Below are 111,972 nucleotides of genomic sequence, written 5' to 3' on the forward strand. Positions count from 1 at the left end.
ACGAGTGCTTTTGTGTCCTTTGGAAAACAAGAGCCACCGTATCCTATTCCTGCATTTAAAAATTGGGTGCCAATCCGTGCATCAAGCCCCATTCCTTTCGCAACATCTTTTACATTCGCTCCTAATTTTTCGCTTAAGTTTGCAATTTCATTAATAAAGCTAATTTTAGTTGCTAGGAATGCATTTGCGGCATATTTAATAAGCTCGGCGCTTTCTATGTCAGTGACAAAAACAGGTATTCTAAATGGGCGGTTGATTTCTACGAGTTTTTGAGCTGCCTCTGATCGATCGGCACCTATAACGATTCGGTCGCCATGAAAGGTATCATGAATGGCTGAGCCTTCACGTAAAAACTCAGGGTTTGAGACCACATCTACTGAAAAGGAAGTCTTTTGTTCTATTATTTCTTTAATTTTTCGGTTGGTGCCTACGGGTACTGTACTTTTTGTAACAACGATCGTATTTGCTTGTATGTAGTCAGCAATATCTTTAGCGGCTTGAAAAATGAAGGATAGGTTTGCCGTTCCATCTTTTTGTTGAGGTGTGCCGACAGCAATGTAAATGACATCAGCATTTAAAAAGGCTTCATGGTGATTTGTTGTAAAGTGTAGTTTGCATTCGCTACTATTTTTTTGAATCAGCTCCGTTAAGCCTGGCTCATATATAGGAGACATTCCTCTTTTTAACATTTTTACTTTTTCGTTGTTCACATCAATACATGTAACTTGGTGACCAATTTCTGCAAGGCATACTCCCGTCACTAAGCCTACATAGCCTGTACCTATAACAGAAATATTCATCAAAGACCTCCAAGAAGAAAATTTTTTCATATTTTAAATCATTACAGTGCCTGATCCTCCACCTATAACTTAACCATCAGTGCAGAGATGTAATTTTTCACATGCTCTTTTAAGTCTTCACGTCGAAGGGCAAAATCAACTGTCGCTTTAATAAAGCCGAACTTGTCGCCGATATCGTAACGTAAGCCTTGAAAATTGTAGGCAAGGACAGCATGGTGACAGTTCATTTCATTAATAGCATCAGTAAGTTGAATTTCACCGCCTGCTCCTGGCTGCTGCTGTTCAAGATAGTCAAATATTTCGGGGCGCAAAACATATCGACCCATAATCGCATCATTTGAAGGGGCATTTTCCATCGATGGCTTTTCAACGAGTCCGCGAATATGCTTGACTCCGTGGTCAACTTCAGCACCGTTCGGGTCTATAATTCCGTATTTCGAAACCTCTTCATTGGATACTTCCTGAACGCCAACGACAGAAGAGTGATACCGATCATAAACATGGATTAATTGTTGGAGACACGGAACTTCTGAAAGGACAATATCATCACCGAGGAGTACGGCAAACGGCTCATTACCGACAAACGAACGGCAGCATAAAATGGCGTGACCTAGACCAAGCGGTTCCTTTTGCCGGATATAATGAATATTTGCCATATTGGAAATTGATTGGACCTCTTCAAGCAGCTCCCATTTTTCTTTAACTGCTAGTGCATTTTCTAGTTCATATGATTTGTCAAAATGATCTTCAATCGCTCGCTTCCCACGACCACTTACGATTAAAATATCCTCTATTCCTGATCGTACAGCTTCTTCAACGATGTACTGAATGGTTGGTTTATCAACGATTGGGAGCATTTCTTTCGGTTGGGCTTTCGTTGCTGGTAGAAAACGAGTGCCTAATCCACCTGCCGGAATGATTGCTTTTCGGACCTTCATACCTATCCCTCCAACTCTTCTTTCACTCATTGTAGCAAAGCAATATAAAGCTACTGTAAAATTAAGTTAAAGAGATCCTTATAAAAACTTAATAAAAAAAGACAGCATTCGCCTGATCCTGGCAAAAACTGTCGTCATATTCTTAGTTTCTCTATAACCCTTTTAAATAATCTTGCAAGCCTGCGACCGACACGTTGGCAGCTGCTTGGCTGTTTTCCTCTTGAATGGCAAGATATACTTCTTTCCGATGGATTTCTAACTCCCTCGGTGCAGCAATACCGATCTTCACCTGTTCACCGTCAACGGCAAGGATGGTAATTTCAATGTCATCTCCAATCGTAATCGATTGGTTCTTTTTTCTCGTTAATACGAGCATCTACTTCCCCTCCCCCACCTTGGTGGTTTCCTTTGGAATTAGATTATGCTTTGTGCCATAATCGCTTTCAACCATTACAAATTGAGTTCCCTTTTGATTAGCTGTATTAATGACAATCGGACCTTGCAGATTTACCGTTGATTCAGCAAATGGTTCTTTGATGTTGACAATCGTATAAATGGCAACATCTTCTTCTTTTTCAATGGTTAATTTTTCTATCGTACTATCCGTAAGCTTAACAGAATAATCATTGAAAAAATGGAATGGATTAACGACAATAAATGCAGTATTAACCGTTTTCAGAGATTGTAAAATGTAAAATGGCGTACCTTCTGCAAATGGAAGTATTACAAATTCTGTTTCATCCTCAAATGCGGGAAGTCCTCTTACAAAAGTTATGATCTCTTCTGCATGAACGTCTACTTCCCCGATAAACTTAGTTTGAACCTTCACTTAAATCACCACAACTTTCTTATGTATACATCTATCATACCATTTTATAGAAAAGTCATTCGCTAACGCAATCTTTGCATTCGTTTATTTAACTAAACTGGGAACAATGAAGAGTTGCATATAAAAAGCCACCCAAATTGGACAAGGTGACTGTCTTAGTAAATTTGTTTATAAACCTTTATTAACCAGCGCCCCTACTGCCTGAAATGATATCTTATTTTTCTGAGTCATATAGGCTTCAGTCTGCCACTTTGGAATTTCGACACGAGTAGGATTTGGTTTCACTTGGACCTTCACTTCCCCTCGGTTAGCAGTAATGTTTATCTCACCTGGATCATAGTTGAACTTCACAGAAAACGGTCTTGGCATTGAGCCAACGTTAAAGTCATAGGTTTTTAACTGACTGTTAGTTTTGGCAATTTGCTGGAGCGCTCCTTGACCATTTTCGATTTTCATCAATTGGTCACCTTGTTGAGCGATTTTGGCAATATACTGCAAAGCTTTTTGCTCGCCATTTTGAACAACATCATTAAGGAATCTAGAAATTCCTTTTAAATTAGCATCTGCAAATGACTGTGCTTGATCAATATACAATTTCGATGCCCGTTTACTAATCTGTATGTGGTCCGTGTGCGGCTGGCGGATCTTGAAGTCTGCATGCTGCTGTTGAATGCGCATTAAGGGCTTTTGAGACTGGATAGCGATTTCTGCACGAGTTGTTGATATATTTAGTTGAGCGAGTTCCACCGAAATTCCCTCCTTTTAAAAGAGAAGCAGGTGACTTATACGTGGCTACGTTCCTCATTTTTACCCCCATTATATCTTTGGGGCTGGGCTACCTAGACACTTTGCTTTTTTAGTCACCTTCAATCTATGTTAAAGCACCACTAGGTTCATCCATTATCTTAAAAAGTCCAGTAACGTCGGCTGCATGATTCGTGCACCAGCAGATAGTGCCGAACGATGTACACTTTCTTGTGTCATTAAATCAACAATGACTCGTTCCATATCTGCATCTTCATTATTAGACATGATGCGTCTTGCAATGACTTCCTGTTCCATAAGGCGACTATCAATCATTTCAACTCGGTTGATTCGAGCACCGAGTTCTGCACGTTCAGCGACAAATTGATCAATATGCTTATCAAAGTTACCTACTAGCTTCGTAATGTCTTCACCCTTGGTTGAAGGGTCCTTTAATGCATTTTCTAGACGAATGATGTCACCAAATAACGCATTAGAGAAAATATTTTGTGGTGTAACGTTTACCGGAAGGGTCACCCCTTTTAAAATTTCAATTTCAACCCCTTGTTGATTAGTTGAAACAGCTTTTTTTTCGGAGACTGCGACTTCCCATTCTTTTAATTGCTTAGAAACCATCTCTGGTGGATTCGTCGTGTTTTTTGGATCAGGTGATATATGAGTGATCGAATCCGTTGCGACATCGACTGTGATTGTTTCATTCCCGTTAACATACACATAATCATCATCATTGACACTATCTAATTGAAACACTTTTCCGTTAAAAGAAACCTCTAACTGATCGGTATCGTAATTAGGAATTTCCCCTGTACCCACATTCATTTTACTAGCGTCTACAGGAGCATTCATCGTGTTAGATCCGTTAAAAATATACTTATTGTTCGATTTTGTATTCGCCATCGACTCGATATGAACACGAAGCTGTTCGATTTCTTTTGCAATATTCGCTCGCTGTGTCGGTTCATACGTATCGTTCGATGCTTGGACGGCTAATTCACGGATCCGATGCATAGCTTGTGTCGTAATATCTAAAGCCGAATCAGCACTATCCATCCAATTATATACTTCCGCTAAATTCCGCTTAAACTGATCTACCTCAGTCACTTGTGTACGATAACGCATTCCCTTCATCGCCACAACTGGATCTTGATGAGCACGCGTTATTTTCTTTTGGCTTGAAAGCTGATCTTGAAGCTTACCTAAACGTTCATAGCCTTGGTTAATGTGTCGTAATGTATTTGCTGAAAGCATCGATTGAGTAACACGCATTTTTATTCATCTACCTCGCTTATAGACCCGAACGGCCCATTCGATTAATAATACGGTCAAGCATATCGTCGACCATCGTTATATTTCTCGCAGCTGCATTGTACGCATGCTGGTATTTAATAATATTCGTCATTTCTTCGTCGAGAGATACGTTACTCGCCGCCATCCTCCGCTCTTCTACTGCCGTACGTAACGTATCTGCATTACGCTTCATCCGGTCTGCTTCATTTGTATTGACGGCCATATCTCCAATGATCCCTTGATAAAAGCTTTGTACATTTGTTGTGGAGCCACCATAATTTAACGTTCTGTCTTTTACATTAGCTAAAGCAAGTGCATTAGAACCGTCTCCTGCATAACCAATCGTCTGAGCACCATTCACTAAATCCGAAATCGACCAAACCGTATTATCCAAAGCATTATTTTTATCCATCGCACTAACATTAATAGTAATTCCATTAACGGTAAAATCACTTGGCATCGCTGCCCAATCAGCACCATTTACTTGGTATTGCCATTGATCATTGGCAGAAACGTATTGCACTTCTACTGTATCTGGGCCAGTACCTGTATATACGCCGCTAACGTTTGGATTAGCTCCTGTATAAGCAGGATCACTAGGTGTCATCGACCCATAAACAGTTGTTCCATTCGATGATGCGGCAATTTTGTCCAGTGAGTTTCTAATATCTGCTGATAACTGCAGCTTTGACGCAGCACCACGGGGATCGTCACTCGTTGGCAAACGATCAGTATCTCCTTTATATGTGAAAAAGTCGATACCAGGTCCTTTGATTCCATCCTTAATATCATCTAAATTCCACCCTGCCTGGTGAAGCGAGTTGAACTCTTGGACAAATGTATATACCATCACATCAAGCTGGTTTAACATATTTGGATACAGACCAAACTCTTGACCTCCTGCTCCAAAGAAACCGTATGACTCCATGTTAGCAACGAGCTTGCCATGCGCATTAAACTCATCCACTCGAAATGCAACTATACCTCCTGCTGCATCTAAGTCAGGATTGGAAGAGAAGGCATCAGGTGAGCCAAAATAGATTTTTTCAATTAACCCTTTTTCTCCATTTTCCATTTCTTGATACTTTACTTGTGCCTCATTCGTCTGAAAGTTTCTTGCATCTACTAACGTAACCCCGACATCACGACCATTTTCATCTGCTAACTTAATATTATATAAACCTTCTGCTACACTCGATGGATTTCCACCACTATCAACTCTCTCAACTCTTATATTAGCAAGCTTTGAAATTTCATCTACTAATACATCTCTACGATCGTATAGATCATTTGGTACATATCCATGCGGCTCTACCTTTGCGATTTGTAGATTAATATTATTAATTTGGCGAATTAAAGTATTCATTTCATGGACATTGCCATCAATTTCTTTTTGGATATCACGCTGTACTGTCGTTAATGAATCCGCTGCATAGTTAAAAGTATCTGCTAGTGCGTATCCTTGCTGTCGTACGACAGAGCGCGCACCAGAATCTTCAGGATGAACCGACAAATCCTGTAAGGCATTCCAAAACTTGTCCATCGTTTTCGCAATTCCATCTTCAGAAGGTTCATTTAAAATATCTTCCATTTTATGAAGAGCTTCAAACCGAGCGTCCCAAAATCCATGCTTTGAATTTTCATTGCGAAATTGTAGATCAAGAAATTGTTCACGATATCTTTGTATAGAATCGACTTGAACTCCCGTCCCTATTTGTCCGGGAATCCCCGGTCGAGAAAAAGATTGACCAGGGAATGGCTCCCCTGGTGTTAAATTCACACGCTGCCGGGAGTAACCAGGTGTATTTGCATTCGCTATATTGTGTCCAGTCGTTTGAAGAGCACCTTGATGAGCCATTAAACTACGGCGTGCTGTCTCCAATCCGTGAAATGATGAAATCATGTATGTTCCTCCGTTTCTCTCTCTAACAAACTATAAAGCTTAGGCCTTTGAATCGAAAATAGAACGACTTGCCACTGTATCATTATTGCTTTTGGTTGGGCGTTGATAATTGACATCATCAGGCTCTGGAGTTAATAAATCAAGGGAAAGGTTCACAAACCGCAACGAATCTTCAATAAGCTGCTGATTAAGCTCATTATTCTTTTTTAACGTATCAATTTCAGATAAGAGCGCCCTGTAAAGCTTTAAAAGTAATGATTGTTCATCTTTAGGGGCGTGTTCAATCAGTTGATCCATCGTCACGTCTTCTGTTACCAGTCCCTTATCAGTAAAAAATTGTTCGACTACAAGCATGCGATTCTCTTCTAACTTTCTCAGCTGCTGGATAAGTGCCACTTCTTTTTTGATGAGCAGATCAAGAGCAGGCATTTCCCCTTTTTTTACAATTTCAGTTTTTTCAACAGCAATCTCATTTAATACTTGGTGCAATTTGATTAAGTCTGCTAACACCTTTATGACTGCTTTTGCTGACATGCTCATCTCTCCTTACTGCTTCTACTATGCTTTCATCCAATAGTCATAAAGCTTATTAGCTACTGCCTGTGCATCGACTTTATAAGTACCCGATTGAATTTTTTCTTTTAATTCACTGACTTTTTCTTGACGAGCAGCATCAATTCTTGTACTTTGTTGAAGCTCTAAAGCTGCTTTTGAAATTTGAATTTGATCTTTCTTCGTACTCGTTTCGTTAGTAGACGTTTGTTTTTCCACTTGCTTACGATACGGATTATTTTGAATCGATTGATATGGGTTGATTTTCATTGATGACACTCCTTTCTTTATTTAAATTCTTTGTCTTTAAAAATGATCCGTTTTCTTTTCTATCGTCTAAAATCCATTTAATATTAATCCTACTTTTTTCTCAAATCATCATTAAATAAGTGGTAGGTCATTCTCGTTGAATGTTCTTTCTTTTGATGACGTTCTGCAATTTCCTGTTCTTTGTGATGTTGTTCTAAATCCTTTTTTAAATTTGAAAAACAACTTGTACAAAGCTTTCCTTCACGAATGAGTTTCCCACATGAATCACAAGGATAACCTAAGTTAGGAAACTCAGCTAATTGCAAACGACCCTCGCGAATAAATTGAAAAATGTATTCTTCTTTTACTCCAGTTGCTTCAACGACTTCTTGTAGGCTAGCTTTTCGATTGTCCCTTTTTCGTATAAACGTGTAAACGGTTTGGAACATCTGATCTACTTCTTTATGGCATTTATCACATATCGAACGTAATGCTTTGATAAAGAGGCCCCCACACCTCGGACAATTTTCTAAATTAGGCATACACTTCTCCCCCTGCTTTACCTATTATATCCTTTTGCTGATGGATTCATTTATTGCCAATGGCCGATCACTGCATGACCGTATGCTTAGTCGCATGAATATTCGAATTGATAAAATGTGCACATGATGGCGATCTCTAAAATCGTAAATTTTAGTCTATATCAGTTATATCGGCACAATGGAATTTTTTTTTAGGTATTTCTTTATCGTCATCGATTTTCTGCGGATATTTGGGGGAAGGATTACTTTAAATAACTCAGGAAACAACAATTTTAAACCCTTTCACCGAAACCTACCTCTCCCCTGCTATCTCAAGCTACCCCCGCGCGACTGTCAGTGACGATACCGACTGTGCCCCACAGTCAAGTAATGCTTTTGCCGCGTAGCGTACCGTCGACCCCGTCGTATAAATATCATCTACAAGTGTGATGTGTACCGATTCAATCTGCTTTTGAAAATGACTCACTACTGCAAATGGGTTTTCTTTACGATTAATACGGTCGGCACGGTTGCGCTTACTTTGCTTTTCTTCGTGGTTGGTGCGGTGCAGTGCAGGTACTGAATTTCCAATGAATTGGCACAGCACGTCCGCCTGGTTGAAGCCGCGCTCATACAGTCGTTGTTTACTTAGTGGGATCGGCACAAGAAGACTCCCTTTAAATTCACTCCCAAAACTGACTAATAGCTGCGATGCAAACACCGCACCAAGTGCATAATCTCCCCGATATTTAAACTGAGCTGTTACTTCCTTTAAAAAGGGATTGTATTGGTACACCGATCGATTTCTCGTTAAGATCCCCTGCCACTGCACATTCTCCTCCCAGCGTGTGCAGTCACGGCAAATCCCGTCTTCATAAAATTTTTCATCTAATTTACTGAGCGATCTTCCACATTTTCCGCACAGTGGTGGCACTAAACGTTCAAGGTTGCTACGGCACGTCTCACAAAGCAGAGTCTCAGCCTCCAATCCAAAGAATGCTGCCCAACTTGCTTTCGTTCGTATCGGTGTGTAACAGTAAAGGCACTGGTTCATCGAATTTAAAAACCGCCTTCCTCATTCATTTTTTCAATATGGCGCTTAGCCTCGATCATCGCCATCGTTTTTCCAAAATGAAAGAAAACGATATCGCCACTAGGAAAATCATTATGGCGCCCAACACGACCAGCAATTTGCACTAGTGCACTTTCGGTAAAAATGACGTCTTCAGCTCCCAATACAGCGACATCAATATTCGGAACGGTCACCCCACGCTCTAAAATAGTCGTCGTAATTAACAGCTGGATTTCACCTTTTCGAAATTTCTCAACCTTTTGATGCCGCGCTTCATCTTCTGCATGGACACTCTCATAATCGATGCCTTGCATACTTAAGATTCGGACAAGCTGCTCACCAACTTCAATGGCAGGTACAAATAAAAATACTTGCTTCCTGTTTTCCGACCGTTCTTTTAACCAGCGTTCTACACTTAGAGGTAGACGTTTTTTATTAAGTTGTTTTTTCCAATTACCACACCATTGAAATTTAGGCACCGGTAGCGGATAGCCATGATAGCGTTTAGGGACTTTGACTTGAGGGATCTTTTTTAGTTCAGCAGAGGGGGTGGCGGTTAAAAATACAGTGACTCCATTATCTTTTTGCGCTTTCTGTACAGCAAACTGCAGGCTTTTATCATAGGAATACGGAAAGGCGTCGACTTCATCGACAATGACGACATCGAAGTAGTTGCGGTAGCGCAGGAGTTGGTGCGTGGTAGATATAACAAGTTGACCATCTTTTCCTTTGTCTTCGCTCCCACCGTAAAGTGACACCACTGAGGTTGTTGGAAATGCGGCTTTTAAACGTGGCGTTAATTCAATGACTACATCCGTGCGCGGCGCGGCAACGAGTACTCTTTTTCTTGCTGCTATAGCTTTAGCCATGCCTTGAAATAACATCTCCGTTTTACCTGATCCACAAATAACCAACCATGAGAACGTATAAAAGCCCACAAAAAGTGGGCTTATCTTTTCTCTAAATACAATTCATAAATATTTGGTTTTCTAACCGCTTTTTTAGGAGAACGCATATCTTGCTCAATCAATCGTTTAATATAGTCTGAAAAGCTTCCGTGTTGCCTCAAAGCATATTCTAATATCTTACTATCCTTTTCCTCGAAACTAACCACCTTACGTTTACTCATGATGCACCACCACCAATAACTTAGTACACATCATTTAGTGTCATTACATAACCTTCTATCCCTTTTTGCTCCATGTATTCTTCTAATGTTTTTTGTCGACTATCTACCTTGGTTAGCCATATTAGCATAGGTAGAAATCCGTTATTCATTTTTTTGATTTCCTTATATTTATCAATTTTCCTTCGATTATTTATCATATGCTGCCGATGATCAACTTCCACTAAATAATGCGCGTCACCCGCTTTAAACCTTACATCGGACACTAAGATTGTTTTCCCGGTTTCATTTTCCGTAATTTTAAATTCTGGTTCCCATATTTCCGGTTTATCAAACTGTATATAAATTTCATTCCTCATTACCGCATGTTCAATGTTTTCCATGCGTGTTCTAACTTTTGTGGATCCGATTAACTCCCTTCCTTTTTTATTTAAATAAAACACATTTTCTTGCAATCGTTGACAGTGCAAATATTGACTCATTCTTTGTATAACTTTTTGTGAGTTCCTTTCTGATCCTAGATTATGAAGTTTCCTTAATTGACTCGTTGATACAAACCCTAATTTATCAATTGTGCATAAGATTTGTTCCCTTCTTATTCGGCCGAATTCTTTCGGACTTAACTTTTTTACGCCCAACTTTCTTCACCTCGTATTGCTTTACTAACTCATAATGATCAATTAACTCCCATCTTCTCTCTTTCTTGTCGCGCACCATAGGCGCAGGCACTTGGACTGTTTCATACTTAAAACTCTTTACAATACAACGTCCTGGTATTCCTGGTAAGCTTTCAAGACCTTGATCATCCATAACAACTCTAGATGCTGTTTGGTCTGCTACTTGAAATCCTATACGAACAGGCGCATTTTGTTTGATAAACATTGGCAAAGCTTCTTTTACAGGGTATTGGGTAAATACCATTAATCTAAAACCAAAACCTCCACCCATCGATGCCATTCGCCCTACATAATATTCAATTTCTTCTCTCTTATTAGGTTGACCTCTTCCAGGTCGCTTCTTTAACTCATGATCTTTTGAACTAAACAAGTCGTGCGACTCATCGATTATGATAAAGTCTCTTTGTTTAATTGATGTGTGTACAATATTTTTATATCCTTTACGCTTAAAGAACTTCATCCGATTATCAAGCTTTTTATTTAAGTTCTTCAAAAGCTCATGTGCTTCTATCGGTTTAGACGTAACAGACTTAACTTGTTTTAAATTTTCAAATTCCCAAAACTCAACACCGCCTTTTAGATCAATAATCCAAAAACGAACATTTTCAGGATTTTGTAATATAAGCTGAGTCATAATATTTTTTAATAAAATTGTTTTTCCGAATCGTGTGGTTCCTCCTCCAACTACATGTGGGTAATCATCAAAATTATGGGTGATTTCATCATATTGGTTTAGGCCTATGAGAACTCTCCACTTTTCTTCTTTACTTAAAAATGGTTGCAATGGTATTCGACTTGGCAAATCTTGTTTTGCTATTTTAAATATAACTATTCGATCTCCAAATTCTATTACTAATGGGCGACCTAAAGCATCTTGAACCGGTCCTTTTACTTGAGCAAAGCTTTCGAATGCAATCCCCTTAGGCAATCCATAAATGTAAACATCGTATGGTTTTTCTTCTTTTTCATGTTTAGCGATAAGTTTAGGAAATTGAATATAAGTTTCTTTCCCTTTCCCTTTTCGAATGCCTACACCTAAATTCTCAAATACTTCTTTGATAATCTTTGGTACATCTTCTTTTTGATTGTTCTTGATAACTGACTTAAGCGCCAAACCAAATCCGGCAGCTGCAGGAAATAAAAGCAATTCAAATACCACACACAACACTCCTAACTATAATTAATTACATTTAAAACGAATCCGACAAAAGCCGATATAAAAACAATTTAATAGTACGTTTTGTTATTCACCCAACGTCATGTTAACCGAACGGTAAAAATGTGGTAGAAAGAAAGGTGAAAAAACCTGCAATCTTGACCAATACGTACGTTGCCCCGGCTATTGAAATACTTTTTGATAAGACCATAGCTAAGTCTTGTTTTTCTAATTTATTTAAAACATATTCCCCAGCGAACGATGCCACTCCAATAGAACCCAAAGCAATAATTTCACCCACGCCTAACATGACTTCACTTCCTTTCCGTCATGGCCAAATTCGAAATTGCAATCACAGCACTCAAAACTATCTAAGTCGCTAATATCACCCCACGGCTCGCAATGATCAGGAGCTTCATCAACTTCCCAAGTTTTTACATAAATCATCGCACGACCGATAACTAAATCATAAGAAACGATCTCATCACTTCCACATTTCGGGCATTTAATCATTACAAAAACCCTCCCTTTAGTAATAAATATCAGGGTCAATTCCTTCTAATTCGGTAATAATACCACCGGAAATTTCCTTTAATTCGTCGCTCAATTTACTGTCTTCTATCCTATCCGAAAAATCAATTAACCTGTAGTATACATCTCTCAAACCAATAACTATATAATGCAATTCTTTATTGACTCCATTTAACTGCTCAAACATACTATGATTTTTAGGGTACTTCATTTGCGGTGCACCCCATTCCATCCAATGATTAAGTCACCTTTGGTTCCTCTAGCCTTACAAATATAACTGTTATCATCGATCCAAGGTGTACTGACAGAATATAAATTCCTATTCGGAAACTCCTCGTTAAGTTTGCTCAGAAATTGATCCCATCCATTTTCATTTACATATCCCTTTACTTCTTCACGATCCGCACAAGCGTCATATGAACTTCCCCAGCCGAATTTTTCAAACATCATTTCACCCTCTTTAATTGATTTGTCTTTTCATCCATTTTCTTAATACATCCTATTAAATACCCACCATATAAAACCATTCCAGCACCGATGACTGTAAAAATCATTACTCCCACACCCCTCTCCATACAAAAGACTTAATATCATCAATAATTCTTTCTTCAACTACATAATGGTGATCTGGATCATCTTCTAATTTCCGTACCAAATATTCATAAATCATATCTGCCACTTCTTCTGCACCGACAGCGTGACGATCTAAACGAATGATTAATTCTTTCCAGTTATTCATTTCAACCAACTCCTTTTAGGTCTATTTTCAAGAAAGTCCACCAGTTTATTAAATGTTTCTTGATGTTCTTCCCTTGGTTCATCATCCCAACCACGATCATAATGACATAAGCCATCAACCCATAATTTACTGATACGTCCCCCATCTATCCCGAACATTGAACCTTCATCATATAATTTTGCTTGATATTCGCGTCCATCAACTTCACCTTTAACCCAATTGGAATTATGAATAGGAGTATAAGAAATATTTTGTTTCGATGTGTTGTTTATTCGTCTAAATCTACCTAACATTAACACTCCCCCCTTTCATTAAACCCGTCATTTTTGCGCCATCTATTTTTATACTCTTGGATGCACATGTTTACTGCCTTTCTGCAATCTCTAGCATCAAAATTATTAAGTTTGCATTGAAACGAGTTTACTAAATACACGTTTATTTCATCGTTCAATTCATCGTCAGTCATAAAAGGAAGATCATTTTTTAAGGCTTGAAAATTAATTTTCATCAATACCCTCTCCTTTGAAGTTTATTTCTCTTTTCAGCTGCTTTTACACCTAACTCCCAATAAGAACCAACATGCCATACATCATGTTTTTGGTGAAAAATATCGACATGATCAATAACCGCTTGACATTGTTCTGATGTTTGAGCTCCATCAATTAAATGGTTAAGTTCCTGCGATGAATAAAGAAACGGCTGTTCTTCTTCAATCATTCCAAACATTCTTTTGTTTGTAATAAGGTGATCATACTGCCATGTATTCACCCTTTCTTTTCGTTTTCTTTGCTGATGAGCTACAACTCCGATAACCGTTGAAAAAGCTGAAAGAAACCCCATTTTCTTACTCCCCTTTCGCCTAGACTTACGTCTATACGCTGATTTGATGGTTCTTGATAACAGCCTATGCAATACGGATTGTCCAACTTTACAACTTTTTTTATATAAATTTGAATAAAAAATTTTATTTTTGGACAAGAATTATAGATAAATAGAGTTAATGAGTGAGGTGTTAAATAATGTTTGGCTTGGGGAAAAAGAGGAGTAAACTAGGTAAGTGGTTAGATCAACGAGGAATATCACAACAATGGTTATCTAAAACATCCGGGGTTAATAAAACAACAATTAGTAAACTATCTAAAGGAGATTATGACCATGATCCTAATACCAAGACTATAAAGAAAATAATTAATACGTTGCAGAAGATTGACCCTAACGTAAAAGCCGATGATTTTTGGGATATTTAAATTATTCAAATAAAAAAGACCAGACAAAGTCTGGTCAACTTTAAAACTTTATTTTATCTTGATGTAGTTCAAACTTTTTACGAACTTTGTAATAAAAATGAGCAAGTTCCTTTAAATGTAATTTTTTAGTTTCGTAGTCTGGGCAATTTTCATTTTCTATTATTTTTGTTAACTCTTCATCTAAGAAATTATCTAACAAGTTTTCTATTTTAGAGTCATACTTTTCCTTAAAATAATTAAATGATCCAAACTTAGGTGGTTCTTCTTCAGGAAATATAATAATTTCATCTTCATAATCACTCGAAACCGGTTCAAAAATCAGATTATTTTTATCCATGTTATCACTCCCTTACTTTTTGTCTTTTTATAACTATGTAATTTTAACTCCATGAATACATAAAAATTCATAATTATTTCCAATTACCGTAATAAATGTTATCATACAGGCGTAAATTCTAAAAAACTATGTAAAGGTGGTAATTGGATGTCTACAAATTTAACGGTTCAAGAAAGTAGCACAAACGAAACTTACACAGTGGAATTACGCTCTTATTTCGATGGTGGCTTACTGCAATTTATTGGATGGTCTATTTTAGGTTGGTTAGTAACTGTAGTGACTTTGGGTATTTGTTATCCGTGGGCTGTAACCATGATTTATGGCTGGAAGATTAATCATACGGTTGTGGAAGGAAGACGATTGAAGTTTAATGGAAGTGCAATCGGGTTGTTTGGGAACTGGATTAAGTGGTGGTTCTTAACGGTTATTACTCTAGGTATCTATAGTTTCTGGTTATTTATAGCTTTAGAGAAGTGGAAGGCTAAACATACTACATTTGTAAATTAAGAAATAAAGCCCCCTACAATGTGTAGAGGGCTTTTTAATTTATGCTAGGTTATGCTTTTTAAGAGCTTCCTTCTGAGCGACCCCCTTCTTGCTCAAGTAATTGTTTTTCCACGCTACCCAAATAAAATAAGCACCCGATATGACTGCAACAATGTCATTAACGAATGCTTCTGGAATGGTTTGATAACCAATTAAGTTTAGAACTGCATTAATCACAGCCACAATCAAGAGAGCAAAACGAGTAATTGATCCTTTATCCATGCTTACACCTCCTGAATTGTGTATTTGCGACCACCAAGAGTAAATGTTGCTGACTCTTTTTTAGGTGCGGTTACCTTGTTTTTCTGTTTAAGTAGAGCATCAATTTTGCCTAATGTTTGTGGTCCTGCAATACCATCTACAGTTAAATTGGATGCACGTTGGAATGATTTTACTGCTGCTTCCGTTTTAGCACCGAAAATACCGTCTGGTGTTCCCGATTGGTGACCAAGAGTATTTAGATTTTCCTGCAGCGTTTTTACATCCGGACTTTTATCTCCACGTTTCAATAAACTCATTGTTTGCACCCCTCCTATTTGTTTAGGTACTTCGATTTTGATTTCTTTCTCTGAATAATTGGCTGCGTTCCGTCTAATTTGGTTCATGTCTAATGATGGGCATGGCTTCCATGAATAGCCTGGTACCTCCGAATGACCAACAATCTCTACATCGCCTAACAAACTTTTTAAATGATTGAGTAGCCAATATAAAGCATTCCATTGCTCAGGTGTTGGTTCTTCCACACGAAAGTCACCAGCTAACACAATGCCTAATGAGTCACCATTATAGTTACCCACGTGATTGGTGATCACATCAATGTCATAGCCTTGTAAGATTGATCCGTCATCGTTAATGCCAAAGGTATATCCGCCTGTTGACCATCCTAGATTGTTGATATGGAAGCTAAGATAGGAAAGGTAATTCGTGCCATCTAAGCCTTGTTTAGTTGCTCCATGATGGATCACAATCCGTTTAATTTTCTTGGTGCGCTTTCTTAATTCACGACCTTTTTTGTCTTTCGGCACTAAACTTCGAGCATCTATAATTTGCATAATATCACACCTTCCCGATCACTAACGATAAAATCTGAACCACCAATGCACCAAGGACAAGGCGGTTTAACCATGTGAGGGTGTTTTTGATTTCCTTTACATCTGTTGCTACTGTGTCCATGCGCTGTTCTTGAGTAGCCATCCTAATTTCTAAATTACGAATACGCTCATCATTCTCTTTTGCAAGCTGTTCCATGTGACACCCCTTTCAGACCAAAATAAAAAGAGCCAACACTAAGTGCTGACTCACTTTCTTTTATGCAACTAACGCGCCTCCGTTAGTTCTATATTTCGACGTAATCTTGCATCAACTCATTAATCATTTCTTCCTTTTCCACCGTTTCGTTAACAAGCCTCGCAATTGTTTCATTTTGCTTTGTTATTACTTGTTCTTGTTGTTCGACCAACTTTAATAAATCCATACATGTTTTAGAGAGTTTCTCCATCATCCATCGCTCCATCATTTAAATCAGCTGGTAGTTCTTTTATTTCGACCTCTACACTGATGTAGTCCCCGTTATCTGTAGCTACACCTTGTTCAACGAAATGCGTCGTTTGGTCAAAATTAGGGATTTTTGCAAAATCAATTGGTTTATAACCATCAAGCTGTTTTGAGTTTACTAACAAATCTCCGTTTTCCGTGATTAGCCCGTATTTTGGCATTGATACTCACCACTTTCTTAGCAAGATTTATACTTACGACAGGTTTAATATAGTTGTGGTAAAAATTATAGCTGTTGCTTCTTCTTATCCATCCCCAATAAGATATGACAGCTGAAGCATCCTTCTCGAAGAAGAAACCTTTCTTTTTAATCTTTTTAATCCTTCTCCGAATTCTTAGAGCGTTTCGCTTTCGCAGTATGATCTTGTTACGAGAAAACCTTAGTCCTAAAAAGTCGATATCTCTTTTACTAGTGCGGAACACCTGCCAATTTCCTTTCAGTTTCAAATTGATACTTTTCAAATACATTTCGACTTCTTTTCTTACTTTGTGCAGCTTCTTTTTGTTTGCTCCCAAAAGTACCAGATCATCTACATACCGAACGTAATATTTCACACCTAGTCGTTCTTTAATTAAATGATCTAATTCCTCTAAAAAGAAGTTCGCAAACCATTGACTGGTATAAAATCCGATCGGTTGACCTTCGTTGCTATCAATGATTGTATCGATTAACCACAAACAATCATTGTCTTTAATTTTCTTTCGAAACATCTGCTTTAGAATTTTGTTATCGATAGAAGGATAAAACTTTTTGATATCCATTTTCAAACAGTATTTTGTACTTCTGTAATCCTTATTTAGCCATTTTTTGATTGCTCTTTGACCATAACTTGTGCCACGTTTCGGTACACTTCCACAATTATACTCATACATGCCTTTCATGATGATTGGTTCAAGTTGCAGCATAAGAGACCAATGAATGATCTGATCTGGATAAAAGTTAGGTTTGTAGATTGTCCTTATTTTGTTATTGGACGCATCCTGTATCGTTTTAACTTGTGGCTGGGACGGGATGTATGTTTTATTAATAAGCATCTTTCGGATTTGATAAGCGTAGTAATCCATGTTGTTTAAAATAGCACTAACACGCTTTTGCTTTCGTTTTCCAAGCGATGCTTTCATTATTGCGTATTTTATATTATCGATATCGTATATTTTACTGTAAATGTAGCCTATTCGTTTCAAGAGTATCCTTCTTTCTTATTAGCCTCAAGGTATTTCGACAATGCTACTAAACCCTGCTCTTTACGGCGCATTTTTACCAAGCGGTAGGGATTATAAAGTGCAATAATTACTATAAATCTAATAAGAGTCTGCCTGCCGATATTCACGTTCGCATTCGAAGAAGAATTGTTCAAGTTCCAATAGGAAAGCCCTGCATTCGAACCATTGTTCCAATTACCACCAACGTGGGCAAGCGTGCACTCTATAACCCTATATATTTAAATATTTTTAAAAACATTCACTTAACTGGGGGAGGTGTCCCCCAGACCCCCTCAAAGAGGTTTTTTAAGAAGCCGCCCGCCGATAGACACGTACGCATCCGAAGAAGAACTGTTCAAGTACCAAGAGGAAAGCCCCGCCGTCGAACCATCGCCCCAAGAACCACCAACGCGGGCAATTCTTTGCCCTGTCGATTGATAGTAATAATCCGAGTAGTACGTAGTTGATCCTCCTCCTACAGTTGTAGGGAGTGCGACAGATGGATTATTTTTATCATATCCCATCTCAATTGGGTATCCGTTCGCATTGTGGTTAATGTAGCTCACTTGCTCATAAGGAGACGCAAATACATTGCTTGCATAATCTTCTGCGTTTTTCGCAAACCAAGCTTGGTGTTCGTTAATGTTTACACCATCAACAAACTGCCAAATGTCACCGTACAGTGACTCGATACCTCTATACATCATCGGATATTTACCGTCTGATGTACTAACTATACTACCACTTGATGCAACAATATCTTTACTAAATCCATTTATATGTCCTCGGTTTGCAACAACATCGCCGACTGCGATATCAATTGGATCACCATCAAACTCAATAGCTGTATTATCGGTATCATAACTTACAATGTTGGTAATGAGCCTCGGTGTTCCGCTAATGTTGTTACTGTAATGATTAGAGCCGATCCCGATAGATTGACCAACAATAAAACCTGATGCGGTAGAATTAGCAACAATAATTCGGTTAACCGCAGTCTCTGCAATGGTAGCTGTATGAGAACTTGAATACTGACCTGTTGTAAAACCTTGCATCACACTTTGAGAATGGAGGGTTGCAAACTCTACATAAAAAAGAGTTTGGAGAACGTCAACCACATGAATATCTAGCTGTTGATACCCTTTTCCGTTATTTGTGGCGTAAGTCCTGAAATCCACAATATTCTTACTTGCTAGTGGGTGCAGATTAGGCTTAGACTCTAATTTGTCTCCAGTACCCAGTGAAGCCTTGTATTTACCGACATCAATAAAAGGTAGCTCTCGATTATTTGTGAAGTCCCAAAAGCACCAAGGTAGGTAAAATCCCGGGTATTGAGTTTTCGAAACTTGCCAAGTCTTAAAACCCCCGCCGTCTTGCTTCTTTATATAAAATTTAGGAATGCGTACAAAGACATTTCCTAATTCATCTTCAACCTCGCCAATTTCTCTAAAAATCTGAGCATTATCAAAATCATTCTGAACCCAACTTCCATCAACTCCGGCATTAGCAACCATACCGATTGCATCATGCGTTCTCGTCATAGTAGGGTCAGAACCTTTATTCCAATACACCCCATAAATCGGAGCGTTAACTCTAATAATGTCTTCACTTCTGTTATCAACGTGCCTTTTAACCAAACCATATGTGGTTAAACTCAATTAAAACACCACCCATTCTGTTCCGTCAAAAATAAAAACCTCTTTGGTATCAATCTCCAAAAAGGTTGTTCCGGTCTTTATATCCGCTGTGGGTTTTGTATCTGCCGAGTTGCCGTATAACTCCATCATACTCCCCGTTAGTTTCACATTCTTTGATCCATCGGCATTTAATCCTTCCGCTTCATTTACCCATGTTCCATCTTCTTTCATGATACGTCCACTACGTGCTTGGTACGTTTTGATATCACTCATTTACTTCACTCCTCTCAAATAAAAAAAGCCTTACTAGGCTTCGACTACTTTTACAAAATGAATATCTACATTATTTAAATCTGTTTCATTGGCAGGAATAGAAAACCACGCTAATCGGTCAACAGGATTTAAAACTTCTGTATATTCTTCTTTGTCAGTACGAGCTAAAACATTTATTCCTGATTCCGTTAACCATAAGGTATAATGTGTTAATTCTGTAGGTGAAGGAATTTGGATAGTTGCTTCCTCACTACTAACAAACTTCTCTTGTCCTGCTTGATAATAAGAACCACCGGATATCATTAAATCCAATCCATTTATTGAAATCTGAAAATCATGTAAACTGGTATTCTGCGACCCCTCTACAATATGTTCAATTATCATTTTCTATCACCCCTGCCCAACGGCTATCCAGTTAAATGGAATACTTGTCACATCAACTGTATTGTCATTCTTGAAGGTTATTGTAGCACCTGTAGTAGTAATGTCGTGTGCACCAACTTTACCGTAATTAGTAAGGTCTGTTCCCTGCAAAGATGCAGTCACATTAGGTGCTTGGGAAAATGCTTTTGCAAAAGTTATAGTTGCAGACCCATTACTCCCAGCAGCTGCACTGATAGAAACCTTACCACTTGTTACCCTTAAACCTTCTCCTAGTGCCTTTCCGTGCAATTGTTCCCATGGCGTCCATGAAGTATCGTACCAATGTCGAACCCACGCTCTTGTTGCATTCCCATTTCCGTTATAGAAAAACCATTGCGTTACCCTTAGATTACTTAATTTGTGGGTTACAACAGTTCCAGCCGAATTAGGCCATCCTGTTTCAGTACTACTAACCACAAATAAACTTGTACCACTAGTGTAGTCACTTCCACTTTCTGATGCATTTTTAGCAGCGATATGCCTTGTATGAGCTTTATCATCATTCTTGTGTTTAGAATAATCTATTTCGGTGAAATCTCTTTCCATGATGATATCTTCAGCTGCAATCGTTGTAACCCCTGCTCCAACATTAACTTGAGACAAAGATATTTCCCATCTGCTTGTATTTTGTGTAAGTGCAGGTGCTACTGGACTTGTGGCGGCTGCCCCTTGTAATATGGCCAATTGAATTGTATTAGCAGTCCAATCTAAACGAATGATAACACGATCTATTCGAGGATTGGATGCATCAGCTGTTCCAATCGCTAAAGCTTCTTCTTCATCTGATTTAAAAAAATGACCTTTAATCCAAGCTTCTCCAGTTTTCACTTTAACTTGCATTCCTGTAGAGTCAGCGTAGACCTCTAGCTCATTTAATACACTTCGTATAACTCCAGTATTAAGCCAATACTGCGCCATTTCTTGCCATTGTACTTCAGTTACATTCGCTCCGGATCCACTATCAAACGGAAAATAAGTCTGTGTCATTTAATCACCCCCCTTAATTGGTTTCCATGATTTTTACTGTTTGATCACTTGCAGCAATTGCATAAATAGGAATGGCTTTTGACGGATCAAATCTTACTTTAAAAGTTTCCCCAGGTAACACGGGATAGCCTGTGGTGGTCGTAACTGAGCTATCATGGCCTATAAATATTGCATCATCTCCCGAAACTCTAAAGATGACTTTTCTTCTTTTTGCAAGAGCAGTATCACCCGCTTTTAGTTCTACTGCAGTCGTACCTACGGTTAGAGAATTAACAGAAAATCCATTTTGAATATCTTCTTCACCGACTGACGCTATATGATCATCTGTAACGGGATTATATTTTTGAGGTAATGGTAAACCGTTTACTGTTTTTGGTTGTTTATTAGTCCATGTCATTGTATCACCGCCTTTCCAAATTACTTATTCGTCTTCGTAACTTTTTCACTTCATCGAATATGCCAGGAACCGCTTTGGATAATGACTCTGGCGTACCTATATTAGGTGTAATGGTTTCCCTTTCTGGGGTAATTGAAATTTTAACTTCTCTTACCACATCTTGAATGACATCAATTTTTTCTTGAATTTTACGAATGCGTTCTTGTTCAATGGGTACTGATTGAAATTCTGACAAGAAATAATAGACCGTTTCTATATCCACAACTTCATTAGGTTGTGTGATAACCACAGAAACTTTATCGCCAAGATTATAATCTTTACCGAATGTGATACCTTCCATGTCGATAGGCGAAATGCTTAAGCTTGTCTTTTCTGCTTTAGCTAACAATTCTTCATCTAATGATCCATTTAATTCTGTTGTATCCACCGTATCGCGACGATCTTTGAAAGACTCAATTCGGCCGTACTTTGTAATACTCGTGGAGTCACCACGTTCAACAAATGTACGTTCAGCCCCTTCACCGCCGCCACCCACAATGACATAGTTTGCTTCTGCATCTTCAGAAGAATAATCAAAATCTATTAAGTTACCAAGTAAAGGAGAAAATACAACGGTCTTAGTTTTATCTGTAGGTTGATACACTTGAAATTCAAGATTGTTCTCTTTTTGTACAATTCGGAAACCCAAGTCTCCACCTTTTAAAGCTAGCGAACTGACTAAATCAATCAATGGATGCATTCTTGCTCGACCTGTAACATTCTTACCTCGTCCTAAATCTTCAGCGAGAATTAGACCTGGTACTTTACGTTCAGAGCGTGCATTTATTCCGATGTTGTAATCTATATACTCTCGAATAACTGTCTCGGCCACACCTGTTCTCACATCGTAAGCACTTGTATATGGTGGTCCACCGGGCACCGGTAAAGCTAAATTTTGCAAGTGTATTAAATCGTCTCTACCTGAGATCGTTACCGTATCTTCGTCGATATCCCATTTTCGATTTCTCGATTTAACAGGTCCTGAGAATATCATTTGACCATCTTTTTTGACGATAATTCCAGCCTTAGGTTTGATCAATTCTTTTGCGGCTTTACTGTCGGTTGGGATAGTTAACGTCCATGATCCAGCTGCATTAAACCGCATGACTAACTCTAAACTTTGGTAATCCTCCACAGGGGCTATGCGTTTTAAATTGACATTGCGCACATAAATTTCATATCCCATAACTACGCCCCCAAATACCTATTCTTATAAGAAAGTTGAACAGATGAATTTTCCGTAGCATTTGACATTTCAATTCGTATATTATTCTTTCCTTCTCTCAAAGCCCATAAGGAGGACTCTTCCGATTGTTCACCATATAAATTAGTACCATCATTCTTTTTAATAGACTTTTCAAATGGCTTCGTAACAATCGTTGCCGTTTCCCCAACAGCTAAAGAAATGTTTAAGTTTAATAGCTGTCCTGTCGTCAAGTTACGTAGGTAAATGTTTTCACCTGGTCCTTTGATGATCCATTCCGGCCAAGCCTCTACATCTCCTTGATTGTCTATTGTTGTATCAGTAAATACCGTAGAGGATGACAAGCGTAAAGGGAAGAACGGGAAAAACGTCGCTGTTTCCCCTGTATTGAATGTTTTTACATTGGTGCTTGTGTCATACCAGTAGGGATCGAAGGCACGGAAAACAAGGACTAACGTTTGCCAAGTATAACCTTTATTATCGCTATCCTCTAAACCTTCAAATCCCATTGAATAACGACAAGTTAATTCTCTTTGACTTCCATCTGGAGCGATTGATTTTAACTTTCCGTCTCCATTCAAAGGGTTAAACATTCGCAAACTTTCACGTACTTTTCTCCTTAAATTAACTTCTGAATCAGCTTGGATTAGTAGTGGAATATCAACATCTCTAGCTTTTACTTTTACATTTCTCAATCTACTTCCGTGTTGAAAAGGAACTTCATCTTCTACAAAGGAAATAGGGGGCATAAAACGCCCATTCATCCCCTTTAAAACACTGAAATTAGGATGTAAGCTTAGTTGTTGTTCGTTTCCATTTGAGTCAATCCAGTATATTTTATCCGCCATACAGCACCTCCACTCTCTGGAATGTGCGTAGTAATTCTTGTTCATCTAAGTTTGCTTTTTGAGGATAAACATTTATATGTGTATCGCCGCGCTGTTTAGGATTATCCTTTTGTTCATTTGCTTTATGAACTGAAGGGTGATCCAGCGGCGTAACTCTTGCACCTTTTATATTTGATAGAATTTCAGGACCGGCTTCCCCCACAATTACGTGACCGTCATCATGGATGTTTCCTCCTTTTGCAAGCATCGGAATATTAGGTGTATTAAGTGTAATGGAAGGAATACTAATTGATTTTCCAAATGGTAAAGAGATTTCTTGTCCACCTATTTTTAGCTGTAAAGAGTTCCATTTACCGATAATCCAATTGACGGCACCTTTGAAGGCATCTTTTATACCATCCCACATACCTTTTGTCTTTTGTGTAAATTTCGATTTAAGCCCGCCAAAGAATGAGAGCATTTCATTAGCCTTTCCAAGTATCCACTCTACCCCTTTGAAAAAGGCATTTTTAATAAATTCTGCGCCATCCGTAAAAGCACCCTTAATTTTATCCCAATTTTGAACAATCGCGAATACTAATAAGCCAATCGGACCTGTTATAACAGCAAGCATTAAAGGGCCCCATTTTTTAAAGAAATCTAAAATTGAGTTAAAAATTTGGGATGATTTTGTTTTTATCCAATCCCAAAATTGACCGAGTTTTTTAGTTACTGTATCCCAGTTCTTCCACAGCATGACACCCGCTGCTACTAATAAACCAATAGCAATTACAACCAAACCAATAGGGTTCATTGCAAGTGCTGCGTTAAAAGCTAATTGGATAGCTGTGATTGTTTTAGTAATGGCTCCATATGCCGCTATGGCTCCCGTGATAAGATAGAAGGTTGTAACACCAGCTGCTATACCAATAAGAATTGGTTCGACTATATTCCAGTGATCGGCCATCCATTTCGTTGTATCTTTAATAGCCTCTACTACATCCATAAGCACATCTTTAGTAATGCCGAATGAAGTCATGAATAGTTCTTTTATTTTTGGTAAGTAAGGAGATACCCAGTTCCATAGATCATTTAGACGAGGTATTACTTCATTATTGATAAAATCACTAGCCTTTGATAAAGCAACTCCTATTCCATCGAAAACTTTAACAGCAATCGATTCAATTAAAGGCATCTGGCTTTGGAACCAATCGAACAAAACATGTAACATCGGCATTAGTGCAATACCTATTTTTGTTACAAAAAATCCGACCCGGTCTTTCATTTCTTCAACTTTAATTCTGAATTCATTAGCTTTATTCAAATCTTCTTCACTGATTATATTTGCCGATGCTTTTGCTTTATCCATTGCCTCAGCACCCATATCAACTATTGGTGCTATCTCTTTCCACGAGCCACCGAGTAAATCCGTTCCTAGCTTTGCTCGTTTCGTTTTATCATCAACTTCTGATAAAGCCTTTGCTATAGCGTCCATGCGCTCATCAGCATTCATATTTGCGACTTGATCTACTGATAGGCCTAATTCTTCAAGGGATTCGGCACCTTTACCACCACTTTCTATGATGGTATCAAGTGATCGAGTAAGTTTTTGGGAGGCGTTGGTCATTGCATCAGCACTTACACCAGCTACCTTGGTTACTTTCTCCCATCTCTGAATTTCATCTGTCGACATGCCTGTAATAGCATGTAAATCTAAAAGTCTATCTGCTGTATTACCTATTTTAAGACCTAAAGCTATCATTCCACCTACAGCGGCTGTTGCACCTGCCACTAATGCCGCTCCCCACTTAGCTGCTGTTTTTATTCCTTTTCCTAAAGTCTCTCCGAAGCTTTTAGTCTTTTTATCCATTTTCGAAAGACTTTTGTCGGCTTCTTTATCATCGATCAAGATAGAGCCAAATAACTTAAAGATTTCCAAATCTATTCACCCCGCTTTCTGGGCATAAAAATAAACCCTTTTTTAGGGTTATCGTTTTTTAATCTTAGATTTAAATCGATTAAATGTTTCTTCGACGGTTTCATTTGTTGTTACAGAAACTTGCGGCTGCCTTGTTTGTTTTAAAAACTCACTAAATGGTACAAAATTGTCTTTATTCATGTATTCGTATTTAACAAGCCACATATCCCAAGCTTTATTTTCTTCTTTTTTGTCAAATGCCTTATCAAGCAATCGAGTTATGTGTTTAATCGGCAAACTCATGACGTAATTAAAATCATAAAAGCTATGCAATAAGGATAATGTTTCTTCATATCCTCCTACTGCATAGCTTCTTTGAAAAAATCAACTAACTCTGGATCTGAAAAGATTTTCTTAACAGATTGAATGGTTTTTACAAAAGATTGACGTTTGACTTCCTCCAACTTCTTTTGTTCCGCTATTGCTACAATGTTAAAAAATTCATCTTTTACCTTCACAGAGTTCTTTAAAATAAATTTAACCGCATCAATTGCAGCAGCTAATTTAAATTCGTCTACATCTTTGACATCTTTAGCTTTGTACTTCCTCTTTAATTCCTTTCGGTAATCATCGAATCCTGTTTTTTCGTAAATATCAGCAACATAGGGCAACATATCGAATACTTGTTCACTATCAATTGATTTCACTTCAACCTGTTCACTTTTAATTTCTTCTCCCATTGTTTACCTCCTAAAAAAATAAGGGGCTAGGCCCCTATTATGCTGTTGCTACATCGCCTGTATATTGAACAATGTATGCTGGTACTTTATCCATATCATTCGGATCAAAATGTGCAGTGAATGTCACCTCAGACACTATCTCGTCTTTATCAGTCATAGCAGCAGTGAAAGCCCCATCACCTAACACATTTTCAATGACGTAGGCAACAATATCACCATTCTTATTTGAAGTTATATAAGCTAAATTACCAATATAATCAGTATCTGCAAAATCTGTATTAGGTCTGAATTTATTATAAGAAGGGACATTTGTTGTAGCAGCGGTATTAGTTACTGTTCCAGGCATAAACTTTTGAAGTTTAGCGTGATCTAACTCTAATGCACTAGCTGAAATTGTAATCTTAAACTCAGTTCTACGTTTTAAACCTTTTGTATCTTCACCACGATCCCCAGCAAAACGAATAGGTTTGTTTGTCGGTTCAATATTATAGGAACCTCCGCCCCTGACAGCTCCAAAGGCAGTAGCGTTTACATCATCCCAGTCATCGGGATTAAAATTAAATATTAAAACTCCTTCGCCCAACTGGACATTCTCGGGTTTTGGTACCGCCGGTCTATTAATTGGCATTATTTAGCACTTCCTTTCTCAATTTTTAAAAGTTTCCATCTTAACTGCAAAGCGACATGATCAGCCGCCATCAATTTAATTTCATTCCAATCAACGTGCTTTAACGTTTCTATTTCTTCATCTGTCAAGACCTCATATACCAAAGCTTGAAAGTCATCGTTAATTACATCTTGGACTTCTTCTTGGGGTTGTGAGCAATCATCACAGATTGTATTGTTTGACGGCCCCTTTTCATACCAATTTTTATTACACTGCACACAAGTCATTGTGCCCATTCGATCACTCCCCGTGTACTCTCACTTGGTATACGTACTGTCTACGTCTTAACCGTTTGTCAGGATCTCTTATTTGCCTTCTATTTTCACGATAGAATGTAGCAGAAAGACTACTTGTTATCATTACAGTCCTTCTATGCAAATCTTCATCTACAGTACCACATAAAGTTTCTAGTGCTGTTGTATCCGTTTGGTTATCCCAAAAATCCAACTCAAGTACAAAGTTTTCCATAATTCCGTTATCAATAGAATTAGTGAAGTCGTACACAATGTAGGGATAGACAGCGTCACTAGGCGCTTCCTCTGCCCAAACTCTTGGTTTATCATTTACATCAGGGTGTTTAGACTTTAAAAAGGCTGCTATATCTTTACGAATATTAATCATTTTCGTCATTTTTACCCTCATCCTCCGTGTCAATCAAACCACGTGCACGATTGTCATCTTCGATAGCACTTAAAAAAGCACCCTGTATCTTTCGTATTTCATTCACTTCGGCCATAACAGTATCTTTTATAATCGCTCTTTTAGGTTGTCCTCTAGTGCCTAATTCTTGTTCAGCACCATACCAAGTATTGTGCTTAGATCCTATGATAAGATCTGTTTCCCGTCTTCGCGCCCAATATTGAAAAGCACGTCCTACACGTCTGTTTCTTTTCATACCTTGCATCTTTCGAGCTTCTCTCATCATACGTTTTCGTAAATGGCCGCCAACTGCTCGATTAGCCGCTCTAATTAATTCATGTATTGTAAATTGAGCTCTATCTACGTTAGAGACAATCTCCACACCGTCTTTTCTTGTCCTCACAGGGTTTGGAATTCTAGCCATCAGTACTCAACCCCTCACAAATCAGACCAATGTTCTCATTTTTTAAAGGATACACATCAATAATTTTATAAGTTTTATTATTAAACTCTAATTCTTGTTCGCCTTCGTAATCTATTTCTTTAATTTCAAATGTTATCTGAGGTTTTAAACCATTCGCCTGAGCTTGGTAGAATGCTTTATTCCTATAATTTAATTTATTTGCAAACACTTGCTTACTTGTAGGTGTATTCGTAATATCACCCATATCATTCTGTCCAGTGGATATGGGAATAAGATTAACAACATCACGCCATAGCATCTATATCACCGCCATTGAAACAGAAATTGATAAACTTCCTTCTACATCAATAACGCCGTCAACATCTGAATACCCATCTAGTGTTACAGTGTATGCCATGTTATGAGCTTCACTAATTCCTTTAAAAACAACCTCACCAGAAGTGTTTGTAATCCTTTCTTCATCATTGAATGTAACTATCGCATTCTCAAGCAACCCACCTGCTCCGTCATCTATAATAAAGGTAACAGTAAATAAACTGTATTCTTGAGAAAGTGATAAATGCTGTTTCAATAATTCATAAGACTTTTGTAATCTATCAGCATCAGGATTGTCCCAACCGAAATTAGCTTTTGCGTAGGTTTTTATAGCACGTTTTATAAGAGCATCCGTATCACCATTTGCTTTTTCTGAAGTAACTCCCGACAGAATAAGATCATTTCGGGCTTCTTCAATTAAATCTATAATTTCACCATCAAATGCTGTCTGTGATGAACTGATCCGAAGTGAACTTTTAACGTCATTTAGAATTGTCATTTGTCACACCGCGTTTTTTTCTTGTCGTTTGTTTACGATTAGGTTCTGTTGATTCGATTATTTTCAAAAACCCTCGTTCTATCAATTCTTCCATACGTTTAGAGTCAGGGGAAGTGTATACTTCCCCTACATCAAAACGTTCACCCGTATTTTTATCAATAAAAGGATGAATAGTTTCAGCTTTCATCTAATCACCAGCCTTAAGCTTGAGTTGTCGCACGTTTCACTCGAACGAATCCGTTTTTAGAGATAACGTTACCACCGACGAACACTGATCCTTTATGTGCAATCATACCCTGTTTGAATTTGAAATCTGTCGAACGTTGTACATCCATTTCAGAGAAAATAGTTAAACCATAGTTCGATAATGAACCATAAGCCATAGCATAATCTCCAGCTGTTCCGCCAGATCCTCCATTATTAATTGGCAAACAAGCGCTGTTAATAATAAACGGGATACCGTCAATCGTTCCTGTGTTACCATTTGACACAACTCGGTGAATACGATTTCCATTCGAGTCTCGTAATTTAACAAATGCTTTTAAGTCATTTTTGTTCAGAATAAGGACCGCAGCATCTTCTACATCCTCATCGCCACCGTAACTAAATACAATCTCATCTAATGTATTATTATTAATTTCATCAATCTCAATGTCAGTAGCAGCATCAATTGCTGTAGCATTTGTTGAGAAAATACCAGTTAGTGTATTCGTAGTTCCTGCACCAATAAGAATTTCACGCGAAATTTGCTTTCTAGACGCAACAGAAATACCTTTAATTACCTCTGCATCATAATCAGCTGCAGGTAGTTTTAATACTTCTTCAGTATCCTCAGAGTAAGCTGTTACCTTTGCTTTATTAATATCAGCATAACCAAAAATAACATCAGCAGTTGTGTAATCAGTACCTTCGGCTGTATATCCTCCAGTTCCATATCCTTTTAAGTAAGGTTGTTGATAACTTTCTCCACCAAGTAAAAGTTTATAATTAACTCGGTCAATTAGAGATGAAACCTCGTTAAAAGTTGGACGAATATCATTTCCTGTATGCTTAGGTAATACGATATCACTTGAGCCAACAGTTACAGCCCGATTTTCCTTTAAGGCTTGTCCTCGTTTTTCTACTTTAACATCTTTGTCTTCACGCTTTTCTGGTTCATTATTAAATGTTTCAATGGTACGTGACTCTTTATTTTGATCTTCATTAATCGTACGAGCTTCTTCTAATAAACGTTGACGTTTTTCAATTTTTTCTTTTTCTTCGTTTAATGCTCGAAGCTCTTTTTCCAATGCGTTAAAATCTACTTCTTGTTCACCTTCAAGTAATTCTCTGATTTCTTGCTTTCTTTTCTCAATTTCTTGTAATCTGTTCATAATTTCATAACCTCCGTTTTTTTTATAAATTTTATAAATATGTTGATAAAATTAACTTCTTTCGCCGTTCAGCAGCAACCGCCGCTTCTTCCTTCTCCCTCTCCAGTTCAAAGTAAGAACGAGTCGAAATTGAAGTAGTATCATAAGCGGGAATATCCACCGCGGACACGTCATATAGTTTTTTAACCTTACGTATGGTTCTTAGATGATTTTCTCTGTCATAACTTGATTCTTTAGCTGTGAACGAGAAGCTCATCCGATCGATATAACCGCCTTGAATTTCTTCATATAGTTTTCGGCCTTCTTCGGTACCATCTAATCTTGCTTTTATATACAAACCCTTTTCGTCAACTTTTAACTCAAGAGTCTTATTCCTTGTTCTAGCCATCACTTTTCCACTATGGTTGTAATTAAAGATAACATCAGACATATCTGCATCTCTAAATGCCTTATCATCTACTTGTTCTTTATACTCAGTACCTTCGTATTCCCAAAGAACAGTCGGCTCATTGAAAGTAACTGCATATCCCTCAACATAGAGTTCTTTTGGATTATTTTCGTCACTTTGTAACGCCCTAATTTCAAAAGTTTCAAATCTACGAAACTCTCGATCTTTACGCTTAGGTTCTTCATTCTTGGCTTGTGATTTCATCTGTATCTCCTCCTTCTTTTGCTTTTTCTTCTTCAACTAAAGCAGTATCCAACCTTCGAATAGCTTTATCTCCACCCTCAATAGGACCAAGGTTCATTACAAAACGCCATTCATTTGGAGTCATCGAACCTCTATCAACCATTTGTAGCAAGCTGAGCTTTGTTTTCATTGAAGCGTACTGTAAACTCGAAGCTTCGAAGATAATTTTATTGCCGAAGCCACGTTCCCGTCTCGAAAATATCTTTCTTGTAAACTCACCTGCTAATTGCATAGCTAACGGCTCAATTTCACTTTCATAATACGCATTCCATTCATCTTCATTAAATTTACTTTGGATAATCTTTTCATTCGTATTAAAAAAGCTATATATCCTCTGCGTAGTTTCTTTCATTTGCTCCGCATTGGGTACATAGCTCTCAGGTTTAACTTGTTGTAAGTCATAACGAGGATCGGCGGCTGCAGCGCCACCGCTAGTCTCAAGGTTTAAATAATTATTTATAAACTCATTTACATTCTTTTGAACATCCTCTGGTTTTAATACCGAAGTGAATTTCATTATCCACTTAATTACTGCACTGTTTTTAATAGCTTTAACAATACCCTGATCGGTAGTCGTTACAATTTCCATTAACCCTGCCAATACTGGTGCAGGACTTTCTCCAAAAAAATCATTTTCATTAAAATCTTTTCTTAAATGAATAATATCCGTATATGGAATTGTCATTTGCTTTCCCGTTTTGAAATAGAACTTTAAAAAAACATTTCCACTGTTACCTTCAACCACATCGACTGTTGTACAAGGAATTGGATATATTTCAAACGGATAACCTAAATCATCACGTTTTATATAAGCAAAAGCATTATTATTTAATTCTAATTGAGTAGCTAGTTTTTCTTGAAGCATTTGTCCAGTCATTAAAGGATTGGGTTCTTCTAATAAAAAACGAAGGTGCGGGTCTGGATTTATTTTAAACTCCGAATTATTATTTCTAATGTGTTTTGCGATTAACTTTCCAATTGCTTTTGCTTTTGGGCGTATGCAAGACCTGACAATATCACTCTTGTAGATATTTCCGCCCCAGGAGTAAAAACCACTTCCAGTATCGCTTATCAATTCAAACCTAGTCTTTGTATTTGACGACGATTTGACTTTCCCGAAAATCTTTTCAAACAACCCCAAAGTATCACCCCCTTTACTAAATCATGTTCATATAGTCATTCCGTTTATCTTGCAAAACCACATAAGCATTCAGTAGAGCAGCCGTACCGTCAATTCTTCTCCGTTGATTATTTGTTTTGTTTGGCTGTATATTAAGATTTTTATCTATATCAATCGCTGTATTAGATAAACACCATTTATCTATTGGGTTGTTATTGTAAACGATTTTTTTACTTTCTAAGTCAGCTCCAAGAAGTTTCATAGGACTTGAAAGTGTTTGTTTTCCTTGAGCTATTGGGATCATAGCTTCTTTTCCAAAGTGTCCTTGCATTTCTTCAACCCAATATTTTGCCGACCATCTGTCATAACCGATCCAAGGGAGATAAATCCCAAATTCGTCTCGAATTTCTAAAAACCACTTTGTTACAAATTTTGCATGTACACTATTACCTGGTGTAGTTCTAAGTAAATCATTTTCATACCATAAATCGTATGGGATTTTATCTTCTTTGGCTCTTTGTTCTAATAATTCTTCTGGTAACCAATACATTTGCTTAACATAAATATATGGATCGTCTGGAACCATAAAAATAACCTTAGCTGCAGTTAGGTCAGTTGTACTTGATAAGTCACAACCTCCTATACCGTAACTAGGGTTTAATTCATTTATATCAAACGTAGAAGTATTATTAAGTTGCTCAAATGTCAACCACGCCTCGCTAGATGTTTCTCGAATATTAAAGTCTTTCGTTAGTAAATTTTTTACTAAAAGAGGATTTGCTTTGGCTTTATTTACCTTCGTTTCAAGTTGGTCAATTTTCTTTATTGTTCCTAGTCCAGGGTTAGCCTTTTTCCATGCGGTTGGATCTGTCCATTCTTTACGATTATCTAATTCATAAATGATAGGTAAAAAACGGTCGTCTTTATATCCATCTGGATCACCTAAACCATTTAAAAGCATTTCTGCCTCTTCGTATTTCATATCATACACAGACTCACGTACGGTACCAGCTGTTGTAATCATAAAGATCATCGGCTGTTCGCGAGATGAGGTACCGTCCACAACAACATCATAGAGGTTCTTGTCTTTCCAAGCGTGAATTTCATCCATCATGGCTCCATGGACATTTAGACCATCTAGTGTTTCACTATCTGACCCCAAAGGTTTAAATGTACTATCATTCCAATCACATACTAAGTCAGATACTAGTGGTTTAATTCGCTTTAGTAGAATAGGTGATTTTTTAACCATACGTTTTGACTCTAACCAAACTAATTTTGCCTGATCTTTCTTTGTGGCCACAGCATAAACTTCGCTACCTGGTTCACCATCAGCAATTTGAAGATACAAACCTATACCTGATGCGATTGTGGACTTCCCATTCTTACGAGCAACGACTAATAATACTTCACGATATTTTCTTGTCCCGTCCATTTTATGAACAAAACCAAATGCTGCTGCTATAAATGCTTTTTGCCATAATTCTAGATCAATGGGTTGACCTCCCCATTTACCTTTTGAATGTTTGCAGTAATTTTCAATGAATTCAATAGCATGGTTTGCCTTTTTGGGTTCGTATTCGTAGATGCTGTTGTTGTCGTACACATCATTTGCTAACTTCTTATAAATCCGTTTCACTTTGTCACTTACAACTTCATCACCAGACTCAATAAGTTCGAAGTATTCGATAATAGGATTATAAGTCAGCGGATAATTTTTCCTAAGTTTTCTCATTTGTTCATCACAAAGTCATCGAAACCATCGTCCTCTTCCACAGGCATTTCTTTTGGGAGCAGGTTAATCAATTTGTCATATGCTGCAGTGTATCGATTAATCATGGCATTGTAAGATTTTTGAGCAGGGTTTTCCACTACCATTTGTTGGGCGCCTTGCTTAAAAAGATAAGTTGGACCTTTGGTTTTTATTGAGTCTTCAAGAATTTCTAAAGTGATTGTCATAAATGCAACACGTTCGATTAACTCTTTTGCGGCATTTCTTTTTTCTTCCGACAAATCTTTGAAGATTTCATTAAGTCTCTCTATTTCTTCTCTAATCATTTCATCTTGTTTTTTCTTACTCAATTTCGCCATAAATAATTAACCCCCCCTCATGTGAAAATGACCTGTGTATTTTTCGAAGGTCCCCCTCCGGTACCTAAGACCCTATATAGCTAATATTTTATAGGGGGGCTATACACGTTCCCACTTATAACCCTTACTACTATTACTAATACCCTGCAAACAATTGGATATTGCAGACTTGTTAAATCCATTACACTCAGCTTCTACACAGCTATCAAATTCAATCACACTGTTATCATTGAGGTTTATACCTCTAATCTTTTTTCTGTGTTTCATTCCGGTTCTAATATTCCTCGTTCCGTATCTACGATTATATTTAACTGTACACCACTCAAGATTATTTATATTATTATTTCTTTTATTCTCATCTTTATGGTTTACTTCTGGAAGGTTATTAGGATTAGGTATAAATGCTTCTGCAAGAGCTCTATGTAAATACACTGTTTTATAATTTCTGTTCCCTTTTGATAAGTTAAACCTAAGATAACCCTTTCCATTATCAGCTGGTTGAATTAATTTCCCCTTTCCATTTTTCAAACGACCTAAATTACTAATTTGATATAACCCTTCAAAATCTTTTACATCTTTCCAAATTTCCAAATTAAACACCCTCCTAGTGTTCTCCATATTTATACATAGAAAAAGAGCCGTGGAGTTCGGCTCTTATCGGGCTGCAGTCCCTATTTCCTATGAAAGTTTATAACTGAATTAGATCTCCGTTTTCGTCAAAGGATAATCCTTCTCTGATCACTTCTTCTTTTTTGAAATGTTCATGCTGATGGCAAGTAGCACATAGTAATTCTAATAGGTCATGGTTCAATGAGATGGTAGGATCATGAATGTTATCTGGTGAAAGATAAACAGTATGGTGAACAACCTTACCCGGACTATGACACCTCTCACATAATCCATGTTGAGAAATAAAATAAGCATCGCGACAATTACGCCATGCTTTAGATTTATAGAATTGTTTAGCAAAAAGTTTCATTACGTTTCACCTCAAACAATCATGTAACCAACAATCTTTACATCCGGATTTGCTTTTAGTCTAAATTCATCATCGTAAGCATTCCAGTAATAACCAACTTTATCGACAATGTTTTCCGTGTTAATTATAGTGACTCCTGAAGGTAGTTGCACAGCCACCACCAACAACCTTGATCCATCTTTACTTTTGGTCTCATCAATAAATCTTTGTTTTAAGTTTTTCATTTCTTACTTCCTCCTAATCGAACCACCACGACGTTCATAACGATCGCGATTTATTCCCATGAGATCTGAATAATTCACATTGTCATAAGGTCCACGTTTCTTTTTATTCTTTTTACGTCTTCTAATTTTGTTAAGTTGTTCTTTGATGTCATTATCAAGACGATCTTCAATTCTCATAGAGACCACCTCTTTACACAAAATAAAAAGCACCTAACCAATGGCTAAGTGCTTCCCGTACATTTTTCCCATACTACTATAATAACTCATTTTGTTAATGCTTTTTGTAGCATAAATGTAGCATGTTTTGTTGTTTGGACTGTTCATTAACGGATACTTTTTACGATTGCATCAATAAGTTCACCTAACTCGATTTCAGTATCTATATCACTAGTGTTTTCTTGAATTTCAGTAAGTTTGTTCACTAACGCTATTAAAAAAGCATTATCTGCTATCATTTGTCTCTCTCCTTTCGGTTCTCCTGAACTGTTCATCAATCAACTTCAATTTCTACTGATGGATGAGAGCCTTTAGACTTTGCTTTTTCTCCTTGTAATTGATTTAGCCTAAAAGCTTCTTTCAATCCCTCATGCGTTTCAACTTGACTTGCAGGAACAAATTCCATCTGATAACCGTTTGGAAAGTGTTCTTTATACGTTTCATGTCTATCTGGTCTACTTCCCTCAACAACTCCTAAATCATGAGGAACATAACTTTCATGACTGCACCAGTGACTACCTAATACCGTTCCATCATCGCCAATCGCATAAGCTATTCCATCTCCACCACCAACTACATTCGAAAAACAATAAATTTTATTCATTTTATCCACCCTTTCTTATTTCGTAGTTTCGCTCAATTCCCCAATGTAAACTTCTTATTCCTACAAGAAATTCTTCTGATATGTTGATAGCTATAACCTAATTCTCTAGCTATCACTTTAAGCGGCAGCTTCTTAATGTCTCTCATTACAACAACCTTTTGATCAATGTCCTCGGATGATTTAATGATTTTATCAATTCTATTCCTGGCATCTCTTTTAATATCAAGAAAAGAATGCAATTGGTCAATCCGATCATCGAGCTTATTCAAACGTTCAATGACAACATCTAATGACATCGGTACTTGTCCACCAGCAACACGTTCTTTGCTGTAATCAATGGTTAAGTTGGCACTTGGAGCATTATCATACATTCGTTTATTCAGTAGCTTCCGTTCTCTTTCCAGTTCTTCAACCCGGACTTCTAACGCTTTGATTTCATCACACAGTTCACTATAAGACTCAGCTAAGAGCAATATATCCACCTACTCTAAGTGCACTTTTAGTGCTTCTTTAGTTGCATCATATTTAGTTTTATATCTAACTAGTTCATTCACACGGTTTTGATAGGTCGTTAGTTCTCTCTCTAAATTAGAGACTGTTTCTAACATCCTTAGTCTTTCTTGTAATAAAGCATCAACGGTGGTTTTTAACTTTTCATTTTCATGTTTTAACGGTTCGTATTGATTAATTGGTTTTTTATCCGGTTGAATTTCCCGTTTTTCTTCTGAAGGTGCAACTTTAACAGGTTTAGGTTTAGCCGGACCAAACTTGCCAATCAAATCCCACTTTTTCTTCAAAGAATGAAGTTTGTTATGATCGATCCCTACTTTATCTCTGATCTCTTTATCGGTGAGGTCATTTTTCTTATATGTGAGGTATTCTTCTTTAGTGAGTTCTTGATCTTTTACTTCTTTTGGTTCGACATCCTTCACTTTTTCACTCATAACCTTTTGCTCCTTCCCTTCAAGTAACTCTCCGTATTCTTTTAACTCCATACCATGTTTACATTGAGTGTTACAATATTGGTTATTGTGTAAACTTCCTTTCAGGTACCGCTTAGGATCCTCACAATTTCTACAGTGATTTTCTATGATGTCGCCAATTTTATTGTTAATCTCTCTACGGATTGACTTCTCCAATCAAATCACTCACCTTCACTTCTACTCTAGGAATTTCGCTATACCATTTACGAACTGTAAGACTAACTACTTGTTTATCATCATGCCAAATGATACCTGACAAACCGTCTTTAATTCCTTTTACGTAATTATCAACATCAGGCTTAGTTGTTGGCCTCAACTGACCTTCTATAGCCATCTTTCTTTTGTATTTGGGCATGGATTTAGGAATAGGTTTATAAATGTCTACAATTAGCTCAATCTCACCTTCCAGGAGCTTTTCAGGCTTATTTTCAGAGGCTACTAACTTTACGTACTGTTTATAGTCTCGACTTTTCATAGGGTCATATAATCTAGCTTGTCCATTTATGGTGGTAGCTCGTGGCCTTCCTTGAGCGATGGGTTCACCGTAAATCGTGAAGCTAATCAACTCTGTTCACACTCCGCTCCTTTGAAAATCCATCTGGATAACGATCCAATAATTTTTGTATATTCTGTTCAGCGACTACATTAAAATCAATACCATATAAATCTAAGAGCCTAGCAAAGTACCAAAGGTGATCTCCAGCTTCTTTTATTAATTTTTCTTTATTTAACGGATGGCCATGAAACTCGACTTTTTTAATTTCGTCTAAAAATTCTCCACCTTCTCCATTGAAACCTAAAGTAAAATTAGCTAATGCTGCATGAAAACTTTCGTATAATCCCGCTGTTCGTGCTGACTCTTTTTGATACTGTGAAAAATTCATGAATATCGACTCCTTTTATACGGATACATCCGCTTTAATCGCTGGATAGGATAAATAACCTTTTAGTGAAAAATCATTAAAACCAAAATCATCAATGTTTTTTACTTCTGGATTTAACGACAATTGAGGTAATGGCCTAGGTTCTCTGGATAATTGCTCTTTTACTTGCTTAATATGATTTTTATAAATATGAGCGTCACCTATCGTATGAATAAACTCACCAACTTCTAATTCCGTTACTTGAGCAATCATATGAATTAATGCTGCATAAGAAGCGATATTATAGGGAACACCTAGAAATAAGTCGGCTGAACGTTGATACAATTGACACGATAATCTACCGTTCGCAACGTAGAATTGAAACAGCAAGTGACACGGTGGTAAAGCCATTTCATCCAACTGACTAACGTTCCAAGCCGACACAATTAAACGTCTACTGTCTGGATTAGTTTTGATTTGATCAATGACATTTTGTAGCTGGTCAATTGTAAAGTGTCTCAAATGATTATTTTTCCTTTTATAAGTCGACCATGATCTCCATTGCTTCCCGTACACCGGTCCCAACTCTCCATCTTCTTTCGCCCACAACTTCCAGGTTTTAAATCCGTACTTATCGGCACATTCATTTGCATTTGTAGATCCACTAATAAACCAGAGAAGTTCACCTAATACTTTTTGAAAATTAACTGACTTTGTAGTAACAAGAGGAAAGCCTTCTTGTAGATCAAAACGCATTTGATAACCAAATGTGCTAATGGTTCCCGTTCCAGTTCTATCTTCTTTTTCGATTCCGTTATCTAAAACGTGCTGCAGTAAATCATGATATGGCTTCATTCTTTTACCTCCCTGACCTCGATCCCCTTCGACCGTTTCGATAGTGTTGTTTTTCTTTCTCTTGTTTTTTTAATTTATTAATGTATTTCCTAAGGCCTTTTATTTCACTTTTTAACTTGCTATTGACTTTTTTAAGCTGTTTATTTTCTTTTACGATATTTTCTGAGACTTTTTTGTAGTGTTCGTGAGTTTCTTGCATCAGTTGGTTAAGATTTACGTCTTCCATTGACTCACTCACCCTTCGACATACCGTTATTTCGCATCGTTTGCTTAGCCTTCTATCGAACGCTTTCTTTATTATCTAACCGTTTAATGATCCATTCTAATTCTTTGATAATCTCATCAGCTGTCAAAGTAAGTAGTCTTTCTTTATGCCGTTCAACATACAATTTGGCTTCATTCCACCGAAGAGCGTGATTTTCATCTCTTAATTTGTCACTATATTTCTTCCAGATGTCTGCACACTCTCTTACCTGGTGGAATATGTCATGTAGTGACTTATCGGACAGTTCCATACTTTCGTTAGTTTGAACATAGTAAACTATCATTCTGGCAAAATGTTCCACTGTTTGACTGTACAAATAAATCACTCCTTCGTTTCATCAACACTTCTTTCTTCATACACACTCCAACATTTATTAGAGCAGCAAGTGCCTAAACCATCGGTATTTTCAAAGGTAGCGGAACATATACGGCACTCTTCATATTTTCTTGGTAACCCCTCACGTACTGCCATGTTTCACCTCGCAATTGAACTTTTATACTCGGGCTAACATACCATTTATAAATAAACACTTGGATCTAGAATTTTATTTCGGATTTCGGATAAATATATTTAATGTCTCCCTACTCACCTACTTCCATGAAACCAACCCGGGTTGATCGCACTAAGAGTTGGGAGACACCAGTTTCATTTAAGACTCGAACTGTTAATTTGCAACTGCCGTTCTATACCTTGTGTTTTCTACACATATTTCAGGTAAGTTTGCTCTTACAAGATGTTCCGCAAATGGTGGTGGCACTGAATTACCGCACCTCGCCACCTGAGCTGTTTTAGGATATCTATTACTCTTATAATCTCGATCGATAATGTAAGAGTCAGGAAACCCTTGTGCTTTGAATAATTCATGTGGCTGAAGCATCCTCATACCTATATCAACTATCTTGTATTCCTGCCCTTTAATTGTTACTAATCCGAATCGATCTCTTGTGGTTATGGTGTGTAATGGTTCATTTAAGGATTGACCAACATCGGAGCCGTAATATTTGATTAAGAATGCTTGTACTAACGAATGATGATCTTTCATGGTGATCGTATGCAGCGGTTCATCTATGCCTATTCCAGAACCTTTGTAATTACCGCCATAATGCTTTGCTAGGAATGCAGCAACTAAACCAAATCGATTTGCTGTTGGTATCGTTGCAATTGGTTCATCTAAGCTACTTGCCCTTGTTTCTGATCCTTGGTGAGTATAGTAATGCTGAACAAAATAGGCTTTATCATCAACGATGTATGGTTCATCAGTATCAATTACATATTTCTTTAATCCCCTACTGATCCTCAAAAGACTATTTTCTTTCAGTGGTATTTTGCGTGTGAAGATACTTGGTGCTGGTATTGACCAATCAATAACCTCTCCGGCCGTTCTGTACGGTTTTTTAATACCTAACTGAACGTTTAGTTCATTTGGTTCACCGTGCGTAGCTTCGGGCCATGTAATTTGTTTTCCATCACAACGAGCAATTAAAAATAATCGTTTTCTAGTTGTAGGAGCGCCGTAATCACATGCTTTCAGTTCTCTCGTTTCTACCTGGTAACCTAATGCCTTAAAGGATTTAATAAAAGATTGGAAGGTCATGCCCTTTTTATCAGGATCAGGCACCCATTCGCCTTTATTATTAAGTTTTAATGGTCCCCATGTCTTAAATTCTTCAACATTTTCTAACATGATAACTCTCGGCCTAACAGATATCGCCCAATTTATAGCTACCCATGCAAGACCTCGTATTTTCTTACTTACCGGCTTCCCACCTTTTGCTTTACTGAAATGCTTACAATCAGGAGATAACCAACACAGGCCAACTTTCCTACCTTTAACTACCTTACGGGGATCTACATCCCAAACACTCTCACAATAATGCTCTGTATCTGGATGGTTAGTTTTATGCATTGCTATAGCAGCAGGATCGTGATTGATGGCAATATCTACTGAAATACCTGTGGCCATTTCAATTCCAGTACTTGCTCCCCCGCCACCAGCGAAGTTATCAACAATAATTTCTCTAAATAAATCTAGCTGCAATATTCTCCCTCCTTTGCTACACATAATCTCTCTATTGAATATCATGACCGAACTGTACATCAATCCTCCCATTCTAAAACAACTAAATCTTGACCATCCTCCCATGTTTCTCTGACTGAATTAAAGGACTCATATCCACATTCATCGACCTTCGCTTCAACATCGTAGAACATTACCTTTTGCGTTTTATCCCTAATTTTTGATAGTTCCTCAATTAATTCTTGTACTGTCATCTTCAAACCCTCCTCGTGTCGCAGTATCTTTCAATTATTTCTACCTGTTCCTTCACAGTGATTACACTTTACCGATGTGTCATTAACTCTTATTGAACCTCCACCAAAAGTCATTGCCCTTTGCATGGCTTTTAATTTTCCGCTGCCGAAACAATAAGGACACAAATCATTTAGAGTCGGAATTTTTATTTCTATTTGCATCTTCATATCCTTTCTTTAGTACGTAGTTTCCTTCAACTATTCCTTAGGCTCAATCATTCCGATGGAGTTCACATCATCGATCGTAATCTCCGGAAGGTTCGTTTCATTTGCTTCCATCACTTCTAGGCAACGGTTAAATTCCTCTGCATTCATTTTCATTTCTATCGCTCCTATACTCCGGTATATTCTCTATCCCTTATCACGTATCTTCACGTAAATTACTTCCGCTTCTTCCACTTTGACCAATTCTTAGCTTGAGATCGTTTTTTACGAATAGATACTTTTTGAGCCTTCTTCACTTTTGACTGTTGAACGTACATCCATTTTTTACGGAAACCAATAATACTTTGAACTACTCGATCAATTTCACGTTCAGTAAATATCATTCTTTCACCTCATCTACAGGAAGATCCATCGCCTTTATCATCTTACGAATGGTTTTTTCACCAACCCCTTTTGTGTTTTGAAGCTTTTCAAATCCATCAGCGAAATAATCAACAGCTACTTTCTTTCCCGCTTCGTACCCATCATTGAAACCTTTTAAATAAATCGGATTTAGCGGATCAATTTTCAAACTAATCACCATCCTTTTTTACGCATAGTTAGTTGACCAAAATTCAGCCTTACTTTCCCTTTACCTTTGGAGTGTCTTGCTCTATCAAAGATTAATAGGAATATTTCGTCTGGATCACACTCAAAACACTTTGCTATTTCCGTTATGTGTTTCCCTTCTTTCCACATTTGTTCAATTTCAGCGACTTCTTTCAACGACCAATCTTGTCGTAAGTCTTCATTTGCAAAGTACGTTTGATCCCTTTCTCTAATCATGTAGTTTTTTTTCATACTGGCTATTGTGTGATTAATGGACTTAACTTCCTTGTCGGTTAAACCCTTCATCAAACTTCACCTTCTCTCTTTCCAGTTCGTCTAATGTCAGCTGAGAGAGCAAACGACCGTCAAATGCTACATAATGACCTTGTAATTGCATTTCTTGAATAAGAATCGCTTTTCTTAACTGCATTTCTCCACTTCCTTTTTCATCTGTTCTAACAGTACTTGCATACGTTGTTCTGCTTGTTTGATCTCTTCATTTGTTTTTCGCTTTTGAGGCTGCACTACAAAAACTCCGGGCATAATTTGTTCAACTTGGTTCAATTCATTCACTCCTAAAATGGACTACTTGAAATTCTTTTATCCTTGGACTCTTTGAAAATGATGTACTTTGGATTTTTTAAAAGACGTGACACTAGTTTTCTGTCATACATTGAAAATAATGCCTTACCAGTAAGATTAGTTGTTAAAATGGTTGGTTTATCTTGTCTTGTTGTTCCGATGGCATAAAGTACACGTTGAACAAAATCAGTTGCTTTTTTGTCTGTTTTGATTGCTCCCGTTTCAGCACCTAGATCATCTAATACAAGAAAATCCACGCCAGACATTAAATCCACAAAATAATTCTCGGTGTATTTACTTTCTTTATCCTGGAATGACGCTCTTATTTTCCTGAGCATATCCTCTACACTAATGAACAAGGATGAGATTTTATATTCAGCGGTTTCATTAAGTTCTTTTAAGATTGAATAAGCTAAGTGACTTTTTCCGGTCCCTTGTAATCCCTGCAGTATGACGTTGAATATTTCCCCTTGCTTATAACGTTGGATGCATTCCAATATAATTTGTTTATTCCTTCGTTCTTCCTCACACGTAGGCTTATAGCTTTCCATCGTTGCTTTTAAGATCGTTGAGTCACTTACTAAGCTGGAGTGATATAAAGTGTTATACTTCTTCATTTTTTGGGACTTTTTATACTGTCCTTCAATTTGTTCTTGCAGCTGTTGGTCTTGTTGTTCAAGGAAACAACGAGGGCATATACTTTGTTGTTTCCAGATGATATGTTCCATGCTGTGTTTTTCACATCGATCAGAATGGTAAGTCGGGTTCTTCTGGAACGTCTTCTGGATGTGTTCCAATCTCACTCACGTCCTTTTCATTGAGGTAAGACTCGAACTTAGTACCAAATAATGTTTCGGGTCTAAGATAGTTGTTCATTTTCTCGTTATTAAGCCATTGACTGCATTTAGTATCGATTACTCGTTTAAAATCATTTAACTTAAATCCTTCATTCCAACGAGCTTTGATTAAAGTCTTAGTCTTAGGTGTTGTGGCTCTATAGTTTTTGTTAGTCACTTCATTGAGGTAATTTATGATTTCAGATACCGGAGGTATTTCTTCTTTTTCTTCTTCTTTTTCTTCTTCTTTTTCTTCTTCTTTTTCTTCTTCTTTTTCTTCTTCTTCCCCATAGTCTATAGATAGGGTATCGATACGGTATCCATACCGTTTGATTTGTTCTAAATACATTCCCACAAAAGCCTTATATTTCACGGATCCTAGCTCTTTTTCAATGCACTTAATCACCTTAGAACTATTGATGAAGTTATACTTTGCCCAATTCACTAACATTAGTTCTTTTGTTGACTCCTGGTAATGAATTTTTCCGTATTCGATGAAACGATCTAAAAGTTTATCAATCGTTTCCCGGTTATATCCTGTTTCGGTTTCCATTATTCTTTTAGGTAGTTCATAAATTCCGCATTGGGTTGTCTTGCTATTGGTCATTAGGTACAAGAAAAAATACTTTTCCTCTGGTGTTAGGTCTAATACAAAACCATCTTGCCAAAAATCAACGTGTACATTTCTGTATTTAGCCATTTAAAGCACCTTCTTTAGCATTTGAGGGGAATAAATCCCCTCATTTGTGATATACTTGTACTAGATGTGTTTATTTTGGGGCCTTGATGTTGCAGCATCAGGCTTTTTTATTTTTCTTTAACTCCTCTACTAAATTCACAGCTTTACCTTGAGGTTTATCTACCACTTTCAAAGGGGCAAATAAAGAAGCTGTCATTTGTAAGATTTGGTCCTGTTCCTCAGTTAAAGCTATTGGATAAATTTGATCGTTCATGACATACATTAAAACGACTTTATTATTCATGGTTTCCTCCTAAATAGTCCCAATCGTAAACTCTTTTACAATTATCGAATAAATTTCTTTTAGCCTAGGATCTTGTTCAATAACGTCCATTTTAGTGGTTTTACTTATCTGAGTTTTCGTAGCTCCACCATCTGCTAATCTTTGTTTTAAATTATTTACTCGGATAGTTAAATTACATTTAGCTCGATCTTCTAGAGTTTCATAGCTTTTGGTGCGTAATTCTTGATAATTACCACCAAGTTTTTTTGCTGCTCTATTGATTAAAGTATTGATAGCTTTTCTCCAATCATCATCTTTTTGAAGAAACGTTTCTTTTATGGTTTCTATCCCACTTTCAAGTTCGTTGATTTTCTCATCACGTTTGGCATCTTCAATTTGCTTTTGTGCGACAGTATCAAAAATTTGTTTAAACATTTGTAGTTCTGGACTGAGTTGCTGAATATCAATTTGCCCTTGTTTCTGACGATAGTAATCATCGACTAGCATTTCGTAAGCATCCCAAGCTTCATCGGTATTTAATGATTTAGCATGAAGCCATGCTCCCTTTTCTGTCCAAAGGTATAGTTTGTTTAGCGAACCTTGAAATTCACGATTTGCTTTTTTGAATGCTTTTAACTCTTCGCCAATCAACAAAATATAATGTTTGTCTTCTTTATATCTTTCTTCGTTGTATTTGAAGTTGTAGCTAATTTTGTCAGATGTAGACCCATAAGCCTCTGCCAATTGTTGAGTTGTTAATACTCTTTGACCACCATGTTCAATAATTGTTAAATCGCTCACATTAATCACTCCTTATTAATAAATTTGATGGCTTTCGAAAGGATCTCTTTAACCTGGTCATTTTCTGTATGCAACAACGTATCATTTAAAGCTCCAAGTAATTCTTTTTTCTCACTATTAGACTGATATTCACGAACAAGAAACCCTTCTTCTGTTGCGAACATCTCCATTGGAGTACCAGCGACCCATCCATTTGCTTTTCTAACTTCCATTGGAATTACTACTCGACCTAATTCATCCATTCGTCTTACAATACCTAAAGCTTTCATGTAACCACCCTTTCAAATTCATTTTTCTTTTAAAATAAGATTTCGAGTTAAACACATTTCAAGTGATTTATTGATTATTTTCATAGCATTTAAAGTTTCAGATTTTGCAGCAGAAATATTGTTTGGAGAGTCATAAGACTTTTGTAATTTAATTAATTGCTCAACTAAATGCTCAACTTGATTTTTGGGATACGGCAATAGTTCTATTTTTTGATCTGGAAATTTTGGAGGTTTAACAGGATTGAATTCAAATACCATTTTATTTCCCACCTTTCCTTTTGAGCATTTTCTCAAGCTTCTTTCTGTACATACGGTACAATTTCAACCTTTTCCCAATCCTTTAATTTGTAATTCGCAAATATTCTTTCTGCTGAACGTCTGGCAACATGTTCGGATTGATAAGCTCGTACTTTTCGACTGGGAGAAGATAACTTACTGACATTAAGCGGACCGCCGTCATAATGTATGACCCATAACATTATTAATCCCTCCATCTTTTAAATCGTAGTGTCGTACTGCGAACTACCATCCCATCATTTTGTCGGTGTTAAGTTTATGGAGTTCTTTTTGCTGATTTTTTACTTTTTTATTTAATTGTTCCACTTGTTCAATAAGCCATTTGAAATCATCAACAACAGCTTTTTCGTCCAATTCATACCCAAATAATTGCGCTGTTAAGTCTCCATTCATAGCTTCAACCATATTTTTTATATCGTGTAATCTATCTGACATTTAATTACCTCCTTAGTGAACAATATCTCTCAATGTCCCAATTAATAGGGACAAATACGGACAAGGTTCGTACTGTTCAGTAACCTTCTTCCCCTCTTAACGTTCTAACTACCCAGTGAACAGAAGGTTCTTTACCTATATTTTGAGTGACTTTATCTATCCGTTCTTGTTGTTCTAAAATTACTTTTTGCATTTGACCAAACACACTGCCTAAAACAATCATTGCGTCATATTCTAGTCTTTCGACTTCCCCTACATGTTTGACTTGCGACCATAACTCATCTAATTCTCTTTTATTCAATAGCCTCATTCCTTTCAAATAATTGGGTTGAACTGCGAAATTACTTTAATTTTTCGATTGACTCACATAAAGCTAATATGCCAAGCGAAGACCACATTACGCATTTTGAAAATAAACTCAACGCTTCTCCTTTGGTGAATACTCCTATTGCAAAAATAACAATGACTACAAACCATAAAATATATTTAGCCAAATAATCACCTCTCTTATGTCGCAGTTTCCCTCAACCTGGAATGACCTTTAATCTTCCTGTCTCCCGATGCACAATATGTAGCTCTTCTTGGAGGTTCTTCGAGACTAACCAGTTATTTGGATTTAGACCGACTTCTTTTATTGCGATTTTTTGTTTCTTGGTAGGCGCTTTTCCATTCTTCAAATACTTCACACCTTTCACATATTGCTGTCATCCCCGAGATACGAATTAAGCGCATCTCAGGAAATGATTTAGCAAGATAACCTTCTACATACTTTTTGAATAATTTAGACCTATTGGGATAGCCTGCTGTAAGACCTAAATAACAGTTTGGAATAGGTATTTTATATTCCATTAACTAATAGGGGTTTCTTCTAGTTGTTCAACTTCTACAATGTCATAAACGGATTCAGCTTCTGCAGTTACATCTTTTCGAACAACTTCATCCTGGGTTGCTTGCTGTTGAATTTCAACACTGATCGGTAGGTACTTCCACATGTGACGAATAACAGTTTTCTTAGCCATTTCTTCAAAGTCTGTTACCCAAGGACCATTTTTAGAAGCCTTAGAACGGTCTCTACGCTTTTCAATTTCCTCCATATCCATTACTTCAAATTGATATCCACCGTCTTTAAAATGAGCAACTGCGTAAGCGTAAATCATCTTTCCGCGGTTCTTTGTTGCTGGCTTATGAACTAACTTAGGTTGTAATCCTAGTTCATACTCAAATTCGTCATTTTCATAGACTACATGAGCATAAATGCTTTCAATGTTCCCACTACGTCTAGCAAGGTCAATCATGCCTTTATATCCAATAATGAATGTAGCTTCTTTCCCATAAGGGATAATGTAACAATGTCCAACTAATCCCGGCTCTAATCCTAATTGCGCTGCTTGCATTACAGCTCCCATTAAACTTGGTAGTTCACATTGAAGTAATTTTGGGTTGGTGCGGATCGTCGTTAAAGCTATTCGCGCCATTCGATCAGCATCCATGTGTTTAGGTAAGGCCTTTTGAATTTCTGGACCTAGTTTCTTTAAGTAGGCTGAAATACTTTGCGCTGGAGATACCTCTTGTTTTTTATTAGATAGTTGATTTTTAATCGTTTCATTGGTTGCCATGGGTTTAGCCTCCTATTTAATTTGAAATCGTCGATATGATGTTTCTTTCGCGTATTTTTGGAATAAATCCGGTTGCTCTTCTTTGAATTTCTTGTTGTCTAAACGAGTACTTTTAACGGTTTTCCAAGTAATTGTTTTGTCTTTCCAATAGCCTTTTTCATTGTCACCAATCACCTGTTTAATTTTGTTTTCATACTCTTTTTTGCGTTCATCCAATGATTTAAGTTCACTATTTACTTGTTCTAATGCATCGAGGTAGGTTGAAACTTCTTCAGGAAGTTCAATCTCAGACTCATACGAATTTGGATATAATGCATTTAGTAGATCACTAGAAGCTTGTGAACCATCAATCTCTGGAGGTACACCTTTCATTACGTGATTTTCCCAAAAGTTTTTTTCGATATCGATGAGGTAAGAAATTAATTCTTCATCTCGATCAACCTTCTTGTAAATGAACTTATTTCCGCCAATTAAAACAGCGATCCACCACGCTTGATATCCAGTAACCGCCATATAATGTTGACATTGAAGTAAGTATGCTGCAGGAATTTCTTCGTTTTCCCACTCTTTTTTTAAATATTCTGAAGCTGTTTTACATTCGAGTCCTTCATTAACGCCTACAATTAACCGATCTACATTTGCCAACATGAATGAATGCTCTGGATGTTGAAGAATAGCGTTGCGTTTTCTGATCTTAAAGCCTGTCCTTTTTGAAAACTCTTGAGCAACTAACTCTTCTAGCGTATTTCCCCAATATGCCGCTTCCCCAGCTGTACTTTCGAGTGGTGATTGGCCTACCTTTTCTAAATAGAGGCCCATTGGTGATTTCCATTTATTAATCCCTGCAATAATGGATGCATCAGAACCTCCAATACCTTTTGTTCGGACTTGCAGCCATTCTTCATGAGTCATATCATGAGTACTTTTAAACACAGTAGCGTTCAAGATTACTCCTCCTCCCATTTTTAAACCGCTTAATTTGTGATACTATAAAGATGAATTAAGTTTTTTATTCTAGTCGCCTCTGCCAAAGGCGGCTTTTTACATTACTCCCGAACCTACATCTTTTAGTTGTTCATCACTCCAACATACTGGGCAACAAACATCTTCTTGAGTTTCAAAAGCTTGCTCGACTGCAAAAACTAAAACACAATCCTCACATTCGTAAATATGAAATGGCCTTTTCGGTTTGTTACGGCGTCGCGGCCATTTTTCTGGATCTTTTTCTCGATACTGAGAAATTTTATGTCTTAAATAACTGTGAGAAATACCTACCTCTTTAGCGATATCATCAATTTTTACACCTTGTAGCCACAGCTCATTAATTTGTTCTTCCATCGTCTCACCCCTTTCTTTATGTATTAGTGCTAACTCGCACCGATCAGACCACGACTAATGGAGAGAAGGAATGTAAACAACAAGTGTTAGGGGTCACTTTTTGCCAAAAGGTTGTCGTGGCCTCATCGGCAAGAGTTTTAGTACTCTTGCACGATTAAGATCAACATGATAATATAAAAAATGGATTACGCAATTCTGGGTTATGCCGTTTGTATTGGAGTGCAAACGGCATTTTTATTTGCCTTTAAAACTGCTTGTACAATTTTCCTTTGGATACTGACACTTTTCTTTATCTGTAATACATCGCGTCTTGCTTTTTCATTTCCTATTTCCTTATACATCTCAGCGACCATTACTAAATGAGCTTCCCAGGACAAAACTCGTAACCAATCTTTTTTTGTAGCTGTTTCATAGTTTAAGAACATTATTTATTCCTCCTTATAATTTGAATTTCAATTCCTTTCATTTTCATATCTTCAGAGATTTTAATTAACTGACGTTCCCATTTATCATGCTGCAGCTTCTTTTCACTTAACTCTTCTAGTTCTCGATAACATTTTTGAAAATCATTAACCCACCTTTGTGCTTCTTTGTAATCTGAGTTGAATTCAAGCTCTGAAAATGCACGTTTGAGGCAGTGGATTGAACAATGATGCAGCTTAATTGCCATTTCCAAATCTTCTGGTAATACATGTTGAGTCACGTTCATATGTAGTCACCTCGTTTTTTATTCTGTTTTTCGTTCGTTAAATTTCGCCAAAGTGGTAAAAAGAAGTTCCTCTTGGGAGGAAGTTAGTATTATGCCGTAACTTTAATTCCTATATGTTCCTCTAAATAAATTGGTTCTTTCCCTTTCGTAAACATTGTGTGACCAATTTTCTTTTCCAGTTCTACATATTTTTTATACAGGTCTGGTCTTTGCTCGGCGCCATGCCTTAAATCATTGACACATCCCATGATGCAGAATACACAACTCAATCTTTCATTCCTTTCGTAAGCCCAAAACGGTTTCTCACCAGCTTCTCTAATAGTTTGAAAAACTTCATCTGTAGTAAAATTAAATATCGGGAGCCAGTTATAAACATGCCTAGTTACTCTTTTGTTTACACTCTCCTGTTTGTTATAAGAAAAAGGTTCTTTCTTGGCTCTTGCCGATGACTCTTGTGCTCTTAATCCCATACAATTGATAGCGATAGTTGCCCTACGTTCTTTTAAATCATTCCTTATAAACTTGAAGATAGGACCGCGTTTTAAATCACTTGTACATTGTCGATATGCTGCACTAGGCCATTTACCTCTTTTCTCAACCATTCCCAAGAAAGTCTTACTTGCTTGAACTACATTCATCTGATGTTGAGTATTAGCTCTAATGTGCTCCTGCACACCTTCCCATTCGACCTCACCTAAGTCAGCGTGAACGACAACTATTTGTTTAGAAGGTATTACTTTTTTTAGCTCTACATACATTGCCTGTGAGTCTTTTCCACCAGAATGAGAAATGTAGAATATGGCTCCTTGCTGTATAAAGTCTGTAATTTCATCAGGAAAGTGTATTAGTGGCATTTCCATCCTCCTTACTGCCCAATTATTAAGTGATCCATCATCAAGCCTCCTTTTTAACCTTTTCTTTCTTAGTTAAAATGGTGATCAACTTTCCATCCTTCTTAATAACTTCTCGATGGTAGTCTTTGTGTTCTGGCTCTTTATCTAAAACTACCCATGCATTTGCTCTGTGGATTAACTCTGATAATCCAGGCGGTACAGGAACTGAATGTTCCCCAACTTTGATCCCAGTAATTTCAATAAATGGTTGTTGCAAAATTTGACCTCCTCTCATCATTTCTAAAACTTTGTAAAAACTAAAAAGTGCTATGCAGTACTTTGTTTATCGTTTTGTAAGCTAGAGACACCACCTGGTGTAAAAAAAATTTCTCTTGGATCTTTATTAAAATAATTTGCGATCTTAAGCATAAGTTCAGCTGACGTATTTGCTCCTTTTTCGATCGCATTAATAGTCTGTCTTGATACACCAAGGGCGTCAGCTAATTCTTGTTGAGTAATATCAAACTCTTCACTACGTCGTAAGTATTTAATTTTATTTTCCACTACGTTTCACCCCTTTCGTTCGGTGTCTCTTGTTTACATTTTTGATTGTAAATTAAAGTCACCATATTGTCAACTATCATTTACTATTTATTTTAAGTATTTGTCTTTTTTATATGTAAAATAATCTTTACAATATGTAGTATAAAGATTACAAGGGGAAATTCTTATGAATGAATTAGGTGAACTTTTAAGAAAACTTAGAGGGAAACGTTCTTTGCGCAATGTAGCAAAATTAACAGATTTAAGCCATACCTATATATCTGATTTAGAAAAAGGATTTAGTCATAATACTAAAGCTCCAATTAATCCTTCTCCAGATACTTTAAAACGCTTAGCGAAAGCATATGAGTATCCATATGAAGAATTACTTACTAAAGCAGGATATATTGACGAAGAAAATGAGAATGATCAAGCGAAGTTAAATACTAAAGACGAACTTGATATTGCTAAACGAATGGAACAACTTAGAAAGGATTTAGAAAAAGGGGATGGTCTTAGTTTCTCTGGCGAACCCATGAGTGAAGAAGCGAAAGAGTCACTTTTGGAAGCAATGGAATATGCTGTGAGACAAACCCAAAGAATTAATAAAAAATATATTCCTAAAAAATATAGAGACGATAATTAAAGATGTGAGGTGGACTCATTGAAATGGATTAAGAATGTAGTAAAAGACGTAGTAAAAAAATACAAAACCAATGATCCTTTAGAACTCGCATCTTTGTTAAAAATTCATGTAATACCATGGGATTTACATGAAGAAATAAATGGTTTTTATAAATATGACAGGAGAAATAAATATATATTTTATAACTGTAATCTTAGTAATGAAATGCAGCGTTTTGTTTGCGCTCATGAACTAGGTCATTCTTTATTACACCTAAAGGTCAATACTCCTTTTTTACGAGCAAATACATTGCTTTCTGTAGATAAAATTGAAGTGGAAGCAAATACTTTTGCGGTTGAATTATTACTACCTAACGAAATTTTACTTGAGTATTCTCATACAAACCTATCCATTTATGACATAGCTAAAATTTTTGGAATTCCAAATGAAGTTGCCCATTTAAAGGGTGATATTTTTTTTAGTAAAAATACCAAACATACATTCTTATAAAGAGGTGAAAATATGAAAGCTGCTATTTATATTCGCGTATCCACAGCTGAACAAGTTGAGAATTACAGCATTGAGTCGCAAAGAGAACGTCTTGAGGCCTTTTGTAAGTCTAAAGGATGGATTATTTATGAGACTTATATTGATGGAGGTTACTCAGGAGCTTCTATAGATCGCCCTGCTCTCCACCAATTATTAAACGACCTAAATCAAATTGATGCGGTTGTTGTTTATAAGCTAGATCGTCTATCTAGATCACAACGAGATACCTTGACGTTAATTGAAGAGCATTTCTTGAAAAACGATGTTGATTTTGTATCTATTACAGAAACGCTTGATACGTCTACACCGTTTGGAAAAGCAATGATAGGTATTTTATCAGTATTCGCCCAATTAGAGCGTGAGACCATCGCAGAACGCATGAGAATGGGTCATATAAAAAGAGCAGAAGAAGGTTTAAGAGGAATGGGAGGGAATTATGACCCAGGTGGTTATATACGTAAAGATGGTGAATTAGTTATTAACCAGGAAGAAGCCCAACACATTCAACTGGTATTTAACCTTTATGAACAATATCACTCCATTACAAAAGTACAAACGCATTTAAAAGAACTAGGCGAGCCTGTGTGGCGTTTTAGACGATATAGAGATATTTTATCTAATCGTCTTTATATTGGCGAAGTAAGCTTTGCTGGAGAGCATTACAAGGGTCAACATGAAGCAATTATAACTGAAGAACAATTTAACCGAGTGCAGGTACTTTTAAATAGACATAAGGGACATAATGCGCATAAAGCAAAAATGAGTTTATTTTCAGGTTTAGTTCATTGTGGTATCTGTGGTGAACCTTATGTAACATATCAAAGTACTGACAGACGAGGCGATAAGGTTTATAAATATAAATATTACATTTGTAGAGCTCGCCGCTTCCCTTCTGAATATGAAAAGAAATGCATGAATAAAACATGGAGCCTTCCAGATCTTGAAAGAAAGATTATTAATGAAATTAAAATGATTTCTACAAATAAAAAACATAATGATAAAGAAATCAAAAAAATCAACTATTCAAACTCAATAAAAAAAGTGGACGAAAAAATAGAACGTGTAATTGCTTTATATGCGGATGGATCCATTGAAAAGTCATTATTGAATAAACAAATAAAAAAATTGGATGAAGAAAAGAAATCCTTATTAGAAGCTCAAAGAAAGCAAGAGGATCAGTCAAATATAAATATTTCAACCAAACTCCTGGAACGATACGCTATAGACTTAAAAGATGCTGAGTTTGATGAGAAACAGGCAATTATTCAAAAATTAATTGATCATATTACGGTAAATGGAGAGAACTTACAAATTGAATGGAACTTCTAGATTTTTCAGCGTATTCATTTCCAGCTATCCAGACGGCCCATATAAGAAAAGGTGTCTTTCCAGCAATCGCGTCCACCAATTTTTCTGATGCAACGGACTGCTCTGGCGATAATTCACCGTTCCAAGCAAGTACGGGCTCCTTCACTTCATACGTAGGTAAAGGTCCAATCCAGCGGACAAGCGGCGTACACTGTGAAACTCGCCCTAACATAATGCACTTACGGCAGTAGCTGCACAGTTGAATGCACCTTGCGCACATAAAGGAAGCAAACCGATCGTTTTCCTCATTCCCACAGCGGGCACATGCCGGCCGATCTGAGCTAAATTTAATTCCATAGGTATATTCGATGTATCCATTGCGGTAATGTTCATCGATGTCTTGGAGGGTAAAAGGAAGTTCATCAAGAAGAAGTTCGCGTCCAGATAAAAAGGATTGCATTGAAGAAGAAAAAGGAAACTGAGCGTTTAGAGGGAGCGAGGGTAAAGAAGGAAGATTTCCAATCGAGGTTGGCGGTATTACCACTGACGAGTAGACGACGTTTTTTAACAGCGGTTCAGGCACGAGGTATTCTCCCCTTGCAGACGCTACAATTGCAAAGCGCAAAACGGTTCACCACCTTTATTCAATTTACACACACTATATCTAAATTAGCCATTTGGGCGTAAATTCCTTTAAAAATAAAAAAAATCTTAAATTAAAATTGCGATGCGATTTGGAGCTGTGTGGCTGTCAAATTGAAGATTAAAAAAACTTCCGCATTCTTTTAACGCGAAAGTTTTGATGGTGATTAGAGATTAGATCCTAATATGGCAACTACAGCCCCTACTAATATCGCCACGACTGGAATGACAACAAAATTCACCATTAATTGTTTTCGTTTTTTTCTTCTTTGAACTTCCTCAGGTGTTAAATACACTTTCCTACCTCCACTACTTTAAATTCCATCATACGGAGGACGATCTTATTCTTCGGTAGCTGGCTGGCATATTGAAATGCACTGCATTCCAATGAAGCCCCTGTAGTTTTGCGTCATCATTTTTCAATGATTTTGCCCTTATCGTATGATACCTTTAATATATCGACATTCTACGACAGATGTTTAGACATTTTTTTTGACTTTTTAGTGAAAATTACTTAAATTTTAGCAGCTACCTTTTGCTATTTTGAGCATTTTCTCCTACATTGGATGAGCATAAATAAGCAAAATATATAGTTTGGTAGGGTTTTTTTCAACTTTTGCTGTTTTATTTTCAAGTTCATGACTTTTATTTTTAACTTTTTAGCTTTTATTTTTAACTTTAGGTCATTTAAAGATTTCTCGTCATTATCAGACATACTTCGACGTTTTTTAGTCTCTTGCCCACGTAACCTTTTAGTTACCTTAATCATTTCCTACCCACAAAAAAACAGCCGAACACTCCCACTCGTGTCCAGCTGCTTTCTTTCCATTATTCTTTTCCGATGTACCAGCTAATACCGAGGCTTCCCTCGCCTAAATGCGTTCCAATCACTGGGCCGAAGTAGCTGATCGAAATGTCAGCTTCACGGTATTTTGACCGTAGTTCGTCAGCGATCTTCTCTGCTTCATTTAAACGGTTCGCATGGATGACCGTGATTTGAACCGAACTGTTTCCAGCGATTTCATCATTCAATAAACTGTAAATTCTTTGTAGTGCTTTTTTCTCGGTACGAACCTTTTCAAACGGCTGAATTTTTCCATCCACAAAATAAAGGACAGGCTTGATTTTCAGTATGCTTCCGACAAAAAGCTGTGCGGTGTTTAACCGGCCACCACGATGAAGATGATTTAAGTCGTCCACCATAAAATAGGCATTAATTTGCCCTCTCATATTTTCAAGAACAGCAAGGAGTTCATCAATATTTTTTCCTTCGTTTGCGAGTTCAGCAGCTTTAAGAACAAAGTACCCTTGCGGAGAGCAGCTAATTTTTGAATCAAAGCCCTTTACTATAAAGTCTTCTACCATTTCGGCAGCACTCATCGCCGACTGGTATGTTCCGCTAATCTCGCTCGATAATGTAATACAAATAGCGGCACTATAGCCATCTCGCTTTAACTGTTCAAACAGCTCGGCAAACAGCCCAATCGCTGGCTGAGACGTCTTCGGCAAGTTCTCTGTTGATTTCATTCTTTCGTAAAACTGACTCGCTGTAATCTCTACCTCTTCTTGAATCGATTCTTCTCCAAAAACCACATTTAACGGAACCATTTTGATGTGCTTCTGTTCGCGTAATGCTTCAGGCAAATAGGCTGTACTGTCTGTGACGATTGCAATTTTACTCAAAACCATGACCTCACTTTATGTAATTATTGTATATGTAAAAGGAATCATTTTTTCATAAAAGCAGCAACCTGCGCCCTATAGAATTCGACAATCTAGTCTAATTTCCTGCACGAAGGGCCTTTTCTGTTTACCAATTTTTCTAAACGCCACCCGGCATATCTCTAGTAAAACTATGAAGTACAACTCGGACAAAATATTTGGAGTGTAAGACTGATATATCCAGAGTTAGAACCGATATATTTTCAGTTAGACCGATATATCCAGAATTAGAACCGATATATTTTCAGTTAGACTGATATATCTACAATTTGACCAATATATCCAAAATTCAATCGGTACCTCAAAAATTTCAACAATTAATCATAAATAGGCCCAACCAAAATTGAGCCTGAATTAGTTGTTAGAGGTTTTTACGAGCCTTTTATAGACTACCGAAACACACTCTCTCCGAGGATTTCGGGTAATTGGATCATATCAAAAACATCCATGACCTCCGTTTTTACCTCTGTAATGGTAACTTGTATTTCTTTTTCTTGTAACGCTTTGACAGTGTTTAGCAACAGTCCAATCCCAGACGAATCTATAAATGGAACACTACTTAAATTTAAACTAACTATACTATATTGTTCCAATTTCGGAATTAGTTCTAATTCCATAACCTCTGTACTATCTATATCTAAGTCACCTGTTAATTTGACTTCAAGACCTTGATTGATTTCATTAAGCTGATAACTAATCATCTAATTCCCCCCAGAACCTTAATCAAATACGATTCGTTCATCTTGATCGAGACGCGCAAGCACGCGATAGGCTGTCTCTTTAAAATTATATCTCACATTCCCTATTTTAATAGTAGTTCCTTCCATCGCTTTTACGATTTTTATTTGCTGGTCGCTCGGAGCAGCGACCAAAGTAGGCGTGCCAATCTCAGAGCCAGCTTCCATAATATCAACTCCTAATCTTCCGTACACCTCTCCGCCACGAATGATCCCATTAATCTTTAGAAATCCCCCAGCGTGAATTTTAGTATTAACACACCCTTTACCTGTAATTCTGACGTTACCACTACAATACAGGCGGCTGTTAGAAACACTTGGTATGGATAGATAGGAATTCGGCTCAACTGGAATTTGACTCAATTCGTGCAACTCTTTCATTTTTTGTGATAATTGAAGCATTCGTTCTTGAGTTATCACCTCATTAGTTAACGATAAGAACAGCTGTGATAAAGCAACTGCCACTTCTCTCCATTCATCGTCAGGTAAATGATCTTCTCCATTTCTTACAACAGAAACATATTGTTTCGCCATAGATGCAAAATTTTGAAACTTTTTCTCTAATAAAATTGAAAGTAATGGTTTTAATCCACCCCTTGAAAAGTCGGTATCTTTAAAGGCAGGAGAGCAGGTTAATTGTTGAATCAACATAAGCATTTTCTCTACATTTTGGTGTAAAATTCCTAATAAATGTCCTAGTTCGGTTACGAGTAGATTACTTTTCCCTGCTGAAACTTCTGATCCTACTATATTTCCATAAGTTATTATTGCACCTGAGGCAATTACCGTCGCTCTATTAATTTCTTTATGGACGATAATATCTCCTTCTTTCGCTTCTACAATCATACTTTCATCAATATTGCCTACGATTTCAACGTCTCCAGAGAAATGAATGTTACCAGAAGTTAAATTCACATCTCCATAGTGCATATGCTTTGGCATAATAGCAGCTTTGACAAAATATCCTCTCATCTCAATTTTTGGACGTCCCGCTTCCAGCGCAATAATTTTATCATCTAAAATAGAAATCCCGCGCCCTACTTTTAGCGCAACCGGAAATGTTTGTTTTGCTGGAATAGTTTCATTCGTTACTGTATAACCACATTCGCCCGGTATAGGCGGATGAATGATAGCGATCACTTGTCCACTTTCAACCGTAGGGATCGAGCGGATTTCGTGATAGTCTACACTACCATCTTCATCTTCTACAGGACCTACTTTTTCCTCTAGATCCATTTTTGGTTCAACCCACCCATCTCTCCCAGGCTTAGGCTCTTTACCTGTCGCAATTTCATATGTCCCTGGTTCTGTAGCTTCGGAAGCCTTCACCATTTCATTATGGTTAAAGCCATGGATGACTCGTAGCGCTCTTAATTTCTCGACTATCGTTCCATAGGTTAAGCTATTGTGAACCTCTTTCTTTTCCTCTACTTCGATTTGAATGTGCTGTGCAGGTTCAATATCTGGGATGCTGCGAAGGATCTTATAGCCTGGTTCAACACTTAATTGCACTTTTAATTTATGATCATCGATCGAAGTGTGCCATTTGGTTCCTTTTTCTTCGTGTTCGACTTTCATTTCATAATGGTCGTTTTCTGTGATAATCGTCGTTTTCTCCGTAACTAACTGGTGATTTTTATACAGTTTTATCCCCTTAGTTAGGGTAACCATTGGAAAGTGATCCGGAGAAGAGCGGCAATATAGCTTCCCGTTTTCAACCCATACTTCTCCTAAACGGTCTTGAGAAATATCATGCTCATCTCGATCCTTATTTTGTCCTTCATCAATTAACGACGGTTCTATTTTTTCTAAGTTAGGACTGGGAATTTGTTCGACCATTTCTTCAAGAACGGCAAATGGATCGCGTGGTCCGCTAGGCTTTTCCGATCCGCTGGACGCATCGGTAGAAGAAGCTTTTTCAATTTTCGTTAACTTGACAATCGCTTCCTTAGAACGAATGCCTAGAAAACCTTTCTTTTCATATTGTAGGATTTCAATGTTTACTTCTTTTTTCGTTGCTTCTAATAAATCTAGTCCTAAATTAATCGCCTCAGTAATATTCTTTCCTTTGGAAACAATACTTTGCATACTTCCCCCCACCTAATCACTTATAACTGGTGAATTTAAGCTTGTGATATTTGACTTTTCGCAAATCAACTTCAGTACAACCATTGTAATATCATCTTTTTGTGCGGCTCCATCTGTAAAAGTATGAACCGAATCGATGACACTTTTCTCAATTTCTCCTACAGCGCTGTCTTGATTTTCAACTAAAGTTTTCATTAATCGCTCTAATTGATATTGTTCCCCATCGTTGTTTTGCGCCTCTATAATCCCATCTGTATAGAAAAACACCGTATCATTGTTACTTAAAGTAATCATCCCTTCTTTATAAACCTGATTCGGGAGACCTCCAACCATTATGCCTGAAACTTTTGGCAGCTCTTTAACCATTCGGTCTTTTCCATTAATATATAAAGGCATGTTATGGCCAGCATTCGCATAAGTTAGAACTTCAGTTTCAGGATCCCAATCCGCACAAAATAATGTAACAAAAGACTTTAATGTTCTTAAATCTTTATATAATGCTTGATTCATTGCCGTAAGAGTGGCTCCAGGACTCGTCATACTCTCAGCGGCTGTCCGAAAAGCACCTCTTGTCAAAATCATCAACATTGCTGCAGGGATCCCTTTTCCCATAACATCTCCGATCACAATACGAATCTTTCCGTTGACTAAAGGGTAAAAGTCGTAATAATCCCCTCCAATTAACCTGGCTGGAAGAGAAGAACCAATAACTTCCCCTTTATCCAATTTTGGAGTTGTCCCATTTAATAATTTCGATTGGATATTTTTGGCTAGATTTATTTCTCGTTGCAACGTTTTATCTAATTCCTCAGAGTTTTGTTTTATATCGGAAATAGATAATCCATCATAATACATCAAACGACCTCCCCTTGTACCACCTCAAGAATCTGGTAAATTCCAATCATTTCAAAAACTTGGTGGGTTAACTCATTAATTCCTTGAAGTTTCAATTTAAAACCTTTTTCCTGTGATAAATGAATGGCATTCATTATGGAACCAATCCCTGTAGAGTCAATAAACTCTAATTCACTAAAATCAAAAATTAATAATTTAAAAAATTCAATATCTTCAAGATAAGGGTCAATATTGTTTGTAGTAGAAATATCTAAGATCCCCTTGAGCTTCAATATAACTGTCGTATCTAGTATTTCTTTTTCCACAGTTAAATTCATGACTTTCCCACCTTTATAGTTTAAATTCGTTCATTTGTTCAATTAATGTATTGGATATATCAGACAGTTCACTAGACTGGTCATGTAAAGATTTAAGTAAATCAGATAATGTTATTGTCATTTCTGTGGTAGCTGCTGTTTGTTCATTTGTTAATTGTCTCATGACTTCGACTTTTTCAATTACTGAAAAAACATTATTATTTTCTTTATATTGTTGTAATACTTCTTCTAATTCATCTAAAAAAGTAGTAATTTCAAGTAACTGTTCTCTAGATTTGATTGTTGTTTCAGTTGATACCTCATACATTTTTTCAACAGAGTGAGAGGCTTCAGCTTCTAATATTACAGAAAGCCGTTGAGTTTTAGTTGCTTGCTCCTGAGTATCCTTTACAAGCTTATTTAATTTATCTACCATTCGATTCGTGCTTTGAGATAAATTTTCTAACTCATTACTATCTTTAATTTCACTTTTTGTAGTTAGGTCCCCAGACTCTAGTAATTTTATCTGATCAATAATTTTCTGAATGTTTTCGTAGATTCGATTAAAGAAACGGGCTGTTAGAAAGAATAAAACTAATAATGAACCTAAACCTGAAACTATTAGAATGATTGAAAAACTATAGAGTGGGCCACTCATCATCTCATAGTCCAAAGCAATGTAAATCACACGTTCATCATTTACAGGTAAAAACATTTTGTAGATTTTCTTATCCTTAACTTTATGAACGTAGTTAATCTGTTTTGGTTCTTCGATCATACTGAGTAATTCTTTTGTATCCCGTTCATCTTTGTATTCATAGTCTCCGAATTCTACTTTTTTCTTTGGTGGATAAAGTTTTACTTCTAAACTAGGATCTTTAAAAACTAGGGGATTTAAAACAGCAATTTCTTCTACATAAGGATTTTGATCATAGATTTTATCTATCCAAGCATCCGTTCCTACTTTTTTAGTGAATTGGTAAACTTCGTTAGCTTCAATGTAAGGGTCAATAATATAGTTTGTACCAGGGGGATGATAATATACATACTTAAAAAAAACTGGTTCATCTTTGTGAGAACCTGATTGAGCAATAGGTAACGCGAGAATGTTCTCTTCGGTATAAGCTCCTTCTAAATAAGGTTCTTTTCCATTCAACATATCTTCATGAAGTTGTAAATGCCCAAAGTCTTTAAAACTAAACCCTATTTCCTCTGGCTCCGTTGCTCGAACCCCAACTATATTGCTGCCGTCTTCTGTCCTTGCAAAGATAGTTAGACCGGCTAATTCAAATTGGTCGCGAATTTCAATTAACTTTTCATTAGTAATTTCATCAATTGTATATCCTTTTAGCAGTTCTGCTATGTGCTTAGAATATCCGATCATTTTTAAATTCAATTGGTGTTCAATTTCTTTTGTAGCTTCTTCTGTTTCTGAAATCCCTTGTTGTATAGTTTGAGCAATTAATGTTGCCTGATTTTCTACGTTACGGTTAATTTCCTGATTCATTAAGTATAATTGCAACCCACCTGAGAATAAGGCAATAACAATTAATATCGAAAACATCCGTTTAAGGAATTGTTTGCGTAGGGACAGCTTTTTATCTTTCATATTGTATTTCCCTTTCCATAATTGATTGTTCAAACCATTGAATAGAATTTTTCCGAATATCTCCTAGTCTATTATTGCAACAATGCTTTTCCCCCTCGTATTCAAAGAGTTGACTGTTATTTGGTAATTTTTTATAAAGTGAATACATCGCTTGTTCTGGAATCATTCGGTCTTGTAAGCCATGAAATAAATAGACTGGATTGCAGAAAGTAAGCTTATTAAAATCAGGTACACCGTCATCTTCAATGAAAGAATAAAGCCGACCGCTAAAATAAGTTGAAAAGTGCAATGTTCCAAAGGGAAATCCAGGACTAACTGCTACTGATTTTTTAACTTTATGATGGCAACTAGCATATACTGACCAAGCACCACCTGAACTTATACCGAAAGTATAAATAGGATTTTTGGGAAAAAGCTTAACAGTATAAGCAATTACTTTATCCGCAAATCGTTTTATTTGTTCTAGTGCGGCTTTACCATAACCAGATACATAGGTTTCACCTTGGCCCGGACCATCGAAACTAACAGTAGCATAACCAGCCTCAATAAAATCAGATTCATAAGTAAAGAGTTCTTCTTTGGATGAATCAATTGGATTAAAGATGATTACACATCCTTTTATATTACGAGGAATACGTATTCTCCCTACGCAAATATGTTGATCTATCTGTAATGCTGCATACTTTGTTTCAACCGAAGATAAAGAATCTGCATATAGAAATATATCCTTACACTCTTTAAACCATTTTCTTTTTTCATTTATCGATTCAGGATAAATCCACTGAGCTAAGTTATAATACAAAGACGAATTCCTGTACATATACTCTGCCTCTTTAAGAAATCCTCGATTTTCTAGTGTCAAGGCAATTCTCTTTTTTTCTTCAGCACATTCAATCCAAGTAGAAATCCAATCATTTAAACTCTTTATTTCGGGACACTTTGTTAATAAATCATCTTCATCTACCCCATGAACTAACCATCGTTCCCAAAAACCACTACTCAACTGAGCCATTTTAATTGTCTGGTCGATAATCATTTTATAACTATTATTCATTATTATTTCCTCCTTCCTTATTCAAATCAAAAGACAGAATAAGGATTGATCCGCTTGATGATGTGTATAATAATACTTGTTTAGCCATTTTCATCATCAATGTAAAACCTTGCCCCAATGATTTTTTAGATGAATACCCTGCTAGAAGAGTTGTTTTGGGTAAATCCTTAAGTGGAAAGCCTGGTCCTTTATCTTCAATAACAAATCGAATTTCACTTTTCTTTAAGTCTTCTACTACAGTCATTTTCCCCTCTTCAGCATGTTTTATTGTGTTTGTAATTGCTTCGGACAATACCAATAGCCAACTCATAGATTTGGCTTTACTAATCCCAAGTCGTTCAAGACTTTCTTTTGCCTCGTTCCGTCGTATCGGTATATCAGAACGTTCTTTTATCGTTCCTTCGCAAATGACATTCCCTATTTGATAGTCTTTTATCTCGTCTTGTGAAATAAGTAAAAACTGCCCTTGTGTAGCTGCGAAAATGACGTCCCGATAGACCTCCCATTCACTATTATCTTCTTGTGCGAATGAAACTACGTCCTCTTGGTTTAATTGGGGCAAGGAATTTGAAAATATGTCTTGTTTATGCATATCGTATGCTTTTAACATTGCATTTTGGATATCATTTCTTACTGCCAAACCCTTTATTTTTTGTGGAATATCTTGTTTTTGTTCGTGCCATTCCAACAATTGTTCACTTAATTGAAGGATTAACTCATTAGATTGGTTTGTATTTGAATTCAATAATGAGAATGTTCTTAAAGATTGATAAAAAAGTTTATCCCCTTCTTCTACATTTAGATCTAGATACTGACTAATTTTCCTAGCTAAATAACCTCGTTTAGTTCTAAGGTCACATTCTGAAAATGTTAAATCCGAAGGGAGAGACGGAAAATCACTTTGGTAATCTGTAGTTGAACCTTTAAATACTTTTTCTAAAAACCGCCTCAACGAATGCCCCTCCTTTTTATAGGATTCCTAAAGGTGGCATAATTGTAACTTCATCAATATGAGCCCCTGCCGGTTGATTAATTAAGTAAAGCAAATGCTTGGCAATCGTCTCTGTTGGGATCATGTTTGACATGTCTGGTTTAGGGTCAATATTCTCCCAAAAGCTACTGCTGACTGCACCTGGAAGAATAGCTGTTACTTGAATACCGTTTTGACGAAGTTCGGCTTGAAGTACCTTTGTTAAGCCTAATACTCCAAATTTAGACGATGAATACCCTCCGCACCCTGGTAAAGCTGTAATTCCTGCTATTGACACTAAATTTAAAATATGCCCGGATTTGCGCTCAGCCATATGTTTACCAAAATATTTACAGGAAAGGTATGTACCACGCAGGTTCACCGAGATCATTTTATCGAAATCGGCAGTTGAAGAATCTATGATACTTGCAAACGTCCCTACACCTGCACCATTGATCAAAACATCAACCGTTTGAAATTCTTCAATAGCACGTTTATAAAAAAATTGAACTGACTCTTCATTACTTACATCTAAAGGTAATTTCAAAGTATTTTCTTTTCGCTCTTCTCTGTTGCTGCGGCTGCCTAATACAAGATTTGCTCCTGTTTTTTGTAATAATTTAGCAGTTGCTTCACCAATCCCTTTACTAGAACCTGTAATCACAATCGTTTTACCTGCTAGCTGCAGATTATTTTCCATAACTCTCCTCCACTTCTGATCCGTAATATTCAAAATAATTTTTTTCAGTTTCATATAGTCCAATTTTAAAGAGGTTTGTCAGCTTCGGAGAAAGCAGGTCCCAAATCACGACAGCCACGTTTTCTGATGTTGGATTTAAATCTTTAAATTCCTCAGTATCTAAATTTAAATGTTTGTGGTCAAACCTTTGCGATATTTCTTCATCCACAATTTTGTCAATCTCAGCAATATTAGCGATCATACCCGTTACTGGGTCAGGTACTCCACTAACAGTTACTTCTAAATAATAGTTATGACCATGACCATAGGGGTTGTTACATTTTCCGAATAGTGCAAGGTTTTCCTCATTGCTCAGGTGTTCACTGTGTAAGCGGTGGGCAGTGCAAAAGTGATATTTTCTTGTTAATCGAACCATTGGTGTAGTCTCCTTTTCAGAATATAAGAAATCATTTTCATATAAACGAATTTTATGCAATGTACAATTATCTATTTTGCCGTCCAAAGAGTCCCACAAGTACGAAACAATTTTTTCCGTCGTCGGGATGTTGTCTACAAAATAAGGATTTTCTTTATTTAAAAATTTCCCATCTAATTGTTTTTGAATGAAAGATTTTACAACTCGATCGATATTTGTAATGTTTACGACAATACCAGATTTACGTTCTAGCTCCCCTTTTACCATTACCTCTAAGGTATAATCATGTCCATGTCCATTTTTATTACTACAAGGACCAAATACCTTTTTATTTTCTTCTTCACTCCACTCGTCGATACGATAAGAGTGTAATGCTGAAAAGTACATTTTTCTTGAAAGGTAAAGCATTAGATGATACCCCCTATCAATCTCTTAAAAGAGCTCTTTCAAATTCTTCTGCCAATGCGACATTCTCTTTAAATACGCCTTTTTTTATCGTTGTTACCGTTGAACTTCCTGGTTTTTTCACCCCTCTTGCACACATGCATAGATGCTGGCCTTCAACGCTTACAATCACACCTTCTGGTTGCAATACATTCATGACAGCGTCAGCAACCTGTTGTGTCATCCTCTCTTGAACTTGTGGTCTTTTTGAAGCAAGTTCTACTAAACGAGCAAATTTACTTAAACCTACTACTCTACCATTGGGAATATAGCCGATATGTGCTTTTCCAAAAAACGGGATTAAATGGTGTTCGCAAAATGTATAGTAAGATATATCCTTTACAACAACCATACCTTCATAATCTTCTTCAAACGTAGTTGTTAGAGCAGTTTCTGGATCGATTCCTACCCCTTCAAATACTTCTCCATACATTTTTGCAACACGCTTTGGTGTATCCAATAATCCCTCACGTTTTGTATCTTCACCAATAAGCTCTAAAATGGCACGAATATGTGTTTCTAATAATTCCTTTTTTAATTCAACTGACATCACAAAACCTCCTATTTTTCTTTTCAATAACAAATAACCCACCAAAAAGATTGGCGGGCTATGAATAAAGCGTAAATTAATACTACTTTAATAATCCACTCCTTTTCGGTAACTCGGCAATCATAGCTTTACAGCCTTAGACCCGTAGCTTTGCGTCCTTATTTTTCAATAAGTTTGCCATTATCGTAGGCATATTCTCTTATATAATTTATATCGATATTTTCCTCAAATTCTTTAGTGGGAATTCATACCTATATAGCAATTTGCTATAAAAATAAATCCTCGCTGAAGGTAATGTTAAATATTAAACTCTATATCCTGATAGATATCTTATGTTTATTATCCCCATTGGCATATAGCCTTCTTTTAATATTAAGTAATTCATCGAGTTCTTGACTGCATTTAACTGTAGCACGATTACTAAGTCCCTTTGTCATCCCTACCCTAATCATTTCTATTCTTTTCATTTCTATAGCCGTCTCTAGTTTTTCTTTATTCCTCATTAGAATTGTACACCTCGTAAATACTTAGATTAGTTTCATAAGATGACTATAGATATACGCTAAAAGTATTATGTGGAAATTCACATTAAATGAAAATAGGTCAAAAAAAAACATAAAAAAGCAATTTATCTTTTTACACCTTATAAGGGATAGCTTTAGGTAATTTCTCTAACCGAAAACCTGATCCTTGTCTTCAATAAACAACTCATGACCATTGTTGGATTAAATATTTTCTTTTCAAGGAGCTCTTTTGCTTTGTTCCGGCTTGTTGGTATATCGGAACGAGTCTTTATCATCTCTTCACTTAGTATGTTTCCTAATTTATATTGAATTATCTCAGATTTTGATATAAGTAATTCATGACTATTACTTACTTTTTGATCGACAAGGGAAGGTTTCGCTAATGAAAAATAATACAAAAAATCTTCTTCATCACTTATGCCGAGACACGTACTCATTTTCTTAGCAAGGAACCCCCTTTTCGTCCGAAAAGTGTAAATCCAGGGTCATAGTTATTAGTTATTATTAGTGAACCCACACGCTTTGCACTTTTTGTTTACACTCTTGCACTTTAGCTTCTAATTTACTAGCTTGTACTGGTTTACAAATGAAATATCCTTGTCCCTCGTCACAATGATGGTCCTGTAAAAATAGTAATTGCTCGGTCGTTTCAATTCCTTCGGCAACAACGTTCAAGTTTAAATTATGCGCCATGGCAATAATTGTTTTTACGATCGTTTCCCCATTACTATTCGTAGAAATGTCTCGTACAAAAGATTGATCGATTTTCAGCGTATCTATCGGGAAATCTTTTAAATAATTTAAGGAACTAAATCCTGTCCCGAAATCATCGATACTAATTAATACGCCAAGTTTTTTTAGTTTATTTAATGTCACAATCGTCTGTTCCATATTAGCTGTCATACTTTCGGTAATTTCTAACTCTAACAACTGAGGAGGAAGTTCTGTTTCTTCAAGTACTTTTTCAACGACTTGAACCAAATTCGATTGATGGAATTGTCTCGCTGACAAATTAACAGCTACGACAGTAGATAACCCCTTTTCATACCAAACTTTATTTTGTTTACACGCCGTTTTTAAAGCCCACTCGCCGATCGAAAAGATTAAACCTGAAGCCTCAGCAATAGGGATAAATTCACCTGGTGAAATCAACCCCCACTCAGGGTGGTTCCAACGAATTAAAGCTTCTACACCTAGTAACTCCCCTGTTTTTAAATTCACTTTCGGCTGATAATGCAAATGTAATTCCTCACGAGCAATGGCATGATGAAGCTCCATCTCCATTTTCGATGGAAGGATATTTCTAGCATCTCCTGGTGAATAAAAATGAAAGGTGTTTCTACCTTTTGCCTTTGCTTGATACATCGCAAAATCTGCATGCTTCGTAATTTCTTCAACGGTTTCGCCATCGTCTGGAAAAAAGCTAACACCAATACTTGGAGACGTGAAAATTTGCAGCTGGTTAATCGTGATTGCTTTAGATAATACCTCCAAAATCATTTGCGTTACATTGTTTACATCGTCCCGCTCGACATCCGATAGGATAATAATAAATTCATCGCCACCTTGCCGAAACAAACGGTCTTTTTTAGTGAGACAAGACTTTAAACGGTTCGTAACCTCTATTAGTAATAGATCCCCTACATGATGCCCCATACTTTCATTAATCACTTTGAAGCGATCAAGATCAATAAATAATACAGCGATCCTATTATATTTTTTCAATTGTTTAAAAAGCTGATGTTCATACTGCGTTCGATTAGGTAGCCCAGTTAAAAAATCGTGATTGGCCATATATTGGATTTCCCGTTCAAATTTTTTCCGTTCGGAAATATCTCGAAAACTAACAATAATTCCTCTAACATGATGATCATTAAGAAGGTTAGTAGCCCTAACTTCACAGTGCAACCAAATTCCATCTTTTCTTCTAATTCTAATTTCAGTATTTTTGTTAATTTCGGGATGATCCATAATCGTTTGATAGAGGTGAAGAGCGTTATGTAAATCGTCATAGTGTACAATATCAAAACAATTAGAACCTACTAAGTCTTTAGAGGAGTATCCTAACACTCTTTCTATCGAAGGACTTTCATATTGAACGATGCCATTCTCGTTTAAAACAACGATCACATCAGAAAAATGTTGAATAATCGCTTCAAAGCCTATTTCGCTTTGAAGAAAGGGTAACTCTCGCATTAATATCACCTCATTTACCTAATTGGAGTTAAAAAGTAAAATGCTTCATGACAAGAAAAAAATTCAATGATCTATTTCCGAAAACATTCAAACGATGATTTGCATAAAAATTCAATTGACTGTTCGTATTCTTATAACCCAATTACCTATTCTTGATAAACTCGAATACGTAAGGGCAAAAAAAATAGATACCGCAAAAGGGTATCTATCGACCTATTTCCGGCAACTCGGCGACCATGACATTAAAAAATGCTTTAGGCCCGTAGCTTTGCGTCCTTACCTTTCGATAAGTTTGCCACTATCTTCATAGTATTAAATTACTAACATAATTATACTATATTTAGTAAAAATGTCTATGTTTTTTACAAATTTCGTCATTATTATATTATTTCCAATTATGAAAAAACGAGTAATTTGTCAGATTTTATAGGAAAACTAGCTTACTTTCATTTAATAAAGTGACTTACTTATTAGAGAGCGATCGGATTTCGGCTGCTCACTCAAACGCTTGGTATAAACGCCAGTTGCTTAGGGAACACTTTTGTCCTTTTTCGTCTTATTCAATGCTGTTTCAATAATGTGTTTTAAGAATACAAACAAAAACGAGCACCCCTGCACAATGCAAAGATGCCCGTTTCTTAATATAACTATCTTATACCAAGAAGCTGTCTTCTAATAAATAGCTTGCCTATAAAACTATCGCACCATAACCCATCCGTTTTTAATGGATTCTACAACGGCTTGTGTTCGGTCGTTTACACTCATTTTTTGTAAAATGTTACTTACGTGATTTTTTACTGTTTTTTCACTGATGAACAGTGCCTCACCGATCATTCGGTTGCTGTAGCCGTCGGTCATCAGCTGAAGCACTTCGCATTCACGACGCGTTAAAATATGAAGCGGCTTGCGATATTCAACTTCGCGGTAACCGATTTCAGAAGAGTCGGTTTCATCTTCGTTGGCCAAACGGCGATAGTCCTTAATGAGGTTATGTGTTACTTTCGGATGAATGTAGGCTCCACCTTCACCAACGACTTTCACCGCTTGAATTAGGGCGTTTGCATCCATCTCTTTCAATAAATAACCAGCAGCACCCGTTTTTAAGACGTGCGTCACATACGACTCGTCATCGTGAATCGACAAGATCAACACTTTTACATCTGGGTATTTTTGAATAAGTTCACGTGTCGCTTCCATTCCATTGACTTTTGGCATGTTAATATCCATTAAAATAACATCCGGCTGATGTTCTTCAACAAGGGCTAAAGCTTGTTCCCCGTCGTCGCCTTCAGCAACCACATCAAAATGGTCTTCCATCGCTAAAATGCGCTTTACTCCTTCACGGAAAAGTTGATGATCATCGATGATGACAATTCGAATGAGTTTTTCTTTATTAATCTTCATGGTTTCACCTCTCATTAACGTTAACTGCTTCTATTTCGACCTCTTTACTTGCATTATCGGTAAAATTTTCAAGCCATTAAATAGGTAATTCGATCAAAATCGCTGTACCTATATTCAGCTTTGACTGGATCGTCATTGCGCCTTTTAGCATATTGACCCGCTCTTTCATTCCGAGTAATCCAAAGGACCCTTCTTTTTTTACAGATTGATCAAAGCCTTTCCCATCGTCCTTAATTATAATTATAACTCTGTTCAGCTTTATTTCAATTTTAACTTGGACCTCTTTTGGATCTGCATGCTTATAGGCATTTTGTACTGCTTCCTGCACAAGTCGAAACAAAGCAACTTCTAGTCTCGGTTGTAAGCGTCTTTCTTTCCCTAGACTTTTGAACCTTATTGCGATACCTGAATGCTCTTCAAACGTATTTAGGTATTTGGCAAGGGTTGGAATTAACCCCAAATCATCAAGTGCCATTGGTCTTAAATCGTAAATGATTCGTCTCACTTCAGAAAGGGATGACTTTACCATTTGTCGTAAATCTTTAATTTCTTTTAACGCAGCTTCAATCCCTTTATCTTGGTACGTTCGTTCAATTAATTCAGAACGGAGCAAAACATTGGCTAACATTTGGGCTGGTCCATCATGAATTTCGCGTGAAAGCCTTCTTCTCTCATCTTCTTGAGCCTCGATGATTTTCAAGCCAAACTCTTGTTTTTCTTTTGCTTCTTCTAATTGTTCCCCTAATTGCTGGATGTCGCTAGATAGGAAGTTATAGACGACTGACATTTGTCCAACTAATCGCTCGGCACGATCTACCGTTTCTTTCAGTTGAACTAATCGCCGTTCGATCGAATCTCGTCTTTCTCGCAAACGCATTTCCTCTTGTTGTAAAACGGCTAGCTGAACTTGAAATTCATTTGCTGTTTCATAGGCAGCTTTTACTTCATCTTTACTATATTTATTGAAATTTTTACTAACTTCAGCAAGACGATTTCTAGAAAAACGGGCATGTAATTGCGTTCGATCATTTTTTTCGATCACTTCAGCAACCTTCAAACGTACTTCTCTAAGTTCTTCATTTAAAATGGAAAATTCTTTTCGCGATTGCTCCCCAATTCGGAAGACTTGCTCCCGACTTTCATTAACAGTCTCTATTGTTTTCTTGATGATGACCTCTAATTCTTGTGATTGTGCCATTGTGCCCACCAACCTTACATTTCCCTACGATCGTGATTTTGGGAGTAGATATAATGTATCTTCTATTATGACACGGAATTGCTTTCTACTATATATGATCATTTTACCATACTCCTAAGGGGACAAGGACACATTTAGCTTAACATTCTTTTATTACAGTACTGTTTCGATTATATGTAAAACTGTGGTATGATTTTTATACAGAATATACCATTATTTGTCCAATTTAGAAAAGCGAAAGGTGTCTGCTTATCGGCAACAAGCGCTGGAGGACCAGCAATTAGTGTCCTGACTTTTGGACACGTTTGATGGACCGAAGCGACCTCGAGCCGATGACACCTGTAGCTAGACAAGAAAAGCGCAAGCGCCCGTTTAGCGGCGTATGGACTAGAGCCCTCCGTATGAGATAAAGGCAACACAGAGAGCGTAAGCGATCTGATGTTAACTTATCGTAAGGAGGAGAGCGAAGTCCACTAGACGCTGGGCGCTGCAGCTAGACAAGAAAAGCGCAAGCGCCCGTTTAGCGGCGTATGGACTGGAGCCCTCCGTATGAGATAAAGGCAACACAGAGAGCGTAAGCGATCTGATGTTAACTTATCGTAAGGAGGAGAGCGAAGTCCACTAGACGCTGGGCGCTGCAGCTAGACACCATTGAAATTTATACTTTTTTAAAGGCGGGGTTCTATTGTTACTCTCTTATTTAACTGTAAAAGGCTACGGCGAACACGAAATAAGTATACAAAGGTCACGATTTATTACATATGTCAACCGGGCAACGACAGAAGATGAGGCCCAACAATTTATCGAAACGATTAAGAAAAAGCACTGGGATGCCACGCACAACTGCTCCGCTTATCTCATTGGTGAAAATGACGAAATTCAAAAAGCAAACGATGACGGCGAACCGAGCGGAACCGCAGGGGTTCCGATGCTAGAAGTGTTAAAAAAGCGCGGCTTGAAAGATGTCGTCGTAGTTGTCACTCGTTACTTTGGCGGTATTAAACTCGGGGCAGGTGGCTTAATTCGTGCATATGGAAGCGCTACGAGTGAAGGCTTAAACGCTGTCGGGATCGTCGAACGCAAACTGATGCAAATCGTTCACACAACGATTGACTACCATTGGCTCGGTAAAGTAGAAAATGAACTACGTCAATCATCTTATCTATTAAAAGAAATCAACTATTTAGACCAGGTCAAACTTCAGGCGTATGTCGGAAAAGAGCAAACCGACCTTTTCATAGACTGGATGACAAACCTAACGAGTGGACAAGCGTCCATAACAATAGGAGAAATCGAGTATTTAGAGCAAGACTATGACTAAAGTCGTTATCGTTCGACAATAACTTTACGGAATTTGTCTCATACGATAATATTATTTTGATACCTATTTATTCCTATGTAACTACTATTAACCAATAAAGACCACACCTTCCATCAGTCATTTGGTTTATTTATTTTCTAGTGATGATGAGTACACAACTCCATTTATAGTGTAGGTTTCCTTTTATTCCTAGAGGAAGCCAACTACCTGTAAATTCATCCTATTTTAACAAACGAAAGGAGGTCTTGGGCGTGAAAGACGTAAAGTGGAGTTCACCTATTAGTCTTGCCTGCATCGGAATCTTTTTCGGCGGGTTAGGTATTTTATTAGATACGATTTGGAAGTATTTTTTAAGTTTCGGATGATATGAATCATTAGCTAAAAGAGGACAAAAGTACCGAGAAGTTCAATATATTGAACTTTACACAACGAAGAAATTCATCAGCCCTTTCCCGGACTTTTAACCTTTATAAAATAAATCTTAAAGGAACGAGGAATAATCTATGGTAAGAAGTAAATGGGCGGTCGTGTGTTTATGTGTTATTCTTCTTTCTAGTTTTTACATCGGTTACGAAAAACATACGAATGCAAATCAAAGTCAAATCGTGGCCACCGGCACGGTGACGGTCAATTCGCTGAATGTAAGACAAACCCCTTCTACGTCTGGGGCTCGTATTGGTAGTCTCGCGCGTGGTGCAACAATTTCCATCTATGAAACTAGCGTCAACGACAGCTGGTTAAAAATTAAACTGAATAGCCAATGGGCTTATGTTCATGGCGATTACGTCAAAGTCACTCCCGTGAGTACTTCGTCTAAAAACTCGTCTAGTAACCAGAACAGCAATAATACTTCCAGCTCCATCATTGCGACTGGCACAGTGAACGTCAACTCCCTGAATGTCCGCCAAGCACCGTCCTTATCAGCTACACGAGTTGGAAGTCTCTCTCGTGATGCAAGTTTCTCAATCTATGAAACTGGTATTAATGGCAAATGGCTTAAAATTAAGCTCAATAACCAGTGGGCCTATGTACATGGCGATTACATAACAGTGACAAAAAATAACAACAAAGGCAACAGTAATGACTCAAATAACAGCAATAATAATAACAATAGTAGTCAAACTAATAATAGCAATAGTAGCAATCCGATTATCACAACAGGAACCGTCAATGTGAATTCATTGAACGTTCGGCAATCCGCTTCCACATCAAGCACTCGGGTTGGTAGCCTCGCTCGTGGCGCTAAGGTTTCCATTTATGAGCAAAACATCAATGAAAGCTGGCTCAAAATTAAGCTCAATAATCAATGGGCATATGTGCACGGAGATTATGTCACCGTTACGAACAGCAATCAAAACAATAGTGGTTCAAATAATAACAGTAGTAATAATAATAACAGTAGTAATAATAATAACAGTAGTAATAATAATAACAGCGGTAATTCGGATACCGTCATCGCAACTGGTACCATTGATGTCAATTTACTGAATGTCAGAAAAATAGCTTCAACTTCAGGGACTCGTGTTGGCAGTCTTTCGCGAGGGGCTACCGTTTCCATTTACGAACAAAAAGTGAACGGTAGTTGGCTTAAAATTAAACTGAACAACGAGTGGGCCTACATCCACGGTGATTATGTGACCGTTACCGCAAGTAATAACAATCAAAGTAGCGACGGCTCGTCCAATAGTAACAATAACAGTAACTCAGATAGCATCGTTGCAACCGGTTCAGTGGATGTCACCAAGCTTAACGTCAGGGAAACGGCTTCCACGTCAGGAAATCGAATCGGAACACTCGCTCGTGGGGCTACAGTGTCAATATACGAGATAAATATAAATGGGAATTGGCTAAAGATTAAACTCAATAACGAGTGGGCTTACATTCACGGTGACTATGTGACGGTAACTGTGAAAAATAACAATCAAAACAGCAGTGGTTCGGCAAACAACACTGTTCCACCAAACGCTCTAGCTAACAAGACGATTGTCATCGATCCAGGTCACGGCGGAAGTGACCCTGGTGCGGTTGGAAATGGTCTTCAAGAAAAAGATGTCGTTCTGCGAGTGTCACTCGCTCTTCGCAATAAATTAAAGGCATCGGGCGCGAACGTCGTAATGATCCGCGATGAAGATGTATTTGTTCCGGTTAACAAACGTTTTGAAATCGCCAATGCAACGACTGGACACTCGTTTGTAAGTATCCATACGAATTCATTATCCAATTCCTCCGCCCATGGCACCGAGACGTTTTGGAACCGAATGAATCAACACGTGGAAAGCCAAAAGCTTGCCCAGATTGCACAAAAGCATTTGATCCAACAGCTAAGTACCCGTGACCGCGGCGTAAAAGAAGGTAATTTCGGTGTCGTACGCTACACAAAGCTACCTAGTATTCTCGTAGAACTCGGCTTCATCACCAACCCGAACGATGCAAACATGATGAAGCAAGACAAATTCTATGAAGACGCAGCCGAAGCCTTGTTACAAGCTTTAGTGGAATTTCATAAGTAAACTCGAAAGAAAAATCATAAGTATGTTACAAAAAGCACAGGGTGTCTTAATGCCTTGTGCTTTTTGTATGTTCGTTAGAAAGGCACCCTATTTATAAGAAAAGCGTAAGCACCCGTTTAGCGACGTATGGACTAGCCTCGGCCGCAGGAGATAAAGGAAACACAATGAACGTTAGTGAAATGCTTGAAGATAAGATTGACCAGCAGCAAGATTGGGAGAAAGTTGAGGTTCGAAATTATCAAAGTGCCCTAAAATTAGGTGTTGAGGCCATTCAAACTGGCTATCCTTTAACAGAGCATTTAATTCGAGAAATGCATAAAGTATTAATGCAGGATGCACGCGGTTCTACTAGTTCTTCTGGTGAATACAGGAAAATTCAAAATTTCATTGGACCAACAAAGCATATTAAGGATGCTTCCTATATTCCGCCCGAGCCTCAGCTTATAGGAGAATATATGAAAAACCTTGAACGTTATATGAATGGTCACCCTTATCAAACTATAGAAGAAGAACCGTTACACCCTCTAATCAAAGCAGCTATCATTCATGGCAGTTTGAATCAATCCACCCATTCTTAGATGGAAATGGACGTTTAGGCAGAATATTAATTGTCTTATACTTACTTCAGTCCAATTTGATTAATTCACCATTCTTTTTCTTAAGTGAGGAATTGGAAAGGGAGAAGTTTAGATATTATGCTATGTTAAATGGCGTTCAAGCAATTGGACGGAAAGAGCCAGATTGGAAAAGTTGGATTTTATTTTTTCTTAACGCTACTATCCGTATGGCTACACATCAGTACGAAAAATTAGACCGTGCTGAAAAGTTATATCATGAAGGACTCTCAAAACTTCAACAGCCCGCCACAAAGAAAGTTTGGGGAGCTCTGTTTTCTAGCCCGATAGCTACAGTAAAACAAATCCAGGAAGCGACCGATTTAGCTCCTCCAACCATTCGAAAAAGCTTAGTTCAACTAGTTGAACTAAATATGATCTTTGGAGACGATAGAAAAAGAAATCGCCGCTATTATCAATATGATCTTATTCGGATAATGTCTGAATAAAATAATAAAATCCGAGTAAAATACACCTTTTCTGGATACGCTAACCATCAGAGTTAATTAATTTATTCTGGAGGTCACAACATGAAAAAAGAACTTGAACAAGCGGTCGAACACGCAAACGAAACCAATCCTTCTTCACGCTCTGGAGGCAAACCAAGCACTTCTAAGAAAAAGAAAATGAAAAAATCGAACAAGCATGATTAAAAAGCATTAACGGTACAACCATTCATCCCTAAACCGGATTAAGTATGTAAGTCTTACTTTTGAACGGTGTACAATGCTTGAATTTAGTAAGCAAATAATTTGCTACCATCGTTAAAATTCGGTATATTCAGAATATTAACGATGGTAAAGTTCTCCGACAAAATAGTGAGAAAATCCTGATGACAACTTAATTTTCCACAAGCGACTAATTGCTGAAGAACTATCTAATGACATGAAATCAATCAGCAAAAAGATGCCTCCCAATGCTAAACTTCGGTGTCGTGTACGTAAAGATCCACTCAGACGTAGCAATTTGAGGGTTGTAATAATAAGTAGCTCCATGGCTAGGATCCCAACCTTTCCAAGCATCCTTGACAGCGCGATACGCTATATACGTTGGAGTTAAATTGTATTGACCATCCTGTACAGCCGTAAATGCATTTCTCTGATTAATAACGCCTTCAACTGTTGAAGGAAATTCTGAAGAATATAAGCGATTTTTGATAACAGCAGCAACTGCTACTTGGCCTTCATAAGATTCTCCACGTGCTTCTCCGTGTACGACCTTTGCCATTTTCTCGATTTCAATCAGTCGATGCAACGTTTTGGGACCTGCAACACCATCAACTGAAAGACGAAAATCTTGTTGAAGTCGTCGAACGGCATCTTCTGTTAACGTTCCATAGTATCCTGTTGGAGCAACTTCTAGATAATCTAATTCGACCAGCTTTTTTTGTAATGCAACGACTTGTTGTCCCCGATCTCCATTTTGGAGCGTATACTCATTTGCATGTAATTCTTTAGGGAACATCCACATTACCAATGAACACACACAAACAGAGATAAAAAGTATTACTTTTTTCGACATGTTAAAACCTCCTTTTTTTACATTAAAACACGAATAAAGCCAAATCAAAACAATATTTTCTTTTTTAAGAATATCTTCCTGTATAATATAGATAAATAGAACCGGAGAAAAGTCACAAGCTTACTAGTTTCACTAGACATATTTCATAGAATAACCATATGTTTTACAAGAATTACCTATTGCCCTATAGAATGCACCCATGCTGGGCGTACAACGAAAAGCAACTGAAGGAAATACCTATCAGTTGCTTTTACACTCGTATTTATATAAATTATCTGAAACTATCCGTTAAGTTTCTATAACAGACTCTGACTCGCCATTTATACTTTTAGGGATGTTGTAAGCTTAGGCACTGATACATTTCTTCCGGTGCTTTTATGAAGTAAATCGGCAAGTGGCTGGCTTGACGCTAGATTACTATGTGTTAGCCAAATTTTATTAGGCCGTATTGCTTCGATCACATGCTCAATTTCGTAAACAGCGGGGTGAACTTTATAGCGAGTAGTACTGATCATGATAGATGGTTTCCGACTCTCGTTTACTTTGTCAACGAGCTTAATGTTTTTCGGACCGGTATAAATGATTTGTATTGGCTCCTCCCTCTCAAGCCACCAGTCATCCGCTAATAATTTACTTTCACTAAAGAACGCTATGAATAGCCTGCATTTATCTTGCGCTAACGCTCTCCCCTCTAACCATTCAATTACCTGTTTATATCGCAAATAAATTTCTTTTTTTAGCCAACTCTTGGCCAGGAGATACTCTTTCGCTGCATGGAGGATCGGTTGATCGACTATAACCGAAATCTGATCCCGCTTCATCACCTTTTCTAAAATGAGAAACATATCTTGTGCACGACCAAAGGGCGGTAATGGAAGTATGACAGAAGTGTCTTGGTCTATGGATTGATTGACGGCATGAATTAGCTTCTGACTATATTCATTTTGGTGAACGTTCTCAACACCATACGCCCCATCCATCACTGCAACATCAACTCCACCAACGACTTTCGGTTGATCGTACTCAAGTAAATACGACTCTAATGAAAAATCACCTGAAAAGAAAATCTTTTCTCCCTTGAATTGAAAGAAGTACCAGATTGCACCAACAACATGCCCGCTTTTTCCAAACTGATATGTCAGCCCGGGAATTTCGGTTTCGATCCAACGAAGTGCCAACCTCTCATCAATCACCTTAAAAGCTAAATTCCGTTCATCTTCTATTGTATACGGACAAGTCCCGTTGTGCTTTAATTGTGTCTTTCTCCATACACCTAAATAGTATTTCGTCTGAGTAATTGTTGACGGAGTAGCATATACGTTTCCTTTAAACCCGAGATGTGATAAATACGGTAATGCGGCTGAATGGTCCTTATGAGCATGAGTGAGAAAAACTGCAGAAATGTCACTAGCCAAATCACTCGTCAATAATGGATATTGCTCCGCTCTAGTCGCTCCATTCTTCATGACACCACAATCAATTAAGATTTTCTTATTTTCCAATTCTAATAAAAAACAGGAGCGGCCATATTCCCCCGCTCCTCCTAAAAACGTAAGTTTCATGCTGTGCTTCATCCTTTACAACGTAGCTAGGGTAAACCTTCAGGCTCAAGTAATTAATATCGATACATTTGAGATTTATATTTGATTTGTTCGAGCACGACAAGAAAAGTCGTCGTAATTCCAACTGAAATTAATGCCATTGCCATTCCAAGAGCCGATGAACCTTGCTCGAATTGTGAGTAAATAAATGTAGCGGTCGTATGCATATTCGGTGGACGGAGGATTAAAGAGCCCACTAACTCCCGCATTGAGATTGTAAAAGTCATCATCCAACCCGCTAATATCCCAGGGATAAGCAACGGTAATAAAATCGTCCTCAGCTGATAGAACTTGTTCGCTCCACTGACCATCGCAGCCTGGAACAACGAATCACCTAATTGACCATAAATTGCTTTGATATTTTGCACTGTAAAAGGCAAATACAGAACAACATACGTCAGAACGAGCATCATCCATGTATTGTAAACGGATAAAGGCATCCAAACGGCATTCCAGAACAGGATTAAACCAACCACAATCACAATACCCGGAACCGTGTTTGGTGCCAGACTAAGGAAATCGACAGCATTTACAACTTTTCCACGCCTTTTTGTTACCGTAATCGCAATCCAAATTCCAATCGTAACACTAATCGTTGCGGCAAGTGCAGCAAGCCAAATACTATTGGTTAAGGCAGATAAGCCATCACTATCCTTAAATAACGTTTCAATATGGCTAAGCGTTAAATTGGAAAATGATAGTCCGTCTCCTTGAACCTTCAAAAAGGCAGTGGATACGACTGAAAAATACGGAACACCAATTGACAGGATAAGGACCATCATTAAATAACCCCAGGCAAGCACTCGATATTTGCCAAGCTTCAATCGCACGACCGTTTGCCCTTTTCCAGAAACCACTCGATCATGACGTCTTTGAACCATCCACTGTTGGATATACCAAACGGTCATACTTATACCTAGCAGCATCGTGGAAAGGATCGCCGCTGTACCATAATCTATCGGCCAAGTAGACGAATACCGATGAATTTCAGACGTTAACACATAAAAGCCGATTTGATTTCCTAGTGTCACCGGTGTTCCAAATTCACCAATCGTTTTAACAAATACAAGTAATGCTCCCATGCTATACCCTGATAAAAACAGAGGAATGATTACTTTTCTTAATCGATAGCTAAAGGAACCACCATGAACGATCGCTGCTTCTTCTACGCGTCCACCAATGTTTGCTAACGTATTTCTCATAATCAAATAAACAAACGGAAAGAGGTGCAAGCTCATGACAAGTACCATTCCAAAATAAGAGAAAAACAAAGGTGTAATACTACTTAAAAACGGAAACATTTGCTCCACATAACCATTCGGCTGCATCGACAAAATCCAGCCCATCGCCCCAATATACGGCGGCGTCATAAATGGAATAATTAAAACGACATCAATCCATCTGTGCCTCTGTATATCGGTTCTAGCCATGGTATAAGCAAGAGGTGCTGCAATTAAGGTCGAGCCTACAATAACACCAAATCCTAGCAATAATGAATTCCACAAGATTTTCTGGTGCTTTGAGTCTAATAAAATTAAAAATGAATCAATCCCTGTAAAACTTCCCTCTGGTAACACACTTTTAATTAATAACAGAACTAAAGGAATAAGGACTAATATGGCTAAAGAAATAAAAGCTAAATATTTATTGATTTTGTTCGTAATATTTTTCATGATGTATTAATGATTAACGTACTAATTCAGTAAATTCTTCTAAAATAGTCTGCCCATTCTCTTCTAAGAAACTCCAATCGAAATCCAGTAAAGCAATCTCTTCAACAGTTGCTCGGTCCGGATGAGGTGCAACATTTTTACGTCCCGGAAGTAAATATGCATTAGCGACAAGCGCTTGTCCTTTATCTGATAGAATGAAATCAATATACTTCTGTGCTGAAGAAACATTTTGAGCTGATTTTAAAATAAATGCTGGGCGCGGTGTTATCATCGTTCCGCTCGTTGGATAAACAATATCAACCGGTTCTCCCTTTGCTTTGTTGTTATATACCATATAATCGACACCAGCCATAACCACTTGATTGGCTCCATTAATAACAGTTGTTAATGCTGGATTATTCGCTCCTCCAAGTCGTATTCCGTTATCTTTAAGCTGCGTAAACATTTCCCAGGCAGCGTCACCTTCTTGATCAACATAAGCAGCAAGAAAATCGCGAGCTGTCCCCGATTGAGAAGGGTCTGGAATGGCAATTTGACTTTTATACGATTCGTCTAATAAATCCGACCAATCCGTTGGTGGGGTTTCTACTAAATTCGTATTATAGCTTAAACCTAATGCAGATGCAGCAAAACCATAGAAATGAAAGTCTTCATCATACCACCCGTTACGCATTTGCGCTGCATATGGAGATTCGTATGGTAAAATTAGTCCACGCTCCATATAATCAATCGCTGGAGGAAGCGAAGCCAGTATAACGACATCAGCCATTGGGTTATTCTGTTCAGCTTCTAATCTTCCTAATACTTGACCCGTCGTCGATTGAAACATATCAACCTCAATACCTGTTTCCTCTTCAAATGCCGCAGCTAACTTTTCAGCTAATCCACCTGGACCAGACGTATATAAAACAAGTTTTCCTGTTTCATCGTTGCTAGAGTCTTGGCCTCCGACTTGTTCATTGGAAGTTTCATTGGCAGCTTCATTATTTTGACCACATGCCGTAAGTAACATCATAACAATCATTAATAAAAGTACACTAAGCCGTTTCATAAATATTCTTTCCTCCCGATTTTTCGATTAAATGGATTCGATCTGTGTCCAGATGACAATACACTTCTTCACCAACGCTGTAACGCTTAGATACATACGCTAATAACGTTTGCTTGCTTTTCTTAATCCTTAGTAAAACTTCGTATCTTTCTCCAAAAAAGCTTGAGCTTTCTACTACCGCAGAAATACTATCTTGCTGAGCAACATCCGTCAATTTCACTTGCTCCGGGCGAATGATCATCTTCACATCCTCTTTTGAAGCAAAAGCTTCAAGCTCTTTATGAACAAAAGGGATCGATACATGTTCGTTCAATGCGAGAAGATTTTTTCCTTGTACTATTACAGGTTGACCATTGAGAATAACTCCTCGTCCAACGAAGGAAGCGACCGTTTCATTTAGTGGCTGATGGTAAACCTTCTCTGGAGTGTCTACTTGTATCACTTTTCCTTTTTTCATTACCACAATTCGGTCTGACATCGCCATCGCTTCATGTTGATCATGTGTAACATAAACTGCTGTTACGCCTAATTTACTAACGAGTGTTTGTAATAGAAGCCGCATATCATCTCGAAGCGTGGCATCGAGTGCACTTAATGGCTCGTCCAGTAATATAATCGACGGCATACTTGCGATCGCTCTTGCAAATGCAACACGCTGCTGTTGTCCACCCGAAAGTTGATGCGGATAGCGATCGGCATATTCCTTTAGCTGTACGTTCTCTAAAGCATCAATAACTTTTTCTTTCAAACCTTTCTTTTGACCCGTTGCCTTCAAGCTATAAGCGACATTCTCATATACGGTCATATGTGGCCACAGAGCAAAGTCTTGAAAAACCATTCCTATTTTTCTTTTCTGTGGCGATACTTCGATTTTATTTGTATAAGAAAAAATCACCTTCTCACCAAATTTGATCTCTCCGCCGTCTGGTGTTTCTAAGCCTGCAATCATTCGTAATAGTGTCGTTTTTCCACATCCTGAAGGGCCTAGTAAACTAATAAATTCACCTTTTCCAATTGAGAGTTCTATCGGGTGAAGTGCTTGTAATGAACCAAACCGTTTCTCAATTCCTAAAATCGTAATTTCCACGGTTTTCCTCCTTCATTAACTTCTTTCACCGTTTACTATACAGGCCAATTATTAAGGAAACTTTAATATTAAGTTAACATTCCATCAAAGTTTTGTATGTAATATCTATATTGTTATAGATTTTTTCTATATAGGAGTGTTATTTAATGAACATACATCAGCTTCAAATCTTTCAGAAGCTCGTCCAGGTGAAAAGCATTACAAAGGTTGCAAATCAACTTGGCCTTAAGCAGCCGACTGTCTCTTTTCACTTAAAAAAACTAGAGGAAGAATTAGGGTTATCGTTATACAGTAAGCGTGCCGATGACTTTTCGCTAACACCTGCCGGAAAAACGTTATACAATTACGCATCAGAAATTCTTTCACTCGTATCAGAAGTTGATCGAGTTATGAAAGATTATCAATCATTTAAACGCGGTGAGTTGCTCATTGGTGCTAGTCATATCCCTGCCAACTACATACTTCCACCAGTGCTTAGCACCTTTACAGAAGCGAATCCAAATATTCATTTATCGTTAACGGTGCAATCGACACCGTCAATTATTGAGCTCATCAAGGAAAAAGAAATTGATTTCGGTGTGGTTTCGGAGCAAAATCTTTACGATGAAGCGATCGCCATACATCGTATTGTAGGAGATGAACTTACTGTGATTTTTTCAAAGCAGCATGAACTTGCTCAAAAGCCTGATCTAACAATCGACGATTTTAAGGATCAAGCCTTTATTTTACATAAACAAGGGTCTACAAGGGAAATGATTAACGGATGGGCAAAACAGGAGAATATAAAACTTCCATTAAAAATGGAGTTAAGTTCAATTGAAGCGATTTGTACGATGGTAAGAATGAACACAGGAATATCAATTATTTCAAAACGTGCGGCAGAATTTTTTATTGAACGAGGAGATCTCCTAGCACAACCTGTGCCTAACATGGAAAATAACCGAAATATATCACTCGTCTACCGTAAAGACCGACCGATTACCCCAATCATGCAACAATTTATTAACAGCCTGTTCCAACAGACTTAATTCCGGTTGGTGCCTGGCACCTATAAAAAATCACGAACATAGGTGCCATCGCGTCCATTGAGGTACGGATTAATATGCCCACCAAACTTATACTTATATCCACGCCATTGTAAGGACGTAGGTGAGATTTCTTTAGATAACTCGGTTAACTCAATTCCTAGAAAACCTTTTTGATGAGCAATCTTTTCTAGCACAACGACAAGTTGATTTAACTGATATTTAGAAATAGCTTTTTTACATTCAATTACAACGACTAAACGTTTATCGCGTCCCGGTTTAATCGTCATTTTGCATTCGATAAAGTGTAAATATAGACAAACTAAATCCTCCGTGTAACTGACAAAATTCAATACTTTGTTCAGCTCACTAAAATCTTCTATATTTATCCGAACAAACAAAACGAATCCTCCTCTTACTAATCTCCTAACCGCACGGAGGCCCATATTCGGCAACTGGCGAGCATAGTTCGTTAACTGTAGCCCCTATAGTTTTGCGTCACCACTTTTCAGTGATTTTGCCTTTTCGTACGATTTTTTTAGTATCTATTACTACTTTAGTCAAATTTTGTCGCATTTAATATAGTAATTACTGCTTATTTTTTTACCTATAGATACCATTAATTATATCTTTTTACACTAAAATTATGTGAATTTATACTAAGAAAAGCGTAAGCGATCTGATGTTAACTTATCGTAAGGAGGAGAGCGAAGTCCACTAGACGCTGGGCGCTGTAGTTAGACAAGAAAAGCGGAAGGTGTCTGCTTATCGGCGACAAGCGCTGGAGGGCCAGCAATTAGTGTCCTGACTTTTGGACACGTTTGATGGACCGAAGCGACCTCGAGCCGATGACACCTGTAGCTAGACAAGAAAAACTGTCGTCCTTAGTAGAAAACTAACTTCTTTTCAAAAATAGAAAGCATTACTCTACGTTTTAACCAATGTACGCCTGCGATAGATCAAATAAGCAATCGTAATGCCTACTATCCCGCCAATCGTATCAAGAATTACATCCGCTACTAAAGGGGTACGGTTAGGAGTGAGAGATTGATGAAATTCGTCGAGAGAAGCATACACAATAACGAATACGAGCGAATAAAAGATGGACTTCCACTGCGGAGTAGAATACGCCCGGAATAACCGATAACAGAAAAAACCTAAAATAAAAAAGACTCCAAAATGAGCACCTTTACGAATGAAAAATTCTACAAATCCGTCAACACCTCGTGTAGAAATACTTACGACAGAGTCGGAATAAGTAAACTCAACATCCTGAAAAGCAACCTCAATAAATTCTAAATCAAACCGCTCCGATAAGCTTGGTCGTAAATCTTGCTCATGATATGGTTGCGATGAAGCAATAAAAATAATGCCTGCTGTTATAACAATAGGCAGCCAATAACTTATAAAAAAAGGAACATTTCGTTTCACATAAACCTCCAACTTTGCATTAAATCCTATGAAGTTAAATTTTTCAACGATAATAACAATCAATCTAGTTACCACTAAAACGGTTAATATGTCGTTAATACATACCCATTATAGCAAACCTACAATTCTTAATTCTACTAGCACTATCCTTTTTGAACGGATTATTAGCTTTATATCGGTAAAGGTCTAACAAGTCATATGTACCATCGCTGATAAAAATTTGTATGTATACCGGGGCCGCTCACTAACATACTTCTTCACGGGCACCCGGATCATTCTTCTCAATAGTATGGATAGTAGTATGGATATGGATAAGGATAAGGATACGGTTGCGGAACAATGTACGGTAATAACGCCAATGCCACTAAGCTCGCAAGCGGAAACCGACGACGTCTAAAGCGCCTGAACCTTCTCCTTGGAAAACCATACCCCCCATAGTCATACTGCCGATCATACCCTCCAATGTCACCTTCGCCTTCCATCACATCCTCACCAACTAACACCGTCACATTATCCGTCCCTACATCTTCAATGATGCCGTCAAAATAGTTACCGTCAGTCGTGGTCAATGTAACATGATAATATTTGTACTTATGACAATCATCATGCATTGAACGTGAGTCGTTGTAATAATTGTAGCTCTCATCCGTCATTTTACATCAACTCCTTTCACTACATGATATTCAGTGAACAAAGCTACAATGACCACTTTTTATATTTCTTCGCCTTGTACGTTAACAGCAAAAAACTACCAGTCATCTTACTCGAGCTGGTAGCTTCCTTATCATTATTTTCCTGGGCTTTCAATCAGAATACGTAAATGTTGTTCAATATCTTTCACCAAGTCTTTTAATTCAATGCCATCTTTTTCACCTTTTTGATATGCATCTAATAAAATATCAAGTAACGGATTTGGTTGTGACATGTTCAAATCTCCTAGTCTATTTTTTTCCTGTAAAAAATTCAATCCATACACTAGCCCAAAGTTCATGGCCCTGTTGATTTGGACTTAAGCTATCAATATAATTCTGGATTTCCTCATCCATAATATCCGGCCACGCTTTCCAATGATCGACGTACATGTAATCATTTTCCTCAGCATAGTCTTTTAATTCCATCACCTGTTGTAAATAATACCTCGGTTGGTAAATCGGATTCGGCGGCTGTAAAACGACGAGTACCTCTGGAGATGCAGCTTCAATATCATTCAGTATCGTCGTAATATTTGGTAACGTCTCATTCATCCTCACCAAGTTGCCATTATCATTTAAGATCAACGGTTCAAACACAAGAATATCAGGCTGAAAGCTAGCGACTTCATCATGTAATCTCGCTTTAATGACTTGATGCGTGGTAAGGTCGCCTACTTCAAAAATCTGGATATCTACCAACTCTTCTCCATATGTATGGTTCAATTCCTCAACGACCAAGTCAACCCACGAAGGTGTAGCACTTTCCCCAGCTGTCATTGCAGCCGAACCAAATAAAGCCACACGTAAACTTTCATTATTTTCTATTGCTGTAACTAGCTTTTCCTTTAAATCAACGTTGAGTTCTCCCAAAAAATCTATACTCAACCGTTCATCCTGTCCATTCTTCGACTGATGGCTCAACTGCGAACTCGATGCTACACTTACCGCATTTGCCTCTTTTGCAATCCCACTCAACTTTTGGTCATATTGTATTTTTCCGTACACTAACAAACCAACACAAAGAAGGATCGTCAATGTAAATATCAAATTTTTCATAAAAAACTCCTTAATACAAATAATCCAAATCTTATTATAACGATTTTCTTACCATTCGTATATATATTTGGGACTTTTTATCAAAAATTCAGGTAATTTGTCTTTAATATACATACTTTCCTCCTATGAAATGTATGTATCACCCAAACCATGTCGACACTACGAATCAAAAGACGAAAGTTTACCATCATATATCTCTCAAGTGGAAGCTTTTGTCTTCATTTTTTACTATCTCATTGTACACATGTTCAAAATAACACTCCATATGAAAATGATGGATATTAAAGTGCAAAGATCTTTTCGAACAGCTAGTCAAACAAACCTACATAATTGAGGTGCAAAGAAATGCTTAGATTGATTCTCTTCGCCTTTATCGGCTTTTATATTTTAACAGGAACTAACTTTGGGAAAAGTTTAATGGAAGAACATAACTTCTTTGAGGAAGGTAGTGGCATTAAAAGTGTTACGGAAAAATTAATTGGCAACGAAGCGACAAAACAGGAGATGCAAGAAGTACATGACACGAACGAGCCGACCTTATCACAAGATGAAGCAGTAACAAAAATACTCACTGCTTTCTCAATGACCGAATTACTCACAATGCTTGAAAAAGTAAAGGACGGGTTAACCGATGAGGATATTGCAGAAATGAAGGCCACTTTGAAGGAGCGCCTTCCTGCCGAAGACATCGAAGCGCTAAAACAACTCGGAAAAGATGAATTTAACAAATACTTTAACCACACGAAAAAATAAGACGTAAGCAACGTTCAAGCATGAACTGTTGAGCAACACAAATTCACCTTTAACGTACATTCCGCAGTTTTTATTGTTTTTTTCAAAATCACAGCCCGATACCTAGTCGTTTTTTCACCAATAGCCCTACCGTTATTTAAAATCAGCAAGGATAAACTGTACCGATTTTCTATAATGCGCATATGACGGGTCGGCAGAAATTCATTATTTTAAAGATACCGCGGAATACATAGAAAGCGCGCTTTCGTAAAGGATAAAGCGTTGAATCATTTTGAAATGCCCTTTGAACAAATTGTTGAGATGTACACGCCGATGGTAAAAAAACAGCTTACTCGCTTAAAAATCTACCAAAATCATGACGAATTCATTCAAGTCGGGTTAATTGGCTTATGGGAAGCTTACACGAAATTCGACCCTACGAAAGGTGAATTCAGTACATTTGCGTTTTCAAGCGTACGTGGAAGAATGTTGTCTCATTTAAGTAAAGAATCACGATTCCAAAAATTCCATGTGAACCAGTCCGATGAATTATTAGAAGTTGTTGCTGGCAATACTGACCTTCTCCCATTCGAGCTAGAGACGATTGCTCCTTATTTAAATGGACTTTCTGACCGCGAAAAGCTATGGGTAAATGAAGCTATTCTTCATGGAAAAAAGCGAAAGGAAATTGCCCAAGAACAAAACGTTTCTATTAATACCGTCAAAATGTGGCGGCTTCATGCCTTGAAAAAAATGAAGCAAAATGCGCTAATTCTATTAAACATGTAAACTACTTTCTTTTAGCAATTCAAAAACCCTTTAGTATTCACAATACATTTTGCCAATTCCTTCTACCATATAGCACCCTGATAATAGTAACAGTTTTGGTTTCTTTGACAACGATATAAAACACAATGTAATTATCAACATATATACTTCTAATCCCCATTTGAGCTAGGCGATGGTCATTCACTAAGGCATTTATAAGAGGCATATGGCATAAAAACACCTCCATTTATATATCAATATTATCTCAGTTTAACGATATATGTTCAATTAATTGGTGGCAGGTTATAAAAATAATAATAGATGCCTACACTGTTAGTTAGAGTAACCACGTCTATTTTTTAAATTGAAAAAAAGGATTGAATGTATTTTCTTCTTCTCCTACCTCACGTAAGGAGTTTTTATAGATGAGCCGGATTTCAAGCATACAGTTATTTACACTAATTGTCGTTTTTGAAGTAGGGAGTACAACGCTTTTTGCCTTAGGGATTGGCGCAAAGCAGGATGCATGGATTGTTATATTAGCAGCAGCACTTGTTGGTTTAGGGCTGTTATGGATTTATACGGAAATCCCAAAATATTACCCAAACCAAAACTTTGCAGAGATATTAGATGATACATTAGGAAAAAAGCTAGCTGCACCTTTGCTTTTTCTGTTTGGGTTAGAATTTATTAATATAGCAAGTCACAATTTTTATGAATTTGGTGTACTTATTAAAATGACGGCATTAAATCAAACTCCAATTATTGTAATTTTGTATTTATTTATGGCTGTATTGATCTACATTCTGAACTTAGGTTTCGAGGTTCTAGCACGAACGGTGGAATTATTATTACCGTACTTCCTAATTTTTCTTGTTACCATTTATATATTAACCTTATTTTCAGGGCAATTTGATTTTAGTGCGCTTCGACCCGTTTTAGGAAACGGCATACAACCTATTTTAAGTGAATTACATACGGTCATAGCATTTCCATTTGGTGAAATGGTTGTGTTCCTCATGTTTTGGCACTATGTTAACAAGCCACAACTCTTACGTAAAACAGCTTTCTTTGCTGTTGGATTAGGGGCAGTATTACTGACGATATCTTTAATTGTTATGATTTCTGTATTGGGTCCTGAGCTTGCCGCAAACTCTGAAATCCCTTTATTGGAGGCAATTTTATCCATTAATATAGGAGAAATTATTACAAACTTAGATAGTATTGCAGTATTTATTATGTTTATCGGTGGATTTTATAAAACCGCTTTGCATTTTTGGGGCTTTTCTTTAGCGGTAACTTGGATGTTTAACGGAAAGAAACCGAAATGGATTATGACGATTGTTGGGCTCCTTTTTCCACTATTTGTCCTTCATCGTTTTCCAGGTTTAGATTACCAAAGGTGGAAAGGATTAGAACTAGGGATTTATTCTTTACTATTATACGGATTCATTCCAGTGCTACTTTTATTAATCATTTTTATAAAAAAGAAGAAAATTTCTACCTCTAGAAAGGACAATGATAATGCCATCAATTCTGACGATATTAAAGGTTGATCCGCTTTTAGGCGTGCTGTACATCGGGGGAACGATTTACATTCTAATTCTAATACTGCTTATACTCTATCATACGTTTACTTTATTATTTAAGCGTTAAAACGATCAGGCGTTTGCTTCTTACCGTTTTACAACTCATTTTTTTCGATAAAATAACCAAGGAGTTCTGTAGGAATGATCCGGATTTCAAACATTCAGTTATTTGTACTTATTTTTATTTTTGAAGTAGGAAGTACCACACTGTTTGCCTTAGGGATCGGAGCCAAACAAGATGCTTGGATCGTTATTTTAATCGCCGCACTTGTTGGCCTCGGCCTATTATGGGTTTATACCGAAATCCCGAAGTATTATCCGAATCAGGATTTTTCTGAGATATTAAATGATGTAGTAGGGAAAAAAGCAGCAAAGCTTTTGCTTTTTCTTTTTGGTATATATTTTTTTGATGTAGCGAGTCATAACTTTTTTGAATTTGGGGCACTAATCCAAATGACAGCACTACCCCAAACGCCATTAATTGTGATTTTATATATTTTTATCATTGTGCTGATTTATCTCTTGCACATGGGATTTGAAGTGTTAGCGCGAACTGCTGAACTTCTTTTACCATACATGTTGTTATTTCTAATATCCATCTTTATCTTGGCATTGTTTTCGGGGCAATTTGATTTCGATGCGCTTCGCCCTGTGTTAGGAAATGGGATAAAACCAGTTATTCAAGAATTACTTAAAGTCAGAGTCCTTTCTTTTCCTTTTGGTGAAATGGTTGTTTTTATGATGTTTTGGCATTATGTTAAAAATCAACAAACATTACGCAAAACAGCTTTCCTTGCAGTTTGTCTATCTGCTTTATTACTCATTATCTCTTTGATTGAAATGATAGCTATATTGGGACCAGAACTCGCCGCACAATCTGAAATTCCTTTATTAGAAGTGATCTTAGCTATTAATATCGCAGAAATTATTACAAACTTAGATAGTATTGCTGTATTCATTATGTTTATTGGAGGTTTTTATAAAACAGCCATACATTTTTATGCATATACTTTAGCTATGACTTGGCTATTTAACGTAAAAGAAATGAAATGGATCTTAATCATATCTGGACTATTTTTTCCATTATATAATCTTTATCGGTTTCCGGGGTTAGATGTTAAAAAGTGGTTAGGAATCGGGGTGACAACTTATGATATCCCAATATTTAGCATTATGCCAATTTTATTGTTATTGATCATTCTTATCAAAAAAAGACAAAAATCTTCATAAAGGAGAATCACTATGCCGCCTATTCAAGAAATAATAAAAGAGGATCTGCTTTCTGCTGTCGTAATAATTGGAGGAAGCATTTATGGTCTTTTCTTACTAGTGATGATCCTCATTCAAGCAATTACCTTATTATTCAAGCGACGTTAAGGGATAGTATCGCTGTGTTTATTATGTTTATTGGAGGAAGCATTTACAGTCTCGTCTTCCTCCTAATCATTTGTCTATCATACAATTACTTTACTTTTTAAACGCTAACGGCATGATTACTCGGGTTGTAACGGTCCTTGCAGCAGTACTGAACTTGTTATATCAACATTTGCATTAACTTCATAGGAAACATCAGCAAATATTTCCTCCCAGTTGTCTTTTACTTTATTCCATACTTCTGGGTTTTCTTTGTTTAAAGCTTGGCCAAAGCCAAATATATCTGTTTTATACTGTTGTGCTTTTTTTACGGCTAGATCAATTTCTTCCTCGATCAATTTTTTATTTTCTGCCTCTATTTTTCTAAAATAATCCACTTGTTGTTTGCGGTCTTCAAATTTTTCTGAAGCTTGCTGGTCAGTGATTCTTCCATCTTCCTTTACTTCAATCGTAAAAGAAAATTGATTTTCTCCTTTTACTTCCGGTTTAATCTGAGACCGTACCTTTCGTACTTCAACCGTTACAAACTTACCTTCTTCTAATAAGGAGGGAAGAGAAACGGCTCCTAATTGTGCAGCTTTTTCTTCTGTTACCCAGTGATAGCCCCTTGTTTCCTTGTCATTTAAAAAACCTTTTAATTTATCCTTTTGAAATACTGCTCCTCCAATCAGCTTTATACGTTCAAAAGGTTCGGTTACCGTTTTTTCGGTGATGAAAACTCCTGCTACTGGATCGATTCCTGAAGCTAACATTTTTTTTTGAAACGTTAAGATATTGATCTTGGCAGCCTCTTGTTCGGCATTATCGATCAAGCTATTTATATATTTAGCCGGAATTCGAGCAATGTTATCTGACTTCATTTCTAATATTTTACTTGCATCGACATCTTTAGCAATGCAAAGCCATACATATCCTCTAATTTCTTTTCCTCTTTGTAATGCATCAAGAACAGGGATTAACCCCTCCTTTGCCACTCGCTCATTGATGATAATAACTTTATTATGGGCAAAAAAGCCTTTACGGTCCGTTGTTTTATTCGTACCTCGCATTGCTTCAAAAATCGTTTTTCCAGACGTAGTAACCATTAAAAAGGGTCTTTCCGGACTAGGCGTTTGTGTACTCTCAGCTGCTGGTCTTAAAAATTGTGAAGAAACTTCATATTCCCCAGTTTTCGGATTCTGATCAATCGCTAGTGCTGCAACCATTCCTATTTCCGTTAATTCTTTTCTGTCCCAACATCCAGCTAAGAATAAGATCAAAACGACGACGATGACTATTTTCTTCAACTTTGTCCCTCTCCTTCCTTCAGTGTAGGATGTTGAGGTGCGTTTTGTCCCTGTCTTTTCGATTTTTTCCACGATACCGATTGGGGTCTAGATTGTAAAGTCCATAATGGCATACGGACCAAAGCATCCTTCCACTCCCTCATGATAATCGGTGCCATTGGTGCTAGATAAGGCGCACCAAAAGATCGTAAAGAACACATATGACCTAATAAAATCAAAATTCCCATCATGATGCCATAAAAACCAAAGGCAGCTGCTAAAAATAGCAGAAAAAACCTAGCTAAACTTACGGCATCCGTTAATGCTGATACGATAAATCCTGTAATGGCAGTAAGTGCTACGACGATAACCATCGGCGCGCTGACTAAACCTGCTGAAACGGCTGCCTCACCAATGACAAGTGCTCCGACAATACTAATTGCTGAACCTACTGGTCGTGGCATCCGAACGCCTGCTTCTCTAAGTAATTCAAAAGCAATAATCATCAACATGGCTTCGATAAAAACAGGAAAAGGGACTTTTTCTTCAGCCGCTGCCATCGTAATGAGCAGAAGAGTGGGAACCATTTCCTGGTGAAAGGTGGATACAGCAACAAACAAAGCCGGCGTAACGATCGTAACAAACAAGGCAAATACGCGCAGTAACCTAATAAACGACGCCATATAAGGTCGAGAATAATAATCTTCTCCAACTTGTAACGTCTCAATAAATAAATGAGGAACCGTTAATACAAACGGAGTTCCATCGCAAAAAATTGCGACTCTTCCCTCTAATATTTTGGCTGCCACTTTATCAGGCTTTTCACTATTGCCGACGGTTGGAAAAATCGAATAAGGATGATCCTCAATAAACTGTTCAATGTAACCGGATTCTAATATCGTTTCTGTTTCGATGCGCTGTAATCGCTGCTTGACTTCATCTACGATTTTCGCATCAGCAATTCCTTCGATATAACCGATTCTGATATTTGTTTTCGTCTGCTTTCCAATCTTCATATTTTCCATAACCAAATTAGGGTTGTTGATTTTTCTGCGAATTAAGGACGTATTTACTTTTAAAACTTCATTAAACCCTTCCCGTGAACCTCTTACATTTGATTCCGTATCTGGTTGTTCCACATTTCTCGCTTCGAATCCGTGTGTGCTTGCAGTAAGAGCGGTAGCTGAGCCATCAATGAAAATAGCCGTTTCCCCTGATAAAATTCTTTCAATTACATCATCGATCGTTTGGACTTCTTGGAGGCTCGATGCACTCAGTATCCTTTTTTTAACAACCGAAAGGATATCTTCCGATGGTAAATAGGTTTCGTTTATAAAATTAGGTTCCATTAATGGCTTAATTAAATGTAAATTAATATAATCTTCATTTACAAGTCCATCCAAAAAACAAATAAATACTTTGAAGGATTGTTTGTAATACACTTCAAATTCTCTATACTTTACATCGTCACTTTTCCCTAAAATGCTTTTCAACTGAGTGAGATTTTCATCTAAAACTGTCGTGAGCTCCGTTTTATTTTGTGCCGTTTCCTTCGCTTGGAGTGAAGGATTTTTTATCGATTGAACTCTTTTAGAAAATCGAAATTTATTTAGCATACTTCATCCTCATTTAAACCAATTTTATTCTTCCTATTGTTTGTAAAAATAAGGATATAATACTATCGCTTGTTATTTTAGATAAAGATTCAGGGAGCGGGATCCTGAAACGGTGGTATTTACAATTTGGCACATGCTCTACGAATAACGACAAACGTCCCAAGTGATCATGAATCACTCGGGACGTTTCACCTTACTATTTTTTGAGAATTTTGAGTCTATAATGCTGGTTTTAGCTAATTTACTGAGACTACTGTCAACCTCCGCTACCTCATGCTTCCTTTTTATGTACTTTCCCCTTAATCTAACAGGAATCCTAGGAGCAAAACTTTAACGTGTGATAACTTTTTTTCAAGTTTGAGGCATTTATTTTTAACATTGAGGTGTTTATTTTTAAGTTTAAACATTTTATTTTCAACTTTAGCCTATTTATCGATTTTTCGACAGAAATCGATAAAATTCAACACTTTCTATTAATGTCCGTTCCAACTCGAATCATGTATCCAAGCTATTAATGAAGTTGAGATCAGCCGTCGTGAGCTCATCGGTAATTACTTTTTACTTTAAAAAATCTGATCTAAAGAAATCTCAAACCCTTGAAAGATTTGCGGTTCGATCGTATCTTCTCGAGAATATACATCTCTTATTGAAAAATGGTCATCCACTAGTAAAAAGACTTCTACATTTTCGTGATGGGGATCAACAATCCAATATTCTTTTACACCATAGGATTGATAGAGATTATACTTTGATAGCTTATCTCTTTTTGCAGAACTTCCTGGCGATAAAACTTCAATGACCAAATCCGGAGCTCCTTTACAGCCTCTCTCATCAAGCTTACTTTTGTCACAAATAATGGAAAGATCCGGTTGAACAACATTATTTACTTCATCATCTTTCTCTGAATATGACAAACGAACATCAAATGGTACTGCAAAAATTTGACACTTTTTCCCCCTTAAAAACGTTCCAAATTCAATTAGCAGCTCCCTGACGATTTTTTGATGCTGAGTTGATGGAGCTGGAGTCATACAGTAAGGTGTTCCATCGATGATTTCCCATTTTTGTTCATTATCCCACTTTAAATAATCGCCATAGGTATACTTTTGATTCGGCTGAATCAAGCTCATGTTATCACCTTCTAACAGCTTTTCTTTATTATACCAATTAGAAGAAAAATTCAAAAGCGCACATCATCTAAGAAAAAGAAGGATGATCACCAACTGCCTATAAATCTACCGTTCAAACTTCTTCGGACACTGTTATACAGCTTTTCTTACCGCAACAGGTACAGAACTCTATCGACAGCTTGTCCCACAGGTCTGGAACATTTTAACATTTACCACATCTTACGTATTCGAGAAGTGGCTCTAAATCATGTTCGAACCGCAGATCCTTACTAATTTACTCCTCTTGATGATCAAATACAAATTTCTGAACAAAGCCACATTTTGAACAAGCTTTACCGATTTGTTGTTTAGAGTTTGGGTCAATGTAGTAAATTTCCTCGTGCCCACAGATCGTACATTCAATCGAATGAAATAGTTCTCGATCACCTAATATCGCATCTAGCAACAACTCAAAGGACATCTTAATCCACCCCTCTCTTAAACGTTTTCATCTACTTTAACAGAGTTACTCGGAGAAGTAAGGCGAAACATGTAGAGCAGCTAAGAGATTTTTTCGACATTAATAGTCAGGTTTAATAAAGGATTATGGTTTATACATAAGATCCGTTCCAAATGAAAAAAAATCATCTGGAACATTTTACGGCAAATATAAGTGTTATCGAGTACGACCAGTTAACTTTAAGGTGTATTTGATCACTGTGACATAGTCGAAAAAGGCAACTTCTCGTATGAGATCGTTGCCTTTTTTTAGTGTGCAGTGGGGTTTGAGCCTCACTTGCGGAAACGTGATACAAAATGTTTCGAGGTGTCACAGTGACAGAACCATTTTTACGGATTCAATAAGAATTCGTTTTTCCGTTTCACGATCAAAAAAGTGCGCCTTTTCTAAATCAAAATTGAGCTTGATCGCTTGACCGTTATGAAATGATTGCGTTGCATCTACTCTGGCAATGATTTTCTGATCCTCTAGATCGCAATAGAGAAAGGTTTCTGAGCCCATTAATTCAGCAACATCGACGTTTACACTTACTTCGGTACTCCCGTCCAATTTTCCAGCATCTTTGTCGTAATAAATGTGCTCGGGGCGGATTCCTAAAATGATTGATTTTCCTTCATAGCCCATACTCTCTAACATTTCCTTTTTCGCATTTGGGACATTTATTTCTACATGCTTCGTCGTAAACTTCCCTTGATGAAACGTTCCTTCAATAAAATTCATCGAAGGAGAGCCAATAAAGCCGCCCACAAATAAATTTGCTGGATAGTCGTAAACCTCTTTGGGGCTACCGACTTGCTGAATCACACCATCCTTCATAACGACGATTCTCGTTGCCATCGTCATGGCCTCCGTCTGATCATGCGTTACGTATATGGTTGTTGCATTTAAGCGTTTATGGAGCTTTGTAATTTCAGCACGCATTTGTACTCGCAGCTTTGCATCTAGGTTGGATAATGGTTCATCCATTAAAAACACCTGTGGGTCACGAACAATTGCGCGTCCTAATGCAACCCTTTGTCTTTGTCCACCTGATAGTGCTTTCGGTTTACGATCAAGCATCGTTTCCAAACCAAGAATCTTTGCTGCCTCTTCGACTCTAGCTTTTATTTCATGCTTCTTGAATTTTCTGAGCTTTAAACCAAACGCCATATTATCATAGACCGTCATATGAGGGTATAAAGCATAATTTTGAAAAACCATCGCGATATCTCGATCTTTTGGAGCCACATCATTAACAACGCGATCGCCGATATAGAGCTCACCTTCTGAAATATCCTCTAGCCCTGCAATCATCCTTAACGTAGTGGACTTCCCGCAGCCTGATGGACCTACAAATACAATAAATTCCTTATTTTTCACTTCTAAATTAAAATCTTCTACAGCAGTAACATTTTTATCGTAAACTTTACGGATATTTTTTAAATTAATATTTGCCATTGAGTTCGACTCCTTCAATATTATTACTACTTTTGAATGATGAGCTCTTCGTATGAATGAAAGAGAGCCGTCGATGTTGTTTTAAATAATCGGGTGGCGTTGTAGCCAGATCACACCACACCTACTTTGCAATCGTTGAGGAAGCAGCCTCTATTTTAAAGTTAGTGAAAAAGTCTTGAATAGTATTAAATAGATAATTTGGTTTACAATTACTTTGTTCGAGCGTTCCATATAAATTGATCAAAACCGATTCAATTCCAGCTTTTTCAGCTGCCAAAATATCAAATCGACTATCCCCAACCATAATCGCGTTTTCCGGCTTTGTATTTAAAAAGCTTAACGCCTTTTCAAGAGCATCCGGAGCAGGCTTGTGGTTTTTTACATCCTCATGGGCCACAATCACATCGAAATATTGATCTAATTGAAACTGTTTTAGGATCTCTTCCGTTATCTTACGTCCTTGATTCGTCACAATGGCTAGCTTAAACCCTTTTTGCGATAAGCTGTTTAAACCTTCTTTTACAAATGGAAATGGCTGAACTTGTTCAGGATAGCTTTTCATTTTGATCTCTTTATAACAAGCTATAATTTCCGTTGCTAGAGCTGGATTTATAGCCGATAAAATTTCACCGTAGACCACTCCAAAGTTTTGCTCTAACAACTCTAGATAATCTCGTTTTGGATCAAATCGCTTTGTTGTTTCATATGCCGCATGGACAAGGCAATTTTTACTATCAAATAATGTTCCATCTAAATCAAATAAAATTGTTGTTTTTTTAAATTCAGTCATATTCACTTCTCCTATATGTTTATCTGCATTTTAATTGCTTGTTTTCATCGAATTACTAGAATGTTTATTTAAACGTGTTGTTTGCCATGGCTTTCATAATATATTTTTGAGCAATAACAAATAATATGACAATTGGAGCCATTGTGATCGCACTTGCTGCCATAATGATGTTCCAATTCGCAACTTCTGTACCTGGAAACGCTTGTTTTAACATCACTATCCCCATCGTCAATACCCTCATATTTTCTGAATTCGTCACAATCAGAGGCCAAAAATAGGCATTCCAGCTACCAATGACGATGAAAATCGCTAAAGTGATAACGGTTGGTCTAGCCATAGGTACCATAATTCCATAGATGATTTGGAACCGATTGGCACCATCAATTTTTGCCGCTTCGATCACGTCACTATTAATAGATTTAAAGGCTTGTCTTAATAGGAAAATGCCATAAGCCGAAACGGCACTCGGAACGATTAACCCCCAATACGTATCAATCCACCCTAATTTTGACATCATGACATATACAGGAATAAACGTTACTTCATTCGGGATCATGAGGGCCACAAGAACAATAATGAACAGTGTATCTCTCCCTTTAAAATTCCCTTTCGCAAATGCATACGCAGCTAAAATATCGACATTTAACTTAATAATTAAAATCCCGATCGTTTTAATGACGGTATTCATTGTATAGGTGGCAAATGGCGCCGCTTCAAAGGCTTCTTTGAAATTGGACCAAACAAAGGTTTGAGGCCATAATGTCGGAACAGCACTACTAATTTCTGATAAAGGCTTTAGAGATGTAATCAGCATCCAATAGAGCGGGAAAAACATTAACAAAGTAATGACAATCGCTATAAATATTCTAGATGTTGAAAACAGTAAACGTATGGACTTCATCTTTTTTTCCCACTACCTTTCATAATGAACTTTTCTCTTCGAAACTTTCATCAAAATAACTGTTAAGGCAATTAAAATTGCAAATAAGATCATCACCGCAGCTGATGCCCTGCCAGCCCGAAACTCACCAAACGCCATTTCGTAAATCCAAAATACTAATACATTGGTTGCATCTAAAGGACCGCCACCTGTCATAACGTCAACAGATTGAAAGACTTGCATCGACCCTAAAATAGACGTGATTAACAAGAAAAGCGTAATTGGTGTTAAAAGCGGAAGTGTGATAAATCGGAATTTCTTAAAATGATTGGCACCATCTATTTCTGCAGCTTCGTAATAATCCTTTGGAATTCCTCGTAAGCCTGCCAAGAAAATAATCATCGAATAGCCTACACCCTTCCATACCGAAACAATAACAATCGCAATCATGGCCGTACTCGGGTTATTTAACCAATTAACAGTATCAATTCCGAAAAAAGTGAGGGTTTGATTTAATACCCCATATTGACCATTAAAGATCCAAATAAAAATCATCGCACTAATAACCATTGAAATATAATGCGGCATAAATATGATTAAACGCATGACACTAAATACTTTTGAAATTTTGTCAAACAATATAGCGAGCACAATACCAATGGATAATGTTAAAACAACATCAAGCACCGTGTACCATAGAGTATTTAATAGGACTTTATAAAACAAATCGTTGGTAAAGATCCATTCATAATTTTTAAGTCCAACAAAGTTTTTAGTAGGTTTAATAAAATCCCATTTTGTAAAACTCAAATATAGCGTATTGATTAATGGGTAATAAGTAAAAAGAGTAAGTAAAAATAGAGCCGGTAAAATTAAAGAAAAGTCTTTGATTTTTTCAGAAGTTTTGTAGGAAAGAAATACTTTTTTCTTTTTCCTTTCCAGCACATTACTTTTACGTATAGGTATGCTTACTTTCATCTTTATCACTCCTATCCTAATTCATAGAGGACTTATTGGGCTTTTTGGTTTTCTAACGGAGCTACAATGACTTTACAACCTGTATCCTTGATTTTTTGTAATACGTCAATTGGAGAACCTTCATCCGTGATTAGGTATTGAATTTGAGAAATCGGTATACCAAGTAGGAAAGCACTCTTCCCCACTTTCGATGAGTCAGATAAAAGAATAAGTTCAGATGTTAGCGCTGGTAGAGTTTGTGCTAATTGCATCGGTTCAGGCTTCGAAAAATAACAACCGAGAGAATTAACAGAAACCGATGATATAAATGCTTTGTCAAATCGGTAACCTTTTAACTCTTGATAGAGCTTTGGGCCATATGTCATTCCATCGGTATTCAATTGCCCACCAGCTAAAAAAACTTTAATTTTAGAATTTTCCCTTGCCAAGTTGTAAGCGACATAAATGGAATTCGTGACAACAGTAAGCTCCATATGCGGTGGGATTAACTTTGATAATGCTAAACAAGTCGTTTTCCCCTCAATGAATACACTGTCACCCTCTTCAAGCAACCGAGAGCCCGCTTCTCCGATGGCTTGTTTTTCCAAACTATTAATATTAAGTCTTTCTTGATAGGGGGTATAGCGAGTCGTTTTTTCTAATACTGCTGCTCCACCGTATGTTTTTTTTAACAAACCCTCGGACTCTAGTATTCGAAGATCTCTTCGTATCGTTTCCGCTGAGACAGAATACTGCTTTAACAAGTCTTCTACCTTTAAGTTCCCATAAGCCTCAATCTGATTTAGAATGTTCTTTCTTCTTTCATAAGCTTTTTGACTCATTGTAAATACGTTCCCTTTCTTTCTTTTTCCGTAAATGTATGAATTTCCTCACCATTCGAAACAATTAAAATTTCACCATCTACACCTGTAACAAATACTTCACTATCATGATTACGGTACCGATCATATATCCCTTTATTTTGAAGAATATTGGAGCTGATCACCGTATAATCAGGTTGAATCGCTTTAACAAATGAAGGAGAAGACGATGTGTTATCTCCATGGTGTGGAGCTTGAACTACATGAGCATTTAATTTGTCACCATATTTTTCGACCAACAGGGCTTCTTGTTCTTTATAGAGATCGCCTGTAAATAAAAATTGGTGGTTTTTATAAGTGAGCTTTAAAACGAGTGACCGATTATTTAAATAGGCTGGCGTATTCATTTGTTCATGAGTGAGTGTTTCTAGTTCAGTTTCAGGGGGATTTAGCACCTCAATGCTTATGTCCTCACCCAATGAAAATTGATCATTCTCTTTTGTGTAATCAACCGGTATATCATGATCTTCAATCTTCTTCATAAAGGTTTGATAAGTGTTGGTTGAGTGCGGTACATTAGGCATGACAAAACGATTAATCTTTGTATGATCAATTAATGTTAAGTACCCTCCAATATGGTCAATATGCATATGTGTGGCTACCGCAATATCAATATCACTAACTTGATAATCTTCAAGCTTTTTTGCTAGTTCCGCTCCATTTTTCTTATGCCCTGAGTCAATTAACATGGTCATTCCGTCTGGTGAAGTGACTAGAAAGGCATCACCTGTTTTATCTTCCCCCTCTAAGTTAAAAAATCGAACCGACAACTGACCTTCGATTGGTGCATCAGCAAAGTTGGTCTCCTCTAGTACAGTTTGATTAGATTGACAGGAAGTTAATAGAATAATTGTTAAAGCAAATAATAGTACTATGGAATATACGTTCAATAATCTTTTCATATCGGTTCCACCTTTTAAACGTTAAAAAAATTAGCGGAAGTACTATCATTTAGAACTTCCGCTATTTTATTTATTTTAGTAATCTGCTAAAATTTCATTGATTTCTTTGTTGGCATCCTCCATAAGCTGGTCAACATCTCCACCTTCTAAAGCAATTTTTCCAACAACATTTTTATACACACTGCTGAACTCACCATAAGCTGGATGCTGTACACGAGGATTTACATTATCAAATTGCTCGATAATCGCTTTATATCCATGGTTTTCTTCTAAGAATTTTTGTCCTTCCTTAGAAGCAACGGCAGATTTTCGTGTAGGAATATAACCTGTTGCATCATTAAAGGCAATGTTATGTTCTGATGATGTCATAAATTCGATGAACTTCCACGCTGCTTCTTTACGTTCATCTGGAATATTGCTTAGCATTGTAATACCTGCTCCACCAATCATCGTCGTTCTTTTTTCATCACCAGGTAGGAATGAAACCCCTACTTCAAAATCAGCATTTTCTTCATACCAGTCGATTAAATGTGATGTATGCTCCACCATTGCTATTTCTTTATCAAAAAACATCTGTCTCATTGTTCCTGAAGATCCTTTTCCATATGGAAGAAACATCTGACCTTTATCCTTCCACTCCTGGAATTTCTTCAAGAACTTTTTACTTTTCTCACTTGAAATGTTCGCATTGCCATTTTCATCTAAGACACTTCCGCCTGCATTAACAATCCATGGATCATAATACCAAGAAGACCACCCTGGAACAGCAAAAGCATATTGTGTTGTTGTGTCTCCGTCTTTTATCGTCATTTTTTCAGCATATTCTTCTAATTCATCCCATGTTTGTGGTGGTGTAATGCCTGCTTCATCAAATAATTCTTGGTTATAAACGAATACACTTGCACTTACCATAAACGGAACCGCATATTGAGTTCCTTTATATTTATAAGCATCGAGCATCCCTTTAGAAAAATCTGCTACATCTACAGCATCCTTCTCAAAGTATGGTTGTAAATCTTCAAACACTTCACTTTCCGCAAAGTTTGGTAAAAGAGCTGATTCAATTAAGGCAACATCTGGAGTATCGCCAGCAGCTAAAGAAGCTGTAATTTTCTTTGAAAGGTCCCCGTAATTCCCTTGGAATACATGTTCAACTTCTATGTTTGGATACTTTTTATTAAATTCTTCAAGCATATAATTAAAACCATCTTCAGTTGTCTCATTGTGCGTATGCCAATACGTGATCTTCACCTTTTCGTCATTTGAAGCTTCATTGTTTCCTTGCTCATTCTTTGTTTCATTACTACTTGTAACTGTTTCATTTGATACTGTCGTACTTTTCCCCTGACACGCTAACAAACCTACCGCCATTAAACAAATTAAGACCATCATTGAAACGATTTTTTTCACTTGAATTCTCCTTTCGATTTTCCATCAATTAGTTCATTGATGATTACAGATTCTCCATAATATGGGCAATACTTTAAAGCAGTATCTGTTACTAATAAAGAAGGCTGTGGACTATGAAGTGGAATGACCACTTTTGGCTTGATCTCATTAACGAAGTAAGAAACTTCTTCAGGCTGAGCATGTCCACGATTGGATAAATAATGGTATTCCACATTGAAATTTTTCAACCACTCAAGTAGTAACGGGTCGTTATTTCTAAGTGGCGGACTATCGGCATGAACGTAATACGATGGTTTGTTACTTTTCACGTCCACTTCAAATTCAGAGACTAAAGGCAAATCTTCATACATACAATGAATACAATACTTTTCAGGGCTTCGCTTTATTTCATCGGTAGAGATCGCTTGAAAAGGCAGGTCATTTAAGCCTTCTGTTGACTCACTCAAGACGTTGATTTCAGCTAATCGGTTGATGATCGGATGTTCTTTTAAAACGGATATGCCTTCTATTAAACTATGATATAACGTTGTTGCTACTTGCTTAGACAGCACGAAGGAACGCCCAGACTCTAACGCCAGCATCATAAAATCAACGAGTCTCTCCACATCTCTAGGATGGACATTGACATATAATTTCCCTGGTTTCATTTGCAAAATAGACGTAAATTCCTCTAGAACAGTTTGTTCCTTTTTGGTTTTTTGGTGGTCCCAAAGGGTTTCGTTCCGAATTCTCGTTCCCTCTGTTATAAGTACATCAATTTCCCGCTGTTTACATTCTTGAATAAACCGATCGATTCGCTCGGGATGTCTGCCATGCCAGCGCCAATCACCTGTAAAAGCAATCGTATATTCAGGACTTTCCAATATAAATCCCGAAGTTCCTGGTGAATTATGATCGACTTCAAATAAAGTTAACTCAAAATCTTCAAAGGTTACTTTTTCTCCATGCTCCAAACCTACTATTTTCGCTTTGGATAACAGTTTTTCATTTGATTTTGTTAGCCCTTTATACAATGAATGAGCATCATTATGCATGTAGACAGGGATGTTTTCTTTCGCGTATGGTAGCAACGCCATATGATCTTGATGCATATGACTAATAAAGATTTGTAGGTTGGAATATTCAGGGAAAGAATTCATTTTCCACATATTCTGAAGTCCATCCTCATTGACATCCTTTACTCTTTCTACATCATAAAGACCTAATATGGGTGGAGCTAGCCTCGTATATAATAACTGCTGAATCTCTTTTTTTGGGTGTGGCTTCACTGCATGATTAAATAGGGTCGGCGTTAACTTTAATCCGAAATCAAACATTAACCCCGTATTCCCTCTCCCAAATAAAACATGTACTCCACCGACAGTATGGAGGCCACCAAAGAAAACCAGTTCGTTTTTTACCTTCTCCATCTTTCACTCATCCTTTACACAGCATTTTCTCTAGGCGTAATGAAGTTCTGCAAAAAAGTATTTAATTCATCAAGGTTGTGAACACGAATGTCGACCGAATGATGACTATAACCTCGATACGGATTGACCCAGCAGGTTCTTCCTCCAACTTGTGTAACATAATCTAGATCATGAACCCAATTGTCACCAATCGATAGAATCTGATGAGGCTTGATTCCGTTGTTCAAAGCTTCATCAATATAATGTTTCATACCACCAGGCTTACGTGCGCTAAAAATGATTTCATTAAACGCTTGTTCTAATTGGAGATACGTTAAAAATTCCTTGCCAGAAGCTTCATACGTATTGGATATTAGCACCTTTTTCAACGGTAGATTTCTTATTGTTTTTTGTAACCGATCATGACGAGTGATCGTACGGTTCATCACCATTTCGTATCTTAACTTTCTAATGGCGTCTTGGTGCTTTTCAGTAGAAAGTTCAAGTAGACCCGTTAGCATTGAAAACAAGTTCCATGGAGTGCCAATATATATGAGGAGGTCTTGGTGATCCTTACTATACATTAACTTATCCGTATCCATAGGAAACTCCGTCTGCTTCCCTTCCCAGTTCATCGCCGTCTTCACTTGTCCATCTACTATATTAAGAGCATACTTCGATTTAGGATCATAATAGCTTCCTAACTGAATACCATGATCTCCTCTTAAGATTGCAATTAATTGTTTCTGGTAATATGGAATGTCCTTTTCATAAGATGTATTTACTAACAAATGTTCAACAAACCTACTAACAGATGAGTTATCCTCGTATAAGGTTCCATCGAGGTCAAATATTATAAGCTTCACATCTAGAACCCATTTCAATCACTTATCGCCTCCCTCTTAAGTTGCTTTAATCTTAACAAGTGAGTATTAAGGACTTGTTGACTAGTAGTTAATAAATAGTAATGTTTCGTTAACATTTTGTTAATAGTGTTCATAATTTCAGGGAAACCGGTCATTTTTCTAGGTGAAACAGTAAAAATAATTAACCGTTTGGTAATAACTTCATTCATTTTATGTTCATCGTAAATATTGCTAAGGCCCTACATTTTCATCGTGAGTATTGCTACGACCCTACATTTTCACACGAAAAAGACCCGAAAATGATGCACCATCATAATCGAGCCTATGTTTAGGGTTGTTTTTATGAGATATTTACAATTCTCACTGACTAGTACTTATACTCCGATTACATAATAATATCCCAACTAAGCGGCGTTCCCTTAAGAATATCTTGTCTTGCTTTTTTACCAAGTACGAATTTGATATGTTGAGGTTTAAGCCCGTAGCCTGGCCTAATCGACCTAACATTTCCGTTTGTAAAAACCTCTCCTTCTTTTATATCTTCTACAACAAATAAAGAACGAGAAAACTCTCTACTTTTGATCTTTTTTTCTGTTAGCTCATAATTAACCGTTCCTAACGATTCTTCTGCGTCCCTTACCGAATCAACTAATAATTTAAATTCTTCTTTGTCCATTGAAAAACTTGCATCCGGTCCACCAATACTTTTATCTAAAATAAAATGCTTTTCGATAACTCTTGCACCTAAAGCAACTGAAACAATTGGTACTGTTACCCCTAATGTATGATCGGACAAACCTACTTCAACGTTAAATGTTTCTTTTAAATTTTGCATAGTTAGTAGGTTCGCATCTTCAATCTTTGCTGGATAGGCAGATGTGCATTTTAACAATATAACTTGATCGTTACCTATTCTTTTACAAGCTTGAACTGCGTCATCGATTTCACCAAGGGTGGCAATGCCAGTAGAAATGATGATAGGTTTTCCCTTAGATGCAATATACTCAATCAACGGTAAATCTGTAATTTCAAACGAGGCTACCTTATAGGCGGGAACATCGAATTTCTCGAGAAAATCGACTGCTGATTGATCGAACGGGCTCGAAAAACAAATCAAGCCAAGCTCATACGCATAATCTATTAACTCTTCATGCCATTCCCACGGGGTATAGGCTTCTTGATAAAGATCATATAGGGTTCTTCCGTCCCAAATTGTCCCCTGATCTAATCTAAAGTACTCATTATCACAATTAATCGTTATTGTATCAGCAGTGTATGTTTGTAATTTGATAGCATCTGCACCCGCTTCTTTTGCAGCTTTTATTGTATCTTTTGCAATCGTTATATCGTGTCCATGGTTAGCTGACATCTCTGCAATGATTAATACTTTTTTTGAAATGTCAAATTTGTCAATAAGCATTTATCATTCTCCTTTATTTATTGAATAAATGTACTTTAGCATCCCGTTATTATTTTCATTTAATAAAAACCCTGCTTTTTCAAAGAGCTTTTTTGATGCAATATTTTTGTCTGATACAAAGGCTATGACCTTTTTTAACTCATTTCTTTCATTACTTATACGCTTAATACTCTCGATTAGGAATTGATTACTTAAACCTTTTCCTGTAATTGATTTACATAAGCTTATACTCACTATCGCTGAGCGATTCTCTATTTTGTACCTCAATTGACCTAAAAATTGATTGGTACAGTCTGTAACTACATAAAAAACATTATCTTTTGATTTCATAATGTTTTCAAACCAATTTACATGTTCTTCCCAACTAATTTTTTGGGTATTAATCGAGTATTGTCTAACATAATCTTCATTAGATAAGTTAAAAACTTCACGAATATCTTCTTCTTTAATATCTCTTAAATAAAAATAATCCTTCATAACCTCTCCCTGAGTTAAAGCATCAATAATTCGTTTAGTACCTAATCCGTCTATAACATTTTTATTTTTACTAGAAAATTCTTTCCTCTTGCAAAAGTCCAGCATTTTCTCAAATTTAACTATTAACTTATCTTTAAATAATGGATCTTTATAATAAAGGTCGGTTTCGATAAGCCTAAGCTTTTTTAACCCTTCAATATTATTTTTCTGATTATCTATAACCTTTATAGGTATAAAGGGAGTTTGTGTTGCCATTAACTCATAAATGGTCTGCCCTGCTGCTGTAATTGCAAGATCAGACTTTAACATAATGTTTTTCATTTCTTCAGCTGTAGCATTCTCGTAGAAATTCATATTTTTAGAATTAATTTTTTTTATTTGAATGGCATTATTAAATGCATTCCCAAGGACTACATGAAAAGTAATGTTTGGATATTTACTAACAAATAGATCTAGTATGACAGGCGTAAGATTGTGGATATCAGATCCACCTAAGGTTATCAGGACTTCTGTCACTTTAGTTTTTAGAGTCTCTCTCTTCACTTGAATAAAAGGTCTTCTTAAAATAATATATTTATGTCCAAGTAAAAAGCAGCTATGATCATTTTTAGGATACATCACTGCATTCGTAAAAAGAGACGGATTAACAATAATTCCCTTAGGATATTTAACCCTTGCATTATCATCAATAAATAAACATTCTTTTGCACGGTTCGAAATCACTCGATATAAATCTTCACTAGCCAAATATGAATCTACAATACAATAGTCACTCTTTTTAATATATTGATTTAGAAATTCCTTTGAAAACCAGTTGGTGACTTTAGATCTTTTGTTCTGAATAATCTCATTTTCATTTATATCCCCATATATAATAAATTCAACTTCAATCCTTCTAGCCTCTAATTCATCATATAAAGAGCTACACCTAGAAATATGTCCTAACCCAATCCGACTACCGCCTTCTGTAAAAATCAACACCCTCATCATCTTCATCCTTTTGTTTAGTTGATTTTCTTTTGTTCAATATGTGCATTTATATTGAAAAGGTTTGGCTCCCGCTCAAAAAGCTCGATAATATCATTCAAATAAAAATCGTGCCTTCCTTTATACATTCGTTTATAAATTTCACTGATTAACTCAAAATCCTCTTTAGTATCTAGAGTCAAACGATATCTTGAATAATCAACATCATTTTTAAAGTAATAAATTTTATGACTCTGCTCATAAATATAAGGCGTAACATGCTCACTTTGATACTTTTCCTTAGCATTAACAAAGGCATCTTCTAACGCCTTAAAAGAAAAAACTTCCGTATCTAATCCGCGTGGATAAGTTCTTTGTGTAAGATCCGATCCTGCATTTGTCACAAGATCATATTGCCCTTCCAAATAGCAGCTAATTATTTCATCTATGACAATGGGGTCAATTACAGGACAATCGGATGTAATTCTAATAATAACATCAGTGTTATGTTGTTTAGCAGCATAGTAATAACGACTGAGTACGTCATCTTCACTTCCTCTAAAAACGCTAAGGCCACATTTCAATGCTTCAGCTTCTATATTATTATCTCTTTCATGCACTGTTGTTGCTATCACAATATCTTCAATTAACTTAGATTGTTTTACACGCTCTATTACATGAGAAAGGACGGTTTTCCCCATTATTTGTTTCATTACTTTGCCAGATAGTCGTGTTGAACCCATTCTAGCTTGTATGATTGCTCCAATTTTCATCCTTTCCCCTACTTTCTGTATTGATTAATTACTTTTTTTACAGCCGCGATTACATCATTCACATCGTCTTCTGTCATTTTAGGAAAGAGAGGTAGAGTAATTATTTCTTCATACAACTTTTCCGCATTAGGACAAATGCCCCTTTTATACCCTATTTGTTGATAGTAAGGTAGTTGATGTACAGGTATATAGTGAACATTTACACCAATATTTTGAAGTTGTAATCCTTTAAAGATTTCCTTTCTTGTCCCGGTTAACTGTTCTAAATTTAAACGAATGATATAAAGATGCCAACTAGAGTTACAACCCTCCGCTTGGTAAGGAACAGTAATTTGGGAAATTTCATTAAAGGCTATGTTATACATATCAATATATTTTCTTCTCAACTCAACAAAGCGATCTATTTTTTGTAGTTGACTAGATCCTAACACTGCTTGAATATCAGTTAAGCGGTAATTAAATCCGAGAAATTGCATTTCGTAATACCAAGGTCCGTGATTTTCAATCAGCTTATCATTATCTCGAGTAATACCATGTGACCGAAATTGAACCAATTTCTCATAATAATTTTTATCATTTGTTGTAATTATGCCACCTTCACCAGATGTAATATGTTTAACTGGATGAAGACTAAACATTGTCATATCACTAATTGAACCTATTTTATTTTCCTTATAAGTGGCCCCCAAGGCATGTGCTGCATCTTCTATAACTACTAAATTATGCTCTTTAGCTAAAGCATGTATTTCGTCTAATGCTACAGGTTGTCCAGTGAAATGTACGGGAATAATCGCTTTTGTTTTCTCATTGATAAGTTCTTCAACTTTTTTTGGATCAATATTATAAGTCTTATCATCAATATCTGCAAAAACGGGTTCTCCACCTTGATACAACACGCAGTTAGCACTTGCAGCAAAGGTCATCGGAGTAGTAATTACTTCATCCCCTTGACCTATCCCAGCCGCAAAACAAGCACCATGAAGTGCAGCAGTTCCATTAGAAAACGATACTGCGTATTGAGCTCCTACATATTCAGCAAATTCTTCTTCGAATTTTTTTACAGTTGGTCCTGTAGTTAAATAATTACTTTTTAAAACATCAACTACTGCTTGAATATCATCTTCCTCAATCCACTGACTGCCATAAGGTAAATAATTATCTCTAATCGGTTTAGTATCCAAAACAAACTTCCTTCCATTAATCGTATAGAAGAATACGATTATTCCTTCACTAATTCTCTTAATTCATCAACAGTTAACCAATCATCATTTACATTACTTACATAGCTAAATCCATCAGGTAATACTTTACCACCATTCGAATACTCTTCACGCCACCATGGGAATTCTGGTTGAATCACATAATATGTGTCGTATTCTAATGTTCTACGAGCATCATCCTCAGTAATCATTGCTTCATGCAGCTTTTCGCCTGGACGAATACCTACAATCTTGATTTTACATTCCGGGGCAATTGCTTCTGCTAAATCAGTAACTTTCATACTTGGAATTTTAGGCACAAAGATTTCTCCACCCTTCATCCGTTCAAGGTTGTCAATAACAAATTGTACTCCTTGCTCAAGAGTGATCCAAAAACGCGTCATACGCTCATCCGTAATTGGAAGTTCTCCCGTTTGTTTAATTCCCTTAAAGAATGGAACTACACTACCACGGCTACCCACGACATTTCCATAACGGACTACCGCAAATCTTGTTTCTTTGTCACCAGCATAAGAATTAGCTGCGACAAATAGTTTATCAGAAGCTAACTTGGTTGCTCCATAGAGGTTTACAGGGCTAGCTGCCTTATCCGTACTAAGCGCTATAACTTTTTGAACCCCACGATCAATAGCCGCTTCAATAATATTTTGTGCTCCGTGAATATTAGTTTTTACTGCTTCAAAAGGATTATATTCACAAGCGCCAACATGCTTTAATGCAGCAGCGTGAATAACAATGTCTACTCCGTCAAAAGCTCTATACAAACGATCCTTATCTCTTACATCACCAATAAAAAACCTCATTCTTGGGTCAGTAAATTCTTGTGCCATTTCAAATTGTTTTAATTCATCTCTACTAAAAACAATTACCTTTTTTACATCATGTTCTAATACCTTAGAAATAAATTTTTTACCGAAAGAACCCGTTCCGCCAGTGACTAATATTGTTTTATTATTAAGCATAATTTTCCTCCAATAATTAAACTTTGTATTTTCAACTTATAAAAGTGTTTGTTACCATTATTGATCTTAAAATTTTCTGTTCCCTTCATTTATATCGACACAACTATTAATTTTTTGTACACCCTATTTTTTCCGTAATTCAAAAAATGTTAGAGGCGGTGTCAATACAATCGGTTTATTATAAATTGTTCGGGGAGTCACTGTGACGGAATCATGCATACACTAATGCATCTATACTATGCGAAAGGTGTTGATCCCCGTGGGGAAGAAAAAAAAGAAATGTGTACTCGGACCTATGACTGGAAAAGAACGAAGAAAAAAAGCCTATCATCTACGTAAAGATACCGCACGATTGCACAGGGAGCTTTCTCTTGTCGATCATCAATGTAACGGAGATGAATTTCTTTTTTCTAATAAAATAGCAAACTTTTCTAAAGCATTACCGCATAATTCTCTTGGTGAAGTCGACCTTAAAGCCTATCAATCTTTTATGAAAGCATTAAAAAGTGGGGATCCAGACGATTTTGAAGCCATTCCACTTGGTGGAAATACCAAGCTGGCCAATCCACAAGCCGCCTTTGCTTATGACCTCATCGGTGCTGATTGTCATCAACTAGGTTTACCTGTCCCTCC

At 37.0% G+C, this 111,972-nt stretch carries 155 protein-coding genes, 1 pseudogene and 4 riboswitches (2 of these 160 running past the window's edge); of the genes and pseudogenes, 17 read left to right on the top strand and 139 right to left on the bottom strand.

The genetic code is table 11. The features are described from left to right. The 23 genes from J0N78_RS02610 to J0N78_RS02720 form a co-directional block, all read right to left on the bottom strand. Positions 1-800: the 5' portion of a UDP-glucose dehydrogenase family protein gene (locus tag J0N78_RS02610; RefSeq protein WP_209121467.1), read on the bottom strand. It extends 523 nt beyond the left edge of the window; only the first 800 of its 1,323 coding nucleotides appear in the window; it begins with the start codon at positions 798-800; its stop codon lies beyond the left edge, outside the window. 62 nt (positions 801-862) lie between these two features. Next, positions 863-1,738 carry a UTP--glucose-1-phosphate uridylyltransferase GalU gene (gene galU, locus J0N78_RS02615; RefSeq protein WP_209121468.1) on the bottom strand — a complete coding sequence of 292 codons (876 nt, stop codon included), beginning with the start codon at positions 1,736-1,738 and terminating at the stop codon, positions 863-865. A gap of 151 nt (positions 1,739-1,889) precedes the next feature. After that, positions 1,890-2,114: a carbon storage regulator CsrA gene (csrA, locus tag J0N78_RS02620; RefSeq protein ID WP_209121469.1), complete on the bottom strand. Its 225-nt coding sequence runs from the start codon at positions 2,112-2,114 to the stop codon at positions 1,890-1,892. After that, on the bottom strand, positions 2,115-2,567 hold the full coding sequence (fliW, locus tag J0N78_RS02625) for a flagellar assembly protein FliW (RefSeq protein ID WP_209121470.1): 453 nt from the start codon (positions 2,565-2,567) through the stop codon (positions 2,115-2,117). A gap of 168 nt (positions 2,568-2,735) precedes the next feature. Next, on the bottom strand, positions 2,736-3,314 hold the full coding sequence (locus J0N78_RS02630; protein ID WP_209121471.1) for a DUF6470 family protein: 579 nt from the start codon (positions 3,312-3,314) through the stop codon (positions 2,736-2,738). 153 nt (positions 3,315-3,467) lie between these two features. Beyond that, complete coding sequence (gene flgL, locus J0N78_RS02635; RefSeq protein ID WP_209121472.1) at positions 3,468-4,598, bottom strand: flagellar hook-associated protein FlgL; 1,131 nt, start codon at positions 4,596-4,598, stop codon at positions 3,468-3,470. A gap of 19 nt (positions 4,599-4,617) precedes the next feature. Then, positions 4,618-6,522, bottom strand: coding sequence for a flagellar hook-associated protein FlgK (flgK, locus tag J0N78_RS02640; RefSeq protein WP_209121473.1), 1,905 nt, complete (start codon positions 6,520-6,522; stop codon positions 4,618-4,620). A gap of 39 nt (positions 6,523-6,561) precedes the next feature. Then, entirely contained in the window at positions 6,562-7,056 is a 495-nt protein-coding gene (locus J0N78_RS02645) for a flagellar protein FlgN (protein WP_209121474.1), read from the bottom strand. Positions 7,057-7,080: 24 nt separating this feature from the next. After that, on the bottom strand, positions 7,081-7,344 hold the full coding sequence (gene flgM, locus J0N78_RS02650; protein WP_209121475.1) for a flagellar biosynthesis anti-sigma factor FlgM: 264 nt from the start codon (positions 7,342-7,344) through the stop codon (positions 7,081-7,083). 89 nt (positions 7,345-7,433) lie between these two features. Next, entirely contained in the window at positions 7,434-7,865 is a 432-nt protein-coding gene (locus J0N78_RS02655; RefSeq protein ID WP_209121476.1) for a TIGR03826 family flagellar region protein, read from the bottom strand. A 316-nt stretch (positions 7,866-8,181) separates the two neighbouring features. Further along, a complete protein-coding gene (locus J0N78_RS02660) occupies positions 8,182-8,676 on the bottom strand; it encodes a ComF family protein (protein WP_209121477.1) in 495 nt (164 codons plus the stop codon). Positions 8,677-8,903: 227 nt separating this feature from the next. Further along, on the bottom strand, positions 8,904-9,854 hold the full coding sequence (locus J0N78_RS02665) for an ATP-dependent helicase ComFA (protein ID WP_307794890.1): 951 nt from the start codon (positions 9,852-9,854) through the stop codon (positions 8,904-8,906). Between the two features lie 11 nt (positions 9,855-9,865). Next, positions 9,866-10,045 carry a hypothetical protein gene (locus tag J0N78_RS02670; protein WP_209121479.1) on the bottom strand — a complete coding sequence of 60 codons (180 nt, stop codon included), beginning with the start codon at positions 10,043-10,045 and terminating at the stop codon, positions 9,866-9,868. 20 nt (positions 10,046-10,065) lie between these two features. After that, positions 10,066-10,680, bottom strand: coding sequence for a replication-relaxation family protein (locus J0N78_RS02675; RefSeq protein ID WP_209121480.1), 615 nt, complete (start codon positions 10,678-10,680; stop codon positions 10,066-10,068). Then, entirely contained in the window at positions 10,610-11,878 is a 1,269-nt protein-coding gene (locus tag J0N78_RS02680; RefSeq protein WP_209121481.1) for an FtsK/SpoIIIE domain-containing protein, read from the bottom strand. Before J0N78_RS02680 ends, J0N78_RS02675 begins: the two co-directional genes overlap by 71 nt. 103 nt (positions 11,879-11,981) lie before the next feature. Continuing rightward, positions 11,982-12,185 (bottom strand): hypothetical protein, encoded by a 204-nt coding sequence (locus tag J0N78_RS02685; RefSeq protein ID WP_209121482.1) that lies wholly within the window; start codon positions 12,183-12,185, stop codon positions 11,982-11,984. After that, a complete protein-coding gene (locus J0N78_RS02690) occupies positions 12,179-12,388 on the bottom strand; it encodes a hypothetical protein (RefSeq protein ID WP_209121483.1) in 210 nt (69 codons plus the stop codon). Before J0N78_RS02690 ends, J0N78_RS02685 begins: the two co-directional genes overlap by 7 nt. A 16-nt stretch (positions 12,389-12,404) precedes the next feature. Further along, positions 12,405-12,617 (bottom strand): hypothetical protein, encoded by a 213-nt coding sequence (locus tag J0N78_RS02695; protein ID WP_209121484.1) that lies wholly within the window; start codon positions 12,615-12,617, stop codon positions 12,405-12,407. Beyond that, the gene (locus tag J0N78_RS02700; RefSeq protein ID WP_209121485.1) at positions 12,614-12,853 is read right to left on the bottom strand and encodes a hypothetical protein; all 240 of its coding nucleotides are present in this window, start codon (positions 12,851-12,853) and stop codon (positions 12,614-12,616) included. The genes J0N78_RS02695 and J0N78_RS02700 overlap by 4 nt, the downstream gene beginning before the upstream one ends. Positions 12,854-12,959: 106 nt before the next feature. Continuing rightward, positions 12,960-13,145 carry a hypothetical protein gene (locus tag J0N78_RS02705; RefSeq protein ID WP_209121486.1) on the bottom strand — a complete coding sequence of 62 codons (186 nt, stop codon included), beginning with the start codon at positions 13,143-13,145 and terminating at the stop codon, positions 12,960-12,962. Next, a complete protein-coding gene (locus tag J0N78_RS02710; RefSeq protein ID WP_209121487.1) occupies positions 13,142-13,438 on the bottom strand; it encodes a DUF7678 domain-containing protein in 297 nt (98 codons plus the stop codon). The genes J0N78_RS02705 and J0N78_RS02710 overlap by 4 nt, the downstream gene beginning before the upstream one ends. Next, positions 13,438-13,653 carry a hypothetical protein gene (locus J0N78_RS02715; protein WP_209121488.1) on the bottom strand — a complete coding sequence of 72 codons (216 nt, stop codon included), beginning with the start codon at positions 13,651-13,653 and terminating at the stop codon, positions 13,438-13,440. The genes J0N78_RS02710 and J0N78_RS02715 overlap by 1 nt, the downstream gene beginning before the upstream one ends. After that, entirely contained in the window at positions 13,653-13,985 is a 333-nt protein-coding gene (locus tag J0N78_RS02720; protein ID WP_209121489.1) for a hypothetical protein, read from the bottom strand. The genes J0N78_RS02715 and J0N78_RS02720 overlap by 1 nt, the downstream gene beginning before the upstream one ends. A 179-nt stretch (positions 13,986-14,164) precedes the next feature. On the opposite strand from J0N78_RS02720, the gene J0N78_RS02725 reads away from it, so the two are divergent. Further along, positions 14,165-14,392 (top strand): helix-turn-helix transcriptional regulator, encoded by a 228-nt coding sequence (locus J0N78_RS02725; RefSeq protein WP_209121490.1) that lies wholly within the window; start codon positions 14,165-14,167, stop codon positions 14,390-14,392. Positions 14,393-14,432: 40 nt separating this feature from the next. On the opposite strand, the gene J0N78_RS02730 is transcribed toward J0N78_RS02725, so the two are convergent. Next, on the bottom strand, positions 14,433-14,729 hold the full coding sequence (locus J0N78_RS02730; protein ID WP_209121491.1) for a hypothetical protein: 297 nt from the start codon (positions 14,727-14,729) through the stop codon (positions 14,433-14,435). Between the two features lie 147 nt (positions 14,730-14,876). Here J0N78_RS02730 and J0N78_RS02735 point away from each other — a divergent pair, with 147 nt between their 5' ends. Further along, a complete protein-coding gene (locus J0N78_RS02735) occupies positions 14,877-15,236 on the top strand; it encodes a YjgN family protein (protein WP_209121492.1) in 360 nt (119 codons plus the stop codon). A 39-nt stretch (positions 15,237-15,275) separates the two neighbouring features. Here the strand turns inward: J0N78_RS02735 and J0N78_RS02740 are convergent, their stop codons facing one another. From J0N78_RS02740 to J0N78_RS03070, 68 genes are all read right to left on the bottom strand, one after another. After that, a complete protein-coding gene (locus tag J0N78_RS02740; RefSeq protein ID WP_209121493.1) occupies positions 15,276-15,497 on the bottom strand; it encodes a phage holin in 222 nt (73 codons plus the stop codon). A gap of 2 nt (positions 15,498-15,499) precedes the next feature. Further along, the gene (locus J0N78_RS02745; protein WP_209121494.1) at positions 15,500-16,327 is read right to left on the bottom strand and encodes a peptidoglycan recognition protein family protein; all 828 of its coding nucleotides are present in this window, start codon (positions 16,325-16,327) and stop codon (positions 15,500-15,502) included. Between the two features lie 4 nt (positions 16,328-16,331). Then, positions 16,332-16,523: a hemolysin XhlA family protein gene (locus J0N78_RS02750; RefSeq protein ID WP_209121495.1), complete on the bottom strand. Its 192-nt coding sequence runs from the start codon at positions 16,521-16,523 to the stop codon at positions 16,332-16,334. An 88-nt stretch (positions 16,524-16,611) separates the two neighbouring features. Then, positions 16,612-16,773, bottom strand: coding sequence for a hypothetical protein (locus J0N78_RS02755; protein ID WP_209121496.1), 162 nt, complete (start codon positions 16,771-16,773; stop codon positions 16,612-16,614). Continuing rightward, a complete protein-coding gene (locus J0N78_RS02760) occupies positions 16,757-16,954 on the bottom strand; it encodes a hypothetical protein (protein WP_209121497.1) in 198 nt (65 codons plus the stop codon). The genes J0N78_RS02755 and J0N78_RS02760 overlap by 17 nt, the downstream gene beginning before the upstream one ends. After that, complete coding sequence (locus J0N78_RS02765) at positions 16,929-18,014, bottom strand: RNA-directed DNA polymerase (RefSeq protein WP_209121498.1); 1,086 nt, start codon at positions 18,012-18,014, stop codon at positions 16,929-16,931. The genes J0N78_RS02760 and J0N78_RS02765 overlap by 26 nt, the downstream gene beginning before the upstream one ends. A gap of 311 nt (positions 18,015-18,325) precedes the next feature. Beyond that, the gene (locus J0N78_RS02770; RefSeq protein WP_209121499.1) at positions 18,326-19,573 is read right to left on the bottom strand and encodes a hypothetical protein; all 1,248 of its coding nucleotides are present in this window, start codon (positions 19,571-19,573) and stop codon (positions 18,326-18,328) included. Between the two features lie 117 nt (positions 19,574-19,690). Beyond that, a complete protein-coding gene (locus J0N78_RS02775) occupies positions 19,691-19,942 on the bottom strand; it encodes a hypothetical protein (protein ID WP_209121500.1) in 252 nt (83 codons plus the stop codon). Between the two features lie 33 nt (positions 19,943-19,975). Beyond that, positions 19,976-20,326 (bottom strand): hypothetical protein, encoded by a 351-nt coding sequence (locus tag J0N78_RS02780; protein ID WP_209121501.1) that lies wholly within the window; start codon positions 20,324-20,326, stop codon positions 19,976-19,978. A gap of 6 nt (positions 20,327-20,332) precedes the next feature. After that, a complete protein-coding gene (locus J0N78_RS02785; protein WP_209121502.1) occupies positions 20,333-21,352 on the bottom strand; it encodes an H-type lectin domain-containing protein in 1,020 nt (339 codons plus the stop codon). Positions 21,353-21,365: 13 nt separating this feature from the next. Then, positions 21,366-21,749: a hypothetical protein gene (locus J0N78_RS02790; RefSeq protein WP_209121503.1), complete on the bottom strand. Its 384-nt coding sequence runs from the start codon at positions 21,747-21,749 to the stop codon at positions 21,366-21,368. 4 nt (positions 21,750-21,753) lie between these two features. Further along, on the bottom strand, positions 21,754-22,974 hold the full coding sequence (locus J0N78_RS02795) for a siphovirus ReqiPepy6 Gp37-like family protein (RefSeq protein ID WP_209121504.1): 1,221 nt from the start codon (positions 22,972-22,974) through the stop codon (positions 21,754-21,756). Positions 22,975-22,976: 2 nt separating this feature from the next. Beyond that, entirely contained in the window at positions 22,977-23,840 is an 864-nt protein-coding gene (locus J0N78_RS02800; protein WP_209121505.1) for a phage distal tail protein, read from the bottom strand. Continuing rightward, positions 23,830-25,758 (bottom strand): phage tail tape measure protein, encoded by a 1,929-nt coding sequence (locus J0N78_RS02805; RefSeq protein ID WP_209121506.1) that lies wholly within the window; start codon positions 25,756-25,758, stop codon positions 23,830-23,832. The genes J0N78_RS02800 and J0N78_RS02805 overlap by 11 nt, the downstream gene beginning before the upstream one ends. A gap of 48 nt (positions 25,759-25,806) precedes the next feature. Beyond that, positions 25,807-26,040 carry a hypothetical protein gene (locus tag J0N78_RS02810; protein WP_209121507.1) on the bottom strand — a complete coding sequence of 78 codons (234 nt, stop codon included), beginning with the start codon at positions 26,038-26,040 and terminating at the stop codon, positions 25,807-25,809. A 56-nt stretch (positions 26,041-26,096) separates the two neighbouring features. Next, positions 26,097-26,477 (bottom strand): hypothetical protein, encoded by a 381-nt coding sequence (locus tag J0N78_RS02815; protein ID WP_209121508.1) that lies wholly within the window; start codon positions 26,475-26,477, stop codon positions 26,097-26,099. A 37-nt stretch (positions 26,478-26,514) separates the two neighbouring features. Further along, positions 26,515-27,105, bottom strand: a complete 591-nt coding sequence (locus tag J0N78_RS02820; RefSeq protein ID WP_209121509.1) for a hypothetical protein — start codon at positions 27,103-27,105, stop codon at positions 26,515-26,517. Beyond that, positions 27,105-27,380: a hypothetical protein gene (locus J0N78_RS02825; RefSeq protein WP_209121510.1), complete on the bottom strand. Its 276-nt coding sequence runs from the start codon at positions 27,378-27,380 to the stop codon at positions 27,105-27,107. The genes J0N78_RS02820 and J0N78_RS02825 overlap by 1 nt, the downstream gene beginning before the upstream one ends. Before the next feature lie 4 nt (positions 27,381-27,384). Next, positions 27,385-27,774, bottom strand: a complete 390-nt coding sequence (gene gp17 / locus J0N78_RS02830) for a tail completion protein gp17 (protein ID WP_209121511.1) — start codon at positions 27,772-27,774, stop codon at positions 27,385-27,387. After that, positions 27,758-28,207: a hypothetical protein gene (locus tag J0N78_RS02835; RefSeq protein WP_209121512.1), complete on the bottom strand. Its 450-nt coding sequence runs from the start codon at positions 28,205-28,207 to the stop codon at positions 27,758-27,760. The genes gp17 and J0N78_RS02835 overlap by 17 nt, the downstream gene beginning before the upstream one ends. Then, positions 28,200-28,505: a hypothetical protein gene (locus J0N78_RS02840; protein ID WP_209121513.1), complete on the bottom strand. Its 306-nt coding sequence runs from the start codon at positions 28,503-28,505 to the stop codon at positions 28,200-28,202. The genes J0N78_RS02835 and J0N78_RS02840 overlap by 8 nt, the downstream gene beginning before the upstream one ends. Beyond that, positions 28,506-29,021 (bottom strand): phage head-tail connector protein, encoded by a 516-nt coding sequence (locus J0N78_RS26470; RefSeq protein ID WP_209121514.1) that lies wholly within the window; start codon positions 29,019-29,021, stop codon positions 28,506-28,508. Further along, positions 29,005-29,208, bottom strand: a complete 204-nt coding sequence (locus J0N78_RS02850; protein ID WP_209121515.1) for a hypothetical protein — start codon at positions 29,206-29,208, stop codon at positions 29,005-29,007. Before J0N78_RS02850 ends, J0N78_RS26470 begins: the two co-directional genes overlap by 17 nt. Positions 29,209-29,221: 13 nt before the next feature. Continuing rightward, positions 29,222-30,394 carry a phage major capsid protein gene (locus J0N78_RS02855; RefSeq protein ID WP_209121516.1) on the bottom strand — a complete coding sequence of 391 codons (1,173 nt, stop codon included), beginning with the start codon at positions 30,392-30,394 and terminating at the stop codon, positions 29,222-29,224. A 31-nt stretch (positions 30,395-30,425) separates the two neighbouring features. Further along, positions 30,426-31,046, bottom strand: a complete 621-nt coding sequence (locus tag J0N78_RS02860) for an HK97 family phage prohead protease (protein WP_209121517.1) — start codon at positions 31,044-31,046, stop codon at positions 30,426-30,428. Then, positions 31,024-32,226 carry a phage portal protein gene (locus tag J0N78_RS02865; protein ID WP_209121518.1) on the bottom strand — a complete coding sequence of 401 codons (1,203 nt, stop codon included), beginning with the start codon at positions 32,224-32,226 and terminating at the stop codon, positions 31,024-31,026. Before J0N78_RS02865 ends, J0N78_RS02860 begins: the two co-directional genes overlap by 23 nt. 16 nt (positions 32,227-32,242) lie before the next feature. Further along, positions 32,243-33,940 carry a terminase large subunit gene (locus J0N78_RS02870; protein ID WP_209121519.1) on the bottom strand — a complete coding sequence of 566 codons (1,698 nt, stop codon included), beginning with the start codon at positions 33,938-33,940 and terminating at the stop codon, positions 32,243-32,245. Then, positions 33,937-34,296: a hypothetical protein gene (locus J0N78_RS02875; protein ID WP_209121520.1), complete on the bottom strand. Its 360-nt coding sequence runs from the start codon at positions 34,294-34,296 to the stop codon at positions 33,937-33,939. The genes J0N78_RS02870 and J0N78_RS02875 overlap by 4 nt, the downstream gene beginning before the upstream one ends. A 99-nt stretch (positions 34,297-34,395) precedes the next feature. After that, the gene (locus J0N78_RS02880; RefSeq protein ID WP_209121521.1) at positions 34,396-34,887 is read right to left on the bottom strand and encodes an NUMOD4 domain-containing protein; all 492 of its coding nucleotides are present in this window, start codon (positions 34,885-34,887) and stop codon (positions 34,396-34,398) included. Positions 34,888-34,984: 97 nt separating this feature from the next. Then, entirely contained in the window at positions 34,985-35,275 is a 291-nt protein-coding gene (locus J0N78_RS02885) for an HNH endonuclease (RefSeq protein ID WP_209121522.1), read from the bottom strand. Between the two features lie 11 nt (positions 35,276-35,286). Next, positions 35,287-35,499 (bottom strand): hypothetical protein, encoded by a 213-nt coding sequence (locus J0N78_RS02890; RefSeq protein WP_209121523.1) that lies wholly within the window; start codon positions 35,497-35,499, stop codon positions 35,287-35,289. A 3-nt stretch (positions 35,500-35,502) separates the two neighbouring features. Continuing rightward, positions 35,503-35,676 (bottom strand): hypothetical protein, encoded by a 174-nt coding sequence (locus tag J0N78_RS02895; RefSeq protein ID WP_209121524.1) that lies wholly within the window; start codon positions 35,674-35,676, stop codon positions 35,503-35,505. A 146-nt stretch (positions 35,677-35,822) separates the two neighbouring features. Beyond that, positions 35,823-35,990: a hypothetical protein gene (locus J0N78_RS02900; protein WP_209121525.1), complete on the bottom strand. Its 168-nt coding sequence runs from the start codon at positions 35,988-35,990 to the stop codon at positions 35,823-35,825. After that, positions 35,990-36,319, bottom strand: a complete 330-nt coding sequence (locus J0N78_RS02905) for a hypothetical protein (protein WP_209121526.1) — start codon at positions 36,317-36,319, stop codon at positions 35,990-35,992. The genes J0N78_RS02900 and J0N78_RS02905 overlap by 1 nt, the downstream gene beginning before the upstream one ends. Before the next feature lie 32 nt (positions 36,320-36,351). After that, the gene (locus J0N78_RS02910) at positions 36,352-36,792 is read right to left on the bottom strand and encodes a hypothetical protein (protein WP_209121527.1); all 441 of its coding nucleotides are present in this window, start codon (positions 36,790-36,792) and stop codon (positions 36,352-36,354) included. 9 nt (positions 36,793-36,801) lie between these two features. Continuing rightward, positions 36,802-37,458, bottom strand: coding sequence for a zinc-finger domain-containing protein (locus J0N78_RS02915; RefSeq protein ID WP_209121528.1), 657 nt, complete (start codon positions 37,456-37,458; stop codon positions 36,802-36,804). After that, a complete protein-coding gene (locus J0N78_RS02920; protein WP_209121529.1) occupies positions 37,439-37,867 on the bottom strand; it encodes a RusA family crossover junction endodeoxyribonuclease in 429 nt (142 codons plus the stop codon). Before J0N78_RS02920 ends, J0N78_RS02915 begins: the two co-directional genes overlap by 20 nt. Then, positions 37,860-38,186, bottom strand: a complete 327-nt coding sequence (locus J0N78_RS02925) for a nucleoside triphosphate pyrophosphohydrolase family protein (protein WP_209121530.1) — start codon at positions 38,184-38,186, stop codon at positions 37,860-37,862. Before J0N78_RS02925 ends, J0N78_RS02920 begins: the two co-directional genes overlap by 8 nt. Before the next feature lie 15 nt (positions 38,187-38,201). Beyond that, on the bottom strand, positions 38,202-39,020 hold the full coding sequence (locus J0N78_RS02930; RefSeq protein ID WP_209121531.1) for a thymidylate synthase: 819 nt from the start codon (positions 39,018-39,020) through the stop codon (positions 38,202-38,204). Positions 39,021-39,024: 4 nt separating this feature from the next. Further along, positions 39,025-39,246 (bottom strand): hypothetical protein, encoded by a 222-nt coding sequence (locus J0N78_RS02935; protein WP_209121532.1) that lies wholly within the window; start codon positions 39,244-39,246, stop codon positions 39,025-39,027. A 52-nt stretch (positions 39,247-39,298) separates the two neighbouring features. Further along, entirely contained in the window at positions 39,299-39,601 is a 303-nt protein-coding gene (locus tag J0N78_RS02940; RefSeq protein ID WP_209121533.1) for a hypothetical protein, read from the bottom strand. 5 nt (positions 39,602-39,606) lie between these two features. Then, the gene (locus J0N78_RS02945) at positions 39,607-39,756 is read right to left on the bottom strand and encodes a hypothetical protein (RefSeq protein WP_209121534.1); all 150 of its coding nucleotides are present in this window, start codon (positions 39,754-39,756) and stop codon (positions 39,607-39,609) included. A gap of 193 nt (positions 39,757-39,949) precedes the next feature. Further along, complete coding sequence (locus J0N78_RS02950) at positions 39,950-41,347, bottom strand: DNA cytosine methyltransferase (RefSeq protein WP_209121805.1); 1,398 nt, start codon at positions 41,345-41,347, stop codon at positions 39,950-39,952. A gap of 35 nt (positions 41,348-41,382) precedes the next feature. Further along, complete coding sequence (locus J0N78_RS02955; RefSeq protein ID WP_209121535.1) at positions 41,383-41,556, bottom strand: hypothetical protein; 174 nt, start codon at positions 41,554-41,556, stop codon at positions 41,383-41,385. A 237-nt stretch (positions 41,557-41,793) separates the two neighbouring features. Further along, positions 41,794-41,916, bottom strand: a complete 123-nt coding sequence (locus J0N78_RS26070; RefSeq protein WP_280637164.1) for a hypothetical protein — start codon at positions 41,914-41,916, stop codon at positions 41,794-41,796. A gap of 59 nt (positions 41,917-41,975) precedes the next feature. After that, complete coding sequence (locus J0N78_RS02960) at positions 41,976-42,143, bottom strand: hypothetical protein (RefSeq protein ID WP_209121536.1); 168 nt, start codon at positions 42,141-42,143, stop codon at positions 41,976-41,978. Next, a complete protein-coding gene (locus tag J0N78_RS02965) occupies positions 42,140-42,331 on the bottom strand; it encodes a hypothetical protein (protein WP_209121537.1) in 192 nt (63 codons plus the stop codon). Before J0N78_RS02965 ends, J0N78_RS02960 begins: the two co-directional genes overlap by 4 nt. Positions 42,332-42,336: 5 nt before the next feature. Then, positions 42,337-42,654 carry a hypothetical protein gene (locus J0N78_RS02970; RefSeq protein ID WP_209121538.1) on the bottom strand — a complete coding sequence of 106 codons (318 nt, stop codon included), beginning with the start codon at positions 42,652-42,654 and terminating at the stop codon, positions 42,337-42,339. Beyond that, positions 42,626-42,778 (bottom strand): Fur-regulated basic protein FbpA, encoded by a 153-nt coding sequence (gene fbpA / locus J0N78_RS02975; protein ID WP_209121539.1) that lies wholly within the window; start codon positions 42,776-42,778, stop codon positions 42,626-42,628. The genes J0N78_RS02970 and fbpA overlap by 29 nt, the downstream gene beginning before the upstream one ends. Continuing rightward, positions 42,769-42,912: a hypothetical protein gene (locus tag J0N78_RS02980; RefSeq protein WP_209121540.1), complete on the bottom strand. Its 144-nt coding sequence runs from the start codon at positions 42,910-42,912 to the stop codon at positions 42,769-42,771. The genes fbpA and J0N78_RS02980 overlap by 10 nt, the downstream gene beginning before the upstream one ends. 11 nt (positions 42,913-42,923) lie before the next feature. Beyond that, positions 42,924-43,658 carry an ATP-binding protein gene (locus J0N78_RS02985; RefSeq protein ID WP_209121541.1) on the bottom strand — a complete coding sequence of 245 codons (735 nt, stop codon included), beginning with the start codon at positions 43,656-43,658 and terminating at the stop codon, positions 42,924-42,926. Between the two features lie 19 nt (positions 43,659-43,677). Continuing rightward, positions 43,678-44,466, bottom strand: a complete 789-nt coding sequence (locus tag J0N78_RS02990) for a conserved phage C-terminal domain-containing protein (protein WP_209121542.1) — start codon at positions 44,464-44,466, stop codon at positions 43,678-43,680. A gap of 97 nt (positions 44,467-44,563) precedes the next feature. Then, positions 44,564-44,749 (bottom strand): hypothetical protein, encoded by a 186-nt coding sequence (locus tag J0N78_RS02995; protein ID WP_209121543.1) that lies wholly within the window; start codon positions 44,747-44,749, stop codon positions 44,564-44,566. Positions 44,750-44,758: 9 nt separating this feature from the next. After that, positions 44,759-45,529, bottom strand: a complete 771-nt coding sequence (locus J0N78_RS03000) for an ORF6N domain-containing protein (protein WP_209121545.1) — start codon at positions 45,527-45,529, stop codon at positions 44,759-44,761. Between the two features lie 5 nt (positions 45,530-45,534). Continuing rightward, positions 45,535-45,798 carry an AbrB/MazE/SpoVT family DNA-binding domain-containing protein gene (locus J0N78_RS25640; protein WP_247747090.1) on the bottom strand — a complete coding sequence of 88 codons (264 nt, stop codon included), beginning with the start codon at positions 45,796-45,798 and terminating at the stop codon, positions 45,535-45,537. A gap of 18 nt (positions 45,799-45,816) precedes the next feature. Continuing rightward, positions 45,817-46,056 (bottom strand): hypothetical protein, encoded by a 240-nt coding sequence (locus J0N78_RS03010; protein ID WP_209121546.1) that lies wholly within the window; start codon positions 46,054-46,056, stop codon positions 45,817-45,819. 32 nt (positions 46,057-46,088) lie between these two features. After that, positions 46,089-46,277 carry a hypothetical protein gene (locus J0N78_RS03015; RefSeq protein WP_209121547.1) on the bottom strand — a complete coding sequence of 63 codons (189 nt, stop codon included), beginning with the start codon at positions 46,275-46,277 and terminating at the stop codon, positions 46,089-46,091. A gap of 43 nt (positions 46,278-46,320) precedes the next feature. Beyond that, complete coding sequence (locus J0N78_RS03020; RefSeq protein WP_209121549.1) at positions 46,321-46,530, bottom strand: hypothetical protein; 210 nt, start codon at positions 46,528-46,530, stop codon at positions 46,321-46,323. A 76-nt stretch (positions 46,531-46,606) separates the two neighbouring features. After that, positions 46,607-46,831, bottom strand: a complete 225-nt coding sequence (locus J0N78_RS03025) for a hypothetical protein (RefSeq protein ID WP_209121551.1) — start codon at positions 46,829-46,831, stop codon at positions 46,607-46,609. 223 nt (positions 46,832-47,054) lie between these two features. Beyond that, positions 47,055-47,207: a DUF6906 family protein gene (locus J0N78_RS03030; protein ID WP_209121552.1), complete on the bottom strand. Its 153-nt coding sequence runs from the start codon at positions 47,205-47,207 to the stop codon at positions 47,055-47,057. A 171-nt stretch (positions 47,208-47,378) separates the two neighbouring features. Then, positions 47,379-48,146 (bottom strand): recombination protein RecT, encoded by a 768-nt coding sequence (gene recT, locus J0N78_RS03035; RefSeq protein ID WP_209121553.1) that lies wholly within the window; start codon positions 48,144-48,146, stop codon positions 47,379-47,381. 12 nt (positions 48,147-48,158) lie between these two features. Further along, entirely contained in the window at positions 48,159-49,091 is a 933-nt protein-coding gene (locus J0N78_RS03040; RefSeq protein WP_374193853.1) for a YqaJ viral recombinase family nuclease, read from the bottom strand. A 96-nt stretch (positions 49,092-49,187) separates the two neighbouring features. Beyond that, the gene (locus J0N78_RS03045) at positions 49,188-49,484 is read right to left on the bottom strand and encodes a helix-turn-helix domain-containing protein (protein WP_209121555.1); all 297 of its coding nucleotides are present in this window, start codon (positions 49,482-49,484) and stop codon (positions 49,188-49,190) included. A gap of 200 nt (positions 49,485-49,684) precedes the next feature. Continuing rightward, complete coding sequence (locus J0N78_RS03050) at positions 49,685-49,909, bottom strand: hypothetical protein (protein ID WP_209121556.1); 225 nt, start codon at positions 49,907-49,909, stop codon at positions 49,685-49,687. Further along, positions 49,909-50,193, bottom strand: a complete 285-nt coding sequence (locus J0N78_RS03055) for a hypothetical protein (RefSeq protein ID WP_209121557.1) — start codon at positions 50,191-50,193, stop codon at positions 49,909-49,911. The genes J0N78_RS03050 and J0N78_RS03055 overlap by 1 nt, the downstream gene beginning before the upstream one ends. An 89-nt stretch (positions 50,194-50,282) precedes the next feature. Next, a complete protein-coding gene (locus tag J0N78_RS03060) occupies positions 50,283-51,047 on the bottom strand; it encodes a phosphoadenosine phosphosulfate reductase domain-containing protein (protein WP_209121558.1) in 765 nt (254 codons plus the stop codon). 40 nt (positions 51,048-51,087) lie between these two features. Then, the gene (locus J0N78_RS03065; protein WP_209121559.1) at positions 51,088-51,303 is read right to left on the bottom strand and encodes a hypothetical protein; all 216 of its coding nucleotides are present in this window, start codon (positions 51,301-51,303) and stop codon (positions 51,088-51,090) included. 50 nt (positions 51,304-51,353) lie between these two features. After that, the gene (locus J0N78_RS03070) at positions 51,354-51,590 is read right to left on the bottom strand and encodes a helix-turn-helix transcriptional regulator (protein ID WP_209121560.1); all 237 of its coding nucleotides are present in this window, start codon (positions 51,588-51,590) and stop codon (positions 51,354-51,356) included. A gap of 166 nt (positions 51,591-51,756) precedes the next feature. Between J0N78_RS03070 and J0N78_RS03075 the strand changes: the two genes are divergently transcribed. The 3 genes from J0N78_RS03075 to J0N78_RS03085 are packed head-to-tail and all read left to right on the top strand — an operon-like array spanning position 51,757 to position 54,072. Next, entirely contained in the window at positions 51,757-52,215 is a 459-nt protein-coding gene (locus tag J0N78_RS03075) for a helix-turn-helix domain-containing protein (protein ID WP_209121561.1), read from the top strand. Positions 52,216-52,242: 27 nt separating this feature from the next. Further along, positions 52,243-52,704, top strand: a complete 462-nt coding sequence (locus tag J0N78_RS03080; RefSeq protein WP_209121806.1) for an ImmA/IrrE family metallo-endopeptidase — start codon at positions 52,243-52,245, stop codon at positions 52,702-52,704. Positions 52,705-52,716: 12 nt separating this feature from the next. Further along, positions 52,717-54,072: a recombinase family protein gene (locus tag J0N78_RS03085; RefSeq protein ID WP_209121562.1), complete on the top strand. Its 1,356-nt coding sequence runs from the start codon at positions 52,717-52,719 to the stop codon at positions 54,070-54,072. On the opposite strand, the gene J0N78_RS03090 is transcribed toward J0N78_RS03085, so the two are convergent. The 18 genes from J0N78_RS03090 to J0N78_RS03170 all read right to left on the bottom strand — a co-directional run bounded on the left by J0N78_RS03090 (position 54,029) and on the right by J0N78_RS03170 (position 71,455). Further along, complete coding sequence (locus tag J0N78_RS03090) at positions 54,029-54,634, bottom strand: hypothetical protein (RefSeq protein WP_209121563.1); 606 nt, start codon at positions 54,632-54,634, stop codon at positions 54,029-54,031. The genes J0N78_RS03085 and J0N78_RS03090 overlap by 44 nt on opposite strands. Before the next feature lie 226 nt (positions 54,635-54,860). Then, a complete protein-coding gene (locus J0N78_RS26075; RefSeq protein ID WP_280637165.1) occupies positions 54,861-54,989 on the bottom strand; it encodes a hypothetical protein in 129 nt (42 codons plus the stop codon). Positions 54,990-55,040: 51 nt separating this feature from the next. Then, positions 55,041-55,136: riboswitch (cyclic di-GMP riboswitch) on the bottom strand. A gap of 385 nt (positions 55,137-55,521) precedes the next feature. Beyond that, positions 55,522-56,376 carry a DegV family protein gene (locus J0N78_RS03095; protein ID WP_247747092.1) on the bottom strand — a complete coding sequence of 285 codons (855 nt, stop codon included), beginning with the start codon at positions 56,374-56,376 and terminating at the stop codon, positions 55,522-55,524. 428 nt (positions 56,377-56,804) lie between these two features. Continuing rightward, positions 56,805-57,116 carry an STAS domain-containing protein gene (locus J0N78_RS03100; protein ID WP_209121565.1) on the bottom strand — a complete coding sequence of 104 codons (312 nt, stop codon included), beginning with the start codon at positions 57,114-57,116 and terminating at the stop codon, positions 56,805-56,807. A gap of 18 nt (positions 57,117-57,134) precedes the next feature. Further along, positions 57,135-59,240, bottom strand: a complete 2,106-nt coding sequence (locus J0N78_RS03105; RefSeq protein ID WP_209121566.1) for a FapA family protein — start codon at positions 59,238-59,240, stop codon at positions 57,135-57,137. A gap of 12 nt (positions 59,241-59,252) precedes the next feature. Beyond that, positions 59,253-60,095: a PP2C family protein-serine/threonine phosphatase gene (locus tag J0N78_RS03110; RefSeq protein WP_209121567.1), complete on the bottom strand. Its 843-nt coding sequence runs from the start codon at positions 60,093-60,095 to the stop codon at positions 59,253-59,255. Further along, positions 60,095-60,412: an STAS domain-containing protein gene (locus tag J0N78_RS03115; RefSeq protein ID WP_209121568.1), complete on the bottom strand. Its 318-nt coding sequence runs from the start codon at positions 60,410-60,412 to the stop codon at positions 60,095-60,097. Before J0N78_RS03115 ends, J0N78_RS03110 begins: the two co-directional genes overlap by 1 nt. A gap of 13 nt (positions 60,413-60,425) precedes the next feature. Next, positions 60,426-62,000 (bottom strand): methyl-accepting chemotaxis protein, encoded by a 1,575-nt coding sequence (locus tag J0N78_RS03120; protein ID WP_209121569.1) that lies wholly within the window; start codon positions 61,998-62,000, stop codon positions 60,426-60,428. Further along, positions 61,990-63,054 (bottom strand): alpha/beta hydrolase family protein, encoded by a 1,065-nt coding sequence (locus J0N78_RS03125; protein ID WP_209121570.1) that lies wholly within the window; start codon positions 63,052-63,054, stop codon positions 61,990-61,992. Before J0N78_RS03125 ends, J0N78_RS03120 begins: the two co-directional genes overlap by 11 nt. Further along, positions 63,047-64,006 carry an ATP-binding protein gene (locus tag J0N78_RS03130; RefSeq protein ID WP_209121571.1) on the bottom strand — a complete coding sequence of 320 codons (960 nt, stop codon included), beginning with the start codon at positions 64,004-64,006 and terminating at the stop codon, positions 63,047-63,049. Before J0N78_RS03130 ends, J0N78_RS03125 begins: the two co-directional genes overlap by 8 nt. Positions 64,007-64,022: 16 nt before the next feature. Continuing rightward, entirely contained in the window at positions 64,023-64,724 is a 702-nt protein-coding gene (locus J0N78_RS03135) for an SDR family oxidoreductase (protein ID WP_209121572.1), read from the bottom strand. Beyond that, positions 64,714-65,547 (bottom strand): 6-carboxytetrahydropterin synthase, encoded by an 834-nt coding sequence (locus J0N78_RS03140; RefSeq protein WP_209121573.1) that lies wholly within the window; start codon positions 65,545-65,547, stop codon positions 64,714-64,716. Before J0N78_RS03140 ends, J0N78_RS03135 begins: the two co-directional genes overlap by 11 nt. A gap of 16 nt (positions 65,548-65,563) precedes the next feature. Next, positions 65,564-66,133, bottom strand: a complete 570-nt coding sequence (folE, locus tag J0N78_RS03145; RefSeq protein ID WP_209121574.1) for a GTP cyclohydrolase I FolE — start codon at positions 66,131-66,133, stop codon at positions 65,564-65,566. Between the two features lie 104 nt (positions 66,134-66,237). Further along, a riboswitch (cyclic di-GMP riboswitch) is annotated at positions 66,238-66,322 on the bottom strand. A gap of 122 nt (positions 66,323-66,444) precedes the next feature. Further along, positions 66,445-66,636 (bottom strand): aspartyl-phosphate phosphatase Spo0E family protein, encoded by a 192-nt coding sequence (locus tag J0N78_RS25645; protein WP_280637166.1) that lies wholly within the window; start codon positions 66,634-66,636, stop codon positions 66,445-66,447. Between the two features lie 155 nt (positions 66,637-66,791). Then, positions 66,792-67,094, bottom strand: coding sequence for a fascin domain-containing protein (locus J0N78_RS03155; RefSeq protein WP_209121575.1), 303 nt, complete (start codon positions 67,092-67,094; stop codon positions 66,792-66,794). Positions 67,095-67,161: 67 nt separating this feature from the next. After that, on the bottom strand, positions 67,162-68,853 hold the full coding sequence (locus J0N78_RS03160; protein WP_209121576.1) for a sensor domain-containing protein: 1,692 nt from the start codon (positions 68,851-68,853) through the stop codon (positions 67,162-67,164). Positions 68,854-69,071: 218 nt separating this feature from the next. Then, a riboswitch (cyclic di-GMP riboswitch) is annotated at positions 69,072-69,160 on the bottom strand. Positions 69,161-69,549: 389 nt separating this feature from the next. Further along, complete coding sequence (locus J0N78_RS03165) at positions 69,550-70,257, bottom strand: response regulator (protein WP_209121577.1); 708 nt, start codon at positions 70,255-70,257, stop codon at positions 69,550-69,552. A gap of 76 nt (positions 70,258-70,333) precedes the next feature. After that, positions 70,334-71,455, bottom strand: coding sequence for a sensor histidine kinase (locus J0N78_RS03170; RefSeq protein ID WP_209121578.1), 1,122 nt, complete (start codon positions 71,453-71,455; stop codon positions 70,334-70,336). A 685-nt stretch (positions 71,456-72,140) separates the two neighbouring features. Here J0N78_RS03170 and J0N78_RS03175 point away from each other — a divergent pair. The 5 genes and pseudogenes from J0N78_RS03175 (at position 72,141) to J0N78_RS26080 (ending at position 76,553) form a co-directional block, all read left to right on the top strand. Further along, on the top strand, positions 72,141-72,776 hold the full coding sequence (locus J0N78_RS03175) for a YigZ family protein (RefSeq protein WP_209121579.1): 636 nt from the start codon (positions 72,141-72,143) through the stop codon (positions 72,774-72,776). 503 nt (positions 72,777-73,279) lie between these two features. Then, entirely contained in the window at positions 73,280-75,286 is a 2,007-nt protein-coding gene (locus J0N78_RS03180) for an N-acetylmuramoyl-L-alanine amidase family protein (RefSeq protein ID WP_209121580.1), read from the top strand. Between the two features lie 326 nt (positions 75,287-75,612). Next, positions 75,613-75,848 (top strand): annotated as a pseudogene (locus tag J0N78_RS25650) (hypothetical protein); the annotation flags it as partial. Between the two features lie 138 nt (positions 75,849-75,986). Continuing rightward, a complete protein-coding gene (locus J0N78_RS03190) occupies positions 75,987-76,349 on the top strand; it encodes a Fic family protein (RefSeq protein ID WP_247747133.1) in 363 nt (120 codons plus the stop codon). 81 nt (positions 76,350-76,430) lie between these two features. Further along, positions 76,431-76,553, top strand: a complete 123-nt coding sequence (locus tag J0N78_RS26080; RefSeq protein WP_280637167.1) for a hypothetical protein — start codon at positions 76,431-76,433, stop codon at positions 76,551-76,553. 238 nt (positions 76,554-76,791) lie between these two features. Here J0N78_RS26080 and J0N78_RS03195 read toward each other — a convergent pair whose 3' ends face one another. The 5 genes from J0N78_RS03195 to J0N78_RS03215 all read right to left on the bottom strand — a co-directional run bounded on the left by J0N78_RS03195 (position 76,792) and on the right by J0N78_RS03215 (position 82,833). Further along, the gene (locus J0N78_RS03195) at positions 76,792-77,421 is read right to left on the bottom strand and encodes a cell wall hydrolase (RefSeq protein ID WP_209121582.1); all 630 of its coding nucleotides are present in this window, start codon (positions 77,419-77,421) and stop codon (positions 76,792-76,794) included. Positions 77,422-77,741: 320 nt separating this feature from the next. Further along, positions 77,742-78,983, bottom strand: coding sequence for an MBL fold metallo-hydrolase (locus J0N78_RS03200; RefSeq protein ID WP_209121583.1), 1,242 nt, complete (start codon positions 78,981-78,983; stop codon positions 77,742-77,744). Between the two features lie 53 nt (positions 78,984-79,036). Beyond that, positions 79,037-80,695, bottom strand: coding sequence for an ABC transporter permease (locus J0N78_RS03205; RefSeq protein WP_209121584.1), 1,659 nt, complete (start codon positions 80,693-80,695; stop codon positions 79,037-79,039). A 13-nt stretch (positions 80,696-80,708) separates the two neighbouring features. After that, positions 80,709-81,746, bottom strand: coding sequence for an ABC transporter substrate-binding protein (locus J0N78_RS03210; RefSeq protein ID WP_209121585.1), 1,038 nt, complete (start codon positions 81,744-81,746; stop codon positions 80,709-80,711). Continuing rightward, positions 81,733-82,833, bottom strand: coding sequence for an ABC transporter ATP-binding protein (locus J0N78_RS03215; protein WP_209121586.1), 1,101 nt, complete (start codon positions 82,831-82,833; stop codon positions 81,733-81,735). Before J0N78_RS03215 ends, J0N78_RS03210 begins: the two co-directional genes overlap by 14 nt. 146 nt (positions 82,834-82,979) lie before the next feature. Between J0N78_RS03215 and J0N78_RS03220 the strand changes: the two genes are divergently transcribed. Continuing rightward, positions 82,980-83,861 carry a LysR family transcriptional regulator gene (locus J0N78_RS03220; RefSeq protein WP_209121587.1) on the top strand — a complete coding sequence of 294 codons (882 nt, stop codon included), beginning with the start codon at positions 82,980-82,982 and terminating at the stop codon, positions 83,859-83,861. A 20-nt stretch (positions 83,862-83,881) separates the two neighbouring features. Here the strand turns inward: J0N78_RS03220 and J0N78_RS03225 are convergent, their stop codons facing one another. The 5 genes from J0N78_RS03225 to J0N78_RS03245 form a co-directional block, all read right to left on the bottom strand. After that, entirely contained in the window at positions 83,882-84,259 is a 378-nt protein-coding gene (locus tag J0N78_RS03225) for a hypothetical protein (protein ID WP_209121588.1), read from the bottom strand. Between the two features lie 46 nt (positions 84,260-84,305). Further along, positions 84,306-84,390, bottom strand: a riboswitch (cyclic di-GMP riboswitch). A gap of 395 nt (positions 84,391-84,785) precedes the next feature. Beyond that, positions 84,786-85,289 carry a VanZ family protein gene (locus J0N78_RS03230; protein ID WP_209121589.1) on the bottom strand — a complete coding sequence of 168 codons (504 nt, stop codon included), beginning with the start codon at positions 85,287-85,289 and terminating at the stop codon, positions 84,786-84,788. Between the two features lie 281 nt (positions 85,290-85,570). Then, positions 85,571-85,942: a hypothetical protein gene (locus tag J0N78_RS03235; protein WP_247747093.1), complete on the bottom strand. Its 372-nt coding sequence runs from the start codon at positions 85,940-85,942 to the stop codon at positions 85,571-85,573. A 134-nt stretch (positions 85,943-86,076) separates the two neighbouring features. Further along, a complete protein-coding gene (locus tag J0N78_RS03240; RefSeq protein ID WP_209121590.1) occupies positions 86,077-86,214 on the bottom strand; it encodes a YwzD family small protein in 138 nt (45 codons plus the stop codon). A gap of 16 nt (positions 86,215-86,230) precedes the next feature. After that, positions 86,231-87,037, bottom strand: coding sequence for an SGNH/GDSL hydrolase family protein (locus J0N78_RS03245; protein ID WP_209121591.1), 807 nt, complete (start codon positions 87,035-87,037; stop codon positions 86,231-86,233). 345 nt (positions 87,038-87,382) lie between these two features. On the opposite strand from J0N78_RS03245, the gene J0N78_RS03250 reads away from it, so the two are divergent. Both J0N78_RS03250 and J0N78_RS03255 read left to right on the top strand, forming a co-directional pair. Continuing rightward, complete coding sequence (locus tag J0N78_RS03250) at positions 87,383-87,790, top strand: hypothetical protein (RefSeq protein ID WP_209121592.1); 408 nt, start codon at positions 87,383-87,385, stop codon at positions 87,788-87,790. Between the two features lie 261 nt (positions 87,791-88,051). Beyond that, positions 88,052-88,558, top strand: coding sequence for a sigma-70 family RNA polymerase sigma factor (locus tag J0N78_RS03255; RefSeq protein WP_209121593.1), 507 nt, complete (start codon positions 88,052-88,054; stop codon positions 88,556-88,558). A 37-nt stretch (positions 88,559-88,595) separates the two neighbouring features. On the opposite strand, the gene J0N78_RS26475 is transcribed toward J0N78_RS03255, so the two are convergent. Beyond that, positions 88,596-88,784, bottom strand: coding sequence for a type II toxin-antitoxin system RelE/ParE family toxin (locus tag J0N78_RS26475; protein ID WP_374193856.1), 189 nt, complete (start codon positions 88,782-88,784; stop codon positions 88,596-88,598). Between the two features lie 178 nt (positions 88,785-88,962). On the opposite strand from J0N78_RS26475, the gene J0N78_RS03265 reads away from it, so the two are divergent. From J0N78_RS03265 to J0N78_RS26085, 3 genes are all read left to right on the top strand, one after another. After that, entirely contained in the window at positions 88,963-90,093 is a 1,131-nt protein-coding gene (locus tag J0N78_RS03265) for a GerAB/ArcD/ProY family transporter (RefSeq protein WP_209121595.1), read from the top strand. 174 nt (positions 90,094-90,267) lie between these two features. Continuing rightward, the gene (locus tag J0N78_RS03270; protein ID WP_209121596.1) at positions 90,268-91,356 is read left to right on the top strand and encodes a GerAB/ArcD/ProY family transporter; all 1,089 of its coding nucleotides are present in this window, start codon (positions 90,268-90,270) and stop codon (positions 91,354-91,356) included. A 12-nt stretch (positions 91,357-91,368) separates the two neighbouring features. After that, entirely contained in the window at positions 91,369-91,503 is a 135-nt protein-coding gene (locus J0N78_RS26085) for a hypothetical protein (protein ID WP_280637168.1), read from the top strand. Positions 91,504-91,619: 116 nt separating this feature from the next. Here J0N78_RS26085 and J0N78_RS03275 read toward each other — a convergent pair whose 3' ends face one another. The 18 genes from J0N78_RS03275 to pseB form a co-directional block, all read right to left on the bottom strand. Beyond that, positions 91,620-92,786, bottom strand: coding sequence for a Ger(x)C family spore germination protein (locus tag J0N78_RS03275; protein ID WP_209121597.1), 1,167 nt, complete (start codon positions 92,784-92,786; stop codon positions 91,620-91,622). Continuing rightward, positions 92,783-94,381, bottom strand: coding sequence for a spore germination protein (locus J0N78_RS03280; RefSeq protein WP_209121598.1), 1,599 nt, complete (start codon positions 94,379-94,381; stop codon positions 92,783-92,785). The genes J0N78_RS03275 and J0N78_RS03280 overlap by 4 nt, the downstream gene beginning before the upstream one ends. A 563-nt stretch (positions 94,382-94,944) precedes the next feature. Further along, positions 94,945-95,511 carry a Uma2 family endonuclease gene (locus tag J0N78_RS03285; protein WP_209121599.1) on the bottom strand — a complete coding sequence of 189 codons (567 nt, stop codon included), beginning with the start codon at positions 95,509-95,511 and terminating at the stop codon, positions 94,945-94,947. Between the two features lie 274 nt (positions 95,512-95,785). Beyond that, entirely contained in the window at positions 95,786-95,971 is a 186-nt protein-coding gene (locus J0N78_RS03290; RefSeq protein ID WP_209121600.1) for an acyltransferase, read from the bottom strand. 348 nt (positions 95,972-96,319) lie between these two features. Then, positions 96,320-97,447 carry an ABC transporter ATP-binding protein gene (locus tag J0N78_RS03295; protein ID WP_209121601.1) on the bottom strand — a complete coding sequence of 376 codons (1,128 nt, stop codon included), beginning with the start codon at positions 97,445-97,447 and terminating at the stop codon, positions 96,320-96,322. A 121-nt stretch (positions 97,448-97,568) separates the two neighbouring features. Further along, positions 97,569-98,237, bottom strand: coding sequence for an HAD family hydrolase (locus J0N78_RS03300; protein ID WP_209121602.1), 669 nt, complete (start codon positions 98,235-98,237; stop codon positions 97,569-97,571). Between the two features lie 64 nt (positions 98,238-98,301). After that, complete coding sequence (locus tag J0N78_RS03305; protein ID WP_209121603.1) at positions 98,302-99,138, bottom strand: carbohydrate ABC transporter permease; 837 nt, start codon at positions 99,136-99,138, stop codon at positions 98,302-98,304. A 12-nt stretch (positions 99,139-99,150) separates the two neighbouring features. Next, positions 99,151-100,095 carry a carbohydrate ABC transporter permease gene (locus J0N78_RS03310; RefSeq protein ID WP_209121604.1) on the bottom strand — a complete coding sequence of 315 codons (945 nt, stop codon included), beginning with the start codon at positions 100,093-100,095 and terminating at the stop codon, positions 99,151-99,153. Positions 100,096-100,127: 32 nt separating this feature from the next. Further along, the gene (locus J0N78_RS03315) at positions 100,128-100,916 is read right to left on the bottom strand and encodes a DeoR/GlpR family DNA-binding transcription regulator (protein WP_209121605.1); all 789 of its coding nucleotides are present in this window, start codon (positions 100,914-100,916) and stop codon (positions 100,128-100,130) included. Next, positions 100,913-101,857, bottom strand: a complete 945-nt coding sequence (locus tag J0N78_RS03320; RefSeq protein ID WP_209121606.1) for a ComEC/Rec2 family competence protein — start codon at positions 101,855-101,857, stop codon at positions 100,913-100,915. The genes J0N78_RS03315 and J0N78_RS03320 overlap by 4 nt, the downstream gene beginning before the upstream one ends. 75 nt (positions 101,858-101,932) lie before the next feature. After that, positions 101,933-103,267 carry an ABC transporter substrate-binding protein gene (locus J0N78_RS03325; RefSeq protein WP_307794891.1) on the bottom strand — a complete coding sequence of 445 codons (1,335 nt, stop codon included), beginning with the start codon at positions 103,265-103,267 and terminating at the stop codon, positions 101,933-101,935. Then, positions 103,264-104,676, bottom strand: coding sequence for an MBL fold metallo-hydrolase (locus tag J0N78_RS03330; RefSeq protein WP_209121607.1), 1,413 nt, complete (start codon positions 104,674-104,676; stop codon positions 103,264-103,266). The genes J0N78_RS03325 and J0N78_RS03330 overlap by 4 nt, the downstream gene beginning before the upstream one ends. A 14-nt stretch (positions 104,677-104,690) precedes the next feature. Beyond that, positions 104,691-105,539, bottom strand: a complete 849-nt coding sequence (locus J0N78_RS03335) for an HAD family hydrolase (protein ID WP_209121608.1) — start codon at positions 105,537-105,539, stop codon at positions 104,691-104,693. A gap of 367 nt (positions 105,540-105,906) precedes the next feature. Continuing rightward, positions 105,907-106,941, bottom strand: a complete 1,035-nt coding sequence (gene pseI, locus J0N78_RS03340) for a pseudaminic acid synthase (RefSeq protein WP_209121609.1) — start codon at positions 106,939-106,941, stop codon at positions 105,907-105,909. Between the two features lie 3 nt (positions 106,942-106,944). After that, positions 106,945-108,405, bottom strand: a complete 1,461-nt coding sequence (gene pseG, locus J0N78_RS03345; protein WP_209121610.1) for a UDP-2,4-diacetamido-2,4,6-trideoxy-beta-L-altropyranose hydrolase — start codon at positions 108,403-108,405, stop codon at positions 106,945-106,947. 17 nt (positions 108,406-108,422) lie between these two features. Then, a complete protein-coding gene (locus tag J0N78_RS03350; protein WP_209121611.1) occupies positions 108,423-109,157 on the bottom strand; it encodes a cytidylyltransferase domain-containing protein in 735 nt (244 codons plus the stop codon). Between the two features lie 8 nt (positions 109,158-109,165). Further along, on the bottom strand, positions 109,166-110,338 hold the full coding sequence (gene pseC / locus J0N78_RS03355; RefSeq protein ID WP_209121612.1) for a UDP-4-amino-4,6-dideoxy-N-acetyl-beta-L-altrosamine transaminase: 1,173 nt from the start codon (positions 110,336-110,338) through the stop codon (positions 109,166-109,168). 38 nt (positions 110,339-110,376) lie between these two features. After that, positions 110,377-111,339 carry a UDP-N-acetylglucosamine 4,6-dehydratase (inverting) gene (pseB, locus tag J0N78_RS03360; RefSeq protein ID WP_209121613.1) on the bottom strand — a complete coding sequence of 321 codons (963 nt, stop codon included), beginning with the start codon at positions 111,337-111,339 and terminating at the stop codon, positions 110,377-110,379. Between the two features lie 295 nt (positions 111,340-111,634). Between pseB and J0N78_RS03365 the strand changes: the two genes are divergently transcribed. Further along, positions 111,635-111,972: the 5' end (the start) of a vanadium-dependent haloperoxidase gene (locus tag J0N78_RS03365; RefSeq protein WP_247747120.1), read on the top strand. 1,165 nt of this gene lie beyond the right edge of the window; the window shows 338 of its 1,503 coding nt (coding positions 1-338); its start codon is at positions 111,635-111,637; the stop codon falls past the right edge of the window.

The organism is Alkalihalobacillus sp. BA299, assembly GCF_017745675.1.
Lineage (GTDB): Bacteria > Bacillota > Bacilli > Bacillales > Bacillaceae_F > Alkalihalobacterium.

Coding starts and splice junctions, on each gene's coding strand:
- J0N78_RS03315 (WP_209121605.1), bottom strand. CDS start 100,916: ATGAGTCAAAAAGCTTATGAAAGAAGAAAGAACATTCTAAATCAGATT.
- J0N78_RS02820 (WP_209121509.1), bottom strand. CDS start 27,105: ATGCCAATTAATAGACCGGCGGTACCAAAACCCGAGAATGTCCAGTTG.
- J0N78_RS02960 (WP_209121536.1), bottom strand. CDS start 42,143: ATGATATTTACTGAACGTGAAATTGATCGAGTAGTTCAAAGTATTATT.
- J0N78_RS03320 (WP_209121606.1), bottom strand. CDS start 101,857: ATGAAAAGATTATTGAACGTATATTCCATAGTACTATTATTTGCTTTA.
- J0N78_RS03195 (WP_209121582.1), bottom strand. CDS start 77,421: ATGTCGAAAAAAGTAATACTTTTTATCTCTGTTTGTGTGTGTTCATTG.
- J0N78_RS03015 (WP_209121547.1), bottom strand. CDS start 46,277: ATGTTATGGGTCATACATTATGACGGCGGTCCGCTTAATGTCAGTAAG.
- J0N78_RS03160 (WP_209121576.1), bottom strand. CDS start 68,853: ATGCGAGAGTTACCCTTTCTTCAAAGCGAAATAGGCTTTGAAGCGATT.
- csrA (WP_209121469.1), bottom strand. CDS start 2,114: ATGCTCGTATTAACGAGAAAAAAGAACCAATCGATTACGATTGGAGAT.
- J0N78_RS03200 (WP_209121583.1), bottom strand. CDS start 78,983: ATGAAACTTACGTTTTTAGGAGGAGCGGGGGAATATGGCCGCTCCTGT.
- J0N78_RS03250 (WP_209121592.1), top strand. CDS start 87,383: ATGCTTAGATTGATTCTCTTCGCCTTTATCGGCTTTTATATTTTAACA.
- J0N78_RS03120 (WP_209121569.1), bottom strand. CDS start 62,000: ATGAAAGATAAAAAGCTGTCCCTACGCAAACAATTCCTTAAACGGATG.
- flgK (WP_209121473.1), bottom strand. CDS start 6,522: ATGATTTCATCATTTCACGGATTGGAGACAGCACGCCGTAGTTTAATG.
- J0N78_RS02800 (WP_209121505.1), bottom strand. CDS start 23,840: ATGGCGGATAAAATATACTGGATTGACTCAAATGGAAACGAACAACAA.
- J0N78_RS03075 (WP_209121561.1), top strand. CDS start 51,757: ATGAATGAATTAGGTGAACTTTTAAGAAAACTTAGAGGGAAACGTTCT.
- J0N78_RS03110 (WP_209121567.1), bottom strand. CDS start 60,095: ATGTATTATGATGGATTATCTATTTCCGATATAAAACAAAACTCTGAG.
- J0N78_RS02720 (WP_209121489.1), bottom strand. CDS start 13,985: ATGGGGTTTCTTTCAGCTTTTTCAACGGTTATCGGAGTTGTAGCTCAT.
- J0N78_RS03010 (WP_209121546.1), bottom strand. CDS start 46,056: ATGGTATTTGAATTCAATCCTGTTAAACCTCCAAAATTTCCAGATCAA.
- J0N78_RS02770 (WP_209121499.1), bottom strand. CDS start 19,573: ATGACGAGAACGCATGATGCAATCGGTATGGTTGCTAATGCCGGAGTT.
- J0N78_RS02735 (WP_209121492.1), top strand. CDS start 14,877: ATGTCTACAAATTTAACGGTTCAAGAAAGTAGCACAAACGAAACTTAC.
- J0N78_RS03140 (WP_209121573.1), bottom strand. CDS start 65,547: ATGCTTTACCTTTCAAGAAAAATGTACTTTTCAGCATTACACTCTTAT.
- J0N78_RS03290 (WP_209121600.1), bottom strand. CDS start 95,971: ATGTCCTTTGAGTTGTTGCTAGATGCGATATTAGGTGATCGAGAACTA.
- J0N78_RS02710 (WP_209121487.1), bottom strand. CDS start 13,438: ATGTTAGGTAGATTTAGACGAATAAACAACACATCGAAACAAAATATT.
- pseG (WP_209121610.1), bottom strand. CDS start 108,405: ATGAGGGTGTTGATTTTTACAGAAGGCGGTAGTCGGATTGGGTTAGGA.
- J0N78_RS26470 (WP_209121514.1), bottom strand. CDS start 29,021: ATGACAATTCTAAATGACGTTAAAAGTTCACTTCGGATCAGTTCATCA.
- J0N78_RS03125 (WP_209121570.1), bottom strand. CDS start 63,054: ATGAATAATAGTTATAAAATGATTATCGACCAGACAATTAAAATGGCT.
- J0N78_RS02930 (WP_209121531.1), bottom strand. CDS start 39,020: ATGAAGCCATATCATGATTTACTGCAGCACGTTTTAGATAACGGAATC.
- J0N78_RS03310 (WP_209121604.1), bottom strand. CDS start 100,095: ATGAAAGTAAGCATACCTATACGTAAAAGTAATGTGCTGGAAAGGAAA.
- J0N78_RS26085 (WP_280637168.1), top strand. CDS start 91,369: ATGCCGCCTATTCAAGAAATAATAAAAGAGGATCTGCTTTCTGCTGTC.
- J0N78_RS03295 (WP_209121601.1), bottom strand. CDS start 97,447: ATGGCAAATATTAATTTAAAAAATATCCGTAAAGTTTACGATAAAAAT.
- J0N78_RS02895 (WP_209121524.1), bottom strand. CDS start 35,676: ATGAGAATTGAAGATCGTCTTGATAATGACATCAAAGAACAACTTAAC.
- J0N78_RS02740 (WP_209121493.1), bottom strand. CDS start 15,497: ATGGATAAAGGATCAATTACTCGTTTTGCTCTCTTGATTGTGGCTGTG.
- J0N78_RS02995 (WP_209121543.1), bottom strand. CDS start 44,749: ATGAATAATAAAGTCGTTTTAATGTATGTCATGAACGATCAAATTTAT.
- J0N78_RS03170 (WP_209121578.1), bottom strand. CDS start 71,455: ATGGCACAATCACAAGAATTAGAGGTCATCATCAAGAAAACAATAGAG.
- J0N78_RS03220 (WP_209121587.1), top strand. CDS start 82,980: ATGAACATACATCAGCTTCAAATCTTTCAGAAGCTCGTCCAGGTGAAA.
- J0N78_RS02775 (WP_209121500.1), bottom strand. CDS start 19,942: ATGAGTGATATCAAAACGTACCAAGCACGTAGTGGACGTATCATGAAA.
- flgM (WP_209121475.1), bottom strand. CDS start 7,344: ATGAAAATCAACCCATATCAATCGATTCAAAATAATCCGTATCGTAAG.
- J0N78_RS02795 (WP_209121504.1), bottom strand. CDS start 22,974: ATGGGATATGAAATTTATGTGCGCAATGTCAATTTAAAACGCATAGCC.
- J0N78_RS03135 (WP_209121572.1), bottom strand. CDS start 64,724: ATGGAAAATAATCTGCAGCTAGCAGGTAAAACGATTGTGATTACAGGT.
- J0N78_RS02645 (WP_209121474.1), bottom strand. CDS start 7,056: ATGTCAGCAAAAGCAGTCATAAAGGTGTTAGCAGACTTAATCAAATTG.
- J0N78_RS03085 (WP_209121562.1), top strand. CDS start 52,717: ATGAAAGCTGCTATTTATATTCGCGTATCCACAGCTGAACAAGTTGAG.
- J0N78_RS02925 (WP_209121530.1), bottom strand. CDS start 38,186: ATGAATTTTTCACAGTATCAAAAAGAGTCAGCACGAACAGCGGGATTA.
- J0N78_RS03180 (WP_209121580.1), top strand. CDS start 73,280: ATGGTAAGAAGTAAATGGGCGGTCGTGTGTTTATGTGTTATTCTTCTT.
- J0N78_RS03305 (WP_209121603.1), bottom strand. CDS start 99,138: ATGAAGTCCATACGTTTACTGTTTTCAACATCTAGAATATTTATAGCG.
- J0N78_RS26080 (WP_280637167.1), top strand. CDS start 76,431: ATGAAAAAAGAACTTGAACAAGCGGTCGAACACGCAAACGAAACCAAT.
- J0N78_RS02950 (WP_209121805.1), bottom strand. CDS start 41,347: ATGTGTAGCAAAGGAGGGAGAATATTGCAGCTAGATTTATTTAGAGAA.
- J0N78_RS25645 (WP_280637166.1), bottom strand. CDS start 66,636: ATGAGGAATAAAGAAAAACTAGAGACGGCTATAGAAATGAAAAGAATA.
- J0N78_RS02705 (WP_209121486.1), bottom strand. CDS start 13,145: ATGAATAACTGGAAAGAATTAATCATTCGTTTAGATCGTCACGCTGTC.
- J0N78_RS02900 (WP_209121525.1), bottom strand. CDS start 35,990: ATGAACAGTTCAGGAGAACCGAAAGGAGAGAGACAAATGATAGCAGAT.
- J0N78_RS02885 (WP_209121522.1), bottom strand. CDS start 35,275: ATGAAACTTTTTGCTAAACAATTCTATAAATCTAAAGCATGGCGTAAT.
- flgL (WP_209121472.1), bottom strand. CDS start 4,598: ATGCGTGTTACTCAATCGATGCTTTCAGCAAATACATTACGACACATT.
- J0N78_RS02695 (WP_209121484.1), bottom strand. CDS start 12,617: ATGAAGTACCCTAAAAATCATAGTATGTTTGAGCAGTTAAATGGAGTC.
- J0N78_RS03115 (WP_209121568.1), bottom strand. CDS start 60,412: ATGAATTTAACTGTGGAAAAAGAAATACTAGATACGACAGTTATATTG.
- J0N78_RS02860 (WP_209121517.1), bottom strand. CDS start 31,046: ATGAAATCACAAGCCAAGAATGAAGAACCTAAGCGTAAAGATCGAGAG.
- J0N78_RS02815 (WP_209121508.1), bottom strand. CDS start 26,477: ATGGGAGAAGAAATTAAAAGTGAACAGGTTGAAGTGAAATCAATTGAT.
- J0N78_RS02810 (WP_209121507.1), bottom strand. CDS start 26,040: ATGAGTTTGCCGATTAAACACATAACTCGATTGCTTGATAAGGCATTT.
- J0N78_RS02890 (WP_209121523.1), bottom strand. CDS start 35,499: ATGAAAAACTTAAAACAAAGATTTATTGATGAGACCAAAAGTAAAGAT.
- gp17 (WP_209121511.1), bottom strand. CDS start 27,774: ATGACGAAAATGATTAATATTCGTAAAGATATAGCAGCCTTTTTAAAG.
- fbpA (WP_209121539.1), bottom strand. CDS start 42,778: ATGCAGTTAAGAAAAGCGATTCTTATTCAAGAAATGCAATTACAAGGT.
- pseI (WP_209121609.1), bottom strand. CDS start 106,941: ATGCTTATTGACAAATTTGACATTTCAAAAAAAGTATTAATCATTGCA.
- J0N78_RS03300 (WP_209121602.1), bottom strand. CDS start 98,237: ATGACTGAATTTAAAAAAACAACAATTTTATTTGATTTAGATGGAACA.
- J0N78_RS03265 (WP_209121595.1), top strand. CDS start 88,963: ATGAGCCGGATTTCAAGCATACAGTTATTTACACTAATTGTCGTTTTT.
- galU (WP_209121468.1), bottom strand. CDS start 1,738: ATGAAGGTCCGAAAAGCAATCATTCCGGCAGGTGGATTAGGCACTCGT.
- J0N78_RS03285 (WP_209121599.1), bottom strand. CDS start 95,511: ATGAGCTTGATTCAGCCGAATCAAAAGTATACCTATGGCGATTATTTA.
- J0N78_RS02685 (WP_209121482.1), bottom strand. CDS start 12,185: ATGTTAGGCGTGGGTGAAATTATTGCTTTGGGTTCTATTGGAGTGGCA.
- J0N78_RS02725 (WP_209121490.1), top strand. CDS start 14,165: ATGTTTGGCTTGGGGAAAAAGAGGAGTAAACTAGGTAAGTGGTTAGAT.
- J0N78_RS26475 (WP_374193856.1), bottom strand. CDS start 88,784: ATGGAGGTGTTTTTATGCCATATGCCTCTTATAAATGCCTTAGTGAAT.
- J0N78_RS02785 (WP_209121502.1), bottom strand. CDS start 21,352: ATGACACAGACTTATTTTCCGTTTGATAGTGGATCCGGAGCGAATGTA.
- J0N78_RS02745 (WP_209121494.1), bottom strand. CDS start 16,327: ATGCAAATTATAGATGCTCGAAGTTTAGTGCCGAAAGACAAAAAAGGT.
- J0N78_RS02840 (WP_209121513.1), bottom strand. CDS start 28,505: ATGCTATGGCGTGATGTTGTTAATCTTATTCCCATATCCACTGGACAG.
- J0N78_RS02945 (WP_209121534.1), bottom strand. CDS start 39,756: ATGGCAGTACGTGAGGGGTTACCAAGAAAATATGAAGAGTGCCGTATA.
- J0N78_RS02780 (WP_209121501.1), bottom strand. CDS start 20,326: ATGATAATTGAACATATTGTAGAGGGGTCGCAGAATACCAGTTTACAT.
- J0N78_RS03280 (WP_209121598.1), bottom strand. CDS start 94,381: ATGCTAAATAAATTTCGATTTTCTAAAAGAGTTCAATCGATAAAAAAT.
- J0N78_RS03245 (WP_209121591.1), bottom strand. CDS start 87,037: ATGAAAAATTTGATATTTACATTGACGATCCTTCTTTGTGTTGGTTTG.
- J0N78_RS02855 (WP_209121516.1), bottom strand. CDS start 30,394: ATGAACAGATTACAAGAAATTGAGAAAAGAAAGCAAGAAATCAGAGAA.
- J0N78_RS03060 (WP_209121558.1), bottom strand. CDS start 51,047: ATGCCACTAATACACTTTCCTGATGAAATTACAGACTTTATACAGCAA.
- J0N78_RS02750 (WP_209121495.1), bottom strand. CDS start 16,523: ATGGAACAGCTTGCAAAAGAGAATGATGAGCGTATTCGTAATTTAGAA.
- J0N78_RS02730 (WP_209121491.1), bottom strand. CDS start 14,729: ATGGATAAAAATAATCTGATTTTTGAACCGGTTTCGAGTGATTATGAA.
- J0N78_RS02825 (WP_209121510.1), bottom strand. CDS start 27,380: ATGGGCACAATGACTTGTGTGCAGTGTAATAAAAATTGGTATGAAAAG.
- J0N78_RS02790 (WP_209121503.1), bottom strand. CDS start 21,749: ATGACATGGACTAATAAACAACCAAAAACAGTAAACGGTTTACCATTA.
- J0N78_RS02970 (WP_209121538.1), bottom strand. CDS start 42,654: ATGAAGGGTTTAACCGACAAGGAAGTTAAGTCCATTAATCACACAATA.
- J0N78_RS03100 (WP_209121565.1), bottom strand. CDS start 57,116: ATGATTAGTTATCAGCTTAATGAAATCAATCAAGGTCTTGAAGTCAAA.
- J0N78_RS02850 (WP_209121515.1), bottom strand. CDS start 29,208: ATGAAAGCTGAAACTATTCATCCTTTTATTGATAAAAATACGGGTGAA.
- J0N78_RS03270 (WP_209121596.1), top strand. CDS start 90,268: ATGATCCGGATTTCAAACATTCAGTTATTTGTACTTATTTTTATTTTT.
- J0N78_RS02990 (WP_209121542.1), bottom strand. CDS start 44,466: ATGGCTAAATACAGAAATGTACACGTTGATTTTTGGCAAGATGGTTTT.
- J0N78_RS03045 (WP_209121555.1), bottom strand. CDS start 49,484: ATGGAAGAACAAATTAATGAGCTGTGGCTACAAGGTGTAAAAATTGAT.
- recT (WP_209121553.1), bottom strand. CDS start 48,146: ATGGCAACCAATGAAACGATTAAAAATCAACTATCTAATAAAAAACAA.
- J0N78_RS03210 (WP_209121585.1), bottom strand. CDS start 81,746: ATGAAACGGCTTAGTGTACTTTTATTAATGATTGTTATGATGTTACTT.
- J0N78_RS03350 (WP_209121611.1), bottom strand. CDS start 109,157: ATGAAAATTGGAGCAATCATACAAGCTAGAATGGGTTCAACACGACTA.
- J0N78_RS02700 (WP_209121485.1), bottom strand. CDS start 12,853: ATGTTTGAAAAATTCGGCTGGGGAAGTTCATATGACGCTTGTGCGGAT.
- J0N78_RS03105 (WP_209121566.1), bottom strand. CDS start 59,240: ATGCAAAGTATTGTTTCCAAAGGAAAGAATATTACTGAGGCGATTAAT.
- J0N78_RS03020 (WP_209121549.1), bottom strand. CDS start 46,530: ATGTCAGATAGATTACACGATATAAAAAATATGGTTGAAGCTATGAAT.
- J0N78_RS02935 (WP_209121532.1), bottom strand. CDS start 39,246: ATGGAAGACGTAAATCTTAACCAACTGATGCAAGAAACTCACGAACAC.
- J0N78_RS02715 (WP_209121488.1), bottom strand. CDS start 13,653: ATGAAAATTAATTTTCAAGCCTTAAAAAATGATCTTCCTTTTATGACT.
- J0N78_RS02690 (WP_209121483.1), bottom strand. CDS start 12,388: ATGATTAAATGCCCGAAATGTGGAAGTGATGAGATCGTTTCTTATGAT.
- J0N78_RS03240 (WP_209121590.1), bottom strand. CDS start 86,214: ATGTCACAACCAAATCCGTTACTTGATATTTTATTAGATGCATATCAA.
- J0N78_RS02955 (WP_209121535.1), bottom strand. CDS start 41,556: ATGACAGTACAAGAATTAATTGAGGAACTATCAAAAATTAGGGATAAA.
- J0N78_RS02670 (WP_209121479.1), bottom strand. CDS start 10,045: ATGAGTAAACGTAAGGTGGTTAGTTTCGAGGAAAAGGATAGTAAGATA.
- J0N78_RS02870 (WP_209121519.1), bottom strand. CDS start 33,940: ATGAGAAAACTTAGGAAAAATTATCCGCTGACTTATAATCCTATTATC.
- J0N78_RS03050 (WP_209121556.1), bottom strand. CDS start 49,909: ATGTTCTTAAACTATGAAACAGCTACAAAAAAAGATTGGTTACGAGTT.
- J0N78_RS03235 (WP_247747093.1), bottom strand. CDS start 85,942: ATGACGGATGAGAGCTACAATTATTACAACGACTCACGTTCAATGCAT.
- J0N78_RS03055 (WP_209121557.1), bottom strand. CDS start 50,193: ATGAACGTGACTCAACATGTATTACCAGAAGATTTGGAAATGGCAATT.
- J0N78_RS03165 (WP_209121577.1), bottom strand. CDS start 70,257: ATGAAGATTAATAAAGAAAAACTCATTCGAATTGTCATCATCGATGAT.
- J0N78_RS25640 (WP_247747090.1), bottom strand. CDS start 45,798: ATGAAAGCTTTAGGTATTGTAAGACGAATGGATGAATTAGGTCGAGTA.
- J0N78_RS03330 (WP_209121607.1), bottom strand. CDS start 104,676: ATGGAGAAGGTAAAAAACGAACTGGTTTTCTTTGGTGGCCTCCATACT.
- J0N78_RS03190 (WP_247747133.1), top strand. CDS start 75,987: ATGTTAAATGGCGTTCAAGCAATTGGACGGAAAGAGCCAGATTGGAAA.
- J0N78_RS03205 (WP_209121584.1), bottom strand. CDS start 80,695: ATGAAAAATATTACGAACAAAATCAATAAATATTTAGCTTTTATTTCT.
- J0N78_RS02755 (WP_209121496.1), bottom strand. CDS start 16,773: ATGGAGAAACTCTCTAAAACATGTATGGATTTATTAAAGTTGGTCGAA.
- J0N78_RS26070 (WP_280637164.1), bottom strand. CDS start 41,916: ATGAAAATGAATGCAGAGGAATTTAACCGTTGCCTAGAAGTGATGGAA.
- J0N78_RS03155 (WP_209121575.1), bottom strand. CDS start 67,094: ATGAGTACGTGTCTCGGCATAAGTGATGAAGAAGATTTTTTGTATTAT.
- J0N78_RS02875 (WP_209121520.1), bottom strand. CDS start 34,296: ATGGCGAAATTGAGTAAGAAAAAACAAGATGAAATGATTAGAGAAGAA.
- pseB (WP_209121613.1), bottom strand. CDS start 111,339: ATGCTTAATAATAAAACAATATTAGTCACTGGCGGAACGGGTTCTTTC.
- J0N78_RS02905 (WP_209121526.1), bottom strand. CDS start 36,319: ATGAATAAAATTTATTGTTTTTCGAATGTAGTTGGTGGTGGAGATGGA.
- J0N78_RS02655 (WP_209121476.1), bottom strand. CDS start 7,865: ATGCCTAATTTAGAAAATTGTCCGAGGTGTGGGGGCCTCTTTATCAAA.
- J0N78_RS02835 (WP_209121512.1), bottom strand. CDS start 28,207: ATGGCTAGAATTCCAAACCCTGTGAGGACAAGAAAAGACGGTGTGGAG.
- folE (WP_209121574.1), bottom strand. CDS start 66,133: ATGTCAGTTGAATTAAAAAAGGAATTATTAGAAACACATATTCGTGCC.
- J0N78_RS02985 (WP_209121541.1), bottom strand. CDS start 43,658: ATGGAACATATCATCTGGAAACAACAAAGTATATGCCCTCGTTGTTTC.